79 protein-coding genes, 3 pseudogenes and 1 riboswitch (2 of these 83 running past the window's edge) are annotated in these 115,343 nt (G+C 72.4%); of the genes and pseudogenes, 52 read left to right on the plus strand and 30 right to left on the minus strand.

Going from position 1 to position 115,343, the window contains the following annotated elements:
- The 4 genes from DER29_RS16695 to DER29_RS16710 form a co-directional block, all read left to right on the plus strand.
- Nucleotides 1-447, plus strand: the end of a protein-coding gene (locus DER29_RS16695) for a carbohydrate ABC transporter permease (protein ID WP_199729330.1). It extends 519 nt beyond the left edge of the window; the window shows 447 of its 966 coding nt (coding positions 520-966); its start codon lies off the left edge, out of view; the stop codon is at nt 445-447.
- Nucleotides 444-1,274: a carbohydrate ABC transporter permease gene (locus DER29_RS16700; protein WP_121398166.1), complete on the plus strand. Its 831-nt coding sequence runs from the start codon at nt 444-446 to the stop codon at nt 1,272-1,274. Before DER29_RS16695 ends, DER29_RS16700 begins: the two co-directional genes overlap by 4 nt.
- A gap of 20 nt (nt 1,275-1,294) precedes the next feature.
- Nucleotides 1,295-2,704, plus strand: coding sequence for an ABC transporter substrate-binding protein (locus tag DER29_RS16705; RefSeq protein ID WP_121398167.1), 1,410 nt, complete (start codon nt 1,295-1,297; stop codon nt 2,702-2,704).
- A gap of 245 nt (nt 2,705-2,949) precedes the next feature.
- Nucleotides 2,950-4,260 carry a PQQ-binding-like beta-propeller repeat protein gene (locus DER29_RS16710; protein WP_121398168.1) on the plus strand — a complete coding sequence of 437 codons (1,311 nt, stop codon included), beginning with the start codon at nt 2,950-2,952 and terminating at the stop codon, nt 4,258-4,260.
- A gap of 82 nt (nt 4,261-4,342) precedes the next feature.
- On the opposite strand, the gene DER29_RS16715 is transcribed toward DER29_RS16710, so the two are convergent.
- The 5 genes from DER29_RS16715 to DER29_RS16735 all read right to left on the minus strand — a co-directional run bounded on the left by DER29_RS16715 (nt 4,343) and on the right by DER29_RS16735 (nt 12,549).
- Nucleotides 4,343-4,936, minus strand: coding sequence for a hypothetical protein (locus DER29_RS16715; protein ID WP_121398169.1), 594 nt, complete (start codon nt 4,934-4,936; stop codon nt 4,343-4,345).
- A 172-nt stretch (nt 4,937-5,108) separates the two neighbouring features.
- Nucleotides 5,109-10,571, minus strand: a complete 5,463-nt coding sequence (locus tag DER29_RS16720) for a carboxyl transferase domain-containing protein (RefSeq protein WP_121398170.1) — start codon at nt 10,569-10,571, stop codon at nt 5,109-5,111.
- A gap of 276 nt (nt 10,572-10,847) precedes the next feature.
- Entirely contained in the window at nt 10,848-11,228 is a 381-nt protein-coding gene (locus DER29_RS16725) for an MmcQ/YjbR family DNA-binding protein (protein WP_121398171.1), read from the minus strand.
- Between the two features lie 72 nt (nt 11,229-11,300).
- Nucleotides 11,301-11,612, minus strand: a complete 312-nt coding sequence (locus DER29_RS16730) for a hypothetical protein (protein WP_121398172.1) — start codon at nt 11,610-11,612, stop codon at nt 11,301-11,303.
- 61 nt (nt 11,613-11,673) lie between these two features.
- Entirely contained in the window at nt 11,674-12,549 is an 876-nt protein-coding gene (locus tag DER29_RS16735) for an IS5 family transposase (RefSeq protein WP_121398173.1), read from the minus strand.
- Between the two features lie 502 nt (nt 12,550-13,051).
- Between DER29_RS16735 and DER29_RS16740 the strand changes: the two genes are divergently transcribed.
- Nucleotides 13,052-14,275 carry a multidrug effflux MFS transporter gene (locus DER29_RS16740; protein ID WP_121399284.1) on the plus strand — a complete coding sequence of 408 codons (1,224 nt, stop codon included), beginning with the start codon at nt 13,052-13,054 and terminating at the stop codon, nt 14,273-14,275.
- A gap of 76 nt (nt 14,276-14,351) precedes the next feature.
- Here DER29_RS16740 and DER29_RS16745 read toward each other — a convergent pair whose 3' ends face one another.
- On the minus strand, nt 14,352-14,882 hold the full coding sequence (locus DER29_RS16745; protein ID WP_199729331.1) for an SRPBCC family protein: 531 nt from the start codon (nt 14,880-14,882) through the stop codon (nt 14,352-14,354).
- A gap of 278 nt (nt 14,883-15,160) precedes the next feature.
- Here DER29_RS16745 and DER29_RS16750 point away from each other — a divergent pair, with 278 nt between their 5' ends.
- The 10 genes and pseudogenes from DER29_RS16750 (at nt 15,161) to DER29_RS35415 (ending at nt 25,134) form a co-directional block, all read left to right on the plus strand.
- A complete protein-coding gene (locus DER29_RS16750; protein WP_121398175.1) occupies nt 15,161-16,486 on the plus strand; it encodes an FAD-dependent oxidoreductase in 1,326 nt (441 codons plus the stop codon).
- Nucleotides 16,487-16,690: 204 nt separating this feature from the next.
- Entirely contained in the window at nt 16,691-17,398 is a 708-nt protein-coding gene (locus DER29_RS16755; RefSeq protein ID WP_121398176.1) for a GntR family transcriptional regulator, read from the plus strand.
- A gap of 214 nt (nt 17,399-17,612) precedes the next feature.
- Nucleotides 17,613-18,506 (plus strand): dihydrodipicolinate synthase family protein, encoded by an 894-nt coding sequence (locus tag DER29_RS16760; RefSeq protein WP_121398177.1) that lies wholly within the window; start codon nt 17,613-17,615, stop codon nt 18,504-18,506.
- Nucleotides 18,506-19,507, plus strand: a complete 1,002-nt coding sequence (locus DER29_RS16765; protein WP_121398178.1) for a proline racemase family protein — start codon at nt 18,506-18,508, stop codon at nt 19,505-19,507. The genes DER29_RS16760 and DER29_RS16765 overlap by 1 nt, the downstream gene beginning before the upstream one ends.
- Nucleotides 19,504-20,910, plus strand: coding sequence for an aldehyde dehydrogenase (locus DER29_RS16770; RefSeq protein WP_121399285.1), 1,407 nt, complete (start codon nt 19,504-19,506; stop codon nt 20,908-20,910). The genes DER29_RS16765 and DER29_RS16770 overlap by 4 nt, the downstream gene beginning before the upstream one ends.
- Nucleotides 20,911-20,945: 35 nt before the next feature.
- The gene (locus DER29_RS16775; RefSeq protein ID WP_233599862.1) at nt 20,946-22,361 is read left to right on the plus strand and encodes an aminopeptidase P family protein; all 1,416 of its coding nucleotides are present in this window, start codon (nt 20,946-20,948) and stop codon (nt 22,359-22,361) included.
- The gene (locus tag DER29_RS16780) at nt 22,358-23,506 is read left to right on the plus strand and encodes an FAD-binding oxidoreductase (protein ID WP_121398179.1); all 1,149 of its coding nucleotides are present in this window, start codon (nt 22,358-22,360) and stop codon (nt 23,504-23,506) included. The genes DER29_RS16775 and DER29_RS16780 overlap by 4 nt, the downstream gene beginning before the upstream one ends.
- Nucleotides 23,490-23,744, plus strand: coding sequence for a (2Fe-2S)-binding protein (locus DER29_RS16785; RefSeq protein ID WP_233599864.1), 255 nt, complete (start codon nt 23,490-23,492; stop codon nt 23,742-23,744). The genes DER29_RS16780 and DER29_RS16785 overlap by 17 nt, the downstream gene beginning before the upstream one ends.
- A gap of 17 nt (nt 23,745-23,761) precedes the next feature.
- Nucleotides 23,762-24,226, plus strand: a pseudogene (locus tag DER29_RS36290) (NAD(P)-binding protein); the annotation flags it as partial.
- Nucleotides 24,227-24,498: 272 nt separating this feature from the next.
- A complete protein-coding gene (locus tag DER29_RS35415; RefSeq protein WP_233599866.1) occupies nt 24,499-25,134 on the plus strand; it encodes an NAD(P)/FAD-dependent oxidoreductase in 636 nt (211 codons plus the stop codon).
- 140 nt (nt 25,135-25,274) lie between these two features.
- Here DER29_RS35415 and DER29_RS16795 read toward each other — a convergent pair whose 3' ends face one another.
- Entirely contained in the window at nt 25,275-27,818 is a 2,544-nt protein-coding gene (locus DER29_RS16795) for a collagenase (RefSeq protein WP_233599867.1), read from the minus strand.
- 260 nt (nt 27,819-28,078) lie between these two features.
- Nucleotides 28,079-28,171, plus strand: a riboswitch (glycine riboswitch).
- A gap of 138 nt (nt 28,172-28,309) precedes the next feature.
- On the opposite strand from DER29_RS16795, the gene gcvT reads away from it, so the two are divergent.
- The 17 genes and pseudogenes from gcvT (at nt 28,310) to DER29_RS16880 (ending at nt 56,450) form a co-directional block, all read left to right on the plus strand.
- Complete coding sequence (gcvT, locus tag DER29_RS16800; RefSeq protein ID WP_121398182.1) at nt 28,310-29,437, plus strand: glycine cleavage system aminomethyltransferase GcvT; 1,128 nt, start codon at nt 28,310-28,312, stop codon at nt 29,435-29,437.
- Nucleotides 29,438-29,471: 34 nt separating this feature from the next.
- Nucleotides 29,472-29,864 (plus strand): glycine cleavage system protein GcvH, encoded by a 393-nt coding sequence (gene gcvH / locus DER29_RS16805; protein WP_121398183.1) that lies wholly within the window; start codon nt 29,472-29,474, stop codon nt 29,862-29,864.
- A pseudogene (gene glyA / locus DER29_RS16810) lies at nt 29,861-31,134 on the plus strand (serine hydroxymethyltransferase). Before gcvH ends, glyA begins: the two are co-directional and overlap by 4 nt.
- A gap of 105 nt (nt 31,135-31,239) precedes the next feature.
- Nucleotides 31,240-32,175, plus strand: coding sequence for a proline dehydrogenase family protein (locus tag DER29_RS16815; RefSeq protein ID WP_121398184.1), 936 nt, complete (start codon nt 31,240-31,242; stop codon nt 32,173-32,175).
- Nucleotides 32,176-32,218: 43 nt separating this feature from the next.
- Nucleotides 32,219-33,589 (plus strand): L-serine ammonia-lyase, encoded by a 1,371-nt coding sequence (locus DER29_RS16820; RefSeq protein ID WP_121398185.1) that lies wholly within the window; start codon nt 32,219-32,221, stop codon nt 33,587-33,589.
- A 208-nt stretch (nt 33,590-33,797) separates the two neighbouring features.
- The gene (locus tag DER29_RS16825; RefSeq protein WP_121399287.1) at nt 33,798-35,174 is read left to right on the plus strand and encodes an NAD(P)/FAD-dependent oxidoreductase; all 1,377 of its coding nucleotides are present in this window, start codon (nt 33,798-33,800) and stop codon (nt 35,172-35,174) included.
- Between the two features lie 214 nt (nt 35,175-35,388).
- Nucleotides 35,389-36,744: an MFS transporter gene (locus DER29_RS16830; protein ID WP_121398186.1), complete on the plus strand. Its 1,356-nt coding sequence runs from the start codon at nt 35,389-35,391 to the stop codon at nt 36,742-36,744.
- A gap of 548 nt (nt 36,745-37,292) precedes the next feature.
- Nucleotides 37,293-38,513: a DegT/DnrJ/EryC1/StrS aminotransferase family protein gene (locus DER29_RS16835; protein ID WP_121398187.1), complete on the plus strand. Its 1,221-nt coding sequence runs from the start codon at nt 37,293-37,295 to the stop codon at nt 38,511-38,513.
- Nucleotides 38,514-38,535: 22 nt separating this feature from the next.
- Complete coding sequence (locus DER29_RS16840; protein WP_121398188.1) at nt 38,536-39,696, plus strand: FAD-dependent oxidoreductase; 1,161 nt, start codon at nt 38,536-38,538, stop codon at nt 39,694-39,696.
- Complete coding sequence (locus tag DER29_RS16845) at nt 39,693-44,798, plus strand: non-ribosomal peptide synthetase (protein WP_121398189.1); 5,106 nt, start codon at nt 39,693-39,695, stop codon at nt 44,796-44,798. Before DER29_RS16840 ends, DER29_RS16845 begins: the two co-directional genes overlap by 4 nt.
- Nucleotides 44,799-44,817: 19 nt before the next feature.
- Nucleotides 44,818-45,762, plus strand: coding sequence for an ornithine cyclodeaminase family protein (locus DER29_RS16850; RefSeq protein ID WP_158619043.1), 945 nt, complete (start codon nt 44,818-44,820; stop codon nt 45,760-45,762).
- Nucleotides 45,759-46,589 carry a thioesterase II family protein gene (locus DER29_RS16855; protein ID WP_121398191.1) on the plus strand — a complete coding sequence of 277 codons (831 nt, stop codon included), beginning with the start codon at nt 45,759-45,761 and terminating at the stop codon, nt 46,587-46,589. Before DER29_RS16850 ends, DER29_RS16855 begins: the two co-directional genes overlap by 4 nt.
- Entirely contained in the window at nt 46,586-46,807 is a 222-nt protein-coding gene (locus tag DER29_RS16860; RefSeq protein WP_121398192.1) for an MbtH family protein, read from the plus strand. Before DER29_RS16855 ends, DER29_RS16860 begins: the two co-directional genes overlap by 4 nt.
- Nucleotides 46,808-46,815: 8 nt before the next feature.
- Entirely contained in the window at nt 46,816-47,619 is an 804-nt protein-coding gene (locus DER29_RS16865; protein WP_121398193.1) for a ferritin-like domain-containing protein, read from the plus strand.
- Between the two features lie 23 nt (nt 47,620-47,642).
- Entirely contained in the window at nt 47,643-54,065 is a 6,423-nt protein-coding gene (locus DER29_RS16870) for a non-ribosomal peptide synthetase (protein WP_148710076.1), read from the plus strand.
- Nucleotides 54,062-55,420, plus strand: a complete 1,359-nt coding sequence (locus DER29_RS16875) for a lysine N(6)-hydroxylase/L-ornithine N(5)-oxygenase family protein (RefSeq protein ID WP_121398195.1) — start codon at nt 54,062-54,064, stop codon at nt 55,418-55,420. Before DER29_RS16870 ends, DER29_RS16875 begins: the two co-directional genes overlap by 4 nt.
- Nucleotides 55,421-55,442: 22 nt before the next feature.
- The gene (locus tag DER29_RS16880; RefSeq protein ID WP_121398196.1) at nt 55,443-56,450 is read left to right on the plus strand and encodes a BTAD domain-containing putative transcriptional regulator; all 1,008 of its coding nucleotides are present in this window, start codon (nt 55,443-55,445) and stop codon (nt 56,448-56,450) included.
- Between the two features lie 52 nt (nt 56,451-56,502).
- Here DER29_RS16880 and DER29_RS16885 read toward each other — a convergent pair whose 3' ends face one another.
- On the minus strand, nt 56,503-57,810 hold the full coding sequence (locus DER29_RS16885) for a cytochrome P450 (protein ID WP_158619044.1): 1,308 nt from the start codon (nt 57,808-57,810) through the stop codon (nt 56,503-56,505).
- 302 nt (nt 57,811-58,112) lie between these two features.
- Here DER29_RS16885 and DER29_RS16890 point away from each other — a divergent pair.
- Nucleotides 58,113-61,313 (plus strand): annotated as a pseudogene (locus DER29_RS16890) (amino acid adenylation domain-containing protein); the annotation flags it as partial.
- 252 nt (nt 61,314-61,565) lie between these two features.
- Here the strand turns inward: DER29_RS16890 and DER29_RS16895 are convergent.
- Nucleotides 61,566-62,225, minus strand: a complete 660-nt coding sequence (locus tag DER29_RS16895; RefSeq protein ID WP_121398199.1) for an FMN-binding negative transcriptional regulator — start codon at nt 62,223-62,225, stop codon at nt 61,566-61,568.
- Between the two features lie 906 nt (nt 62,226-63,131).
- Here DER29_RS16895 and DER29_RS16900 point away from each other — a divergent pair.
- Entirely contained in the window at nt 63,132-63,905 is a 774-nt protein-coding gene (locus tag DER29_RS16900) for an LmbU family transcriptional regulator (RefSeq protein WP_233599869.1), read from the plus strand.
- 75 nt (nt 63,906-63,980) lie between these two features.
- On the opposite strand, the gene DER29_RS16905 is transcribed toward DER29_RS16900, so the two are convergent.
- A complete protein-coding gene (locus tag DER29_RS16905; RefSeq protein ID WP_121398200.1) occupies nt 63,981-64,445 on the minus strand; it encodes an SRPBCC family protein in 465 nt (154 codons plus the stop codon).
- Nucleotides 64,446-64,820: 375 nt separating this feature from the next.
- On the opposite strand from DER29_RS16905, the gene DER29_RS16910 reads away from it, so the two are divergent.
- Nucleotides 64,821-65,843, plus strand: a complete 1,023-nt coding sequence (locus DER29_RS16910; protein WP_121398201.1) for an aldo/keto reductase — start codon at nt 64,821-64,823, stop codon at nt 65,841-65,843.
- A gap of 138 nt (nt 65,844-65,981) precedes the next feature.
- Here DER29_RS16910 and DER29_RS16915 read toward each other — a convergent pair whose 3' ends face one another.
- From DER29_RS16915 to DER29_RS16935, 4 genes are all read right to left on the minus strand, one after another.
- The gene (locus DER29_RS16915) at nt 65,982-67,502 is read right to left on the minus strand and encodes an FG-GAP-like repeat-containing protein (protein WP_370040088.1); all 1,521 of its coding nucleotides are present in this window, start codon (nt 67,500-67,502) and stop codon (nt 65,982-65,984) included.
- 106 nt (nt 67,503-67,608) lie between these two features.
- Entirely contained in the window at nt 67,609-68,604 is a 996-nt protein-coding gene (locus DER29_RS16925; RefSeq protein WP_121398202.1) for an alpha/beta hydrolase family protein, read from the minus strand.
- 75 nt (nt 68,605-68,679) lie between these two features.
- On the minus strand, nt 68,680-70,746 hold the full coding sequence (locus DER29_RS16930) for an N-acetylmuramoyl-L-alanine amidase (RefSeq protein ID WP_121399288.1): 2,067 nt from the start codon (nt 70,744-70,746) through the stop codon (nt 68,680-68,682).
- Nucleotides 70,747-70,766: 20 nt separating this feature from the next.
- Nucleotides 70,767-72,218: an FG-GAP-like repeat-containing protein gene (locus tag DER29_RS16935; RefSeq protein ID WP_121398203.1), complete on the minus strand. Its 1,452-nt coding sequence runs from the start codon at nt 72,216-72,218 to the stop codon at nt 70,767-70,769.
- A gap of 295 nt (nt 72,219-72,513) precedes the next feature.
- Here DER29_RS16935 and DER29_RS34210 point away from each other — a divergent pair, with 295 nt between their 5' ends.
- The 7 genes from DER29_RS34210 (at nt 72,514) to DER29_RS16970 (ending at nt 84,927) form a co-directional block, all read left to right on the plus strand.
- The gene (locus DER29_RS34210) at nt 72,514-75,789 is read left to right on the plus strand and encodes a DUF2961 domain-containing protein (RefSeq protein ID WP_158619045.1); all 3,276 of its coding nucleotides are present in this window, start codon (nt 72,514-72,516) and stop codon (nt 75,787-75,789) included.
- Nucleotides 75,789-77,912 (plus strand): family 43 glycosylhydrolase, encoded by a 2,124-nt coding sequence (locus DER29_RS16945; RefSeq protein ID WP_121399289.1) that lies wholly within the window; start codon nt 75,789-75,791, stop codon nt 77,910-77,912. Before DER29_RS34210 ends, DER29_RS16945 begins: the two co-directional genes overlap by 1 nt.
- 118 nt (nt 77,913-78,030) lie before the next feature.
- Nucleotides 78,031-79,593 carry a sugar ABC transporter ATP-binding protein gene (locus DER29_RS16950; RefSeq protein ID WP_121398204.1) on the plus strand — a complete coding sequence of 521 codons (1,563 nt, stop codon included), beginning with the start codon at nt 78,031-78,033 and terminating at the stop codon, nt 79,591-79,593.
- Complete coding sequence (locus DER29_RS16955; protein WP_121398205.1) at nt 79,590-80,672, plus strand: ABC transporter permease; 1,083 nt, start codon at nt 79,590-79,592, stop codon at nt 80,670-80,672. The genes DER29_RS16950 and DER29_RS16955 overlap by 4 nt, the downstream gene beginning before the upstream one ends.
- A gap of 26 nt (nt 80,673-80,698) precedes the next feature.
- Complete coding sequence (locus tag DER29_RS16960) at nt 80,699-81,700, plus strand: substrate-binding domain-containing protein (RefSeq protein WP_121398206.1); 1,002 nt, start codon at nt 80,699-80,701, stop codon at nt 81,698-81,700.
- A gap of 63 nt (nt 81,701-81,763) precedes the next feature.
- Nucleotides 81,764-83,296: an FGGY-family carbohydrate kinase gene (locus DER29_RS16965; RefSeq protein ID WP_121398207.1), complete on the plus strand. Its 1,533-nt coding sequence runs from the start codon at nt 81,764-81,766 to the stop codon at nt 83,294-83,296.
- Entirely contained in the window at nt 83,293-84,927 is a 1,635-nt protein-coding gene (locus DER29_RS16970; RefSeq protein WP_121398208.1) for a fucose isomerase, read from the plus strand. Before DER29_RS16965 ends, DER29_RS16970 begins: the two co-directional genes overlap by 4 nt.
- Nucleotides 84,928-84,954: 27 nt before the next feature.
- On the opposite strand, the gene DER29_RS16975 is transcribed toward DER29_RS16970, so the two are convergent.
- The 4 genes from DER29_RS16975 to DER29_RS16990 all read right to left on the minus strand — a co-directional run bounded on the left by DER29_RS16975 (nt 84,955) and on the right by DER29_RS16990 (nt 92,145).
- On the minus strand, nt 84,955-86,007 hold the full coding sequence (locus DER29_RS16975) for a LacI family DNA-binding transcriptional regulator (RefSeq protein WP_121398209.1): 1,053 nt from the start codon (nt 86,005-86,007) through the stop codon (nt 84,955-84,957).
- Between the two features lie 322 nt (nt 86,008-86,329).
- The gene (locus tag DER29_RS16980; protein WP_158619046.1) at nt 86,330-88,753 is read right to left on the minus strand and encodes a DUF4127 family protein; all 2,424 of its coding nucleotides are present in this window, start codon (nt 88,751-88,753) and stop codon (nt 86,330-86,332) included.
- A gap of 99 nt (nt 88,754-88,852) precedes the next feature.
- Nucleotides 88,853-90,445, minus strand: coding sequence for a hypothetical protein (locus tag DER29_RS16985; RefSeq protein WP_121398211.1), 1,593 nt, complete (start codon nt 90,443-90,445; stop codon nt 88,853-88,855).
- The gene (locus DER29_RS16990) at nt 90,442-92,145 is read right to left on the minus strand and encodes a DUF4127 family protein (RefSeq protein ID WP_158619047.1); all 1,704 of its coding nucleotides are present in this window, start codon (nt 92,143-92,145) and stop codon (nt 90,442-90,444) included. Before DER29_RS16990 ends, DER29_RS16985 begins: the two co-directional genes overlap by 4 nt.
- 185 nt (nt 92,146-92,330) lie before the next feature.
- Here DER29_RS16990 and DER29_RS16995 point away from each other — a divergent pair, with 185 nt between their 5' ends.
- On the plus strand, nt 92,331-93,395 hold the full coding sequence (locus tag DER29_RS16995; protein ID WP_233599870.1) for a LacI family DNA-binding transcriptional regulator: 1,065 nt from the start codon (nt 92,331-92,333) through the stop codon (nt 93,393-93,395).
- Between the two features lie 93 nt (nt 93,396-93,488).
- Here the strand turns inward: DER29_RS16995 and DER29_RS17000 are convergent, their stop codons facing one another.
- From DER29_RS17000 to DER29_RS17020, 5 genes are all read right to left on the minus strand, one after another.
- Nucleotides 93,489-94,760, minus strand: a complete 1,272-nt coding sequence (locus tag DER29_RS17000) for a glycoside hydrolase domain-containing protein (RefSeq protein WP_121398214.1) — start codon at nt 94,758-94,760, stop codon at nt 93,489-93,491.
- A 103-nt stretch (nt 94,761-94,863) separates the two neighbouring features.
- Nucleotides 94,864-96,324, minus strand: coding sequence for an SDR family oxidoreductase (locus DER29_RS17005; RefSeq protein ID WP_121398215.1), 1,461 nt, complete (start codon nt 96,322-96,324; stop codon nt 94,864-94,866).
- Nucleotides 96,325-96,583: 259 nt separating this feature from the next.
- Entirely contained in the window at nt 96,584-97,627 is a 1,044-nt protein-coding gene (locus DER29_RS17010; protein WP_121398216.1) for an acyl-CoA desaturase, read from the minus strand.
- Between the two features lie 345 nt (nt 97,628-97,972).
- Nucleotides 97,973-98,173 (minus strand): hypothetical protein, encoded by a 201-nt coding sequence (locus DER29_RS17015; RefSeq protein ID WP_121398217.1) that lies wholly within the window; start codon nt 98,171-98,173, stop codon nt 97,973-97,975.
- Nucleotides 98,174-98,342: 169 nt separating this feature from the next.
- On the minus strand, nt 98,343-99,077 hold the full coding sequence (locus DER29_RS17020; RefSeq protein WP_148710077.1) for a DUF5994 family protein: 735 nt from the start codon (nt 99,075-99,077) through the stop codon (nt 98,343-98,345).
- Nucleotides 99,078-99,601: 524 nt separating this feature from the next.
- On the opposite strand from DER29_RS17020, the gene DER29_RS17025 reads away from it, so the two are divergent.
- From DER29_RS17025 to DER29_RS17040, 4 genes are all read left to right on the plus strand, one after another.
- Nucleotides 99,602-100,150 carry a TetR family transcriptional regulator gene (locus DER29_RS17025; protein ID WP_121398219.1) on the plus strand — a complete coding sequence of 183 codons (549 nt, stop codon included), beginning with the start codon at nt 99,602-99,604 and terminating at the stop codon, nt 100,148-100,150.
- Nucleotides 100,147-100,524 (plus strand): multidrug efflux SMR transporter, encoded by a 378-nt coding sequence (locus DER29_RS17030; RefSeq protein ID WP_121398220.1) that lies wholly within the window; start codon nt 100,147-100,149, stop codon nt 100,522-100,524. Before DER29_RS17025 ends, DER29_RS17030 begins: the two co-directional genes overlap by 4 nt.
- A complete protein-coding gene (locus DER29_RS17035) occupies nt 100,521-100,850 on the plus strand; it encodes a multidrug efflux SMR transporter (protein WP_121398221.1) in 330 nt (109 codons plus the stop codon). The genes DER29_RS17030 and DER29_RS17035 overlap by 4 nt, the downstream gene beginning before the upstream one ends.
- 137 nt (nt 100,851-100,987) lie before the next feature.
- Complete coding sequence (locus tag DER29_RS17040; protein WP_121398222.1) at nt 100,988-101,731, plus strand: glyoxalase; 744 nt, start codon at nt 100,988-100,990, stop codon at nt 101,729-101,731.
- Between the two features lie 172 nt (nt 101,732-101,903).
- Here the strand turns inward: DER29_RS17040 and DER29_RS17045 are convergent, their stop codons facing one another.
- Nucleotides 101,904-102,920: a methyltransferase gene (locus DER29_RS17045; RefSeq protein WP_121398223.1), complete on the minus strand. Its 1,017-nt coding sequence runs from the start codon at nt 102,918-102,920 to the stop codon at nt 101,904-101,906.
- A 418-nt stretch (nt 102,921-103,338) separates the two neighbouring features.
- Between DER29_RS17045 and DER29_RS17055 the strand changes: the two genes are divergently transcribed.
- Complete coding sequence (locus tag DER29_RS17055; RefSeq protein WP_121398224.1) at nt 103,339-104,439, plus strand: calcium:proton antiporter; 1,101 nt, start codon at nt 103,339-103,341, stop codon at nt 104,437-104,439.
- Nucleotides 104,440-104,488: 49 nt separating this feature from the next.
- Nucleotides 104,489-105,340 carry a neutral zinc metallopeptidase gene (locus tag DER29_RS17060; RefSeq protein WP_121398225.1) on the plus strand — a complete coding sequence of 284 codons (852 nt, stop codon included), beginning with the start codon at nt 104,489-104,491 and terminating at the stop codon, nt 105,338-105,340.
- Between the two features lie 15 nt (nt 105,341-105,355).
- On the opposite strand, the gene DER29_RS17065 is transcribed toward DER29_RS17060, so the two are convergent.
- Nucleotides 105,356-105,904, minus strand: coding sequence for a hypothetical protein (locus DER29_RS17065; RefSeq protein WP_121398226.1), 549 nt, complete (start codon nt 105,902-105,904; stop codon nt 105,356-105,358).
- A gap of 184 nt (nt 105,905-106,088) precedes the next feature.
- On the opposite strand from DER29_RS17065, the gene DER29_RS17070 reads away from it, so the two are divergent.
- A complete protein-coding gene (locus DER29_RS17070) occupies nt 106,089-106,742 on the plus strand; it encodes an HAD family phosphatase (RefSeq protein ID WP_121398227.1) in 654 nt (217 codons plus the stop codon).
- A gap of 49 nt (nt 106,743-106,791) precedes the next feature.
- Here the strand turns inward: DER29_RS17070 and DER29_RS17075 are convergent, their stop codons facing one another.
- The 5 genes from DER29_RS17075 to DER29_RS17095 all read right to left on the minus strand — a co-directional run bounded on the left by DER29_RS17075 (nt 106,792) and on the right by DER29_RS17095 (nt 113,551).
- Nucleotides 106,792-109,341 (minus strand): ABC transporter permease, encoded by a 2,550-nt coding sequence (locus DER29_RS17075; RefSeq protein ID WP_121398228.1) that lies wholly within the window; start codon nt 109,339-109,341, stop codon nt 106,792-106,794.
- Complete coding sequence (locus DER29_RS17080) at nt 109,341-110,108, minus strand: ABC transporter ATP-binding protein (protein WP_121398229.1); 768 nt, start codon at nt 110,106-110,108, stop codon at nt 109,341-109,343. The genes DER29_RS17075 and DER29_RS17080 overlap by 1 nt, the downstream gene beginning before the upstream one ends.
- A gap of 314 nt (nt 110,109-110,422) precedes the next feature.
- A complete protein-coding gene (locus DER29_RS17085) occupies nt 110,423-111,109 on the minus strand; it encodes a response regulator transcription factor (RefSeq protein ID WP_121398230.1) in 687 nt (228 codons plus the stop codon).
- Nucleotides 111,110-111,134: 25 nt separating this feature from the next.
- A complete protein-coding gene (locus DER29_RS17090; RefSeq protein WP_121398231.1) occupies nt 111,135-112,331 on the minus strand; it encodes a sensor histidine kinase in 1,197 nt (398 codons plus the stop codon).
- A gap of 308 nt (nt 112,332-112,639) precedes the next feature.
- Nucleotides 112,640-113,551: a PD-(D/E)XK nuclease family protein gene (locus DER29_RS17095; protein ID WP_121398232.1), complete on the minus strand. Its 912-nt coding sequence runs from the start codon at nt 113,549-113,551 to the stop codon at nt 112,640-112,642.
- 224 nt (nt 113,552-113,775) lie between these two features.
- Between DER29_RS17095 and DER29_RS17100 the strand changes: the two genes are divergently transcribed.
- Complete coding sequence (locus tag DER29_RS17100) at nt 113,776-114,834, plus strand: site-2 protease family protein (protein WP_370040306.1); 1,059 nt, start codon at nt 113,776-113,778, stop codon at nt 114,832-114,834.
- 41 nt (nt 114,835-114,875) lie between these two features.
- Nucleotides 114,876-115,343, plus strand: partial view of a tRNA (adenine-N1)-methyltransferase gene (locus tag DER29_RS17105; RefSeq protein ID WP_121399290.1) — the 5' end (the start) only. The gene runs 498 nt beyond the window's last position; the window shows 468 of its 966 coding nt (coding positions 1-468); the start codon lies at nt 114,876-114,878; its stop codon lies beyond the right edge, outside the window.

Genomic DNA, 115,343 nt, shown 5'->3' on the forward strand with positions numbered 1-115,343 from the left:
AACTGGCTCACCGACCCGTCGATCGCGCTGCCCGCCGTCTGCGCCGCGACGGTGTGGATGAACTTCGGCTACAACATCCTCGTGCTCTCCGCCGGGGTCTCGGCGATCTCGCCCGAGGTGGTTGAGGCGGCGCGGCTGGACGGCGCGACCGGCTGGCGGCTGGCGACGCGGATCACCGTGCCGCTGCTCTCCCCGCAACTGTTCTTCCTCGTCGTGGTCTCCACGATCCACGCCCTGCAGAGCTTCGGGCAGATCCACATCCTGACCAAGGGCGGGCCGGACCAGGCCACCACGACGCTGGTCTACTCGATCTACGAGAAGGCGTTCGCCTTCGGCTCCTCCGACTTCGGCGCGGCCAGCGCGCAGGCCGTCGTGCTGCTGGTCATCATGCTCGGCTGCACGGCCGTCCAATTCGGCGTCCTCGAACGGCGGGTCCACTACCGATGAAAAAGCTCAACCTCGGGCGGGTCGCCGTCTACGTCGTGCTCGGCCTGGCGGCGATCCCCGTGCTGTTCCCGGTCTACTACGGCTTCGTGGGCGCCGTGATGGGCCCCGGTGACCTGGCGACCTATCCGCCCGCGCTGGTGCCGAGCGCGCTGCACTGGCAGAACATCACCGACGTGTTCCGCTCGGTGCCGCTCGGCCGCTTCTACGCGAACTCCGCCGTGCAGGCCGGGGTCATCACGGTGGCGCAGGTGGTCACCAGCATCTTCGCCGCGTACGCCTTCGCGTTCCTCCGCCTGCCGGCGAAGGCGGCGACGTTCAGCCTGTTCCTCGCCACCCTCATGGTGCCGTGGGAAGCGATCATCATCCCCAACTACCTGGCCATCTCCGACTGGGGCCTGACGCGGGGCGGGCTGACGTACCTCGGCCTGGTGCTGCCCTTCCTCGCCTCGGCGTTCGGCACGTTCCTGCTGCGGCAGGCGTTCCTGCAGTTCCCGACCGAGCTGCGCGACGCCGCGGTGATCGACGGGTGCGGCCACTGGCGCCTGCTGTGGCGGGTCATCGTGCCGCTGTCCAAGCCCTCCATCGCGGCGGTCGGGGTCTACGTCTTCCTCTCGGCGTGGAACCAGTACTTCTGGCCGCTGATCCTGATCCGCGACACCGAGTTCCAGACGCTGCAGATCGGCATCTCCCAGCTCAACGACGCCGAGGCGGCGCAGCCGGGTCTCGTCCTCGCCGGCGTCGCGTTGTCGCTGCTACCCACGCTGGCCGTCGTGATCTTCGGCCAGCGCTACATCGTCCGCGGGCTGACCGCCGGGGCGCTGCGTTGAACCATCGAGAAGGAGAACCAATGAGAAGACCTCGGCTCCGCCGTACGGCGGCGGCGTTCGTCGCCGTCGTGGCCGCCGCCGCGCTCACGGCCTGCGGCGACTCCGGGTCCGGCACCGACGGCGGCAGCGGCGCGCTCGACGCGCCCGGCGCCGAGGTGCTGGAGAAGGCCACGGACAAGACCACGATCGAGTTCTGGCACGCGATGAAGGGGGCCAACGCCACCGCCGTCGACAAGCTCGTGGCGGACTTCAACGCCCAGAGCGGTGGCAAGGTCGAGGTCAAGGCGGTCTTCCAGGGAAGCTACGACGAGACGATCGCGAAGTACAAGGCGTCGGTGCAGCAGAAGAGCACGCCGGCCCTGGTGCAGATCTACGACATCGGCAGCCGCTTCATGGTCGACTCGAAGCAGGTCGTGCCGATGCACAAGTTCATCGAGAAGGACGGCTTCAACGCCGGCGACATCGAGCCGAACATCGCCAGCTACTACTCGGTCGACGGCAAGCTCTGGTCGATGCCGTTCAACTCCTCGACGCCCCTGCTCTACATCAACAAGGAGGCGTTCGAGCGGGCCGGCCTCGACCCGACGAAGCCGCCGAAGGACCTCACCGAGATCGGCGAGCTGGCGAAGAAGCTCACGGTCAAGGACGCCAGCGGCAAGACCGTCCAGTACGGCTTCAACGCCGCCATCTACGGCTGGCTGGTGGAGCAGCTGCTCGCCACCGACGGCAAGGAGTACTGCGACAAGGGCAACGGGCGCAGCGGCCTGGCCACCAAGGTGCAGTTCGACCAGGAGACGGCCGTGCGGGTCGCGCAGTGGTGGACGGACCTGGTGAAGGGCGGCTACGCGACGAACACCGGCCGCAAGACCGACGACGCCCAGGCCGCGTTCAAGTCGGGCACGGTCGCCATGCACCTGGAGTCCACCAGCGTGCTGCGCGGCTACGTCGACGCCGCGAAGGGCAAGTTCACCGTGCTCACCGCCCCGTACCCGAAGGTGAGCGCCTCCTCCACGGGCGGACCGATCATCGGTGGCGCCTCGCTGTGGATCAACGGCGTCGGCCACACCGACAAGGAGAAGCGGGCCGCCTGGGAGTTCGTGAAGTTCGCCTCCGGCCCGGTCGAGCAGGCCAAGTGGCACACCAGCACCGGGTACGTGCCGATCAACGCCAAGGCGCTCGACGAGCAGATCGACAAGGACTGGATGGCGAAGTTCCCCCAGTTCCGCACCGCCGTCGACCAGCTGCACGCGCTGCCGCCGTCGGTCGCGTCGGCCGGCTGCCTGCTGGGCGTGATGCCGCAGGCCCGCAAGGCGTCCGAGGACGGCCTCGAGGCGGCGATCGTCGGCAGCAAGCCGGCCGATCAGGCCATGAAGGACGCGGCGGCGAGCGTGCAGGGCGCCATCGACAGCTACAACAAGTCGGTCAGCTGACCACCGCACCGGGCTGATCGTCGAGAAGGGCCGGTTCCGCCAGAACCGGCCCTTCTCCGCTGCCGGCCGCCGAACACCGGCGGAGTCGGCCGGAGGACCTCCGCGCGAGCGTCGGTCGTCGGTGCATCGCGTACGGCGTGGGTGCGGGCGGTTCGTAAGGTGGGCCGTGCCGCCGATCGAGGGAGAGACCGTTGTCGCCGTCGTACCGCCCACCCCGTTGGAGCCTGGCAGGGGCAGCCCTGAGTGTGATTCTCGGGCTTACCGCCTGCACCGGGCCACGGGCGGAGCCGCCGGAGCGGCCGGCGCTGCGGGTCGAGGTGACCCAGGAGAGCCTGCGCGGCAGCGAGACCGGAGCGGAGCAGGAGGGCCCGGAGCCGACCTGGTCGGTGACGGCCGACCGGCTCGACCAGCCGTTGACGCAGCTCGGCCAGGTCATCGTCGTGCCCGACGAGCGGGAGCTGCGGGCGGTGGACCGTTCCACGGGGCAGGACCGCTGGCGTCACCCGTTCCCGGTGAGCTACCAGTACACGGTCGCCGGCGATCTGATCGTCCTCAGCGCCAGCGACGGAGGGCCGCTGGAGGTGCTCGACGCGGCCACCGGCGCCACCCGCTGGCGGGCGGAGGACACCCAGGACGTCGTCGTCCAGCAGAAGGTCGTGTACGACCGCGAGTGCGTCGGCACCGGACGGTCGGCGAAGTGCGTCGTCGTCGCGCGCGACCTCCACGACGGCCGCCAGCTGTGGAAACTGACCGCCGACCGGTTCGCCCGGGTGTCCGACGAGGCGCTCGGCGTCCGGGCGCCGTATGCCGCGCCCACCGACCGGTACGTGGCGGTGCGGCTGGACGGGCGTACCTACACGACCGTCGCACCCACCACCGGCAAGGCCGGCGCCGGCCGGTTACCGAGCCGGGCCTGGCACGGCTTCGTCGCCGACGGCCTGCTGGTGACCACCGACCACGATCCACCCCGGGACGACCGGCGGTGCACGGTCAGCATCGCCACCGTCGACGCGGCCACCGGTGCCAGAGGCTGGTCCGGCGAGGTCTTCAGCGGGCGTCGCGAGGATGGAGAGTGTGCCAAGCGACTGGCGCACGACCGCAGCGGGCTGACCCTGCTCGGGGCCGGCACCCGGCTCGTCGCGGTCACCGCGGCCGGCCGGCCCCAGGTGATCGACCTGCGGACCGGCAGGACGCAGTGGGAGGGGGCCGCCTCCGGCGTGCCGGTCGACGGGGACGACCGGTCCGTGCTGGTGCGGCGCAACGCCGACGAGGGCGAGCTGGCCCTGCTCGACGCGGCCACCGGCGCGACGCGGTGGAGCGCGCCGGATCCGGGGTTGTCCGGCACCTCGGCGAGCTGGCGGTCGAGCGTGACGAAACGCCTCGTGGCGGTCAGCGGCGCGGCAGATGAGCGGCCGGTCGTGCTCGTCCACGACGTGTCGACCGGTCGCCAACTCGGCCGGTACCCCGGTTGGCTCGCCGGGGCCGGCGACGACTGGGTCGCGGTCAGCCACTCCGGGGGACCGGACGGGATCGCCCTGGACCTGTACGCCTTCTGAACCGGCCCGCCGGACCGTCGCGGGCCGGCGGCCTTGTCCGCCACCGGCCCGCGCGCACGGCCGGACCGCCGCGCGCCCGGACTCAGCCGGCGAACGGCGGCAGCGCCGCGAAGCCGGGGTGCACCTGGACCTGCTGTGCGAGCTGGGCCATCACCTGGCGTACCCGGGTCAGCGGGTGCTGCGGGAACCGGGCGTCGTACGCCGGATCGTCGGCGACGTGCGACGGCAGGCCGCCCTCGCCCTCGGACCCGTACGGGTGGGGCCTGAAGTAGTTCGCGGGGCCGACCTGGCCCATGACCATCGCCTCCCGCTGGCCGAACCCCGCGCTCTCGGCGGCCTGCACCCGCAGCACCGCGCTGCACGCGGCCTTCGGCACGATGTAGCTGCCCAGGAACGCCTGGCCGTGGGGCTGGTTGGGCAGCTTGACCTTGATGAGCTGGCGAAGTGCCGGCTGGCCGCCGACCGGCATGACGTCGGCCTCGATCAGCGCACCGCCCTGGGCGGCGGCCATCTTCGCCATCCCCCTGCGCAGCGCGGGCGGGTCCGTCAGCGGGGCGGGCAGGTCGGGAACCAGGTTGAAGAAGCTCGCCTGGATCACGATCCGCTCGTCGTTGGCCCAGCTGTCGGCGGCCACCTGCTGGAAGCCGGGGAGGAGGAAGTGCGCGAAGGGGTGCATGGGCTCCGATCGTGCCAGATGCCTGGAGCGTGCTCCTGGCCGGCAACCACGCCTCCGCCGGCGGCGGGGCGGGTGCCCGTACCGGCGCGGAACGCGTCCACGCCGGTACGGGCGCCGGTCTGCGATCAGGCGCGACGCGCCACGGCGAGGACCTCGCCGTGGCGCGCCTCCGTCAGCGCAGGCGGGCCTCGATGGCCTCGATGATGCGCGGGCGCAGTTCCGCCGCGCGGATGACGGCGTCGACGGAGCCGACCTCGACCGCGCGCTGGATGTTGTGCACCCGGTCGAACTCGGCGGCCACCTCGCCCAGCTTCTCCACGCGCACCGTCGAGCGCAGCTCGTCGAGCTCCGCGGTCAGCGCCGCGCGGTCGGTGCCGGAGGCGGCCGCGACGCGGGCCTCCAGCTCCCGCACGCGCAGGTCGGCCGCGGTACGGGCGTTGACGTCGCCGGAGAACACCACCGCGGCGGCGGGGGCGCCGCCGAGCACCGAGGCGAACGAGCCTTCCAGCGCGAGCACGGTCATGTTCGGGTTCAGCGCCTTCGAGAACACCACGAACGCGCCCCCGTGGTACCGCGAGATCACGCAGAACACGATGGGCCCGCGGAAGTTCACGATCGCGCGGCCGATCTCGGCGCCGTACTCCAGCTGGAGGTTGCGCATCGACTCGGGCGAGCCGTCGAAGCCCGACAGGTTCGCCAACACCACCAGCGGCCGGTTGCCGCTGGCCGCGTTGATCGCCCGCGCGGCCTTCTTCGACGACCGCGGGAACAACGTGCCCGCGGTGTAGGTGTCCGGGCCGTCGGTGGGCGGGAACCCGCGCCGCGGCACCGACCGTGACTCGATGCCGATCAGGCACACCGGCATGCCACCCAGGTGTACGTCCTGCACCGCCACGGTCTCCGCGTCGGCCATGCCCGCCCACCGTTCCAGCACCGGGTGGTCCTGGTCGGAGAGCGCCCGCATCACGGTCCGGATGTCGAACGGCTTCTTGCGGTCCGGGTTGGCCTCGGCGGAGAAGATCTCGCCGACGGCGGTGAAGTCGCTGCCCGTCACGACATGGGGGAAGTCGGAGATGTCGCGGTCGACGGGATCGGTCGTCCGCGCCCGCCGCGGCCCCTGCTCGCCGGGCGCGACGTACGTGTGCTCGTAGTGCGCCATCAGCACGTCCCGCGCGGCGGCCAGGTTCGGCGCCCAGTACTGCGCCTGCCCGTTCGGACCCATCACCCGGTCGTAGCCGCCGATGCCGAAGTTGTCCTCGGCCGAGACCCCGCCGGAGAAGTCGAGCGACTGCTTGCCGGTGAGCACCATCGCCGAGTCGGGCGTCATCACCAGGATGCCCTTGGTGTGCATCAGCATCGTCGCCTCGGCGTTCCAGTACGGCTGCGCGCCGACGGTGATGCCCGCGACCACGATGTTGATCTCGCCGCCGTCCTGGGTGAACTCGACGATCCGCTTGAGCGCCGCGGCCACCCAGTCCATGTTCTCCGTGCCCGACTGCATGGAGATCCGGGCGCCCGCGGACAGCGCGTACCACTCCAGCGGCACCTGCATCCGCTCGGCCAGGTCCAGCGCGGCGATCACGCGGCGGCACTCCGGCTCCGACAGCGCGCCGAGCGCCTTCGTCGGGTCGCCGAGCAGCACGACCCGGGTGACGCCCTGCGGGTGCCGCCGGGTCGGCGTGGTCACCACGCCCGCCACGATCGCCGCGCTGTTGCGCCCCTTCGGCCGCTCGACCGGCACCAGCGCGTGGTTCTCGTCGAGGTCGTGCTCGACGAACGTGCCGAGCAGCCCGGTCAGCTCGTACGGGTAGACCGCGTTGCGGCTGCTCGCGCGCAGCACCTTCTGCCGGTAGTCGTCGAGCGGCTCGACCGGCTCGTCCGACGGCTCGCCGACGGTCAGCGCGGTGCCGCCGGTGGCGTCGAACGAGACGCGTACGGCGATCTTGGTCAACTCGCCGGTCCTGCGGTCGCGCTGCCGGGCGATGAACAGGATCTCCTCCAGCCCGGCGCCCGCGGTCGTGGGCAGCACCCGCCGGGCGATCATCTCCAGCTCCGCGCGGGTGAGGTCGCTCGGCGGCCAGACGTAGAGAACGATCCGGTTGGTGCTGAAGCGCTTCCTCGACGGCCGCCGCGACTGGGCGCGGCGGATCGAGTCGAGACAGGTGGCGAGCACGTCCTCGGCCGTCGGCAGCGCCACCAGCCTGCCGTCGTGCTCGCGCAGCTCGGTCAGGTCGCGCACCTGCGCGAACGCGACGAGGCGGTCGTCCGACGGATTCTCCCGCGCCACGCACTGGAAGAGGTAGACCTCCTCGTCCGACGACGGCAGCCGGGTGAGGTCGAACTTGCTCAGCCGCTCCATCTGCATCCGCTGCGCGATGTACGGGTGCAGGCCGCGGATCAGCCGCTCCTCGACCATCCCGAGGGTCGACGGACGGAACGTGAAGTGGTGGTGCATCACCGCGCCGCTGCGGCCCGCGACGGTGGCGGTGAGCCTGCGGACCTGGCTCGGCAGCGGGTGCGCGCTGACGACCTCGTGCAGCGCCGCCGCCATCGCGTCGAAGTCCGCCGGCTGGTTCTCCCAGGCCAGGTAGATGTCGACGTCGATCGCGTCGTGGCCGCCGGCCAGCTCCGCGAGGCCACGCAGCGCGCTGCCCAGCGCGTCGAAGCCCACGGCGGCGGAGACCACGCACGAGCCCGTCCGCTCGGCGACGACGAACGTGCAGCCCTCGACCTCGCTGGTGCGTACGCCGGTGAGGTCCTTGTTGCCGTAGTACCGCCGGGTCAGCACCTCCAGCATGACCGCGTTGTCGAGGTCGTCGCGGACGAGCCGCTGGCCGAGCAGCCGCACCAGCGGCTCGGTGGAGCGCACCATCTCGGCGATGCGCTCGGCGCGGTCCGGCGCGTCCGGGTGCGCGTCCAGGTGGCGCAGGTGCCGCCGTACGTCGGCGTAGACGCGGGCGCGGTTGCGGCGCAGCAGCGGCTGGGCGAACCAGGCGAACACCACGCCGCGCGCGAGGTCGCAGACCACGGGGAAGCGGACCTGCGTCGCGGCCACCAGCCGCTCCAGCGCGAGACCGGCCGGCTCGCGCAGCGACTCGTCCGGCGGCGGCTCCCGCAGCCAGGCGCGCAGCAGCGTCGCGACGACCGTGGCGTCGGCGGAGGCGCGTTGCAGGGCGAGGAAGATCCGGAACACGGCGGCTTCGAGCGCGGGGGAGCGCTCCAGCTCGGTGACGCCGTAGTGCGCGAGCGCCGTGGCGAGCTTGGCCTGGAAGGCCTCCGGCAGCCCGGCCCGGTCGACGTCGAGGTACTGCAGGTAGGTGTGGAAGTACTCGCGGGCGCTCGGCACGTGGCCGGCGCCGCCGCCGTCCTCGCCCGTCGGCCGGTTGCGGCTGAGCTCGGTGAGGTCGGCGAACACGTCGATGAGGCCGAGTTCCTCGGCCAGCGGGCGGTGGCCGTCCTCCGTGGCCGCCCGGCGCGCGGCGAGGTAGTCGTCGAGCAGCCGGCGCTCGTCGTGCGGGTCGACGTCGAAGCCGAGCAACAGGCTGCGCAGGTCCTCCTGACCGCGCGTGGCGCGCTCCCACGCCGGGACGCTCGCGGGCGCGGCGGGCAGGTCCAGCTCGACGGACTCGGTCGCCGCGGCCTCCCCGGCCTCGGCGTCGTCGGCGAGCGGCTCCAGCCGCAGCAGCGGCGCGCCGGTCTCCACCTGGGTGCCGACGGACACCACGCATTCCTTCAGCCGCGCCTTGAACGGCGCCCGCAGCACCGTCTCCATCTTCATGCTCTCCAGCACCAGCACCGGCGCGCCCGCCTCGACCTCGGCGCCGACCTTCAACGGGGTGGCGACGACCAGCGCGGGCATGGGCGAACGCAGGACACCGCCCTCGTCGCGGGTGACCCGGTGCGCCACGCCGTCCACCTCGACCAGGTGGATCGGCCCGTGCGTGCCGATGAGCAGGCGGTACCGGGTGCCGTTGACGACGATCTGCCCGGTGTGCCGGTCGAAGCGCTCCAACTCGACGTCGGCGGTGCGCACGGCGCCACCCGCTTCGACGCCGACGCGGAACCGGTGTGCGCCGACCCGCGCGACGCGCACGCGGTAGCCGACGCCGCGCAGCTTGAGGTCCAGCGGCCGGCCGCTCTCGTGCTGCACCTGCGGGCGTCCGCCGAACGCCGTCGACAGCAGCCGCTGCCGCTCGACGCGTTCCTCCTCCTCGTACGCCTCGATGGCGGCGGCCGCGAGCGCGACGGCGGAGTGCCGGTGCGAGACGAGCCTGCCCTCGCCCCGGACGCGGTCGATCCAGCCGGTGTCCGCGCTGGCGTCGATCACCTCGGGCTGGTCGAGCAGGTCGAGCACGAAGCTCTTGTTCGTCGCGCCGCCCTCGATGATCACCGTGGTCTGGGCCATCGCCCGGCGCAGCCTGCCGAGCGCCTCATCGCGGTCGCGGCCGTACGCGATGATCTTCGCGATCATGGAGTCGAAGTCGGCGGGGATGGTGTCGCCCTCGCTGACGCCGGTGTCCACGCGGATGCCGGGCCCGGCCGGCAGGTCCAGCCGCGCGATGCGGCCGGGGGAGGGCGCGAAGTCGCGGTCGGGGTCCTCGGCGTTCAGCCGGGCCTCGATGGCGTGCCCGCGCTCCACCGGCGGCTCGCCCTCGAGCCGCCCGCCCGAGGCCACGTGCAGCTGCGCCCGAACCAGGTCGAACCCGGTGGTGGACTCGGTGATCGGGTGCTCGACCTGCAGGCGGGTGTTGACCTCCAGGAAGGCGAACAGCCGGTCGCCGGGGTGGTAGAGGAACTCGACGGTCGCCGCGCCGCGGTAGCCGACCGCGACGGCGAGCCGTTCGGCCGACGCCTTGAGTTCGGCCGTCTGCTCAGGACCGAGCACCGGCGACGCCGACTCCTCGATGACCTTCTGGTTGCGCCGCTGCACGGAGCAGTCGCGGACCCCGAGCGCCCACGCGGTGCCCTGGCCGTCGGCGATCACCTGGACCTCGACGTGCCGGGCGCCGGTGACCAGGCGTTCCAGGAACACGACGCCGCTGCCGAACGCCCGCGCGGCCTCCTGGCTGGTGCGCTCGTAGGCGTCGGCCAGCTCCGCCTCGTTGGTGATCACGCGGATGCCGCGTCCGCCGCCACCCGCGGTCGCCTTGAGCATCAGCGGGTAGCCGATCTCGGCCGCCGCCGCCAGGGCGGCGTCCAGGGTCTCGACCGCGCCGCGGCTCCACGGCGCGACCGGCACGCCGACCTCCTCGGCGATCAGCTTCGCGCCGATCTTGTCGCCGAGCTTGCGCATGGCGTCCGGGCTCGGGCCGACGAAGGTGACGCCGACCCTCTCGCACAGTTCCGCGAACGCCGGGTCCTCGGCGACGAAGCCCCAGCCTACCCACGCGGCGTCGGCCCCGGTCTCCACCAGCGCGCGCTCCAATACCTTCAGGTCGAGGTACGGGCGCGCGGACGCGGGACCGAGGTCGTAGGACAGGTCCGCCTCGCGGACGAAGGTGGCCGTACGGTCGACGTCGGTGTGCAGGGCGACGGTCTCGATCCGTGTCCCGGTCTCCGCGGCGATGGCCCGTACGGCGTGGATGAGCCGCATGGCGGCCTCACCACGGTTGACGATGGCGACACGACTGAACACCGACCGAGCCCTCCTTTTTGACCAATGATGCGGCGCGCCGCAATGCGGCGGCACCTTCGGCAGTGTCCACCCTTCCGCCTGTGGATCAAAAGGTCAGGGGTGCGAATCCGTTCGGCGGACGCGCGGGATCATGGCCGTGACCAGGCGAAACGTCGTACGCAACCGTGATCGTTTCCCGGCATGTGTTGCGGCCGTCCACTTCGTGGGAGGATGGTGCGCCCGCGGCGCACATATGTTACTGGCGGGTTCGTGCCAACGGGTGTCGCGACGGGGGCCTCAGCGGGGACCGGTGCCGCCGTCGAGGTCGCCGACGAGCGAACCCGGAACACGCATGCGCCACGCGTCGGTGACGAGTTCCGTCAGGCGGTCGACGTCCACCTCCGCCAGCCGCAGCATGACCAGGGGCAGCCCCTCGTACGCGGGCGTGGTGAAGAAGACCTCGGGCTCGCCGAGGAGCAACGCCTGCTTCTCCGCCTCGTCGCCGACGTACAGCACCGCGACGTCGGTCCGGATCAGACGCGACGTGCCGGGTCTGCGCTCGGGATAGGACCAGACGAACCCCTTGTCGGCGACCCGGAAGTCGAAGCCCTCGCTGTCGATCTCGACCACGTGGGGCAGCGCCAGCGCCACGTGACGGACGTCGTCGGCGTCAGCCATCGGGGTTGCTCCGCAACATCGTCTCCCGCACCCGCGCAGACTAGGGCCTGTTTCAGAAGTACGGACTGAGGTTCAGGCTGGTCGGTTGGGGTAGTGGCGGCCGGCTAGCCAGATGGTGAGGTCCCTGGCGATGTGGCCAGGGTCGGTCTCGATGGTGAGGTCGTGGATGTGCTGGTGGGTGTCACGGCGTTCGACTTCGTAGGTGTCGTCGTCGAGCAGTGAGATCGAGGCGTACCAGGCTGGGTCGTCGTCGGCAGGGTTGATCGTGACGAAGGTGTTGTCAGCGCGGTTCAGCTCGTCGATGAGCATGAACAGGGCGTCTTCGGAGGGGTCGTCGATGTGGTCGCCGTTCTCGGTGTCGGCGTAGTAGTAGTCGGCGGCCATCCGGTGTCTCCCTGCTCTGCTGGTCAGCGGGCTCAGCTTCGCATGAGGTGATGCTCGGTGGTCAGAGCCACTCGTTGATCGCGGCGACGTGCACGGCAGCTTCGAAGCGGACGGCGAGTTTGTCGTAGCGGGTGGCCACGGCACGGTGTCGTTTGAGCCGGTTGATGCCGCACTCCACGGCGTGACGGGCCTTGTAGTCCTCGACGTCGAACACTGGTGGCCTGCCACCGGCTGCGCCGCGCTTCTTACGGTTGCGGGCCTGGTCGGCGGGCTCGGCGATGGTGGCCTTGATCCCGTGGCGGCGCAGATATTCACGGTTGGCCCGCGACGAGTACGCCTTGTCGCCGCGCACCCGAACCGGCCGCTGCCGTGGTCGGCCTGGTCCCAGCCGGGGCACCCGGATACCCCGCAGCACCGGCACGAACTGCGGCGAGTCCCCGCGCTGCCCGGCCGTGACCAGGATCGACAGTGGCTTCTGGCCCTGCTCACACACCAGGTGGATCTTCGTGGTCAGGCCACCGCGGGACCGGCCGAGTCCGTGATCGGCAGGCTCAGACACCACCCCACCGGCTGGCTCCCGCTGCGCGTCAACGTCGCGTCGGGCGCCGGCGGCGTGCTGATGAGCCCGGCAGATCGTCGAGTCGACGTTGACCTCCCAGCAGATCAAGCCGGCCGCGTCCGCCCTGGCCTGCAACGCGGTGAGGATCCGCGCCCACACCCCCGAGCGCTGCCACCGCCGGAACAGCCCATACACCGTCTGCCACGGTCCGTACTCCGGCGGCAGATCACGCCACGGACACCCCGTCCGCACCCGCCACCTGATCCCGTTGATCAATAGTCGACGCGACCACACCGCTGGCCGCCCACGCCCCACCGACGCGGGCAGTAGCGGCTCCAACATCGTCCACTGCTCGTCGGTCAGATCACCACGACCCACCACAAGATCATCGACGGAGACGAGCCCGTGGATCAACTTCTGAAACAGGCCCTAGCCGCTGCGCGGCGCGCGACCGCCGCGGCACCCGAGCGGGTGACGGCCCCGGGCGTGGCGGTGCCGCGATCACCGAGGTCACCGCGGGCCGGGCGACCAGCCGATCGCACGAGCTGGCCGCCGGTCTCTACTGGCCAGGGCGCGCGGGATCCGGTTGCGGCGGGTCCTCCGCCGCGGATGAGAGCATGGTGCTGGCGAGCGGGCCCGACCGGCAGGAACCGGCTGCGCGCAGCGGCTCCGGTCGCCGTCCGACCGCCGCCGGCCGACTGTGAACTCCGTTACCTCCCCGCCGAGCGGGAATGAGATCACCGGATCCGGATTTGGAGCCAGATGTGACTCCTGCACTCTTCCCAGCCCGGCTGCGTACCGACCGGTCGGAGGCGAGCCGATGACGGCCGCCGTCGACGCCCCGCAGGGGCCGGCAGCCCCGCTGACGCCCGGTGACCTGATGAGCCCCCGGCAACGCCTGCGGCTCGTCCTCGTCCTCGGGTCGCTGATCGCGGTGGGTCCGCTGACCATCGACATGTACCTGCCCGCGCTTCCCGCGATCGTCGACGACTTCCGGACCACGTCGGCGGCGGTCCAACTGACCCTCACCGGCACGCTGGCGGGCCTCGCCCTCGGCCAGTTGCTGATCGGCCCGCTGTCCGACGCCGTCGGCCGGCGCGCGCCGCTGATCGCGGGCATCGCGCTGCACGTCGTGGCGTCGCTGCTCTGCGTCGTCGCGCCGACCATCGCGGTTCTCGGCGTGTTGCGGGTGGTGCAGGGCCTCGGCGTCGCCGCGGCCTCGGTGGTCGCGATGGCCGTGGTCCGTGACCTGTTCGACGGCGCGGCCTTCGCGAAGCTGCTCTCCCGGCTGCTGCTGGTCATGGGGGCGGCGCCGATCCTCGCGCCGACCCTCGGCGGCGGGCTGCTGCGCTGGACGGACTGGCGCGGCGTGTTCGTGGCGCTGGCCGCCTTCGGTGTGCTGCTCGTGGTGGTCGCCGCGCTCGGCCTCCGCGAGACGCTGCCCGCCGAACGGCGCCGGCGCGGCGGGGTGGTCGCGACGGTGGGCGTGTACGGCTCGCTGCTGCGCGACCGTACGTTCGTGGGCCTGGTCCTGGTCGCCGGACTGGCCATGGCGGCGTTGTTCGCGTACGTCGCCGGGTCGTCGTTCGTCTTCCAGGAGCAGTACGGCCTGGACGAGCAGCAGTTCGGGTTCGCCTTCGGAGCGGGCGCGGTCGGCCTGATCGCGGCGACCCAGTTCAACGTGCGGCTGCTGCGCCGCCACTCGCCGCAGCGGATCCTCGTCGTCGCCCTGGCCGCGGGGAGCGTGGCCGGACTGGCACTGCTGGCCTTCGCCGTGACCGGGTTCGGCGGGCTGCCGAGCCTGCTGGTGTCGTTGTGGGTGGTGCTCGCGGCGGCGGGCCTCGCGATGCCCAACGCGCCGGCACTGGCCCTGTCCCGTCACGGGGAGGCGGCCGGCACGGCCTCCGCCCTGCTCGGCGCCGTGCAGTTCGGCGTCGGTGCGCTGGCCGCGCCCCTGGTGGGCGTCCTGGGCACCGGCGCGGTCGCCATGTCCGTCGTCGTCGCGGGAGGCATGCTGGCGGCGACGGCGGTCCTGCTCGTCGTCGTGCGGCCGTCCCGGCTCGCCGACCTCGAACCGGACGCGGTGGTCCTGGCCGCGCACTGAGCGGGCGGTGAGGGGTCCGGCCCGGCGTCGCGCCGAGGCCGGACCCGCCACCGCCGTGCGGCTGCCACCGTCGTGGTCAGCGCGGCTGCTCGGCGAGGTCCCGGATGCCCTGCAACGTGCCGGTCATGGCTTCGCGCAGGGCGTCCAGCCGGCGTGCGATGACCTGCTCCTCGTTCTCGGGGGCCTGGTCGATGACCAGGCTGAGCCCGGTGCGGGTGGGGCCGATCCGCACGGAGTGGGACAGTCGGCACCCGCCGTCCTCGGGGGTGAGGCGGTACTGCCAGGTGGCACCCGGTCGCCCGGGATCGGTGGGGCCGCCGCCGAAGCGGTTGTCCGGGTCGAGCACCACCCAGCCGAAGACCCGCGGCGCGTCGAACCGCACGACGTGCGAGATGGTGCGCCACTCGCCCAGCGCCGGATGGTGGTTGTGCCCCTCGAACCGGGCGCCGAGCGTCGGCCCCCGGCTGCCGTCCAACCATCGCACCCGGCGCAGTTCCGGACTGAACCGCGGGGGCAGCTCGATGTCCGTGACCAGCTCCCACACCCGGTCGGGATCGGCTGCCACGTGCAGGTCGCACTCGACCGCCGGGCCGTCGACGTAGCGCACGGCATCCTCCTTCGTGTCCTTCACTGTCTTCCGGTCCGCGCACCGCACCCACCGTCGTCGGACGGGCGACAGCCGCACCGGACAAGGATGGCCCGCCCGGGGCCGACCGCGCAGCCCCGGCACGCTCATGTGTCTCGATGCCGACGAAACGGCGCGCGCGCATCGCGACGGCCGGCGGTAGACCCGCCCGGTCGCCGGGGTCGCACGCGGCTCCCGCCGCCGGCTGCCGCGATCCGGCGTCGGGGTCATGGCGGCGGCGGGAACGGGTATGCCGCCGCATGGGAACCGAGGTCGTCGTGGTCGGCGCCGGCTTCTCCGGGCTGGCCGCCGCGCTCGCGCTCGCCCGCGCCGGCGTGCGGACGCGGGTGCTGGAGGCGCGGGACCGGGTGGGCGGGCGGGTGCTCACCCGTTGGCTGGCCGACGGCACCCAGCTCGATCTCGGGGCCCAGTGGGTCGGCCCCACCCAGGACCGGGTCAACGGGCTGCTCGCGCGGTACGGGATCGCCACCTTCCCGTCCGCCGCGTACGGCGCGTCGGGCGTGCTGTTCCCCGACGGCCGGCACGCCGGGGCGCCCGAGGCCGCCGCGCGGGTCCTCGACCTGCTCGACGCGTACGCCGAGCGGGTCGACCCGGCCGCGCCGTGGGCCGGTGCCGAGGCCGCCGAGTGGGACCGTACGACGCTGGCCGGCTGGCTGCGCACGGCCGCGCCGGACCCGGCCACCGCCCGGTACCTCGGGCGGCTGCTCGCGGGCGGGCTGCTGGCCGCCGGCCCCGACGAGATCTCCGTGCTCCAACTGGCGTTCTACCTGCGCTCCGGCGGCGGCAGCCGGGCGTTGCTCGCGATGGCCGGCGGCGCGCAGCAGGACCGGATCGTCGGCGGACCGCCGGTGCTGGCCGAGGCGCTGGCCGCCGCCCTCGGCCCGGACGCGGTACGGCTGTGCGCGCCCGTGCGGGCCATCGCGCAGGACCGCGCCGGCGTGGTCGTGCACACCGACACCGACCGCGTCGAGGCGGACGCGGTGGTGGTCGCCGTGCCGCCGACGCTGGCCGGGCGCATCCGGTACGACCCGCCGCTGCCGCCCCTGCGCGACGCGCTCACCCAGCGGATGCCGATGGGCTCGGCGATCAAGGTCCACGCGATCTACCCGGAGCCGTTCTGGCGCGCCGACGGCCGTTCCGGCGTCGCGTTCTGCCTCGCCGGGCCGGTCACCGAGACGGTGGACAACAGCACCCCGGCCTCCCCGCGCGGGGTGCTCACCGCGTTCAGCTACGGCCCGGAGGCGAACGCGCTGCGACGGATGCCGCCGCAGGACCGCAGGGCGAGCCTGCTCGACGCCCTCGCCGCCGTTGCCGGACCGGCCGCCCGGCGGCCCGAGGAGTTCGTCGAGTACGACTGGTCGGCCGACGAGTGGACGCGCGGTTGCTTCTGCGGGGCGCCCACCCCCGGCTCCTGGTGTGGCTACGGCCCGGAGCTGCGCCAGCCGGTGGGGCGGGTGCACTGGGCCGGCACGGAGACCGCCACCCGGTGGGCGGGCTACCTGGACGGGGCTATCGAGGCCGGCGAGCGGGCGGCTGCGGAGATCCTGGCGCAGACGGGCGGTTGACGCGGCGGGGCCGGCTGCTCAGCGGCCCAGCCGCTCGGCGGCGGCGGTCGCCGTCGGCACCGACCGGACGCCTGGCGAGGAGGTGCCCGGCCGGTGCCGCGTCGACCGGTAAGCTCCAACCTCGGCGTACGTGTGTCGACCGGTGTTCGTCGGGACGAGGGGTCACCTCACCGCCCCCGGTGAGCTGAGCAGGGTGGAGTGGTTGTGACGGCCGACTGGCAGGCGGGCGGTTCCGGCGCCGCCGGGTCAGGACTGGCGCTGGCGGCCATCCAGGGTCGGCAGAGCCTGCGCGAGGAGGTGGCGCACGCGCTGCGCGCCGCGATCGTGGCGGGCCAGATCAGGCCCGGCACCATCTATTCGGCGCCCACCCTGGCGACGCAGTTCGGGGTCTCCCCGACGCCCGTGCGCGAGGCGATCCTCGATCTGGCCAAGGAGGGCCTGATCACGATCGTCAAGAACAAGGGCTTCCGGATCCGTTCCCTGTCGGAGCGGGAACTCGACGAGATCACGCAGATCCGGGAACTGCTGGAGATCCCGGTGGTGGCCGACCAGGTGGGCCGGCTCTCGGCGGAGCAGTTGCGCGAGCTCCGGGTCCTCGCGGAGGCCATCGTCAGGGCCGCGAGCCGGGGCGACGTCGTGGCGTACATCGAGGCGGACAGCGAGTTCCACCTGACCCTGCTGCGCGCGGGCGGCAACCTGCGGCTGGTCGAGACGGTGGCCGACCTGCGTAACCGCACCCGCCTGTACGGACTCGACGCGCTGGTCAGGGACGGCCGGCTGGTCGACTCGGCGGACGAGCACGTCCAGCTCATGGAGCTGTTCGCGGCGGGGGACCGGGACGGGGTCGTGGACCTGATGCGCAGCCACCTGCGGCACGTGCGCGGAATCTGGGCCGACCGACCCGAGCGTTAGCCGGGGCGTCAGTCACCGCGGGCCGGCGTCTGCCGGTCCGCTGCCGCGCACCTGCTGGACGCCTGGACCGCCGGCCGCACCTCCCTGCGTGCCACCGCCGGCACATCACTGCGCCGACGACGGGCGCCGGTGCCGGAAGAGGAACACCATTCGCACCTGGTGACGTCCCCGACAGCCGTGCTACGGTGCCATGTAACATTTTACTGGAGGTGGCGTGGAACAGATTCCGTGGCGGGGCGTCCTGGCGGCCACCGCCCTGCCGTTCGACTCCCGTGACCTGAGTGTCGACCTCGGCGCCTACGCGGCGCACGTCGGATGGCTCGCCGAGAACGGTTGCCGCGGGGTCGTCCCGAACGGCTCGCTGGGGGAGTACCAGGTCCTCAGCGCCGGGGAACGCGAGGCCGTCGTGCGGACCGCGGTGCAGGCGGCCCCGGCCGGCTTCTCGGTGGTTCCCGGCGTATCGGCGTACGGCGCGGACGAGGCGCGACGCTGGGCGGACCAGGCAGCCGAGGCGGGCTGCCAGGCGGTGATGCTGCTGCCGCCCACCGCCTACCGCGCCGACGACGCGGCCGTGCTGGCCCACTACCGGGAGGTGGCCAAGGCCGGCCTGCCGATCGTCGCCTACAACAATCCGCTCGACACCCGCGTCGACCTCACGCCGGCACTGCTGCGGCGGCTCTTCGACGAGGGCCTCGTGGTCGCGGTCAAGGAGTTCAGCGGCGACGTCCGCCGCGCGTACGAGATCGCCGAACTCGCCCCCGGCCTCGACCTGCTGGCCGGCGCCGACGACGTGGCCCTCGAACTGCTGATGGCCGGCGCGGTCGGCTGGATCGGCGGCTACCAGAACGCCATCCCGGACAGTTGCGCCCGCCTCTACCAGGCCGCCGTCGCCGGGGACCTGGCGACCGCCGTGCCGCTCTACCGGACGCTGCACCCGCTGCTGCGCTGGGACTCCCGGTCGGAGTTCGTCCAGGCGATCAAGCTCTCCATGGACGTGGCCGGCCGGCCGGGCGGACCCACCCGCCAGCCGCGCCAGCCCCTGCCCCCGGCGGTCGTCACCGAGATCCGGGAGACCACCGAGCGACTGCTCGCGGCGGGTCACCGCTGATGCGCACCAACCGCGTCATCCACGTGGTCGACTCGCACACGGAGGGGATGCCCACCCGGGTGGTCACCGGCGGAGTCCCGGTGATCCCCGGCGCCACCATGGCGCAGCGCCGGGAACACCTGATGGCCCACCTCGATCACCTGCGCACCTTCCTGATGTACGAGCCCCGGGGCCACTCGGCCATGTCCGGGGCGATCCTGCAACCCCCGACCCGGCCGGACGCCGACTTCGGCGTGATCTACATCGAGGTGTCCGGCTGCCTGCCGATGTGCGGCCACGGCACCATCGGCGTGGCCACCGTGCTGGTCGAGACCGGGATGGTCGAGGTCACCGAGCCGGTGACCACCGTACGCCTGGACACGCCCGCCGGACTGGTGGTGGCGTCGGTCGCGGTGACCGCCGGCCGCGCCACCGCCGTCACGATCCGCAACGTCCCGTCCTTCGCCGCCGCGCTGGACGCCGTGGTGGACGTTCCCGGCCTGGGACGGGTCCGCTACGACCTGGCCTACGGCGGGAACTTCTACGCAATGGTGGACCTCGCCGAGTTGGGGCTCAGCCTCGACGGCGTCCACAAACAGCCGCTGCTGGAGGCCGGACTGGCCATCATGGCGGCGGTCGACGCCACCGACCGTCCGGTGCATCCGGAGCAGCCGGACATCTCCGGTTGCCGCCACGTGTACCTGGCCGGCGAGGGCTCGGACGCCCGCCACTCCCGGCACGCCATGGTGATCCACCCGGGCTGGTTCGACCGGTCGCCCTGCGGCACCGGCACGTCGGCGCGGATGGCGCAGCTGCACGCCCGGGGCCTGCTCCCGTTCGACCGGGACTTCGTCAACGAGTCCCTGCTCGGCACCCGGTTCGTCGGGCGACTGGTCGGCACCACCACCGTCGCGGGTCGCCCGGCGGTGGTGCCGACCGTCACCGGGCGGGCCTGGCTGACCGGCACCGCCCAGTACTTCCTCGACCCTGACGACCCCTTCCCGGCGGGATTCCTGTGGTGAGTGAGCTGATTCGGAGTCGTTCCCCGCAGTGCCCGAGCGACGTGGTCGTCCAGCGGGCCGCGGCGACCCAGGAGGAGGTCCGGGCGCTGGCCGCGCGGGCGCGTACCGCACAGGCCGGGTGGTGCCGGGAAGGGCCGGCCGGCCGCGCCTCGGCCCTGCGCGCGGCGGCCGACCGGCTGCGCGACCGGGCCGACGCGGTCGCCGACCTCGTCGTCCGCGAGGTCGGCAAGCCGGTGAGCGAGGCCCGCGCCGAGGTGGACCGCGGCGCGGCCATCCTGGACTACTACGCGCAGGCCTGCTATGCCGCGACCGGTGACGTGCTGGCACCCTCGCTCCCGGCGCACCAGCCCGGCCTGCTCTTCACCGAACGCCGCCCGCGCGGCGTCGCCGGGCTGGTCACGCCGTGGAACTTCCCGCTGGCCATCCCGCTGTGGAAGGCCGCACCGGCGCTCGCCACCGGCAACGCCGTGCTGCTCAAGCCCTCCCCGGACGCGCTCGCCTGCGGCGAGGCCGTCGAGGGGCTGTTCGAAGGGCTGCTGCCGAACGGACTGCTGCACGTCGTACCGGGCGGGACGGAGACCGGACGGGCGGTCGTCGAGGCGAGCGACGTCGTCTCGTTCACCGGGTCCGCGACCGTCGGCGCTCAGGTCACGGTCGCGGCCGCCCGCGCCGGGCTGCCGGTGCAGGCGGAGATGGGCGGCCAGAACGCGGCCCTGGTGCTGCCCGACGCGGATCTCGGGCAGACCGCCGCGCTCCTGGCCAACGCCGCGATGGGGTACGCCGGGCAGAAGTGCACCGCGACCCGGCGGATCGTCGTGGTGGGCGACGCGCGGGAGTTCACCGAGGCGCTGGTGGCCGCCGTGGCGTCGTTGCGGTTCGGCGATCCGGCCGAGGCGACCGTGGTCGCCGGCCCGGTGATCGACGCGGCGGCGCGCAGCCGGGTCCTCGAGGCCACCGAGGCCGCGCGGGCGAGCGGGGCGCGGCTGCTCACCGGCGGCACAGGAGGCCCGACCACCGCCGACGACGGCTGGTACGTCGCGCCGGTGCTGATCGACGGGCTCGACCCGGCACACGCCGTGGCCCGGGAGGAGACCTTCGGGCCGCTGGCCACGATCCTGGCCGTGCCGGACCTGGCCAGCGCAGTCGACCTGGTCAACGACGTGCGGTACGGGCTGGTCACCTCCGTGCACGGCCGCGACGTCGGAGCGCTGCTCGACGCCGCCCGGCGGGTCGACACCGGCCTGATCCGGGTCAACGCGCCGACGACCGGGGTGGACTTCCACGCGCCATTCGGCGGCGAGAAGGCCTCCAGCTACGGCCCGCGCGAACAGGGCACCGCCGCCCTGCACTTCTACACCTCGGTTCGCACCGTCACCTTCGCGGCGCCGCCGCGACCCAACTGACCCACCCCACCCACCATCCCCGTCAAGGAGCCGCTGTGACCCGCGCCGACCTGCGTACCGGCAGCCACGACCTGCCGGTCAGCCCCGCGCTCGAGGAGTTCATGTCGTCCGGCTGGGCGGACACCGAGCAGTACGACCTGCCGGTCGACGAGGTCGCCGGCTGGGCCGCGACCCGGCGTGCGCGCCTGCACGACCTGTTCGCCGGCCAGCGCCTGGTGGTCCCGGCCGGGGGCTACAAGCAGCGCTCCAACGACCAGAACTTCCGCTTCCGACCCCACTCGGCCTACACCTGGCTGACCGGCGATCAGTCCTCCGACGGCGTCCTGGTGATCGAACCCGACGGAGAAGCCACGCTGTTCCTGCGCCCACGCTCGGGGCGCAAGGACGGCGAGTTCTTCCGGGACCGGGTCTACGGCGAGCTGTGGGCCGGCCGGCGCCCCACGCTGGGGGAGAGCAGCCGGCGGCTCGCCCTGCCGACCCGCCACGTCGCCGAGCTGGCGCCGGCGCTGGCCGGGGCGCACACGCCGACCCGGGTGCTGCGCGACGTCGACCGGGGCGTCGACGCGCTGCTCGGCGGCGGGGCCACCGCCGGCGATGCCGAGTTCGCCACGGTGCTGGCCGAACTCCGCCTGCTCAAGGACCCCTGGGAGATCGCCCAGTTGGAGCAGGCGGTGGCCACCACGACCCGGGGCTTCGAAGACGTGGTGCGGGCGCTGCCGATGGCGATGCGTACGTCCGAGCGGTATCTGGAGGGGGTGTTCTGGCAGCGCGCCCGGCTGGAGGGCAACGACGTCGGCTACCAGTCCATCGTGGCCGCCGGCGCGCACGCGGCGACCCTGCACTGGAACGACAACGACGGGCCGGTCCGCGACGGTGACCTGCTGCTGCTCGACGCCGGGGCGGAGACCCGGTCGCTGTACACCGCCGACATCACCCGGGTGCTGCCGGTCTCCGGCCGGTTCAGCCCCCTGCAGCGTGATCTGTACGAGCTGTGCCGGCGGGCCAACGACGCCGCGCTGGAGTGCCTGCGGCCGGGCGCGCGGTTCCGGGCGTTCCACGAGGCGGCGATGACCGTGCTGGTGCACGGGCTGGCGGATCTCGGGGTGCTGCCCTGCACGCCGGAGCAGTCGTTGGCGGAGGACAGCGGCCTGCACCGCCGGTGGACCCTCTGCGGCTCGGGCCACATGCTCGGTCTGGACGTGCACGACTGCGCCGCCGCCCGGTCCGACACCTACCTCGACGGCCGGCTGGCGGCCGGCCACGTGCTGACCGTGGAACCGGGACTGTACTTCCAGCCGGACGACGAACTCATCCCCGCCGAGCTGCGCGGGCTGGGCATGCGCATCGAGGAGGACGTGCTGATCACCGACGACGGATACCGCATGCTCTCCGACGACCTGCCCCGCCGCGCGGACGACGTCGAGGCGTGGATGCACCGCATCGCTTCATGACCACCGCCAGCCCGGACGTCGTCGTCATCGGGGCGGGCATGGTCGGCGTCGCCTGCGCCTACTACGCCGCCCGCGCCGGACTGACCGTCACCGTGGTCGACCGGGGCGGAGTGGCCGCCGGCACCACCGGCGCCGGCGAGGGCAACATCCTCGTCTCCGACAAGCCGCCCGGGCCGGAGCTGGCGCTGGCCCGCCACTCCGTCGCCCTGTGGCGGGAACTCGGGGAGACCCTGGGCGCGGAACGGATCGAGCTGGAACACAAGGGCGGCCTGGTGGTGGCCGCCTCGCCGGCCGAACACGCCGCGCTGCGGGCGTTCGCCGCGAGCCAGCGCGGGGCCGGGGTCGAGGCGTACGAGGTTGCCGCCGACGCGTTGCCCGACCACGAGCCGCACCTGGCCCGGGACCTCGCCGGCGGCGTGCACTATCCGCAGGACACGCAGGTGCAGCCGATGCTGGCCGCCGCACACCTGCTGCGCGCCGCCCGGGTGCGGGTGCTGACCGGGACCACGGTCGTCGGTGTGCGCCGCGACGCCGCGGGAGCGGTCCGGGGCGTGGTGACCGACCGGGGAACGCTGCACACCACGACGGTGGTCAACGCCGCCGGCGTCTGGGCCGGCGAGGTCGCCGCCCTGGCCGGCGTCGAGCTGCCGATCCTGCCCCGTCGCGGCTTCATCCTCGTCACCGAGGCGCTGCCGCCACTGGTGCGGCACAAGGTGTACGCGGCCGGCTACGTCGCCAACGTCGGCCGCAGCACGGGCGACCTGGAGGTGTCGCCGGTGGTGGAGGGCACCAGGGCGGGCACGATCCTGATCGGCTCCACCCGGGAACGGGTGGGATTCGATCCGACCTTCCCGCTGCCGGCGCTGCGCCGGCTGGCGGCGGGAGCGGTCCGGCTCTTCCCGGTCCTCGGCCGGGTCTCGGCGATCCGCGCCTACCGGGGGTTCCGGCCCTACAGCCCCGACCACCTGCCGGTGATCGGCGCCGATCCCCGGGCGCCGGGCCTCTACCACGCCGCCGGCCACGAGGGGGCCGGGATCGGTCTCGCCCCGGCCACCGGGCACGCCGTCGCGGCGCTGCTGACCGGGCGCCGCCCGGACGTGGACCTACGACCATTCGCCCCGGAGCGCCATGATGTTCACCTTTGACGGCCGCCCCGTCCCCACCGACGGGCGACGGACGATCGCCGCCGCGCTGCTCGCCGCCGGCGTCCGCTCGTGGCGCCGGACCCGGGTCGGTGGCCGACCCCGGGGGATCTTCTGCGGGATCGGAATCTGCTTCGACTGCCTGGTCCGCGTCAACGGGGCGTCGTCTCAGCGCGCCTGCCTGGTCATCGCCCGCCCGGGCGACGTGGTCGAGACCCACGACGACGGGCCGCGGCCGTGACCGCGTACGACGTGGTGGTGATCGGCGCCGGACCGGCCGGGCTGGCCGCGGCGGCCTCGGCGGCGCGGGCCGGCTGCCGGGTGGCGGTGCTGGACGCCGGGCCACGGCCGGGCGGGCAGTTCTGGCGGCACCGGCCCGACGCGGACGGCAGCGGCCACCCCGACTGGTCGACGTTCGCCCGGCTGCGTGGGCAACTCGGCCGGGTCGACCACCGCGCCGACGCCGCCGTCTGGTTCGTCGAGTTCCGCCGGGCCACGGCGGGCTGCACCGATCCGGAGTTCACCGTGCAGACCCGGTCGGGGGCGGTGCGCGGGCGCCGGCTGGTCGTCGCCACCGGCGCCCACGACCGGGTCGTGCCGTTCCCGGGCTGGGACCTGCCCGGGGTGGTGACCGCCGGCGGCGCCCAGGCCCTGCTCAAGGGCCAGGGGGTGACCTTCGCGCGGCGGATCGTGGTGGCGGGAACGGGACCGTTCCTGCTGCCGGTCGCGACCGGCCTCGCCGAGGCGGGCGGCACCGTCGTCGGCGTCTACGAGGCGAACGACCCGGCGGGGTACGCCCGCCACCTCCGTGCGGTCGCCGGCGCGGCCGGCAAGCTCGCCGAGGCCGGCCGGTACGGCTGGCGGATGCTCCGGCACACGGTGCCCTACCACCGCCGGATGGCGGTGGTGGCCGCGCACGGCACCGACCACCTGACCGGGGTGACCGTCGCCCCGGTCGGTCCCGGCGGCACCGTGTCGGTCGGCACCGCACCGAGGTGGAGTGCGACGGCCTCGCGGTGGGCTTCGGATTCACCCCGCAGGTGGAGTTGGCCGTGGCCCTGGGCTGCGCGACCCGGCTGGACTCCGACGGCAGCCTGGTGCTGGCCGTCGACGCGGCCCAGACGACCTCGGTGCCGGGGGTGTACGCCGCCGGTGAGGTCACCGGCGTCGGCGGTGCCGCCCTGGCGCTGGTGGAGGGACAGCTGGCCGGGGGCGCCGCCGCGCTCTCTCTCAGCCGTCCGCCGCCCTGGTCGGCCCGCCGGCACGACCGCCTGCTGCGTGCCCGGCGTCGGCTGCGCCGGTTCGCGACGGCGCTGCACGCGGTCCATCCCGTGCCGGCCGGCTGGCCGGACTGGTGCGCCGACGACACGCTCGTCTGCCGGTGCGAGGAGGTGCCCGCCGGAGCGGTCCGGCGGGCGGTGCGGGAGCTGTCCGCCACCGACGCCCGTGGCGCGAAGCTGCTGACCCGGGCCGGGATGGGCTGGTGCCAGGGGCGGGTCTGCGGCTACGCCACCGCCTGCCTGGCGGCGCGGGAGGCGGGCCGGACGGCCGGTGCGGCCGACCTGGCCGGGTACGCGTCCCGTCCGCTGGCGCAGCCGGTCACGCTCGACGAACTCGCCGCCGAGGAGTGAGAGTCACGCGGCGTCGCCGGTCACGTGGTGACCGGCGACGCTTCCTCGCAGCCGGGCCGGGCCCGGCCGGTCGCGCGACCTGCGGGTGTGGCCGCCGCGCGAGCGCTGACTGCCACACCCGCAGGTCGTGGCGCGGGTCCTCAGTACTCCGACCGCACGGTGACCCCGCTGAACGCCTGCTTGGCGTGCAGGCTGACGTAGTGGTAGCCGGGGGCCGGGTTGTTGATCGTGATCGTCTCACCGTTGCCGCTGGTGACCGACCGCTGGGTGTACGTGCTCGTGGTGGCCCAGCCGCTGGGGCTGTAGTACAGGTCCGCGTCGCCGGTGCCACCGGACGAGGTGATCGTCAGGCTGGCGGTGCCGGCCGGAACCTGGAGGTAGAGGTAGTGCAGGTTCCCGGCGGTGGCCTGGAGGTTGCCGCGCTGACAGTTGCGGCCCAGCGCCCGCAGGTCGCCGCCGGTGCACTCGGGCAGCGCGGCGGGGTCGCCGGTGACGGTGACGCTCCGGGAGGTCCTGGCGGTGGCGCCCTTGTCGTCGGTGACGGTGAGCGTGACCGGGTACGTGCCGGCGGCGCGGTAGGTCTTCGTGGGGTTGGTCGCCGTCGAGGTGGTGCCGTCGCCGAAGGTCCAGGACCGGGCGGCGATGCTGCCGTCGCCGTCGGTGGACTGGTCGGTGAAGGTGGCGCTCAGCCCGGTGGTGGCAGACGTGAACGCCGCGACCGGGGCCTGGTTCGCGGGCGGGTTGGTGGCGCCGCCGCAGTTGCCGGCCGAGCAGGCGTCGAGCCAGGCGTACCAGTCGGCGTCGTAGCGGCTGCCGATGGTGTCGGTCAACAGCGTGCGGGCGGCGTTCCAGTTGCCCGTGCGGTAGTGCCCGAGCAGCGTGGTGACGTCGCCGCGGTGCGACTGGAGCATGTACCGCACCGCCAGGTAGCCCCACCGGTAGACGCGGGTGGTGTCGTGGCTGTACGTGGTGTCGAAGAGCGTACGCAGCGGGTATGTCTTCTTTCCGGCCTCGGTGATCGCGGTGCCGTAGGTCAGCTCCCGGTACGAGTACGACACGTACTCGGCGAAGCCCTCGATCCACCAGATGGTGGGGGTGGCGATGTTGTCGGTGAAGTCGCCGTACATGTTGAAGCGACCGTCGAGGTAGTGGGTGTACTCGTGGTTGAGGTTCCAGATCTCGAAGGTGGGGCGCAGCCACTCCGCCTCGTAGGCGATGAAGCGCGGCTGGTTCCCGGCGACCGCCGGGTCGCCTTCGAGGTACATGCCGCCGTTGTTCGTGTCGATGCCGAACATCGGCCCGCCGTACGTCTGGTAGTCGGCGCTGGAGTCGAAGACCACCACCTCGATGGTCGTGTTGCGGTCGTCGGCGACCGGACCCTTGTCCGCCGCCACCGAGTGGAAGTAGGCGTCCTGGTTGCGCATGCTCGCGCACGCCCAGTCGAGCTGGGCGGAGGTCATCTGCTGGGCGCGGACGCGGATGGTGCTGCCGCAGGTGAAGGTGACCGGCAGGATCGCCGCGGCCAGGCGCGCCTGGAGGTCGCAGGTGTCGTAGTAGGCGCAGTTCGGCTTGTCGTAGTAGTCGGTCATCTCCGCGACGCCGACCCAGAGGGTGGCGGTGGAGCCGGTCATCGCGCTCAGGTCGAGCAGGCCCCGGGCCAGCGGCCGCACCTTCGACCGCAGGGCGGTGTGCTGGAGGAAGCGGCCCAGTTCGCGGCCGGCGTTGGAGACCAGGTAGCCCCGGTCGGTGCCGAGCAGGGCCCGTTTGCCGGTGGCGAAGGCGTACAGCGTGTCCAGCACGCTCGGATCGGCGGTGACGGCGCTGACGAACTCGGGCAGCTGGTGGCCCCGGAACAGCACGGTGTGGACGTTGTTGACGGCGTTGAGCATCCACGACGAAGAGTCGTACGAGCTGTTGTAGCCGGTCAGCAGCCGCTTCACCACGTACAGGTAGCGGGCGTTCTCCTCCGCGCTGTCGATGAGGGTGACCGCCTCGGCCAGTACCTCGCCGTTGACGTCGTTGACGTCGCCGGAGCGGCCGTTGGCGAAGAACGTGTCCAGCCCGGCGCGGATGGCGGTGCGCAGGGTGGGGCCGTACGAGCCCACGGTGGCGGGGTGGTTCCACTGCACGTAGTACCCGGCCCGCAGGTACAGCACGAGCTGGGCGGTACCCGTGCCGTTGGTGCCGTCGTAGGAGGCGGCGTTGTCCCGCAGCCCGTACGCCACGCTGGTCATCTGCGCCTCGCGGAAGGCCTGGGAGGCGTCGCTTCCGGAGAGGCTGAACAGGGTGTTCACGCAGTCGGTGGTGGACGCCCTGATCTGCTGCACCAGGGCGCTGCCGGTCCGGCTCGTGAAGTCGCCGACCGCGCAGGGCGCGGCGGCCGCCCCGCGCGTCGACGGGGCGTTGCGCCGCCCACCGTCGTCGGGCCGGTCGTAGTCGCGGCGCAGTTCCTCGCGGGACGAGGGAAGCGGGGCCCGCTCGCTCAGCGGCAGCGGCGCCCGCCGGACGTGGGCGTCGCCAGCGCCGGAGCCGAGGCCGGCGTCGCTCGGGGCGGCGCCGGTCGGCCTGGGTGACGCCGCGTGCGCGGTGCCGGAGGAGGCCATCGGGGTCAGCCCGAGCGCCAGCGCCAGTGCGAGCGGGACGGCGGGCCAGCCGCGTCGGTTTCGTGTTCTCGTGGTTCTCACGGGTCGCCTCCTGGCGTTCGTGGTCCGGCCCGCTGGCCGGCAGGTGGTGGCGGTGTGGGGTGGCTGCGGCGTCGATTCCCGTCGATCAGGTTGGGGTCCGCGCTGTAGGTGGCCAGTACAATGGCACACATCACACATCGTGTAAAGAAATCGCCGATGATCGATATAAGTGACGATCCGACTACGTTCCGTTGCCGTTGACAGCCGCTCAGGCGGTCGCCTACGGTCTGCGGGCAACCCACAAGTACATAGACGCCGTTCGAACCCGCGCGGGAGAGATCCCGACCGTCCGTCGGGGCGCCGAAGGAGCAAACTCCCAAGAAACTCTCAGGCCCCGTTACCGCTCGGGTGAGGCGAACTCTGGAAAGCAGACGATCAGTCGTCTCACCCACGGTGCAAGCCGCCAACCGGCGGTGAAGCTCTCAGGTCGATGACAGAGCGGGAGGCAACCGACCGTACGACGCGACCGCGTCGGGACGAGGGAGGCCTCCGTGCATCAAAGTCCGACGACTCTGCTCCACCCACCCCTGCACGCCGTGCACGCCGAACTCGGCGCCCGGTTCACCGGCTTCGCCGGCTGGTCGATGCCGCTGCGCTACGGCAGCGAGACCGCCGAGCACCGCGCCGTACGCGAACGTGCCGGCCTCTTCGACCTCAGCCACATGGGGCAGCTCGAGGTGTCCGGGCCGCACGCCGCGGCGGCGCTGGACCAGGCGCTGGTCGGGCACCTGTCGGCGGTGCCGGTCGGCGGCGCCCGCTACACCATGCTCTGCGACGAGACCGGCGGCGTGCTCGACGACCTGGTCGCCTACCGGCTCGCCGCCGACCGGTACCTGCTGGTGACCAACGCCGTCAACACCCGCACCGCGCTGACCGCGTTGCACCTACGCTGCGCCGGACACGCGGCGACCGTCGCCGACCACACCGCCGGGCGGGCCATCATCGCCGTGCAGGGCCCACGTGCCGCCGACACGGTGCGCGCCGTGGTCGGCGCGGAGCCGACCCGACTCCGCTACTACACCGCCACCGCCGTGGACGTCGGTGGACGGCCGGCGATCGTCGCCCGTACCGGATACACCGGCGAGGACGGCTTCGAGTTCTTCCTCCGGGCCGCAGACGCGGAAGACGTCTGGCGCGCGCTGCTCGCCGCCGGCGCCGGGCACGGGCTGACGCCGGCCGGGCTGGCCTGCCGGGACACGCTGCGCATCGAGGCCGGGATGCCGCTGTACGGGTGCGAGCTGCACCAGGGCGTCACCCCCTTCGAGGCGGGCCTGGGACGGGTGGTGTCCTTCACCAAACCGGGCGACTTCGTCGGCCGGGCCGCGTTGGCCGAGCGCCGGGACGCCCGGGCCGCCACCGTCCTCGTGGGACTGACCGGGACCGGGCGACGCGTGCCGAGGACCGGCCATCCGGTGGTCGCGCTGGCAGACGGCGTACCGGCGCGACCCGTCGGCGTGGTCACCAGCGGCGCGCTGTCACCGACGCTCGACCGGCCCGTCGCGATGGCTTACGTCCACGCCGACGCGATCGAGGCCCGGTCCCGGCTGGGCGTCGTCGTCCGAGGAGACACCGAGCCGGTGCGGATCAGCCCGCTGCCGTTCTACCGCCGTCCGCGCTGACGCGAACCGACCCATCCCCCCAGGAGTGACGACCATGGACGTACCCGCGCGTCTGCGCTACAGCCGCAACCACGAATGGATCGACGACACGGCCGAACCGGCGGCCGTGGGCATCACCGCGTTCGCCGCCGCCGCCCTCGGCGACATCATCTACGCCGAACTGCCCGAGCCGGGCACCCACCTGAGCGTGGGCGAGGTCTGCGGCGAGGTGGAGTCCACCAAGTCGGTGGCCGAGCTGTACATGCCGGTGAGCGGCGAGATCGTCGCCACCAACGAGGCGGTCGTCGCCGACCCGGACCTGATCGGCACCGACCCCTACGGGGCGGGCTGGCTGGTGCGGGTGCGGCTGACCGACGCGCCGGCGCTGATGACCGCCGACGAGTACCGCGCCTACCTGGCCGACGCCGACACGGCCGGTGCGGCATGACCCTCCTCGACCGTGAACTGATCGACGTCGACCCGGAGATCGCCGAGGCGGTCGCCGCCGAGCTGCACCGGCAGCGGCGGACCCTGGGCATGATCGCCTCGGAGAACCACGCGCCCCGGGCGGTCCTGGAGGCGCAGGGCTCGGTCCTCACCAACAAGTACGCCGAGGGCTACCCCGGCCGGCGGTACTACGGCGGCTGCGAGCACGTCGACACCGTCGAGCGCCTGGCGATCGAGCGGGCGAGGCGGCTCTTCGGCGCCGCGTACGCCAACGTGCAACCGCACTCCGGCAGCCAGGCCAACGCCGCGGTGATGGCGGCCCTGCTCGAACCCGGGGACACCATCCTGGGCCTCGACCTCGCGCACGGCGGCCACCTGACCCACGGGATGCGGATCAACTTCTCGGGCCGGCTGTACCGGGCGGTGGGCTACCAGGTGGACGCCGAGAGCTTCCTCGTCGACATGGACGCCGTCGAGCGGCTGGCGCACGAGCACCGGCCGAAGATGCTGGTGGCGGGCTGGTCGGCGTACCCGAGGACCTGGACTTCGCGCGGTTCCGCCGCATCGCCGACGCCGTCGGCGCGTACCTGCTGGTCGACATGGCGCACTTCGCCGGGCTGGTCGCCGCCGGGCTGCATCCCAACCCGGTGCCGCACGCCCACGTGGTCACCCTGACCACCCACAAGACCCTCGGTGGCCCGCGTGGCGGCGCCATCCTCAGCGCGGACACCGACCTGGCCCGGCGTCTCGACTCGGCGGTCTTCCCCGGCCAGCAGGGCGGCCCGCTGGAACACACCATCGCGGGCAAGGCGGTGGCGTTCCGCATCGCCGCCGGCGAGGAGTTCCGCGACCAGCAACGGCGCGCCCTGCGCGGAGCGCGGATCGTCGCCGGGCGCCTGGGCGCCGCCGACGCGCACGACGCCGGCATCCGGGTGGTCGGCGGCGGCACCGACGTGCACCTGGTGCTGGTCGACCTGCGCGCGGCGAAGCTGGACGGCCTCCAGGCGGAGCGGCTGCTCCAGAGCATCGACGTCACCGTCAACCGCAACGCCGTACCGTTCGACCCCCGTCCGCCGATGGTGACCTCGGGACTGCGGATCGGCACGCCGGGGCTGGCCACCCGGGGCTTCGACGACGCCGACTTCGCCGAGGTCGCCGACATCGTCGCCACCGCGTTGACGACGGCCGAGGGCGGCGAGGAACTGCGGGCGCGGGTCCGCCGCCTCGCCGATCGGCATCCGCTCTACGCGGGCCCCACGGCCCGCCCGTGACCCAACCGCCGGGGCGCGTGCGGACGCCGTGCTCCCGGCGGCACCAACCCCGCCCGCCGCCGTCGGGCGACGGCATCGGGATTCGGCTCTCCGGAAAGGCGTTCCATGCCGAACAAGCTCCTGCTCCTGGCCGCGGAGAACGACCGCATCCGCGCAGTGGTCTCGCGATCGTCCCTGACCCGAGGAATCGTCCAACGGTTCGTCGCGGGCGAGGAGGATCCTGAGGTGGTCGGGGTGGCCCGCCGGCTCGCCGGGGTGGGCCTCCAGGTCACGATCGACCACCTCGGCGAGGGGACGACGGCGCTCGCACAGGCCGAGGCCACCCGCGACACGTACCTCGCGCTGCTGTGGTCGCTGCACGCCGCGGACCTGGCCACCGCCGCTGAGGTCTCACTGAAGGTCTCGGCGCTCGGTGGGTCGTTGCCGGGCGACGGGTACGGGCACGCCCTGCGGCTCACCCGCGACGTCTGTGCCGCCGCCGCGGCCGTCGGCTCAGGCGTCACGATCGACATGGAGGACCACACCACCGTCGACGCGACCCTCTCCCTGCTCGGCGACCTGCGGACGGAGTTCCCGTGGGTCGGCGTCGCCCTCCAGGCGTGCCTGCGCCGCACGGCGGACGACTGTCGGCGGCTCGCCCACCCGGGCAGCCGGGTCCGCCTGGTGAAGGGCGCCTACGCCGAACCCGCCTCGGTGGCGTTCGTGAAGAAGCGTCAGGTCGACGACGAGTTCCGGCAGTGCCTTCGCATCCTGATGGAGGGGCAGGGGTATCCGATGGTCGCCACCCACGACCCGAAGCTCATCGAGTACACCCTGCACCTGGCGCGACAGGGCGGGCGGAGCGTCGAGGACTTCGAGTTCCAAATGCTGTACGGGATCCGCGAGAACGAGCAGCTGCGACTGGCCTCGGGCGGGAACCGGATGCGGGTCTACCTGCCGTACGGCCGTGACTGGTACGCGTACTTCATGCGGCGACTCGCCGAGAAGCCGGCGAACCTGCTGCTGCTGGCCCGCTCGTTCACGCCCGGTTCCGCCAATTGAGCCACCGCCGCCGGGTGCGGCCGACGCGACAGGAAGTGCAGCCATGATCAGTGTTTTCGATCTCTTCAGTGTCGGCATCGGGCCGTCCAGCTCCCACACGGTGGGGCCGATGCGGGCCGCCCGTACGTTCGTGGCGGGGCTGAAGGCCGACGGGTTGCTGGCCGGTACCGCCCGGGTGCGGGCGGAACTCTTCGGCTCGCTCGGTGCGACCGGGCACGGCCACGGCAGCGACCGGGCGGTGCTGCTGGGGCTGGCCGGCGAGGCCCCGGAGACGGTCGACACGGACACGGTGGACGGGCGGGTCGCCCGGGTCCGTGCCGAGCGGCGGTTGGGTCTGCTCGACGCGCACGAGATCGACTTCGACCCGGATCGTGACCTGGTGCTGCACCGGCGCCGGTCGTTGCCGTACCACCCGAACGGGATGACCTTCGTCGCGTACGACGACGACGGCGCGGAGCTGCGGGCGCGGACGTACTACTCGGTCGGCGGCGGTTTCGTGGTGGACGAGGCGGCGGCGGGGGCGGACCGGATCAGGCCCGACGCCACGCGGGTGCGGCACCCGTTCGGCACCGGTGCGCAGTTGCTCGGCGTGACCGCGTCGACGGGGCTGTCGATCAGCGAGGTGATGCTCGCCAACGAGCTCTCCTGGCGCGGTGAGGGCGAGGTGCGCGCCGGCCTGTTGGAGATCTGGCGGGTGATGCGGGAGTGCGTGGAGCGGGGCTGCTCGCGCGACGGGGTGCTGCCCGGCGGGCTGAAGGTACGCCGCCGCGCCGCCGAGCTGCGCCGCAGCCTGGAGACGGAGTCCGACCCTACCGACCCGCTACGGGCGATGGACTGGGTGACGCTTTTCGCCCTCGCCGTCAACGAGGAGAACGCCGCCGGCGGCCGGGTGGTCACCGCGCCGACCAACGGGGCGGCGGGGATCATTCCGGCGGTGCTGCACTACTACACCCGGTTCTCCCCGGGCGCCTCCGAGGAGGGGGTGGTGCGGTTCCTGCTGGCGGCGGGCGCGATCGGCGTGCTGTTCAAGGAGAACGCGTCGATCTCCGGCGCCGAGGTGGGCTGCCAGGGCGAGGTGGGCTCGGCCTGCTCGATGGCCGCCGCCGGGCTGGCCGAGGCGCTGGGCGGCACCCCCGAGCAGGTGGAGAACGCCGCCGAGATCGGCATGGAGCACAACCTCGGCCTGACCTGCGACCCGGTCGGTGGTCTGGTGCAGATCCCCTGCATCGAGCGCAACGCGGTGGCTAGCATCAAGGCGATCACGGCCGCCCGGCTGGCGCTGCGCGGCGACGGGGTGCACCACGTCTCGCTGGACAAGGTCATCAAGACCATGCGCGAGACCGGCGCGGACATGAAGGTGAAATACAAGGAGACGGCACGCGGAGGGCTCGCGGTCAACGTCATCGAGTGCTGAACCGCTGCGGTGCGCGGAGTCGGGCCGGTGACGTCGGCACCTGCCGCATCCCGGCTCGGGACAACACCTGCGCGTCCCCCGCTCGGGGCCGACGCCTGTGCGACGATCGTCGGGCGTCGCGCCGACCGGTCCGTCCCGCCGGTCCGCCCACGCTACCGGTCTCTGGCAGGCAGGCGGAAAGGTCCCCGCGTACCCCTTGGAGAGCATGATGTCCATGTCCCCGGCCCGGGTCCTCGCCGCGCTGAACGCGGTGCGGCCACCCGACCAGGCGTCCCCGGTCATCGGCAGGGCCGTCGTGGTCGGCGGCAGCGTCGCCGGGTTGCTGGCGGCCCGCGTGTTGTCCGACTACGCGGAGAGCGTCGTCATCGTCGACCGGGACGATCCACACGCGACCGGCGGGCGGCCGGGCGTGCCACAGGGGACGCAGCTGCACGCGCTGCTGCCTGGCGGCTTCCTCCAGCTCGAGCACCTGTTCCCCGGCTTCCGTGAGCAGGCCGTGGCCCGGGGGGCGGTCGAGGCACCGCCGGCGGCCAGGCGGAGCTACCTCGACGGGCGACTGAAGGTAGTCGTGCCCGACGACGCCGACAGCCTGGCGGGCACCCGGCCCCTGCTGGAGGATCTGATCCGCCAGCGGGTGCTGCGGTTGCCCAACGTCAAGACCATCACCGCCCGCGCCACGGGCCTCGTGTGTGACGGCGCCGCCGTCACCGGGGTCCGCTGCGAGGCAGGCGGGACGGCGGGCGTCGAGTCGGGTGACCTGGTGGTGGACGCCATGGGGCGATCGAGCAGGGTCTCCGAGTGGTTGGAGCAGGCCGGCTGGGAGCGGCCCGCCCTGCGGCGGATGACCGTGAACCTGAACTACGCGACCGCCCTGTTCCGTCGCCGGGAGGCGGATCCGGCGGCCACGGTGGTCATGGCACTGCACACTCCGGGGATGTCCTCGGACGTGGCCGGCGCCGCGTTCTTCGCCGTCGAGGACGGCCGGTGGATGGCCATGATGGCCGGCTACGGTGACAACCGCCCGGGGCGCACGGCGGCCGACTTCGTCCGCCGGCTGCGCGAGCAGTTCCCGCCGGAGTTCGGCGACGTCGCCGGGAACGAGCTGCTCGGCGACGTCCGGACCTACCGCCACGCCGACAGCCGGCGGCGGGACTTCCACGCGCTGAAGCGGCTCCCGGCCGGGCTCGTCAGCGTCGGCGACGCGGTCGCGTCGTTCAACCCGGTGTACGGGCAGGGGATGACGGCGGCGGCCCTGCACGCGGCCTGCCTGTCGACCTACCTGCGGTCGGGCCCGGATCTGGGCGCGCCCGCGCACCGGTTCTTCGCCCTGCAGAAGGTCGTGGTCGACGTCGCCTGGTCGATGTCGACCTCCGCCGACCTGGCGCTGCCGCACGTCGACGGGCCCTACCCGCGCGGCTACCGGCTCTCCAGCTGGGTCAGCAGGCGGATCGTCACGGCGACCGTCACCGACGTGCCGACCGCACGGCGCTTCAACGAGGTCGTGTCAATGCGTGCCCACCCGAGTTCGCTGGCCACACCCGGCGTGCTCCTGGGCGCGCTGCGGGCCAACCGCCGCGCCCGCTGACGGGCCGCCGACGCCATCCGGCGCGGCGGCCGCGGCACACGGTCCATCCGAACGAGACGGCAGGAATGCATTTCGGGCCGATCGACCGAGAGGCCTCCGACTGGGGACGATCAATAGGTAAGGGGAGGAGATAATTCCCCGGCGCGGGTTGACAGCCGCCCTCTCGCCGCTAACGTCGAGCCAGTTCGACTCGACCATCGGGGGAGGGCGCAGAATGGTGCCGTTGGCCGCCGGGCAGAGGCGCAACGTCGCTTTGTTCGTCGTGGTCTCCCTGGTTTCCGGATTCGGCGGCACGGCAATGTCCCTGGTCGCCGGGATCTGGGTGATGGCCCTGACCAATTCCGCCAGCCTCGCCGCGATGGCGGGCTTCTGCGTCTTCTTCCCCACCCTCTTCGGGCCGTTGCTGGGCGCACTCGTCGACCGGTTACCCCGCCGGCCGCTGCTGGTCTGGACGAACCTGGTGGTGGCCGCCTCGCTCCTGCTGCTGCTGGCCGTGCGGTCCGCTGATCAGGTCTGGCTGTTGTACGTCGTCATGCTCGGGTACGGGATCAGTTACGTGTTGCTCGACGCCGGTGAGGCCGCGTGGCTGCCGGCGGCGCTACCCGGTGACGCGCTGGGGCGGGTGAACGGCCTCCGCATGAGCGCGCAGGAGGGGGCCAAGCTCCTGGCGCCGCTGCTCGGCGCGGGTCTCTTCACGCTGCTGGGTGGGGCGGGGGTCGCGGCCCTTGCGGCCGTCATGCTGATCATCGCCGCCGCGCTCTACCGCCTCGTCCGGGCACCGGAGTCGCGGCCACCGGTGCGGCGACGGCGGATCGTGGACGAGACCTGGGAGGGCGTCCGGTTCCTGCTGGGCGATGCCCGCCTGCGGGCGATCGTGCTCGTCGGCGCGCTCGTCGTGACGATGTCCGGACTCACGACGGCCGCCACGTTCGCCGTGGTCGACGAGGGCCTGGGACTGTCGGTGGCGTTCATGGGCGTGCTGTCCTCCGCGCAGGGCGCCGGTGCTCTGGCCGGGGGCCTGCTCACCGGACGACTGATGGCCAGACGGGGGGAGGCACTGGTCGGGACGTTGGGCGCGGTCCTGTTCGCAGCCGGAACCGCGGCGCGCCTGCTGCCCTGGACGCCCGGCGTCGTGGCCGGCAGCGTCGTCGTCGGTGTGGGTCTGCCCTGGGCGGTGGTCGCGGCGATGACGGCGGTGCAACGACAGACGCCGCAGGACCTGCTCGGGCGGGTCGCCGGCACCGCCAGCACCGTCCTGTTCGGCCCGATGGCGATAGGCATTCCACTGGGCGCCTGGTTCGTCGCCGTCGCGGACTACCGCCTGACCCTCGTCGCGGTGGCGATCCTGACCGTGATCGGTGGCCTGCTGCTGACGGGCCGTGCGTCCATCACCAGGACCGAAGGTGAAGGCGTGGCAGGCGGAGGCGCGACGCCGGACAGGGCGGGCACGCCGGAGAGCGGGGTGGCGGTCGAGGGCGGATCCCCCGCGCGGCGGGGGAGCGCCGAGGCCGGCGTTCGCGTGTCGGACGGCGACGCGCACGGCCCGGTGGAGGCCCGCGAGGTCGGCTGACCGCCCGGGGCGAGGGGGCGTCGCCTTCCTCGGTCCCGCCCGGACACCCACGCTCCTCGCCGACCACCCGCGTCGCCGGCTCTGCTCGTGATCGTCCTGCCCGGTACTTCGCCGGGTCGCCCCCGGCCCGTGTGGCGGGCCGCACCGGCCGACCACTGACTGTGCCCGGTCGGCGCGTGCCTTGCCGCGCGATACCCGGGCAGCCGGCGCCGCAGCCCGGCCTCGTGGCGAGGGCGCGGCCTGCGCGCTCGACTGCCCTCCACCGTGGACGGCCGGCTCGCGGTCGACGCCCGCGCCGACGACACCCGCGCCGTCGGATCCCGCCCCGACGGACCCTGGGCCGGCGTGACCGTGTCCCGCCGGCGGGACACGGCGGGCGTTTCCCGAAGCGTCGGAAACGGTACGGGCGATCCGGCGACCGGCCGACGAAGGTGAGCTGACAGGCCGGCCGAACAGAATCATCGGGACGCCGTACGGCAGCCGATGTCGAGACCCTGACGGAACTGATCGCGGGTCTCACGTACGGCCCGAATCGAGAGGGCCTGATCTTGACAAGTCCGACGCGGCCCGGAGTTCCGTATCCCACGCTGGGCAGCATTCTCGGTGACGAGGAAGTAAGGGCCGTCGCCGATGTGCTGTTGTCGCGCGAGCGGTTGTCGCAGGGCTCCTGGAGGCGCAGGTTCGAGGAAGCGTTCAAGACCTACACGGGTGCCGCGCACGCCCTCACGGTGACCAGTGGAACCGTCGCTCTCCGGCTGGCGATCCAACTCCTGGATCTGCGAGCGGGCGACGAGGTCGTGGTGACGCCGCAGACCTACCAGGCGACGGCGCAGCCGCTTCTCGACTACCCGGCGACGGTGCGCTTCTGCGACATCGATCCGAACTCGCTGAACGTGGACGTGAACAGGCTCGCGGAGTTGGTGAACCACCGCACGAAGGCGGTGATCATCGTTCACTACGGTGGCCTGCCGGCCGACATGGCCGCCATCCGGGAACTGTCAAAGCGCCACGACTTCGTCATCATCGAGGACTGCGCCCACGCACTCGGTGCCGAGTACCTCGGCGAACGGCCGGGCGTGCTCGGAGACATCGGTTGCTTCAGCTTCCACTCGACGAAGAACATCACCACCCTCGGCGAGGGCGGCATGCTGACGCTGGACCGCGACGACTGGGCCGAGCGCATCACCCGGCTGCGCAACAACGAATGCGACGCGGTGTACCGGCCGGCCGTACCGGACCTGCCAAAGGTGCCCCGCGCCATGTTCGACGGGCTGGCCCACAGCAGCGAGTGCGTCGGCGTACGCGCCGCCGGCACCAACGCGACGCTGAGCGAGCCGGCCGCCGCCGTCGGCCTGGTGCAACTCCGGAAGCTGGCCGCGCTCACCGAGGCGAGGCGACGCGTCGCGGCTCAGCTCGACGAGGCTCTCGCGGCCCATCCGGGTGTACGCCTCCAACTGGCTCCCGACGGCGTTCGACACTCGTACCACCTGTACACGATGTTCGTCCGGCCGGAGCAGGGGATCGTGCGGGACCGGGTCGTCGAGCGCCTGGTGCAGCTCGGGGTGGACGTGTGGCTGCGGTACTTCCCGGTGCATCTGCTACCCGAGTGGCGTAACCGGGGCAACGGGCTCGGCGACTGCCCGGTCGCCGAACGGTGCTGGTTCGAGGAGCAGATCAACCTGCCGTGCCACCCGGCCTTCGGCGATGTCGACGTGAAGACGATGGTCGCCGCGCTCGGCGACGCGCTGGACTACGGAACCCGTTCCTAGTGACGGTTGAGGGGAGCAGCTGATGGCGAACGCGGACAGGACCTTCGACGTCGCCGTGATCGGCGGTGGTGCCGTCGGGCTCGCGGCGGCGTGGCAGGCGAGCGCCGCGGGGTTGTCCGTGGTGCTCTTCGAGCGGGGACCGCTCTTCCACGACAACGGAAGCTCCGGCGGTGCCGAACGGCAGTGGCGTGTCCAGTACAGCGAGGAACCGTTGGCCCGCTTGGTGCTCGCGTCCGTTCCGATGTGGGACCGACTGGAACAGGCCATCGACCGTCCGCTCATCCATCGCACCGGCAGCCTGTGGTTCGGCGACATCGACCAGGACAGCAACGAGGGGCAGATCCGGGCGGCGGCGGACGTACTGGAACGACTGTCGCTCCGCTACGAGTGGCTCGGTGCCCGGGACATCGAGAAGCGGTACGGGTTCGCCGACCTGCCGGAGCACTACCAGGGTTTCCACCAGCCCGACGGCGGCGTGATCGACGTGCGGGGCACGCTCTGGGCGCTGTACACGCTGGCGGTGGCCAGCGGGGCCGAGATCCGACCCCAGGTCACCGTCCTGGGCCTGGAGCCCACCGCCGCCGACGTGGAGGTGGCCACCGTCGACGGCAGCGTCCGCGCCCGCGCCGTGGTCGTCGCCGCCGGTGCGGGCACCACACCGTTGCTGGAAGCGCTGGGTCTCCGGCTCGGGATGCGGACCTTCGAGATGCCGTCGGCCTACTTCCGGTTGCGGGACCCGTCGGTCGACTATCCGACGTGGTTCGCCTTCGAACCGACAACCGAGGCCGATGACGCGCTCTACTACGGGTTCGGTCGCAATCCGTGGGGTCGCCGGGACGTGGTCCGGGTCGCGCCCGACTCGGAGGCGCACCCCCTTCCGGACGCCGCGCAGGCCACCGGCGTGCCCCGGGACGACGACCTGCGCGGGCTCTCCGCGTGGGTGGCCCGGCACCTGCCGAACCTCGAGCCGACGCCCCTGCAGGCGTCGACATGCCTGGTCACCCTGCCCGAGGAGCATCATCAGGCGTTCCGTGTGGGCCGGGTCCCGGGCGCCGAACGAGTCGTCTACTGCACCTCGGGCTGGATCTTCAAGTTCGTCCCGATGCTGGGCCAGGTCTGTGTCGACCTGGCGCTGCGTGGCGCGGTGGCCCGTGACGTAGCCGACCTCCTGCCGGGCTCATGACGCTCTCCACGCGAGACCGCGAGCCGGAGCCCGTACCGCCGCTGGCGGGCCCCTGCGCCTCCGCGACCACGGCGTCCCTCGCCGCCGACGGCATCGCCGCGGCGTTCGCCCGGGTCGTCGCGTCCACTCCGGACGCGACGGCGGTGGTCAGCGCCGGCCGCAGGTTCTCCTACCGGGAGATCGACCGCCGGGCCGACGTGCTGGCCGACGGGCTGCCCGATCACGTCGGGGTGGAATCGGTGGTGGGCGTGTGCCTGCGCCCCGGCGTGGACCTGGTCGCGGCCGTCCTGGCCGTGGCCCGGCGTGGCGCCGCCTTCCTGTTGATGGACCCGGCCCACCCCCGGGCGCGCCTGGCCCACCTGGTGCGGGCGGCCGGCGCGCGCTGCGTGTTCGTACCCCGAGGGCTGTCCGACGCGCCCATCGGTGATTCGGTGCCGATCGTCGCCGCTGACGGCCCGTCGGCACCTGACCTGCCGGCACGGTCGCCGCAGCGGGTCCGGCCGGACAACCTCGGGTACGTCGTCTTCACCTCGGGATCGACGGGAGCGCCGAAACCGGTCGGGGTTGGCCAGGGCGCCCTGCTGAACCTCATCCGGTGGACGGCAGGGGAGTACCGGATGCGCCCGGACGATCGGCTGCTACCCACCCACGCGCCCGGGTTCGACGCGTCCGTGCGGGAGCTGCTGCTGCCGCTGCTGACCGGAGCCAGCCTCGTGCTCGGCGACGGCGACGAGCGATTCGAGCCGGCAAGGCTGCTGGACGTCGTCTCGGCCGAGGGCGTCACCCTGCTCGACGTCGTGCCGACCCTGCTGCGTCGGCTGCTGGACGAGCCGCAGGCGGGCACCCGGCTGGCCCCGGTACGCCTGATGACCTGCGGCGGTGAGGAACTGCCGGCGTCCACGGCACGGCGCCTGCGCACGGTGGCACCGTGGATCCGGCTGTACAACCAGTACGGCCCGAGCGAGGCCACCGTGGCGGCCACGTCCTGGTCGTGCGCCGACCAGGGCGACGACGAGAGGTTGCCGATCGGCACCGCGATCGCCGGGGCGCGGGCGTACGTGCTGGACCAGGACCTGCGACCTGTCGCCCAGGGCGTACCGGGCGAACTGGTCCTCGGCGGTCGAGGCGTGGCGCGCGGCTACCTCGGTGCTGCCGACTGGACCGCGGAGCGGTTCCTGCCGGACCCCTTCCACGGCGGGGCCGGGACGCGGATGTACCGCACCGGTGACCTGGTCCGGGCCCGTGACGACGGCAACCTGGTCTTCCTGGGCCGGCTCGACGACCAGGTGTCGGTGGGCGGCCACCGGATCGAGCCCGGCGAGGTGGCCGCGACGCTGCGCCGCTTCCCGGCGGTCACCGACGCCGCCGTGGTGCCCGTCCACGACGGGCCCGGCGCACCGTGCCTGGCCGCCTACGTGGTGCCTGCCGGCGACGGGGTGGACGAGAGCGCACTGCGTGGCTTCCTGGCCGAGCGGTTGCCGCCGTTCATGATGCCCCGTCACCTGTCGACGGTGGACCGGCTACCCGTGACCGACACCGGCAAGATCGACCGTGGCCGTCTGCCCGCCCCGGTCCCGCCGCGGGGCACACGACGCCCCGACACCGATACCGAGCGGGCGATCGCCGAGGTGGTCGGGGCCGTTCTGGAACTGTCCACCGTCGGTGCCGACGACGACGTGTTCGCCCTCGGAGCCGACTCGCTGGACGCCACCCGGATCGCCATGCAGGCCGGCGCCGTGCTCGGCGTGTACCTGGACGTGCACGACGTCTTCACCCACCGCAGCGTGGCCGCACTGGCGGAGGCCGCGGCGAGTGCGCCACCCGCTCGGGATCTGCCGGGCGACGAGGCGGACGTGGCGCCGGACGAACTCTCCCTCGCCCAGCGGCGGCTGTGGTTCCTCGACCAGCTGAACCCCGGCAACGTCGCCTACAACGTCTGCGTGGGCTACCACGTCAGCGGGGAACTGGACGTCACCGCCCTCACCGAGGCGCTGCGCGCGGTCGCCGTGCGGCACGAGTGCCTGCGCGGCACCATCGTCGCTCAGGACGGCAGTCCACGGGTCCGGCTGCTGCCGCCGGAACAGGTCATCGACCGGCTCACGGTCCGGCCCGTCGGCTCGCCGGCGGAGGCCGAGTCGGTCGCCCGCGCCGAGGCGGCCGAACCGTTCGACCTCGCGGCCGGACCGCTGATGCGGGCCACGGTGCTGCGGATCGGCCCGACCGAACACATGCTGCTGGTGGTCGTGCACCACCTGGTCTTCGACGGCTGGTCGCTGGGCCCGTTCGAGCGGCACCTGTCCGCCGCCTACCGTGACGCCCTGGTCGGGCGGCCCCACTTGCCCGCCGCGGGCCGGCAGTACCGGCACTTCGTGGCGTGGCAGCGGCGGCACCTGTCGGAGGAACGCATCAGCGACGTCGTCGGCTACTGGTCCCGCAGCCTGTCGGGGCTCGACCTCGTCCTGGAGATGCCGGGGGACCGCGCCCACCCGCCGATGCCCTCGTACCGGGCCGCAGCCGTTCCGGTGAACCTTCCGGCGTCCGTCGCGGCGGACCTGCGCCGGCTGGCCGACCAACGGCGGGCGACGCTGTTCATGGTGACCTTCGCCGTCTACCAGATGCTCATCGGTCGCTACACCGGGCGCGACGCGTTCGTCGTCGGCTGCCCGTCGGTCGGCCGGAGCGGGGCGGACTTCGAAGAGGTGGTCGGCTTCTTCGTGAATACGCTGCCGATGCGGGCCGACCTGTCCGGCGACCCCTCGTTCGCCGGTCTCGTGGAGCGGGTGCGGGAAACCGCGACGAGTGCCTACGCCCACCAGGACCTGCCGTTCGAGCGCCTGGCCGAGCATCTCGCGCCGGCCCGCGACCTGAACCGGAACCCGGTGGTGCAGATCTGGTTCGACCTGTTCACCGCACCGGACTCGTTGGACCTGCCCGGCGCGACGACTCGCTGGCATCCGCCGGCCACCTTCGCGACCAGGTTCGACCTGGAGTTGCACCTGTCCGAGAGCCCGTCGGGGGCGCTCAGCGGAGAACTGGTCTACGCCACCGACCTGTACGAGCGCGAGACCGTCGAGCAGTACGCGCGACACTTCGAAAGCCTTGCCCGCCTGGTCGCGGCACGCCCGGACGTCCCGCTGTCCGAGGTCGACATGCTGCTCGACGAGGAACGCGACCGGATCCTGCGGCGCTGGACCGACACGGTCGCGCCGTACCGGGCCGACCGTACGGTCCCGACGCTCTTCGAGGAGCAGGTCGCCCGTACGCCCGACGAGGTGGCGCTGGTCTCCGACGGCGTCCGGTTGTCGTTCGCCGAGTTGAACCGCCGCGCGAACCGTCTGGCCCACCACCTGCGCGGGCGCGGCGTCCGGCGCGGCCAGGTCGTCGGGTTGTTCCTGCCGCCGGGACTGGACGCCGTCGTCAGCCTGCTGGCGGTCGTCAAGGCGGGCGCCGGGTACCTGCCCGTCGACGTGGACAGCCCGGGCGAGCGGGTCGCCTTCATGCTCGCCGACGCCGGCGCGAAAGTCGTGCTCACCCTCACCGCCCGGGCACCCGACCTGCCGCTGTCCGACCTCGACGACGTGGTGCGCGTGGACGCCGACTCGGCCGCCATCGCCGGTTGTGCCGCCACCGACCCGACCCGGACCGCCGGCCCGGACGACCTGCTGTACGTCATCTACACCTCCGGCTCCACGGGGCGTCCCAAGGGGGTGGTGATGACCCACCGGCCCCTGCTCAACCTGCTCGACTGGCAGCTACGCCGGGCCGAGGCGGCCGGACCGACGCTGCAGTTCTCCGCCCTGCACTTCGACATCTCGTTCCAGGAGATGTTCTCGAGCTGGCTCTGCGGCCGGCAGGTCGTCCTGCTCGACCGGGACCAACGGCGCGATCCGGAGCAGCTTCTCTCGGTGATGACGGCGAACGGCGTGCGGCGGCTGTTCTGCACCCCGCTGGTGCTGGAACAGATCGCGCAGGCGGCTGCCGGCGGCACCGACCTGCCGCCGCTCGCACAGATCGCCACCGCCGGTGAACAACTGCACCTGACCGCCGAGGTGCGTGACCTGCTGCGCCGCCTGCCCGGCGTCGTCCTCGACAACCAGTACGGGCCGACGGAGGCGCACGTCGTCACCGCCGAGATGCTCTCGGGCGACCCGCAGGACTGGCCGGTGTTCCCACTGGTCGGTAGCGCGATCGCGAACACCCGCATCTACCTGCTCGACGAGCGGATGCGGCCGGTGCCGCCACGGGCCGCGGGTGAGGTGTACGTCGGCGGCACCTGCCTCGCCCGTGGCTACATCGGCCGTCCGGACCTCACTGCGGACCGGTTCGTGCCGGATCCGTTCGACGTCGAACCGGGAGCTCGCCTCTACCGCACCGGTGATCTCGCCCGCTGGACCCTGGACGGCCGGATCGAGTTCCTCGGCCGGACCGACCACCAGGTCAAGGTACGCGGATACCGCATCGAGCCGGGCGAGATCGAGGTGAGCCTCACCGGCCATCCGGATGTCGCGGAGGCCGCGGTGCTGGCGGTGGGCCACGGGGCGAGCCGGAGCCTGGTGGCCTACCTGGTGCCCCGCCGGGACGGCGCGCCCGACCCGGGGGATCTGCGCGGGTTCCTGCTCGCGCGGCTGCCGAGCTACATGATCCCCTCGGCGTTCGTCACCGTGCCGGCGCTGCCGCTGACCGCCGCCGGCAAGCTCGACCGCGTCGGACTGGCCGCGCTCGACGGCCACCGGGGTGACGCCGAGCGGGATTCGGCGATCCTGCAACCACACGAACGGATCATCGCGGACATCTGGGCGAGACATCTGTCCGGGCGGATCGGCCTCGACGAGGACTTCTTCGGTCTGGGCGGTCACTCGTTGATGGCCACCAGCGTGGTCCACGAGATCCGGACCGCCTTCGACATCGCACTGCCGCTACGGGCGATCTTCGAGAACCGGACCGTCCGCGAGTTGGCCGCGACGGTGGCGGCGGCCGTGGTGGCACAGATCGAGGCCATGACAGACGACGACGTCGCCGCCGCCGTTCACGACGCCACGCCGCACGGCGTGGGGAACGTGCCGGCGGGACATGGGAGGGAGCCGGGAGATGCGGGTAATTGACGGTGCGACGGTGCGATCCATGCTGTCGCCTCAGGACCTGGTGCAAGCGATGGGCGAGGCGCTGGCCGATTTCAGCACCGGTCGCGTCCCGCAACACCCACGGGTGACCGTGGAGTCGACGACCAGCCCGGGACGGGTACTCATCATGCCGTCGGCCAGCGCCGACGCGGGGATGGGCCTGAAGGTGCTGTCCATGTTCGACCGCAGCGCCGAACGCGGTCTCCCGCACGTGCAGGGCGTGCTGATCCTCCTGGATCCGACATACGGGGAGCCGCTCGCGGTCATCGACGGAGTCGCGCTGACCGAGATCCGGACGGCCGCGGTGACCGCCCGCGCCACCGCGCTGCTGGCCCGGCCCGACGCGTCGCGTCTGGCCGTCATCGGCGCCGGCGTGCAGGGCCGGGCGCATCTGGTCGCCCTCGCCGGCCTGCGGGACTGGTCACGGATCACCGTGTCCAGCCGGACCGTCGCACGCGCCGAGCAACTCGTCGGGTGGGCACGGCGACAGGGTCTGCCGGCGGAGCTGAGCGAGGATCCGGACGCGGCCGTCAAGGACGCCGACGTGATCTGCACGACGACCTCCTCGGCCGGCCCGGTCGTCGCGGACAGCAGCATCGCCCCCGAGGGCGTGCACATCAACGGCGTGGGGGCGTTCGGGGCGACCTGTCGGGAACTGCCGACCGCCCTGGTGCGCCGCGCCGAGGTCTACGTGGACAGCCGCGATGCGGCCCTGCGTGAGGCCGGCGACGTGCTGGTGCCGATCGCCGAGGGCGCTCTCGACGCCAGCCACATCCAGGCCGAAATCGGCGAGGTGATCGCCGGGCGGCACCCGGGCCGTACCGATCCCCGCGCCACCACCCTGTTCAAGTCGCTCGGTCTGGCCGTGGAGGATCTCGTAGCCGCCCGCCTCGTGTACGAGCGGGCGGTCGAACGCGACGCCGGTGTCGTGGTGGGTGCGAGTTGACCGCCGCGACGCGCGACCCGGCGTCGAACGGCCAGCCCGATGACCGGGACCGGCGGGAGGAGCGGGCGTTCCGGCCTGTCGGCCGGGTCACGGGCGACCGCCCGCAGATGTTCTGCCTCCCGTACGCCGGCGGGTCGGCGAACGGCTACGACAGTTGGCTGCCGCTGCTTTCCCGCGCGCTGGACGTCTGGGCCGCCGAGCTTCCCGGCCGGGGCACCCGGTTCCACCTGCCTGCCGCCCGGGACGTCGGCGAACTCACCGGCCAGCTCGTCGACGAGATCGAGCCCCTGCTGACCGACCAGGTCGTGCTGTTCGGACACAGCATGGGCGCCGTCCTCGCGCTGGAACTGGCCCTCCGCCTACAGGCCCGCGGGGCACCGCTGTCGTGCCTGGTCGTCTCGGGCCAACCCGCCCCGGCGTGGCCGCGCGAGAACCGCCTGCACCTGCTCGACGACGCGCAGCTGACCGTCGCGATGAAGGCGATGGGCGGCACGCCGCCCGAGGTGTTCGACTCCGCCGAACTGCTGGAGCTGATGCTGCCGATCCTGCGCGCGGACCTCCGCATGGTCGAGAACCACCGCTTCACGCCGGGGGCGGTCGTCCGGTGCCCCCTTGTCGCGTACGGCTCGGTCGACGACCCAGACGCGACCGAGCCCGCGATCGCGGGCTGGGCGGACGTCACCGAAGGCACGTTCGAGTCACGCATGTTCCCCGGGGACCACTTCTACTTCCAGCAGCACCCCCAGGCGGTCGCCGTCGATCTCACCCGGCGCCTGCTACGTCACCTGTCCACCCCCGACGGGGCGATCTCGGGAGGATCCCAGTGAGTCAGACCGACCAGGCGTCGACGACCCGGTACCGGGTCGTGGTCAACCACGAGGAGCAGTACTCCATCTGGCCGCAGGAGCGGGAGAACCCGCTCGGCTGGGACGACGCGGGGTTCGCCGGAACCAAGGAGGACTGTCTGGCCCACATCCGCGAGGTCTGGACCGACATCACGCCGCTGAGCGTACGCAACGCGCTGGGCAGCGACGAGACGACCTGAGGACGGACATGGCACTGGTCAGGTACGACCGGCAGATCGACGAGGTGACCGAGAAGTTCCTGGCGGACGCCCGGCGTTCGACGTGGGACCCCAAGGCCACCGCTCGGGCTGCCCTGGAGAAGATCCGCCCCACCGACCCGCTGCTGGAGCTGACCTGGAACCTGGCCAGCGGGAGCGTCTACGCCGAACAACTGGGCCTGGAGGCGGCGAGCGTCATCGTGACCGAGAGCCCGGACGCCACCGCCAAGCTCATCGGTGCCACCGCCGTGGGCGACGAGGGACGACACAGCGCCGTCTTCGCCTACTACGCCGAGAGGATCGGTGGCGCGGTGGCGCCTCCGCCCGAACCCATCGACGCGCTGTCGCGCGGCCTGATGGCCATGGCGCATCCTGCTGACCGGGCGCTGGCGCACATGCTCCTCGAGGGCTTCGCTGCCGACGAGTTCCTGTGGTTCGTCCGCGGTCTGCGCTCGACCGGGCTCGCGGACGTCTACCGGCTCGTACGCCGGGACGAGTCGCGACACGTCGGCCTCGGGATGAACTACCTGACGCGCGGGGTGGGCGCGCGGCTGCTGTGCGCGACGTCCGCGGAGGATCTGTTGCGCAGCGAGGAGTTCGTCGTGCGCTACAGCGATCTCAACTCGATCGAGACCCTGGTCCGCCAGCTCAACGCGGGCGTGCGCCCCGGGCGCGTCGCGAGTTGGATGCGCCGCCGCCACCAGAAGCGAATGTCGATCATTTTCGCCGCCCGCCCGGATGGGCCGGAACTACAGGCGTACCGCCGCAACCATCCGGTGTGGGCCGTCCAGTGACGGCGGAGACCTCGGGAGATTCCATGATCCGTAGTGCAGGGGACCTGTCCACCGACCGCGCCGAACTGCTGCGACGCCGACTCAACGGGATGGCGAGCGCGCCGGACGCCGACGAACAGGGCATCCGGCTGGAGCCGGTGGCGCGGGGCGAGCGGTGGGTGCCGTCGTTCGGGCAGCGGCGGCTGTGGTTCATGGACCAGTTGCAGCCCGGGATCCTCGCCTACAACATGTCGGACATCGCCTACCGGATTCGTGGTCGGTTGGCGGTGGGGGTGTTGGCGCGGGCGTTGGATGTGGTGGTGCAGCGGCATGAGGCGTTGCGGTGTTGTTTTGAGGTGGTGGATGGGGAGCCGTTTGTGCGGTTTGGTGCGGTGGCGGGGTTGCGGGTGGTGGATCTGCGGGGGGTGGGGGATCGGTTTGAGCGGTTGGGGGTGTTGGCGCGGGAGCAGGCGGAGGGTGTTTTTGATTTGGATGGTGGCCCGCTGTACCGGGTGATGTTGGTGCGGTTGGATGATGAGGATCAGGTGTTGTTGGCGACTTTCCATCATAGTGTTTTTGATGGTTGGTCGATTGGGGTTTTTCAGCGGGAGTTGTCGGCGGCGTATTCGGCGTTGTTGGTTGGTGGGCGGCCGGAGTTGCCGGAGTTGGTGGTGCAGTACGGCGATTATGCGGTGTGGCAGCGGGAGCGGATGACGCAGCCGGTGGTGCGGCGGCAGTTGGCGTATTGGCGGGAGCGGTTGGCGGGTGTGCCGGAGGCGGTGCAGTTGCCGGTGGATCGGCCGCGTCCGGCGGTGCCGTCGTATCGGGGTGGGGTGGTCGAGTTTCGGGTGGATGCCCCGGTGGTGGCGGGGTTGCGGGAGTTGGCCGCGGGTGTCGGGGCGACGTTGTTCATGGTGGGGTTGGCGGCGTTTCAGGTGTTGTTGGCGCGTTACAGCGGTGTGCCGGATGTGGTGGTGGGTGTGCCGGCGGCGGGGCGGGTGTCGGCGCGGTTGGAGTCGTTGGTCGGGTTTTTTGTCAATTCGTTGGTGATGCGGTCGGACTTGTCGGACGATCCGAGTTTCGTGGAGTTGTTGGGTCGGGTTCGGGAGACGGTTCTGGACGCGTTTGCCAATCAGGACGTGCCGTTCGATCGGTTGGTGGAGGAGTTGGCGCCGACGCGCGACCTCAGCCGCAACCCCCTCGTACAGACCTGGTTCGACCTCTTCTCGCCCGGTGACAGCCTGCCCTTGGAGGGCCTGCAGGTCGAACCCTTCCGAGTCGACTCCGTGACGACGCGGTTCGATGTGGAGTTGCATTGTGTGGGTGGTGTGGATGGGTGGGATTGTCAGCTGATCTATGCGCGGGATCTGTTTGACGAGGCGAGTATGCGTCGGTTCGCGGGGCACTATCGGCGGTTGTTGGAGTCGGTGGCTGTTGATGCGGGTCAGCGGTGTTCGGGGCTTGCGGTGGTGCCGGATGACGAGTTGGCGCAGGTGTTGGTGCAGTGGAATGCCACGGGTGTGGACCGGGCCGGTGGGCAGACGTTGGTGCGGCGTTTCGCGCAGCAGGTGGCGAGGTCCGCGCAGGCGCCGGCGGTGGTCAGTGGTGGGCAGCGGCTGAGCTACGCCGAGTTGGACGCGCGGGCTGACCGGGTCGCCGGGTTGTTGTCGCGTCGTGGGGTGGGTGTCGAGCAGGTGGTCGGGGTGTGTCTGCCGCGTGGGGTGGACCTGGTGGTGGCGGTGTTGGGGGTGCTGAAGGCGGGGGCGGCGTATCTGCCGTTGGATCCGCAGCAGCCGGCCGAGCGTAGTGCCTACATGCTCGACAACGCCGGCGCCCGGCTGGTGCTGACCGATGCCGCACGGGCTGCGGGGTTGCCCGCCGGCGTGGAGGCGGTCGATGTCGGCGCGCTACCGGAGCCGGAGTCCGGGGCCGACGCCCGGCCGGTGCCGGTGTCGCCGGCCTCACTGGACAACCTGGCCTACGTCATCTACACCTCCGGCTCCACCGGACAACCCAAGGGCGTGGCGATGTCGCACCGGCCGTTGGCGAACCTCATCGACTGGCAGTTGCGGCGCAGCCAGGTCGTCGGACCGGTACTCCAGTTCTCGTCGATCTTCTTCGACATCTCGTTCCAGGAGATGTTCACCGCCTGGCTGGGCGGCAGCTACGTGGTACTCGTGACCGACGAGCAGCGGCGCGACCCGGAACAACTGCTCGACGTGCTCGCGGCCGAACAGGTGCGGCGGCTGCACTGCCCGCCCGCGGTGCTGGCACAGATCGCGCTCGCGGCGCGGCGTACCGGCCGTCGGCTGTCGCTCGGGGAGGTCGTACCCGCAGGCGAACAACTCCAGATCACCGCGGAGATCCGCGAGCTGGCGACCGCCGGGGACGGCGTCGTGATCGACAACCAGTACGGCCCCACCGAGGCCCATGTGATCACCGCCGGCCGGCTGACCGGTGACCCGGCCGGCTGGCCGGAGTTCCCGGGCATCGGCAAGCCGATCGCCAACACCCGGATCTACCTGCTCGACCAGCAACTCCGGCCGGTTCCACCCGGGGCCGTGGGCGAGATCTACGTAACCGGAGACTGTCTGGCCCGGGGGTACGTGGGCCGTGCCGACCTGACCGCCGAACGGTTCGTGCCCGACCCGTTCGCCACGACCGCCGGGCAACGCCTCTACCGCACCGGGGACCTCGCCCGCTGGCGCCACGACGGCAACCTGGAGTTCCTGGGTCGCGCCGACCGCCAGATCAAGATCCGTGGATACCGCGTCGAACCCGGCGAGATCGAAGCCGCCCTGCTCCGTCATCCGGACGTCGCCGAAGCCCTCGTCGTCGCCGACCAGGGCCGCACCGGTGACACCCGGTTGCTCGCGTACGCCGTCCCCGCGGGGCAGGCCCTGCCACCCGGCTCGGCACTGCGCGCCTTCCTGCGTGCCTCGCTGCCGGAGTACATGGTGCCGGCGCAGGTCGTCGCGCTGCCGTCCCTGCCACTCACGGCGACCGGCAAGGTCGACCACACGAGCCTGCCGAATCCGGCCGACGCGCCGGTCGACGAGGCTGCGGACCGGGTCGCACCCCGCACGGCCGAGGAGGCGACGATCGCGACCATCTGGGCGGAGACCCTCGGCGTACCGGCCGTCGGCGTCGACGACGACTTCTTCGAACTCGGTGGCCACTCGCTGCTGGCGACGCAGGTCGTGGCACGGGTCCGGGGCGCGCTGGGGATCGAGCTGCCGTTGCGGGCGATCTTCGAGAACCGGACCGTGGCCACGCTCGCCCTTGCCGTCGCCGATCGACCGACCGGCACCGACGAGGTGCGGCTGGAGCCGGTGGTGCGGGGCGAGCGGTGGGTGCCGTCGTTCGGGCAGCGGCGGTTGTGGTTCATGGACCAGTTGCAGCCCGGGCTGATCGCCTACAACCTTCCGCTGGCGTACCGGATTCGTGGTCGGTTGGCGGTGGGGGTGTTGGCGCGGGCGTTGGATGTGGTGGTGCAGCGGCATGAGGCGTTGCGGTGTTGTTTTGAGGTGGTGGATGGGGAGCCGTTTGTGCGGTTTGGTGCGGTGGCGGGGTTGCGGGTGGTGGATCTGCGGGGGGTGGGGGATCGGTTTGAGCGGTTGGGGGTGTTGGCGCGGGAGCAGGCGGAGGGTGTTTTTGATTTGGATGGTGGCCCGCTGTACCGGGTGATGTTGGTGCGGTTGGATGATGAGGATCAGGTGTTGTTGGCGACTTTCCATCATAGTGTTTTTGATGGTTGGTCGATTGGGGTTTTTCAGCGGGAGTTGTCGGCGGCGTATTCGGCGTTGTTGGTTGGTGGGCGGCCGGAGTTGCCGGAGTTGGTGGTGCAGTACGGCGATTATGCGGTGTGGCAGCGGGAGCGGATGACGCAGCCGGTGGTGCGGCGGCAGTTGGCGTATTGGCGGGAGCGGTTGGCGGGTGTGCCGGAGGCGGTGCAGTTGCCGGTGGATCGGCCGCGTCCGGCGGTGCCGTCGTATCGGGGTGGGGTGGTCGAGTTTCGGGTGGATGCCCCGGTGGTGGCGGGGTTGCGGGAGTTGGCCGCGGGTGTCGGGGCGACGTTGTTCATGGTGGGGTTGGCGGCGTTTCAGGTGTTGTTGGCGCGTTACAGCGGTGTGCCGGATGTGGTGGTGGGTGTGCCGGCGGCGGGGCGGGTGTCGGCGCGGTTGGAGTCGTTGGTCGGGTTTTTTGTCAATTCGTTGGTGATGCGGTCGGACTTGTCGGACGATCCGAGTTTCGTGGAGTTGTTGGGTCGGGTTCGGGAGACGGTTCTGGACGCGTTTGCCAATCAGGACGTGCCGTTCGACCGGTTGGTGGAGGAGTTGGCGCCGACGCGCGACCTCAGCCGCAACCCCCTCGTGCAGGTCTTCTTCCAACTGTTCCAGACCGAGGAGCGACTGGTCCGTCTGGAGCTCGACGGCACGCGGGTCACCGCCGCCCCCGAGGAGTCGGTGACGACGCGGTTCGATGTGGAGTTGCATTGTGTGGGTGGTGTGGATGGGTGGGATTGTCAGCTGATCTATGCGCGGGATCTGTTTGACGAGGCGAGTATGCGTCGGTTCGCGGGGCACTATCGGCGGTTGTTGGAGTCGGTGGCTGTTGATGCGGGTCAGCGGTGTTCGGGGCTTGCGGTGGTGCCGGATGACGAGTTGGCGCAGGTGTTGGTGCAGTGGAATGCCACGGGTGTGGACCGGGCCGGTGGGCAGACGTTGGTGCGGCGTTTCGCGCAGCAGGTGGCGAGGTCCGCGCAGGCGCCGGCGGTGGTCAGTGGTGGGCAGCGGCTGAGCTACGCCGAGTTGGACGCGCGGGCTGACCGGGTCGCCGGGTTGTTGTCGCGTCGTGGGGTGGGCGTGGAGCAGGTGGTCGGGGTGTGTCTGCCGCGTGGGGTGGACCTGGTGGTGGCGGTGTTGGGGGTGCTGAAGGCGGGGGCGGCGTATCTGCCGTTGGATCCGCAGCAGCCGGCCGACCGTAGTGCCTACATGCTCGACAACGCCGGCGCCCGGCTGGTGCTGACCGATGCCGCACGGGCTGTGGGGTTGCCCGCCGGCGTGGAGGCGGTCGATGTCGGCGCGCTACCGGAGCCGGAGTCCGGGGCCGACGCCCGGCCGGTGCCGGTGTCGCCGGCCTCACTGGACAACCTGGCCTACGTCATCTACACCTCCGGCTCCACCGGACAACCCAAGGGCGTGGCGGTCACCGTCGGCTCGTTGCTGAATCTCGTCGACTGGCATGTCGAGCGGTACCGGCTCGACGGCCGCGACGTGGTCAGCCAGGTCGCCAACCCCTCGTTCGACGCCGCGTGCTGGGAGATCTGGACCGCGTTGCTCTCGGGCGCCCGGATGGTGGTCCCGGACCCGGGCGTGGAGACCTCCGCCGAGCTGCTGACCGAGCACTTCCAGCTCGCGCAGACGACCGTGGCGTTCGTTCCCACCCCGATGGCGCAACTGTTGCTGCGCAGAGGGCTCCCGACCACCCGGCTGCGGTACCTGCTCACCGGTGGCGACACGCTGACCCTGCCGGGCCCGGCCCAGCCGGACTCCGGCACGAGGTTCACGATCTGCAACCACTACGGTCCCACCGAGAACACGGTGGTCGCCACCGCCTGTGCCGTGGAGCCGGGGCAGGTGCGACCGCCGATCGGCCGCCCCCTGCCGAACGTGACCGCGTACCTGCTCGACGAGCAGGGCACGCCGGTCGGAGTGGGTATGCCCGGTGAGCTGTACCTCGGCGGCACCGCAGTGGCCCGGGGGTACGTGGGCCGCGCCGACCTGACCGCCGAACGGTTCGTGCCCGACCCGTTCGCCACCGCCGCCGGGCAACGCCTCTACCGCACCGGGGACCTCGCCCGCTGGCGCCACGACGGCAACCTGGAGTTCCTGGGCCGCGCCGACCGCCAGATCAAGATCCGCGGATACCGCGTCGAACCCGGCGAGATCGAAGCCGCCCTGCTCGCCAACAGCCGCCTGCGCGAGGCGGCCGTGCGGGCCGTCGACGGCCCGGGCGGTGACCCGATCCTCGCGGCCTACGTGGTGGCCAGGGGCATGCTGGCACCCTCGGCGGCGGAGATGCGTGCCGACCTCGCCGAGCGGGTCCCCGAGTACATGGTCCCCTCGGTCTTCGTGGTGCTGCCGGAACTGCCGCGTCTGCCTTCCGGGAAGACCGACGTCGGTCGGCTTCCGGTGGCGACGCCCGACAGTGACGGCTTCGTGGCCCCGCGCAACGAGCTCGAAGCGGCGATAGCCGAGGTGTGGGCCCGCATCCTGCACCTGGATCAGGTCGGTGTGACGGACGACTTCTTCGGGCTGGGCGGTCACTCCTTGCTCTCCACCCAGGTCGTTGCCGAACTGCGTCGTACGTTCGGGCTGGATCTGCCGCTTCGGGCGATCTTCGACCACCGCACGGTGGCGGCGATGGCCACCTTCATCGAACGTCACCGAACGGAGAAGCCATGAACACGGCTGCGGACACCGCAGCGGCGCCCTTCCTCGACGTCGTCGGGGTGGGCTTCGGGCCGTCGAACCTGGCGCTCGCCGTCGCCCTACGAAGCCACAACGACGCCGTCGCCATGCGGAGCGGGGCCGGGACGACGCCCCAGGACGGTCGACTGACCTTCGCCTTCGTCGAGAAGCAGCCACGCTTCGGGTGGCACCGCGGCATGCTGATCGACGGAGCGACGTTGCAGGTGTCGTTCCTCAAGGACCTCGCGACGCTGCGGGACCCGGCCAGTCCGTTCACCTTCCTCAAGTACCTGCACGAGAAGGGGCGGCTGCCGAGCTTCATCAACCACAAGGCGCTGTTCCCCTCGCGTGTCGAGTTCAACGACTACCTCACCTGGGCCGCAGCGGCGTTCGAGGACGTCGTCCAGTACGGCACCGAGGTCGTCGAGGTCCGTCCGGTGGTGGTCGACGGGCGCGTCGCCCACCTGGACGTGGTGGCCCAGGCAGGAGGCAGGACCACGGTGTCCCGCACCCGCAACCTGGTCCTCGCCTGTGGCCTGGTCCCCGCGACGCCGCCCGGTGTCACCCTGTCGGACCGCGTCTGGCACAGCTACGAGTTGCTGGATCGCGCCGACCGACTCGACGAGGCCGCGCCGCTGACCATGACCGTGGTCGGTGCCGGACAGAGCGCCGCCGAGGTGACGGAGTACCTGCACCGACGGTTCCGGGCGGCGACGGTGTACTCGGTGTTCTCCCGCTTCGGATACAGCCCGGCCGACGACAGCCCGTTCGTCAACGGCATCTTCGACCCGGCGGCGGTGGACCTGTTCTTCCACTCGCCACCCGCGGTCAAGAAGATGCTGCTGGACTACCACGCGAACACCAACTACTCGGCTGTCGACGCCGACCTCATCGCCGAGCTGTACCGGCGCGTGTACGACGAGAGCGTGCGCGGACCGCGGCGCCTGCACATGGTGAACTCCTCCCGGGTGCAGAACGTCGAGCCCGACCCGGCGGGGCTGCGGGTCACCGTCGAGCACCTGCCGACCGGGCAGGTACGGCGGTTCGGCTCGGACGTCGTCGTCTACGCCACCGGATACCGGCCGGCCGACCCGATCCCGATGCTCGGCGACTTCGTCCAGTACTGCAAATTGGACGACAGGGGTGCCCTGTGTTTCGAGCGCGACTATCGTGTGGTCACGACCGGCGGCGTCGACTGCGCCGTCTATCTGCAGGGCGGCACCGAGGAGACGCACGGGATCTCCTCCTCGCTGCTGTCGAACACCGCGGTCCGGGCCGGTGAGATCACCAGGTCGATCGCAGCCGGATACGGGGACAGGATCCCCGGCGCGCGGACCCTGATGCCGTGACCTGTACCGGGAGGACCGGTTCATGCCGAGGAACGACGTCACCTTCGGTCTTCTGGGCGCCCTGCAGGTGCGGGCCGGCGGGCTGCCCCTCGATGTGCGGGGCACCGTCGTCAACCACCTGCTCGGCGCCCTGCTGATCCACGCGAACGCCTGGGTGAGCCACAGCCGGCTGGCGTCGTTGACCTGGGGCGAGGCCGACGCGAGCCGCAACGCCCTGCACTGCGCGGTGGCGCGGCTGCGCCGGATGCTCGGCGACGCCGGCGGCCGGGACGCCGGTATCGAGCACTCCGGGGCCGGGTACCGCATCATCGTCGAACCGGACCGGCTCGACGCGGCGCGCTTCTCGGCGCTGGCTCGCCTGGCGGACGAGGCTGACAAGCCGGACACCCGGTTCGAGGCGCTGCTGCGCGCGCTGCGGACCTGGCGCGGACCGGTCCTCGCGGAGTCCTCGGAATGGTTGCGGATGGACCCCGCCGTGCTGGCCTTGGAGCGCGACCGGCTGGAGCGCACCTACGAGTTGGGTGACCTGGCGCTGAGGCTGGACCGGGCGAGCCTGGCGCTGCCGCTGGTGGAACAGCTCGCCGCCCACCTGCCGTTCGACGAGCCGCTGCACGCCAGGTTGTTGACGTTGATGGCGGCCGTCGGGCGGCGGGCGGAGGCGCTGCGGGCCTACGGGCGGGTGCGCCGGCGACTCGCCGACGAACTGGGCGTAGATCCGTCCGACGTGCTGCGTGAGGCGCACCTGGCGCTGCTGAACGCGCAGACTCGTACGGCCGCGCCGGCCGCGGGGACGGCGGACGGCCGGTCCGGCCAACGCATCGACCCCCAGGTGCGGGGCCTCGCCGTCGGCCGGCCCTATGCCGACGACGCGCGCTCCGGACGCCGGCCCCGGACCGCCCCCGACCACGCGCGGTCCGAGCCCGACGAGGCGCGGCTGCCGGGGGCCGGAGCACTCGCCCTGCCGTTCGCGGACGCGGGCAGGGCGCTGCCGCTGGACCGGATCGCGGACGCGGTGCTCGGGCGGCGGTGACGGCGGCCCCTCATGGGCCGGCCGGGGGCGCCCGGTGCCGTCGGGCGGGACCCTACGGTGCCTCGGGCGCGTGGGACGCGCGCGTCTGCGGACGCGACGGTGCGGCTCCCTGCGCGTCGAAGAGCACCGTGATCTCGCGGGGGCTGCGCAGCTCGGGCCCCAGCACCCACGCCGTGTTCCCGGCCGGTGCGGCGAGCCGCAGCGAGGGCAGCCGATCGAAGAGCACGCGCAGGCAGATCTCGCCCTCCAACCTGGCCAGAGGCGCGCCCACACAGAGGTGGATGCCGTGCCCGAAGGCCAGGTGCGAGGGACGCCCGGCATCGGGGTGGAACAGCGCGGCGTCGGCGAAACGCGCCGGATCCCGGTTGGCGGCGGCGAGCGAGACGATCACCTTGTCGCCCTTGGCGATGCGTACGCCCCCGAGCTCCAGGTCGGTCAGCGCGTAGCGGCCGACGGAGGTCTGCACCGGTGCGTCGTAGCGCAGTGACTCCTCCACGACGAGCCGCCAGTTCGTCTCCCGGGCGCGGAGCCTGACCAGGTGTGACGGATCCTCGAGGAGTCGCAGCACCGCGGCGGCGATCATGGGACCGGTACTCACCTGCCCGGCGCCGAGTATCACGTAGAGCATGCCTTCGAGTTCGGCCTCGCTGTGGATCTCATTGCGGTCGAAGCCGTCGATCATGACCGTGGCGAGGTCGTCGCCGCGGTGCCGGCGCTTGTAGGCGATGAGTTGCCGGACGTAGCCCATCAACTCGTCCGTCGCCGGTGTCGGACGTCCCCGGCGCTGCTGTTCGTGGTACCCGGCGACGAGGAAGCGGTCGATGCACCGGCTGGCGGACATCCGCTCCGACTCCGGGATGCCGAGGAGCTCGTGCACCACCGCCCACGGGATCGGCCACGCGTACTCGGCGACGAGGTCGGCGGTGCCGCGTGCGGCGAACGCGTCGATGAGCGAGGAGCACACCTCCGTGATGCGGGGGCGGAGCCGCGCGACCGCACCGCGGCTCAGGACGGGGCTCACCAGCTTGCGGAGCCGGGTGTGCTGCGGCGGGTCCTTGCCGAGCAGATCGCCCTCGTCCTCGTCCTCACCCTCGGTGGCGGTAGCCGAGTTGCGCCGTTCGTTGCTCAGCCGTGGATCGGCCAGGCAGGCCCGTGCGTGCTCGTACGAGGTCACGAACCAGGCGGTGCCCTCACCGTCCGGCCCGACCACCGGGCCCACCGGCATGGTGGACCGCATCCAGTCGAAGTGCCGGTACGGGTCCGGGTCGCCCCGGCCTTCGCGGCTGACGAACTCCGGCAACTCCACGTGCGCCATGCTGGCCGCCTTCCACACCGACGAGAGCAAGCGTTCCGTCTGCATCCTGGCAACGGAGCCTGTCGGGGCGCTGTCCGCGCGCTGTCCGGCTCGAGCGGTGCGGTCCGGTCCCACCCAGGCCCGCCGGCGTGTCCGCGCGGCCCGACGTGGGACGCCGACGGCGGATTGAAAGCCCCGTGACATACCGGATCACGAGAATCGCGACAGTCGCTGACCGCCGGGACGTCCCGGTGAGGCGTCGGCATCAGCCGGGGACGTGCCAGCGGCTGGCCGGGTGGCCGCGGGTCCAGGGCCACGCTGCCCGGCATCCGCGCCGGAACGTCGGCAGGAACTTCGATCGGAGGGTCATGACCGATCCCACTCGTACCGAACACCGTCGCGCGCCGCTCTCCTACGCCCAGCGTCGACTCTGGTTCATCGACCGCCTACTTCCCGGACGCACGGCGTACAACATCCCGTTCGGGTACCGGATCCGGGGCCGGCTCGACCGCGACGCCCTGGGGCGGGCCGTGAAGCATGTCGTCGACCGGCACGAGGTCCTACGCACCCGTATCGAGACGGTCGACGGTGAGCCGTACCAGGTGATCACCGCGGGCGGCGGCGAGTTGCGGCTCATCGACCTCCGCGACGCGGACGATCCGGAGGCGTCGGCGCGGTGGTTGGCGGCCGCCGAGGTGGACACGCCCTTCAGCCTGAGCGCCGGGCCGCTGTTCCGGGTCGCGCTGCTTCGCCTCGCCGACGAGGATCATGTCCTGCTGTGCACCGCCCACCACGCCGTGTTCGACGGCTGGTCCCTGGTGGTGCTCACGGAGGAGCTGACAGCGGCGTACCGGGCGTACTCGCGGGGGTCTTCGCCGCCACCGGAGAAGCCGCCGGTCCAGTACGCCGACTACGCGCTGCGTCAGCACGCCCAGATCGGTGACCGTGAGATGGCGGAACAGCTCGAGTACTGGCAACGCCATCTGGCGGACGCCCCGATCACCCTGGAACTGCCGCCCGACCGCCGCCGGCCCGCCGTGCCGTCCGCAGCGGCGGGAGAGTTCACCTTCCCCATCGCCGACGAGGTCGCAGGCGGAGTCCGGGCCCTGTGCGCCGAGAGCGGTGTGACCCCGTTCATGGTCACCCTGGCCGCCTACGGACTCCTGCTGTCGAAGCTGGCGGGCGTGTCGGACCTGCTGGTGGGGTCACCCGTGTACGGCCGGCTCGAGCCGGAACTGCGCGGCGCCGTGGGCTTCTTCGCCAACACCCTGCCGTTCCGCATCGACCTCACCGGCGATCCGACGTTCACCGAGCTCGTCGAGCGGGTCCGGGACACCGCACTCGAGGCGTACGCGCGCCAGGCCGTTCCGTTCGACCGGATCGTCGAGGACCTCGCGCCGGCCCGCGACCTGAGCCGCAACCCGGTGGTCCAGATCCTGTTCGGTCTGCTGAGCACCGGGACCGGTGTCGAGCGCGGCGAACTGGACCTGCCGGACCTGGCGGTCGAGGAGTTCCGCAGCGGGACCGTCACCACGCGTTTCGATGTCGAGCTGCACGTGTTCGAAACGCCGGACGGCGGGATGCTCGGGCGGGTCATCTTCGCCCGGGACCTCTTCGAACAGGCGACCATGGAGCACTTCGCGCACCAGTACGCGGCGCTGGTCGCCTCCGCCGTGGCGGCGCCACGCACGCGGATCTCCGAACTGGTGCCCATCACCGACGCGGAGCGGGCGCTGCTGAACGACTGGGGCACCGGGCCGACGGTTCCCGCACCCGCCGCCCGCACCGTCTCCGAGCACGTGGAGCGTCAGGTCGAGGCGTACCCGGACCGGGTGGCGGTCGTGTCCGGCGGTGAGCAGCTCACCTACCGGCAGCTCAATGCCGAGGCGAACAGGCTGGCCTGGTACCTGTGCGAGTCCGGGGTGGGACCGGAGGCGGTGGTGGGCGTCTGCCTGCCGCGCGGCACCCGTGCGCTGATCACCGTCCTGGCCATCATCAAGTCCGGCGGCGCCTACGTCCCGCTGGACCCGTCGGATCCGCCGTCGCGGCTGAGGTTCCTGGTCCACGACTCGCGTGCCTCGCTGGTGCTGACCGACCCGGAGACGGCGGACCTGGTCACGGGCGGGCCGGTGGGGGCCGGTGCTGGCGTCGGCGCGGCGGCGGAACCGGACGGCGGCGTGGCGACAGCGGTGCTCTGTCTCGACGAGGCGCTCTGGCAGCGGATCGCGGAACGGCCGGCCGACAACCCGCCGCGACGCGCCGACGTGGACAACCTGTTGTACGTGGTCTACACCTCCGGCTCCACCGGACGCCCCAAGGGCATCATGATGACCCACCGCTCCAAGCTGAACATGATGAACTGGATCGTCCGGTGCTACCGCGGGCAGCCGCGGGTGCTCCAGTTCTACTCCATGAGCCCGGACACCTACCTGTTGGAGGTCATGCTTGCCTGGTGGACCGGCGGCACGCTTGTCGTCGTGCCGGAGGAGGTCCGGCGCGACATTCCGGCGCTGGGCCGGCTCATCGAGGCGCACCGGGTCACCGCCACGGTGCTTCCGACCGTCGTCGTCGAACATCTCGCCCGGCACGCCGATCAGCACCCCGAGCAGTTCGTGTCGCTGCGGGACGTGGCCACCACCGGTGACCGGCAGCGCATCGGCCCGTCGGTGCGACAGATGTTCGCCGCCCTTCCCGAAGCGGTTCTCGACAACCACTACGGACAGACGGAGGCCAACGTCGTCACGCTCAACCGGCTCACCCATCCCACCGACGACTGGCCGGACCAGGCCCCGATGGGACGCCCCATCGACAACCTCCGGGTGTACGTGCTGGACACCGCGATGCGGCCGGTACCGGTCGGAGCCTACGGCGAGGTCTATGTCGGCGGCGCCGGCATCGCCCGTGGTTACCTGGGCCGACCCGACCTGACGGCGGCGGCGTTCGTCCCCGACCCGTTCGGCAACGGCACGGGTGAACGCCTCTACCGCACCGGTGACCGGGCGCGGTGGCGGCCGGACGGGATCCTGGAGTTCGCCGGCCGGATCGACTTCCAGGTCAAGATCCACGGATACCGCATCGAGCCCGGCGAGATCGAGTCGTGCCTGGCCGCCCTGCCGACGGTCGGGGAGGCAGCCGTGGTCTGTGACACGTCGGTGCCCGAGGCGCCTCGACTGATCGGGTACGTCACGCCCCGCCCGGGGCGCGAGCTGACCCCTGAGGCGGTGCGCGGCGCGCTCCGCGCCGACCTGCCCGACTACATGCTGCCGGGATTGATTCTCGTGCTGGACGAGTTTCCCCGCACCGCCTCCGGCAAGATCGACCGCAAGCGGCTTCCGTTGCCGGACCTGGACCCGGTCGACGGGTACGTCGCGCCGGCAACCGGCACCGAGAAGGCCGTCGCAGACATCTGGGGCGAGGTGCTCGACATCGCGAGGATCGGCCGGAGAGACAACTTCTTCGGTCTCGGGGGCCACTCACTGATGGTGACCCGCGTGGTGTACCGGCTGCGGGAGACGCTCGGGGTCGACCTGCCGCTGCGGTCGTTGTTCGAGGCGGCGACCGTCGCGGAACTGGCACACGAGATCGACACGGTTCTCGCGGATGCGGACCGGGAACCGCAATCCACGCCGAACGCCGCCGTCGGGGTCTCCTGAGCGGTGTGGCGGGTGCCGGGGCGGGCCGCCAGGCCTGCCCCGGCACGTGCCCCGGAGTTGGCAGACGGCGGCGGGTCGGCGGGTGGGCGCTCGCCGGCCCGCGCGCCGGGTCGGCCGGCCGCCATTTCCGTGCGCCAAATGCTCCGCGCCACCGGCGGACCGGCCCGGTCAGGGCTTGTCGCGTCCGGCCGCCCGTGCCATCAGGCGGGCGAGTTCCCGGTGGTGGCCGCAGTCGGTGGTCACGATGTCGGCCGCGACCCGATCGCGGACGTCCGGCGCCTGTTCCTGGCTCAGCTTGAACATCGCATCGACCCGGTCCACCCGCAGTTCGAACGCGCCTACACCGGGAAGCAGGCGATCGAAGTAGTCCAGCGACGCCGTCATGTCCCAGCCCGTGCCGTGCCGCTTCTCGAGGGCCTCCACGGTGGACCGGATCACCGCCAGCGTCGGTTCGCCAGGCGGTAGCGGCGACAGCCAACCGTCGACGTGAACGGCGGTGAAGTTCCACGTCGGAGCCGCCGGGGTGACGCCGTAGACGGTGGGGGAGACGTAGCGGTCGGGCCCGGTGTAGACCAGCAGTGCCGGACAACCGGCCCCGATCGCCGCCCACTGTGGGTTCAGGCGGTTCATGTGCCCCACGAGAATCGATTGCGAGTCCGCCGGGGCGGTGCCGTCGGCGCGCTCCGGGGCGGGTCGCCTGATGGTCGGCACATGGCTGGCCAGCGGTACACCATCGGTCGCGGTTATCAGCGTGGCCAGGGGATGGGAATCGATCAGCTCCCACGTCCAGGACGGATCTTCCGCCTGGTATTGTTCCGGAACGTACATGTCATTCCTGTCATGTCTGGTGGCGGCTTCGTTCGTCGAACTATTCGGCGCCCCGAGCTGGCCCTGTCGGCCGCATCGAATTCCGCGACACGCCGTCGTCGCGCACGACCCGCACGCGAGGCCTTGAATGGCGTACGCCGCGATGAGGGCGGAATGAACCGCCAGCGCCAACGATCTCCCGGTCCTGGAGGCATTGTCAAGCGGCCCAGCGGGTTATCGGCGTGGAGTGGGCGCGTCCGAAACGGGAGTGGTTCCTATATCCCTCCAATGCCTGACGGCTGCGATTGCGGTGTGCGGCTGCGTCTCTGGCTGCTGTCGCGCGGCGCCACTGACGTGGGCCAGGGCCGCGAGGTGGCCCGTACCCTGCCGATACACGTGCAGGATGAGGGGTTCGTGGCGACCGTCGGACCTCTCCTCGAAGTGATGGTTGGCCATAGCGTTCGGCGGTGCAAGTTCCACGTATCGCCATCTGTCGATCTTGATATCCCGACCGGCAGGCGTTACGGTTGATGTTGCGGCACCGGTTAGGTGTTTGGCTGGAGATTGCTCATTGTCACGGGGGCAGCGCATGTGTCACGGAAGACTAATTGTGGGTCTTGAAAGCCAGGCAATGCGGCGTCGCGTTCGTTCGGTCATGGCGCCGTGATGGTCGTTCCTGGCGTAGCATGTCGCGATTGTCGTCCGGCCCGGGGTTGATTGCCGGAGCCGCCAGATCGATTCAAGGGCAGGCCTTCGGTGCCCTGAGGCCCGATCTGTCCGGCCCATGAATGACGCGTGAACGACGGGGATTTCCCTGCAGTCGTAGTCGATATCTAGTGGGGCGGTCATATGTCATTCTGGTGATCGAGTAGCGCGGCGGCGGTAGGTCACGAATCCGAGTTCAGCACTCCCGCGAAGGGGAACAGGGTGAAGCGTGTACCCAGGCAGACGGCACTCAGTTCGCGGCATCTCGTCAGGCAGCCCGCGAGCCCACTCCTGGGCGAGGAGGAGCAGCAGGAGACGTCGGCGCACGGCCACGGCCAGATCCTGACGACCCGGGTGGGCCTGCGATTCCCGTCGGGGATCACGTTCGAGCAGTGGGCGGAGGCGGGGCCGAAGCTCTCCGGTCTGGTCGACTCGTTCGCCTGGTGCCTCGGCGACTGGTTGGTCTACGGACAGGACAAGTACGAGGGCAGGTACGCCAAGACGGTCGAGAGGATCGGCCTCGACTACCAGACGCTGCGCAACTACGCCTGGGTCGCACGCAAGTTCGAGTCGGCCAGGCGGCGGGAGAACCTGAGCTTCCAGCACCACGCGGAAGTGGCCTCGCTGCCCCCTGCCGAGCAGGACGTCTGGTTGGACCGTGCCGAGGAGCGCGGATGGTCTCGGAACCAACTGCGCCGGCACGTCCAGCAGGCGCGCGGGCGGGGGACGTCCAGCCAGCCCACGGGGTCGGCCCTGCCGCGTGTGCAGGTGGAGGAGGCCCGCCTCGAATGCTGGCGACTCGCCGCCGAGCATGCGAGCAGCGATCTGGCCTCGTGGATCGTGACGACGCTCGACCAGGCCGCCGAGCGGGCTCTGGGCACGGGCACCACCGGTGACGGGTCCCTGGCACCCTCGGCCGACCACGGCCGGCCCGGGCTGCCTGGCGGGTCCGCGCCGCCGGGGCAGGTCGCAGGCTCGTCTCTGCTGCGGTTGTAGCCCATGTCCCGCCGGCGGGACACCGGCGCCGGGTCGGCGGGCCGCCGCGACGGTCGCGCACCGAATGCCGGGCCCTCAACGGAGGCTCGCCACCACCCGGGCCAGCCGGTCCATGCTGCCGTGCGTTTCCGCCTCCATTCCGTACCGCACCGCGTCATCCCGTTGTCCCACCGACTGGAAGATGCACACCGCCTCGTACCGGGTGCCGCCCTCGACCTCTTCGAAGGTGATCGTCTCGAGCTGCACCTGGCCGGGCATGCCTTCGAACTGGAATGTCTGCACTATCCGCTCAGGTGCGACGACATCGTGGTAGACGCCGCCAATAGCGAATTCGGTTCCGCGGCCGTCGCGGCTGACGTACCGGTAGGTGCCGCCCGGCCGGACGTCCATCCGGTCCACGCTGTTCTCGAAATCGCTCGACCCCCACCAGCGGACGAGCAGGTCCGGCTCCGTGCACGCCTTGAAGACCAGGTGGCGGGGGGCGTCGAAGACGCGCCTGATCACAATGCTCTGTCGGTCTGGCTCGGCGATGAACTCCACGCCCTCACTCCTCGGCTCCGGAAGGTCGATGCCGCGTTTCGTCCCGTCTCCTCGGTGCGAAACCCGCTGGACGCTCCAAGCCTGCCAAGGAGGCCTGTCGCGACGGCTTCGCGGCACTGTCGCCTTTATGGTGGGTGACAGTTTCCGCCGCCCCTTCCCGGAAATTGCCGCAGCGGCAGGAATTGCATTCTTCGAAACGATGCGTAACTATGCCCGATAGAGATCCGGGCGCCGCCGGTGAAGCGTCGCACATCGTCCTACCGGGCGGCGGCGCACGAGCCGGCCCGGCATTGGCCCGGCCCGGCACACCGCCGGAGCGGTACCGCTCCGCGCCTTCGCCCGCCTGTCACTTCCGCCGATCCCGGAGGACGCACCATGACGACGCTGCCATCGGTACGACTCGGTTCATCCCCGCTTACCGTCACCCGGCTCGGTCTCGGCACCTGGGCGCTCGGCGGTGACGGCTGGGCCTTCGGCTGGGGGCCGCAGGACGCCTCGGAGGCGATCGCCACCATCCGGTACGCGGTGGAACACGGGGGCCTGAACTGGCTCGACACGGCACCGGTCTACGGCCTTGGGCAGGCGGAGGAGCTGGTGGGTGAGGCGCTCGCCGATCTCCCCGAGGATGTCCGCCCGTACGTGTTCACGAAGTGCGGCGTGGTGTGGGGTGGAGACGCCGAGCCGGGCACCGTCGCCGGCCGGCGACAGAGCATCGAGCGTGAACTGGACGAGTCTCTCCGTCGGCTCCGGCTCGACTGCATCGACCTGTACCAGATGCACTGGCCCGCCACAGATGGAACTCCGCTGGAGGAGTACTGGCAGACCCTTGCCGACCTGCGTCAGAAGGGCAAGATACGGGCGGCGGGGCTGTCGAACCACCGCCTCGACGAACTCCAGCGGGCGCACGACGTCGCGCCGGTGGATTCGTTCCAGCCGCCGTTCTCCGCTCTTGCGCGAGGCGCTGCGGAGGAGATCGGTTGGTGTGCGTCGCACAGCGTGGGGGTCATCACCTACGGCGCGTTGGGTTCCGGGCTGTTGACCGGGACGTTCACGCCCGAGCGAGCCGCTGCCCTGCCGCCCAGCGACTGGCGGTCCCGCGACCCCGGTTTCCGGGGGCACGGACTGGAGAAGACGATGCGGCTGACCCGCACCCTGGCGGATGTCGCCGCCGCGCACGGCGTCAGCACCAGCGCCGTGGCCATCGCGTGGGTGCTGGAGTGCCGTGGCGTGACCGGCGCCATTGTCGGAGCGCGTCGACCCGAGCAGATAGCGGACTGGCGGGCGGCGGCGACGGTGCGATTGTCGGCTGCGGATCTTGACAGGATCGCGGCCGTGATCCGACAGGAGGGCATCGGCTCCGGGCCGAGCCACCCGCGTACGGGAAGCTGGAGCGCCTGACCGGAGGCGTCATGTCGTCGGCGGCGGTCCGCTCCTGACGGGACCGGCGACGCTCGTCACCGTGGGCCCGGACAAGGCCGCATGTCGATCGTCCCCGCCGTGATCACAGCCACGGCGGGGACGACGGGATTCCGTGGTTCAGAGGGTGGTTTCGCCGTTGAGGCCGAAGAAGTCGTGCCATTTGGTGCTGGGGTTGAAGGTGGTGCCGGTGGAGAGTCCGACGTAGACGTCGTTGGTGGTGCCTTTGGTGAAGACGATGATGTCGTCTTTGTTGTCGCCGTTGACGTCGGCGAGGTAGGGGAATTCGCCGTTGAGGCAGAAGAAGTCGTGCCATTTGATGGTGGTGCCGGCGAAGGATGTGCCGGTGGAGGTGGCGGCGTAGACGTCGGCGTTGGTGTTGCAGGTGAAGGTGACGATGTCGTCGCGGCCGTCGCCGTTGATGTCGCCGACGCGGGGTTGTTCGGTGCCGACGGCGAAGAGGTCGTGCCATTTTTGGGGTGGGCCGAAGGTGGTGCCGGTGGAGAGGGCGATGATGACGTCGGAGGCGGTGTTGGGGCCTTGGGTGAAGGTGATGATGTCGTCTTTGCCGTCGCCGTTGACGTCGCCGAGGGCGGGGTGTTCGCCGGGGATGGAGAAGTAGTCGTGCCACTTCACGGCGGTTCCGGTGAATGACGAGCCCGTGGAGAGTGCCACGTAGACGTCGGCGTTGGTGTCGTGGGTGAAGGTGATGATGTCGTCGCGGCCGTCGCCGTTGACGTCGCCGACTGCGGCGACTTCGTTGTGGGGGGCGAACCAGTCGTGCCATTTGGTGCTGGTGGTGAAGCCGGTGCCGGTGGAGAGTGAGACGTGGACGTCGGCGAGGGTGCCGTGGGTGAAGGCGACGATGTCGTCGCGGTTGTCGCCGTTGAAGTCTCCGGTGAGCAGTGTTTCGCCGTTGAGGCCGAAGAAGTCGTTCCATTTGACGGAGGTGCCGGCGAAGTTGGTGCCGGTGGAGGTGGAGACGTAGACGTCGTTGAGGGTGCCCTGGGTGAAGGCGACGATGTCGTCGCGGCCGTCGCCGGTGAAGTCCGTCGGCGAACCCGCCAGATACCGGCCACCCGTCGGCGACGTACCGCAGTTGTCGCTGACCAGGTACTTCTGGTGGTACTGGCCGGGATACGGCGCCAGCGACGTCCCGTTGATCACGATCGTCTGTCCCACGCCGTTGTAGAGCTGTTCGTAGTGGATGTGCGGCCCCGACGAGTTGCCGGTGCTGCCCGTGGTGCCGATCTGCTGGCCCTGCTGCACGTACGCCCCGTCGGGCACGGAGTAGGTGCTGAGGTGGAAGTAGTAGGTGGTCCAACCGCCGCCGTGGTCGATGACGATGTAGTTGCCGGCGCCGCTGGGCTGCGAGTACCGCCGGGCGACGCCCGCCGCCGAGGCGACCTGTGGCGTGCCCGCGGTGGCACCTCCGTCGGCCCGCACGAAGTCCAGGGCCTGCCGGACCTCGGCGCTGTGGTGGTCGTAGGTCCACCGCTGCCCGCACGGGAACGGGGCCTTGAAGTTCGGTGCGGCGAGCGCGGGGGACGATGTCGCCACCGCGCCGGTCAGGACGCCCACCGCCAGGGTGAGCAGGGCGGCCAGGACGCGACGCGCCCCGGTCCTCAAATGCCGTGACATGGGGTGACTCCCGTCAGGGAAGGCTCGGATGGGCTGGGCGAGGTAACGACGACGCGCCGCCGGCCGCGACGGGTCTCCGCGGCGGCGGCGCGTCGTACGACGAGGGTCAGCCGGCGCGGCGCAGGCGTCCGAGCATCCCGTTGAGATCCTGGACGAAGATCTCGTGCCGGAAGTAGTGGCCGCCGGGGAGCTCGCGCCACTCGTGCGGAATGCCGGCCCGGCCCAGGGCCGCCCGGAATTCGCGCTGACCGGCCAGCACCTGCGTCTCGTTGACGTAGTCGAACCAGTTGATCGGGTCGGGCGAGGTGCCGGCGACCAGGAAGATGCGCTTGTTGCGGTAGCTCTCGATGCGCTGGACCGGGTTGTCGGCGGTGACCCGCGCCTCGTCCCACAGCGGCGCGCCGTAGACGGTGCCGCCGCCGAGGTCCATCGCGGCCGAGGTGGTGTTGGCCCAGTGCACGACGAGGCCGAAGTCGCGGCGCAGGCTGGCCGGTCCGGAGTGGGAACTGACCGAGCAGAAGTGGCCGTAGTACTTCGCGGTGTACTTCAGGGCGCCGAACCCGCCCATCGAGAAGCCGGCGACGGCGCGGCCGTTGTACTCGGGGAAGGTGCGGAAGTTCGACTCGATCCAGGGCAGCAGCTGCGCGATGTGGAAGGTCTCCCAGTTGCGGGGACCGGTGTTGCTGTGGACCGGGTTCGAGTACCAGCCGGTGGAGGCGTCCGGCATGACGACGATGATCTCCCTGCCGGCGGTCAGGTTGATGATGTTGTCCTGCATGTGGAAGGTCCGGAAGTCGGCCGCCCCGCCGTGCAGCAGGTACAGCACCGGGTAGCGCTTGCCGCTGGTGTGGTAGCCGTCGGGCAGCAGGACGTTGACCGCCGGGTCCCACTCGATGGCATCGGTGGCGAACCGGTAGTACTGCAGGCGGCCACCGTTCTCGTTGCGGTCGACGATGCGCAGGCCGTGGCCGTCGCGGGCTGCGGACGCGGGCAGCGGTGCGGCGAGGGCGCCGGCGAACGTGCCGGCGGCGGCGACTCCCGCGGCGCCGGTCAGGAGCCGTCGACGGCTGACGGGCCGGCGGGCGGCAGGGGTGTTGTCCATGGATCCTCCATCGGGTGAAGCCACGCCGGGCGGACGAGAACTGTGGCGCGGAGCTTGCTGTCTACGCGGGACGGTTCAGAGGGTGGTTTCGCCGTTGAGGCCGAAGAAGTCGTGCCATTTGGTGCTGGGGTTGAAGGTGGTGCCGGTGGAGAGTCCGACGTAGACGTCGTTGGTGGTGCCTTTGGTGAAGACGATGATGTCGTCTTTGTTGTCGCCGTTGACGTCGGCGAGGTAGGGGAATTCGCCGTTGAGGCAGAAGAAGTCGTGCCATTTGATGGTGGTGCCGGCGAAGGATGTGCCGGTGGAGGTGGCGGCGTAGACGTCGGCGTTGGTGTTGCAGGTGAAGGTGACGATGTCGTCGCGGCCGTCGCCGTTGATGTCGCCGACGCGGGGTTGTTCGGTGCCGACGGCGAAGAGGTCGTGCCATTTTTGGGGTGGGCCGAAGGTGGTGCCGGTGGAGAGGGCGATGATGACGTCGGAGGCGGTGTTGGGGCCTTGAGTGAAGGTGATGATGTCGTCTTTGCCGTCGCCGTTGACGTCGCCGAGGGCGGGGTGTTCGCCGGGGATGGAGAAGTAGTCGTGCCACTTCACGGCGGTTCCGGTGAATGACGAGCCCGTGGAGAGTGCCACGTAGACGTCGGCGTTGGTGTCGTGGGTGAAGGTGATGATGTCGTCGCGGCCGTCGCCGTTGACGTCGCCGACTGCGGCGACTTCGTTGTGGGGGGCGAACCAGTCGTGCCATTTGGTGCTGGTGGTGAAGCCGGTGCCGGTGGAGAGTGAGACGTGGACGTCGGCGAGGGTGCCGTGGGTGAAGGCGACGATGTCGTCGCGGTTGTCGCCGTTGAAGTCTCCGGTGAGCAGTGTTTCGCCGTTGAGGCCGAAGAAGTCGTTCCATTTGACGGAGGTGCCGGCGAAGTTGGTGCCGGTGGAGGTGGAGACGTAGACGTCGTTGAGGGTGCCCTGGGTGAAGGCGACGATGTCGTCGCGGCCGTCGCCGGTGAAGTCCGTCGGCGAACCCGCCAGATACCGGCCGCCGGAGCCGCCACCGGCGTTGACCAGCGAGATGTAGTGGTTCCAGTTCCAGTGGGGACCGGGATCGGTGTGGTCGTTGCCCGGCAGCTCGTGGTGGCCCCTGATGGCGGTGCGGTTCTTCGGCAGGCCGTACTTGTCGCAGAGGTAGCGGGTCAGCGCGGCCGACGAGCGGTACATGGACTCGGTGAACCAGCTCGGGTTGTCGACGTAGCCCTCGTGCTCGATGCCCACCGAGTACGGGTTGGCCGACCGCGCGTGGTAGGCGGTGTCGCCCTCGCGCACCATCTGGGTGATCTCGCCGTTGCTCGACTTCACCACGTAGTGCGCGCTCACTCCCGCCGACGGGTTCTGGAACCAGCTCACCGTGCCGGCGTACGAGCCCTGGGTCACGTGCACCACGACCGTGGTGATCCGCGAGGAGCGACCCGCCGCGTAGTTGCCGCCGTACGCCGAGATCCACCGGGCCGGCGCGTACTCCGGCACCGCCGCGGCGAGGGCGGCCGGTGCGGCCGTCCCGGCGGGGGCGACGCGGGCGTAGCGGCCGAGTTCCGGCTGCACCCGCCGGGGCGCGACCCGCACGGAGGCCGCGGTGATGCCGTCGCGCAGGAGGTCGTAGACGTGGTCGGCGTACAGGCGGGCCGTCGCGTCGTCGGCGGCGTGCGCGTACCGCGCGACCACCGGATACCAGGCGGAGAGCCGGTCCCGGTCGGCGGCCGTGAGCCGCTCGGCGTCGGCGATGTCCCGCAGGAGGGCCGCGCCACCCCTGATGTTGGCCGAGGTCACCGACTTCAGGGCGGCCACCGGCTGCCCGGTAAGCTCGGCCGCCCGCTCCAGGCTGCGCTGCCGGGGATTGCTGACCAGGTGCATGACGCCGTAGCCGTTGGCCTGGCTGGGCCGCCCCTCGTGCCCGTCGAGCCGGGTCTCGCCGTAGCCGACGGCGACCAGCAGGTCCCTGGGCACGTCGAACTCGCCGGCCGCCCGGGTGAAGGCCGTGTCCAGCGGACCGGTGGGCCCGGCCGGTGCGGCGGTGGCCGGCGCGACGGGGCTCAGTAGCGCCGCCGCGAGGACGGCGGCGGCGCCCCCGCGCCAGGAGAGTCTGCTGGGTCTCATGGTGGTCTCCCGTCCGCGGGTCACAGGGTGGTCTCGCCGTTGAGGCCGAAGAAGTCGTGCCACTTGGCGCTGGCGCCGAAGCCGGTGCCGGTGGAGAGTCCGACGTAGACGTCGTTCGTGGCGCCCTTGGTGAAGACGACGATGTCGTCCTTGCCGTCGCCGTTGACGTCGGCGAGGTAGGGGAACTCGCCGGCGAGGCAGAAGAAGTCGTTCCACTTGACGGTGGTGCCGGCGAACGACGTGCCGGTGGAGGTGGCGGCGTAGACGTCGGCGTTGGCGTCGCAGGTGAAGGTGACGATGTCGTCGCGGCCGTCGCCGTCGACGTCGCCGACGCGGGGCAGTTCGGCGCCCACGGCGAACAGGTCGTGCCACTTCCGGGAGGCGCCGAAGGCGCTGCCGGTGGAGAGGGCGACGATGACGTCGGAGGCGGTGTTGGGGCCCTGGGTGAAGGTGATGATGTCGTCGCGGCCGTCGCCGTCGACGTCGCCCAGGGCCGGGTACTCGCCGGCGATGGAGAAGTACTCGTGCCACTTCACGGCGGTTCCGGCGAACGAGGACCCGGTGGACAGCGCCACGTACACGTCGCCGGCCGCGTTGTGGGTGAAGGCGACGATGTCGGCGCGGCCGTCGCCGTTGACGTCGCCGACCGCGCCGATCTCCGCGCCGGGGGCGAACCAGTCGTGCCACTTCTGGCCGCCGCCGAAGCTGGTGCCGTTCGACAGCGCCACGTACACGTCGCCGGTGTTGCCGTGCGCGAAGGTGACGACGTCGTCCCTGCCGTCGCCGTCGACGTCGCCGGTCGAGGCCGTCTCGCCGCCGATGGAGAAGAAGTCGTTCCACTTCACCGAGGTTCCGGCGAAGCCCGCGCCCGTGGACGTGCTGACGTAGACGTCGGCGAGGGCGTTCTGGGTGAAGCTGACGATGTCGTCGCGCCCGTCGCCGCTGACGTCGGTGGCGGACCCGCCGGCGATGGCGTGGGTCCGTACCGCCTCGTTGAGCAGGGTCCGCGCCTTGGTCGCCACCTGGTCGTAGCGGTCGGGGAAGCCGGAGCGCTGCACACACTGGGCGACCTGACCGGCGGTGTAGCGGGGGTTGTTCCGGTCGCAGACGATCGCGCGGGTGATGTACTGCGTGCTGGCGTAGACCGGGTCCATGATCTGCTCCGGCGTGCCCCAGCCGTAGTCCCACCGTTGCTGGAAGACCCCGAGCGAGGACTTGTCGCCGCACGGCAGGTTGTTCATGTGCGACTCGACCCAGCCGGCCTCGAACGCGGACAGCATGACCTTGTCGTTGACGTTGTGGGCACGGGCGACCCGGTAGACGATCACGCTGATCGCGGGGTCGTGGTTGGCGGGGATGGAGGAACAGGCCAGCGTGCCGATCGGAGCGTCGGCCTGCGCCGGCGCGGTCGCCACGACCGACGCGAGCGCGGTGCAGAGGCCGACCAGCAGGGCGAGGGGGGTACGTCTCACGATGCTCCTCTGAGGGGTGTCAGCGGTGCGGCGAGCGGTTCCGCCACGGAGGTGCGCTGCCGCCAGGAGGGCCGCCGGGGCTGACGGATGCGCCGCCGCGTCGAAGCCTCCTCGTCGGTGGGAAATCGATTGCCGAGGAGTATCGCCAGGACCCCGACGGCTGTCAATGCGCCCTGGAGTCTTCCTTCGGCAACTGAGCGGTGGCGGTAAAGTATTGACATCTCGCGATGTCCCCCGGTTAACTCCCGAGCAATCGATTTCTCGCGGCTCCGACGGTCACCCTGGAGGGACATCCATGAAGCCCCACCTCCGCCGCTGGCTGGCTCTGGCCGCGGCGCTGGCGACCATGATCCCCCCGACGGCGGCGCACGCCGCCGATCCCGCCCCGACCCCGCGCGGTGCCGGGGCGCTCGCCGTCGTCGACGACAAGGGCCCGGTCGGCTGGGACGTCTACCGCCGCCTCGACCGGCTGCCCGAGCTGGCGGCCGGCAGCCGCACCCGGCAGTTCTCCAGCTTCGCCCGGGACGGCTCCAACGACGACGGCTTCGTCGGCACCTACTCGTGCCTGCGCCAGTCCGGCGGCTGTGTCATCGCCGAGGACCGCGGAGCCGGCGAGGTGCAGTCGATCTGGTTCACCCGCGACGACGGCAACGTCAGCGCCACCGGCTGGATCCGCATCGAACTCGACGGCGTCACGGTGGTCGACACCAGCCTCCAGCACCTCGTCGACGGTGGCCTCGGCCACCCGTTCGTGTTCCCGCTGGTCACCAACGCCGACCAGACCTCCGGCGGGGTCACCGTCAAGGTCCCCATGCCCTACCGCGAGTCCATGCGGATCACCACCCAGTCCAACCCGCTCTTCCACCACGTCACCTACCGCACGTTCGCCGACGCGGTCGGGGTGTCCACGTTCGACCCCACCGACCCCGCCACCGACGTCGTGGAGAAGCTGCGCGCCGCCGGCCAGCGCGACCCGAAGCCGAGCCAGCCCGGTGCGAGCACCAGGACCGCCCGGGTCGACGTCCCGGCGGGCGGACAGGCGACACTCGCCACGCTCACCGGTCCCGCCGCGGTCACGGCGCTGCGGCTGCGGCTGCCCGACGCCGCGGCCACCGCCCCGACGTTGACGGGCCTGCGGCTGCGGATCACCTTCGACGGGCGGAGCACGGTCGACAGCCCGGTGGGCGAGTTCTTCGGCGCCGGCCTGGGCGAGCGTTCCGTCCGCTCCCTGATGTTCGCCATGGACCCCGCACCGGGCGGCTGGTACAGCGCCTGGTGGCCGATGCCGTTCCGCTCCACCGCGACGGTGTCGGTCACCAACACCACCGGCGCCCCCGTCAACGGCGTCCAGGCGGAGGTGACCACCGCGCCGGGCACCGCCTGGACCGGCGCCCTCGCCCCCGACGGCGTCGCCGGCTACTTCACCACCCAGTCCCGCCGCGCGGAGACGGTGGGGGGCAGCGACTGGATCGTCGCCGAGCAGGCCGGCCGGGGACGCTTCGTCGGCGTGTCCCAGACCGCCCGCGGCCACATCATCGGCGGGAACACCCGCAACTACCTGGAGGGCGACGAGCGCGTCCACGTCGACGGCTCGCCCACGCCGCAGATCTACGGCACCGGCACCGAGGACTTCTACGAGTCCGGGTGGTACTTCAACCGCGGCGAGTACAGCGGCGTCTTCACCGGCAACACCGCCCACCTGTTCCGCTCCGGCGGCTGCGCCGACGAGTGCGACGCGATGTACCGGCTGATGATCGGCGACGCGGTGCCCTACGCCACGGCGCTGCGGTTCGGCATCGAGCACGGCCCCGCCAACGACATGCCGGCGAACTACGCCTCGACCGCCTTCCTCTACACCCAGCCGACCGTCGCGCTGCGCCGCACCGACACGCTGGTCACCGGCGACGCGGCCAGCCGTGCCGCGCACGCGTACACCGACTCCGGGACCCAGTACCCGCTGACCAGCCCGTACGAGGGCGACGACGACAACGTCGCCGTCACCGGCCAGGCCCGCGCCACCGGCGGCGCCGCCAGCTTCCGGCTCGCCGTCGACCCCGCCAACCAGGGCGTACGGCTGCGCCGGCACGGCGACCAGGCCGGCGCGTACCAGCAGGTCGCCGTGTCGGTCGACGGCAGGCCGGCCGGGGTGTGGCGCCAACCGCTGGGCAACGACCGGCAGCGCTGGTCGGCCGACGAGTTCGTCCTCCCGGCCGCGCTGACCGCCGGACGGTCGACGGTCACCGTCACCCTCACCCCGGCGGCCGGCGCCCCGGCCTGGACGGCGGCCCGGTACGAGGCCGACAGCATGGTTCCCCCGTTCCTCGACGCCACCGCCCCGGGCGCGGTCACCGGGCTCGGCCTGGCCGGCGGTCGGGCGCACGCCCTCGGCCTGTCCTGGTCGGCGTCGCCGGACGACGTGGGAGTCGCCAGCTACCGGGTCTACGCCTCGCGCAACCCCGGCGTCGCGATCACCCCCGCCAACCTGGTGGGCACGACCCGGACGACCACCTTCCGGCACGGTCCGCTGCCGGCCGGACAGACCCGCCACTACCGGGTCGTCGCGGTCGACGGCGCCGGCAACAGCTCCGCGCCCTCGGCCGAGGTGTCGGCCACCACCCGCACCCGCAACACCAGCGACGCCAACGGTGACCGCCGCGACGACGCCGTCGCGTTCACCCGGGGCAGCACCGCCGACGTGACCACGTCCCTGTCGGACGGCACCAGGTTCGTGCCGGACGCCCGGACCTGGAACGACTACTTCGCCGTCGGCCAGGAGATCCCGTTCACCGGCGACGTCGACGGCGACGGGCGGGCCGACATCATCACCTTCACCCGCGGCGACAGCGCCGACGTCTACGTGGGACTCTCCACCGGCACGACCTACGCGGCCGGGGCCAAGTGGCACGACTTCTTCGCCACCGGTACGGAGGTCCCCGCGGTCGGCGACGTCAACGGCGACGGGCGCACGGACATCATCACCTTCACCCGGGGCGGCGCCGGCGACGTGTACGTGGCGCTGTCGACCGGCAGTGGCTTCGGCCCCGGCGTCAAGTGGCACGACCACTTCGCGCTCGGCGACGAACTGCCGACGGTGGGCGACGTCGACGGCGACGGGCGCGACGACGTCGTGACCTTCACCCGGGGCACCACCGGCGACGCGTTCGTCTCCCTCTCCGACGGCACCCGGTTCGTCGAGGACGGCTGGAAGTGGCACGACTCGCTCGCGCTCGGCGACCAGCTGCCGGCGCTGGGCGACGTCGACGGCGACGGGCGCGACGACGTCGTGACCTTCACCCGGGGCACCACCGGCGACGTGTTCGTGGCGCTCTCCGACGGCACGCGGTTCGTCGCGCAGGCCGGCAGGTGGCACGACTGGTTCGCGGTGGGCGACGAGATGCCCGGCATCGGTGACTTCAACGGAGACGGAAGGGCGGACGTGGTGACGTACACCCGGGGAACCAGAGCGGACACGTACGTGGCGCTGTCGACCGGCGGCGGCTTCGGCGCCGGCGTCCGGTGGCACGACCAGTTCGCGCCCGGCACCGACCTGCCCCGGCCGAGCGTGTCGTGATGCGCGCGCCCCGGATGCTCGCGGTGCTCCTGCTCGCCGCCGCCCTGGTGACCGTCCCGGCCGGACCGGCCGCCGCGGAGGACGTCGTACGGGCCGAGGCGGAGTCGCTGGCGGTGACCTCGTCCACCGCCCCGGTCGAGGCGCAGGCCAACTGCTGCGGGGTCGCCTGGTCGGCCGGCCGCCAGCTGTGGCTGCGCGCCGCCCGGGCGGGGGACTCGGTCACCGTGTCGCTGCCGCCCGTGCCGGCCGGGCAGTACGACATCGGCGGCGTGCTCACCCGCGCCGCCGACTACGGCACCCTGCGCTTCGCCGTCGACGGCGTGGCCGTCGGTCAACTCTTCGACGGCTACGCCCCGACCGTCCGGCGCGTCGAGGCCGTACCGCTGGGGTCGGCCTCGCTCACCGCCGGCACCCACCGGCTGACGGTGACCGCGACCGGCCGCTCGGCGTCCTCGACCGGCTTCTTCGCCGGCCTGGACACGGTCACCCTGCGCCGCGTCGGCCCGCTGGCGGCGGTCACCACCACGCCGTACGAGACGGTGGCCGAGACGCCGGCGCGGGGGCCGCTGACCCGGGTCTACGACCCGGGCGTGGGGGAGCCGACGGCGTGGTACTACAACGACCACACGATCGTGCGCGACCAGCGGACCGGGCTGTGGCACGCCTTCGCCATCGCCCACGCGGAGCCCGGCGCGCCCCAGGACGAGAAGAGCTTCGGCCACGCCACGGCGCCCACGCCCACCGGGCCGTGGACGAAGCAACGACCGGCGCTGACGGCCGACCCGGCGAGGGGTGAACAGTGGATCTGGGCGCCCCACGTCGTCTACGACCAGGGCGTCTACCACATGTTCTACGCCGCCGGCAGCCCCGACTACGCGAACTACCGCATGCACCTGGCCACCTCGACCGACCTGTTCACCTGGACCCGCAGCCCGGCCAACCCGCTGTTCACCGACGGCTGGGAGGGGCGCGACCCGATGGTGACCCGGGTCGGCGACCGCTGGGTCATGTACTACACGGCGACCTCCGACCCGCAGGGCGGCAACCACGTGGTCGCCTACCGCACCAGCACCGACCTGCGGACCTGGAGCGGCCGGGGCGTCGCGTACGCGTCGCCGCACACCGGCCGGGCCGCGGGGCAGACGGAGTCGCCGTTCGTGGTGCGCCGGGGGGACTGGTGGTACCTCTTCGTCTGCTGCGACGGCACCGACTACGGCGCGGCGTACCGGCGCACCGCCGTCTACCGCAGCCGCGACCCCCTGCGCTTCGACGGGGCGGAGAAGGTGACCGTGCTCGACGCGCACGCCGCGGAGGTCGTGGTGGACGGGGGGAACTGGTACCTGAGCCACGCCGGCTGGGGCCAGGGCGGGCTGTGGCTCGCCCCGCTGACCTGGTCCACTCAGGTCGTCGCCCGCGGCTACCAGGTGAGCACCGGATTCCTGCGCGCCGACGTGCGCACCTGGCCGCACACCCGGATCGCGTCCCTGGCGGTCGACCCGGCCGGCGGCGGGGCGTACCGGCCGGCGCTGGACTCGTCGCACCGGGGGACCGGGCCCTACCTGGCGGTCGGCCGCTTCGATGTCACGGACCGGGCGGGTCCGCCGGCCCGGGTGGACGTCTCCGCCGACGGTTCCCGGATCAACCTGGTCGGCATGCGGATGGGCGACGAGCCGGTCACCGCCGACTGGCTGCTGACGGTGGCGCCGCGCTGGACCGGGCCGGCGTTGCAGAGCGACGTCACCTGGTCGGTGACCGGCCCGACGACCGCGCCGGTGTGGGAGGTGGCGTTCAACGTCGACGGTGCCCTGCCGGCGGTCGGTGATCCCGCCGTGGCGGCCCGGCCGAGCGGGGACGTGCCGGGGATGCCGACGTGGTCGATGACCTCCGGTGCGGGTCTGTCCCTCGTGGCCGCGCACCGCTGGGCCTCGGCGTGGCGCGGCGACAACACCTGGTACGACGCCGGCCACGCGATGGCGGCCTGGCAGCCGCTGTGGCGCAACGGGGGCACCGCGTGGCCGGCGGGGTCTTACCCGGGCGGGACGTGGCGGTTCGCCGCCAGCGGGACGGCGCGGGACACCGCGTTCGCCGAGAACGTCCACGCCGCCGTCAACGCCGTGCCGTGAGGGGCCGTACCGGTGCGGGTCGGGCGGTGGCCCGGCCCGCACCGGGGGCCTTGACAGCAATTAGACACTCCTCTATGTTTCGCCAGAAATCGATTTCCGATCCCCCTCGGAGGCCCGCATGAGCGACCAGGTGATCGTCGCCATGTCCGGCATCGCCAAGCGCTTCGGCGGCGTGCACGCCCTGCGCGGCGTCGACCTCACCCTGCGCGCCGGCGAGGTGCACGCCCTGCTGGGGGAGAATGGGGCCGGCAAGTCGACCCTGATCAACATCCTCTCCGGCGTCGTCACCGACTACGACGGGGAGATCTCGATCGGCGGTGCGCCCACGCGCTTCGCCGGCCCGGCCGCCGCCCAGGCCGCCGGCATCGCCACCATCCACCAGGAACTCGACCTGGTGCCCGCGCTCTCCGTGGCCGAGAACCTCGTGCTCGGCCGGGAACCGCGCACCCGGCTGCGGATGCTCGACCGGCGGGCGATGACCCGCGCCGCCCGGGACTGGCTGGGCCCGCTCGGCGCGCAGATCGATCCGCGCCGGCCCGTCGGTTCGCTGCGCGTCGGCGAGCAGCAACTCGTCGAGATCGCCAAGGCGCTCTCCCTCGACGCCCGCGTGCTCATCATGGACGAGCCGACCGCCGCGCTCGCCGACGCCGAAGTGCGGCGGCTGATGTCCACCATCCGCGCGCTGCGCGAGCGCGGCGTGGCCGTCGTCTACATCTCCCACCGGCTCGAGGAGATCGAGCACATCGCCGACCGGGCCACCGTTCTGCGCAACGGCGAGGTGGCCGGCACGCTGCGCCCGGACCGCGCCGACCGGCAGAAGATCATCACGCTGATGGTCGGCCGCCCGGTGGAGACGCTGTTCGGCGCGGGATCCGGCGGTGCCGCCCCGGCGAGCCCCGCCGGGCCGGCCGTGCTGGAGGTCGACGACCTCGCCGTACGGCCCCGAGGCACCCGGCCCGGGCGCTGCGAACCCGCCGGCGTCAGCCTGACCGTCCGCGCCGGGGAGATCGTCGGCCTGGCCGGCCTGATGGGGGCGGGCCGCACCGAGCTGCTGGAGACCCTGTACGGCGCCGGCCCGCCCGGTCGCCGCAGCGGCCTGGTCCGGCTCGCCGGCCGCCCGTACGCCCCGCGGGGCCCCCGGTCCGCGCTGCGCGCCGGCGTCGGCTTCGTGCCGGAGGACCGCCGCCGCTCCGCCCTGGTGCTGGAACATCCCGTCGGCCGCAGCATCGTGCTGGCCGCCCTGCGCCGGCTCAGCACCGCCGGAATCGTCCGCAACGGACGCGAGCGGGACGCGGTGCGCCAGCAGGTCGCCGCCCTGGCGATCAAGACGTCGTCGGCCGCCGCGCCGGTCGGCTCGCTCTCCGGCGGCAACCAGCAGAAAGTCGTCTTCGCCCGGCACCTGCTCACCCGCCCCCGCCTGCTGCTGCTCGACGAGCCGACCCGCGGGGTCGACGTCGGCGCCAAGGCGGAGATCTACCGGCTGCTGCGCCGGCTCGCCGACGACGGGATGGGCATCCTGCTCGCCTCGTCGGAGCTGCCCGAGCTGACCGGCGTCTGCGACCGGATCGTGGTCCTGCGGCGCGGGCGGGCCGTCGCGGAACTCCCGGCAGACGGGTGCACCGGCGAGGACATCCTGACCGCGGCCATGGGCGGCACGGCCGCCGGAAGGGACGACCGATGACCCACCTGCGCGCACCGGACCAGGGGCCCGGCACGCCGCTCGCCCCGGCCGGCGGCGGCCCGGCGGCCGGCGCCGGCCGGTGGCGGCGGCCCGGCGGCCGGGGCGACCTCGTCGAGCGGCTCTTCGCCGTGCAGAGCCTCTTCGCGCTGCTGCTGGTGTTCGTGCTGGCCATCGCCGTGTCGCCCCGCCGCAACGGCGAGATCCTGTTCCTGTCCACGGAGAACCTCGGCAACATCGTCCGCGCGGTGTCCGAGATCGGGATCATCGCCATCGGCATGACGTTCGTCGTCCTGCTCGGCGGCATCGACCTCTCCGTCGGCGCCATCCTCGGCCTGTCCGCCGTCGGCACCGCGACGCTGATGGTCGACTCCGGGCTCGGCATCCTGCCCGCGGTCACCGTCGTCCTGCTTATCGGCGCCCTCTTCGGTGCGTTGCAGGGCTACGCGACGGCCCGGCTCGGCATCCAGTCGTTCATCGTCACCCTCGCGGGACTCCAGGTCGCGCGCGGTCTCGCCCGGATCTGGTCGGGCGGGCTCGGCATCCCGATCGCCTACGGCGACGGCCCGCAGGAGGCGCCCCCGGCGTTCGAGATCCTCAACGGCACCGTCAACGGGGTGCTGCCCGTGCCGGCGGTGCTGTTCATCGGCATCGGCGTGGCCGCGATCGTCGTGCTGCGCAAGACGGCGTTCGCCCGCCACGTCTACGCCATCGGCGGCAACGAGAAGGCCGCCCGGCTCTCGGGCGTGCCCGTGCTGCGGGTGAAGGTCGCGGTCTTCGCGATCGCGGGCCTGCTCGCCGCGGTGGCCGGCATCATCCACGCCGGACAGCTCAACCAGGGCAGCCCCAACGACGGCGCCGGCTACGAACTGGACGCCATCGCCGCGGTGGTCATCGGCGGCACCAGCCTGGCCGGGGGCACCGGCTCGATGGGCGGCACGCTCGCCGGGGCGCTGCTGCTCGGCATCCTCAACAACATCCTCGCGCTCAACAACATCGACGCCAACGTGCAGCTACTGATCAAGGGACTGGTGATCGTGGCCGCCGCCGGGCTGCAGAAGCTACGCCGCAGCATCGTCTGAACCGCCACCGAACAAGGAGCGTCATCATGCGCACCCGTACCGTCCTGCTCGCGCTGCTGTGCACCGGCGCGCTCGTCAGCTCCACCGCGTGCAGCGTGGAGAAGCCGTCCGACAGCGGCGACGCCGCGGCCGCGAACTGCGGCGCCGGCAAGGATTTCCTCATCGGCATGTCGCAGGCCAACAACGCCGAGCCCTACCGGCAGGTCATGAACAACGACGTGCAGACGGCGGCGAAGTCCGTCCCCGGGTTCAGCGTGGTGGTCTCCGACGCGGCGCAGGACAACAGCAAGCAGGTCGCCGACGTGGAGAACTTCCTCACCCAGAAGATCGACCTGCTGATCATCTCGCCGAACGAGGCCAAGCCGCTGACCGCGGTGGTGCGCAAGGCGTACGACCGGGGCGTCCCGGTGATCGTGCTCGACCGCAAGGTGGAGGGCGAGGCGTACACGGCCTTCATCGGCGGGGACAACGTCGCCATCGGCAGGGCCGCCGGCGAGTTCTACGCCAGGACGCTGCTGCCCGCCGGCGGCAAGGTCATCGAGATCGCCGGGCTGCCCGGCTCCACGCCGGCGGCCGAACGCGCCCAGGGCTTCCGGGAGGGCATCGCGGGCAACCCGAAGATCGAGGTCGTCGCCTCCCAGCCCGGGGACTGGCTGCGGGAGAAGGGCCAGTCGGTGGCCGACGCGCTGCTCAAGGCGCACCCGGACGCCGCCGCCGTCTACGCCCACAACGACCCGATGGCCGAGGGCGCGTACCTGGCCGCGAAGGCGGCCGGGTTGCACACGAAGGTGAAGTTCACCGGCATCGACGCGCTGCCGGTGCCGTCGGGCGGCATCAAGGCCGTCGAGCAGGGCCGGCTCGCGGCGACCTTCCAGTACGCCACGGGCGGCCGGGAGGCCGTCGACCTCGCCCGCCGGATCCTGGTCGACTGCGACAAGGACGTCCCGCGTGCCACCACCCTCGACACGATGCAGATCACCAGGGAGAACGCCGCCGAGACGTACGCGAAGCTCGGTGGCGTCGCCTGACCGCCGAGCCGGCACGGGCCCACGGGCCACGACCCGGACCTGGAAGATCGGGGGAGACCTGGCATGACGGTGGCCGCGGTGCTCGGAGTCGACATCGGCACGTCCAGCAGCAAGGGCGTCCTGGTCGACCTGTCCGGGTGCGTGCTGCGCTCCGCGGTGCGGGAGCACCGGGTGGACCGGCCGCGACCCGGCTGGGTGGAGATGGACGGCCGCATCTGGTGGAACGAGTTCGTCGCCCTCACCCGTGAGCTGCTCGCCCCCGGCGACGCCCACGTGGTGTCGGTCGGGGTCAGCGGCATGGGGCCGTGCGTGCTGCTCACCGACGCCGCCGGCACACCCCTGCGGCCGGCCATCCTCTACGGCGTCGACACCCGCTCCACGCCGCAGATCGCCCGGCTCACCGAGCGCTTCGGAGCGGACGAGATCCTGCGCCGGTGCGGCTCGACGCTGTCGACCCAGGCGGCGGGGGCGAAGGTCGCCTGGGTCGCCGACGCCGAGCCGGAGCTGTTCTCCCGGGCCCGGCGGCTGTTCATGCCGAGCTCCTGGCTGGTCTTCCGGCTGACCGGCCGGTACCTGCTCGACCAGCACTCGGCCAGCCAGTGCACGCCGCTGTACGACAGCGCGGCGCAGGACTGGTACCGCCCCTGGGCCGACGAGATCGCCCCGGGGCTGGAGCTGCCCGAGCTGCGGTGGCCCGGCGACGTGGCCGGCACGGTCACCGCCGGGGCCGCCGCGGCCACCGGGCTGCCGGCCGGCACCCCGGTCGTGACCGGGACGATCGACGCCTGGTCGGAGGCGGTCAGCGTGGGCGCCCAGGGCGTCGGCGACCTGATGCTCATGTACGGCACCACGATGTTCCTCGTGCACACGGTGCCGCACCGGCTGACCAGCCCGTCGCTGTGGGGCACGGTCGGCGCGCTGCCGGGCACCCGCAACCTGGCCGGCGGCATGGCGACCTCCGGGGCGATCACCGGATGGCTGCGGGAGCTGTTCGACGCCGCCGACTACCCCGAGCTGCTGCGCCTGGCCGAGCTGTCCGGGCCGGGCGCGCGGGGGCTGCTCATGCTGCCGTTCTTCGCCGGCGAGCGGACCCCCATCCTCGATCCCGACGCCCGGGGCGTGATCGCCGGCCTGACGCTCTCGCACGGGCGCGGCGACATCTACCGCGCGGCGCTGGAGGCGACCGGGCTGGCGGTGCGCCACAACATCGAGACGATCGAGGCGGCCGGCGGCGACATCCGGCGCGTCGTGGCGGTGGGCGGCGGCACCCGGGGCAGCCTCTGGACGCAGATCGTCTCGGACGTCACCGGCCGGGCGCAGCACATCCCGTCGGTCACCATCGGCGCGAGCTACGGCGCCGCGTTCCTCGCCGCCGGCGCCGTGCGGCGGGTCGACATCCACCGGTGGAACCCGGTCCGGGAGGTCCGCGAGCCGCGCCCGGCCCTCGCCGCCGACTACGCGGAGCTGTACGGGCTGTACCGGCAGCTGTACGCCGGCTCGAAATCCGTCGCCCACGCGTTGGCCGCCCGGCAGACGCGCCTCGCGACCCCGCCCCAGCCAGGTACCGACGAGCCAGTGGAGGAAGTCAACCCGTGAGCAACTACACCATGCCGGTGCTGGTCGATCCGCCGGCCGCCGCCCCCCGGACGGTCTACACGGTCGCCAGCGGCGACCTTCGCCCGGCCGCGAACGTCACCGGTTGGCCGACCCAGCAACGCCTGGAGGCGGACCTCGCCGACGCGGTCACCGCCCTGGGCTGGCAGACCCTGCGGGCCCATCCGGTGGACGCCGACGCGGGCCACGGCTTCATCGACAGCCAGCGCGCCGGCATCGAGATCTTTCAACAAATTCCGGTCGACGCCCCGCTCGTCGTCGTGGAGGCGGTGTGGCAGTACAGCCACCACGTGCTGGCCGGGCTGCGCGCCCACCGCGGCCCGATCCTGCTCGTGGCGAACTGGAGCGGCGAGTTTCCCGGCCTGGTCGGCCTGCTGAACCTCGCCGGCAGCCTCACCAAGGCGGGCGTGCGGTACTCGGCGCTGTGGAGCGAGGACTTCACCGACGAGTGGGCGCGCGACGGGCTGAAGGCCTGGCTGGAGACCGGCGAGGTGGTCCACGACGAGAGCCACGTGCGGGACCTGCCGCCGCTGCCGTCCGATGCCGAGGTCGAACTCGGCGTGGCGCTGGCCCGCCAGCTGCGGCGCCGACCGGCCGTCATCGGCGTCTTCGACGAGGGCTGCATGGGCATGTACAACGCGATCATCGACGACGAACTGCTCAACCCGCTCGGCATCTACAAGGAACGGCTGTCGCAGAGCGCGCTGGTCGCGGAGATGTCGCGGGTGCCCGACGAGGAGGCGCACGCGGTGCGGGCCTGGCTCGACGCCGCCGGGATGACCTTCCACACCGGCACGGACGAGGCCACCGAACTGACCGACGCCCAACTGCTCAGCCAGTTCAAGATGTACGTCGCCGCGCTGCGCATCGCCGACGACTTCGGCCTGGACGCCGTCGGCATCCAGTACCAGCAGGGGCTCAAGGACACCGTCCCGGCGAGCGACCTGGCCGAGGGGCTGCTCAACGACGTGACCCGGCCGCCGGTGACCAGCCGGGACGGCTCGCGCGAGCTGTACGCGGGGCGGGCCCTGCCGCACTTCAACGAGGTCGACGAGGGCGTCGCGGTGGACTCGCTGGTCACCAACCGGATCTGGACCGCGATGGGGATGGACCCGGCCACCACCCTGCACGACATCCGCTGGGGCGAGTCGTACGGGACGGACTTCGTCTGGGTGTTCGAGATCTCCGGCTCGGTCCCCGCGTCCCACAACGGCGGCTACGACCGGTCGTACAGCATGCGGCAGCCGCCGATGTACTTCCCGCTGGGCGGGGGCACCCTGAGCGGTGTCTCCCGGCCGGGCGAGATCGTCTGGTCGCGGATCTTCATCATGGACGGGGTGCTGCACGCCGACCTGGGCCGGGGCACCGTGGTCGAGCTGCCGGCGGCCGAGACGCGGCGTCGGCTCCAGGCCACCACCCCGCAGTGGCCGATCATGCACGCCGTGCTGCACGGCGTGGGCCGCGACCAGCTGATGGCCCGGCACAAGGCCAACCACGTCAACGTGGTCTACGCCGACGACGCCGACGACGCCGACCGCGCCCTGCGGGTCAAGGCAGCGATGCTCGACGCGATGGGTGTGCGGGTGCACCTGTGCGGCGACGTGGCGCTGTGATCCCGGGCGGGCCTCCCCGACGCCGGCTCACCGGGCCCGGGCGGGCCCACCCGCGCCGTCCGCGGGCTGTCCGTTCGACCGGGGCAGGGACCGGACCGAACTCTCGCGGACCCGCAGGGTCGTGCGCAGGGTGACGGTCGAGGACGCCTTCGCGGGGTTGGCGATCCGCTCGGTGAGCAGCGACGCCGCGGCCCGCCCCAGGTCGTACGTGGGCTGCGCGACGGTGCTCAGCGAGGGCCGCACCAGGTGGGCCCAGGGGATGTCGTCGAACCCGACCACGCCGCACCGGGTGGGCACGTCGACACCCCTGTCGACCAGGCACTCCACCGCGCCCACCGTCATCAGGTTGTTGGTGACGAAGACCGCGTCCGGCGGCTCGGCGGCGTTCAGCAGGGACGCCATGGCCTGGTAGCCGCCGTCCTCCCGGAAGTCCGCGTACCGGACCAGATCCTCCGGCACGCTCCGGCCGGCCGCGCGCAGGGCCTGCTGGTATCCGCGTAGCCGCTGCACGGCGGTGGAGATCCGACGCGGTCCCGTGACGCAGGCGATCCGGCGGTAGCCGCTGTCGATCAGGTGGGCGGTGGCCGTCTCGGCGCCGTGGACGTTGTCCACCAGCACGGTGTCCACGGCCACCCCGTGGGGCTGCCGGTCGATGGCCACGACCGGCATCCCGGCCTCGGTGAGCCGGTTGATCAGGGCCGGTCGCCCCGACGGCGAGATGATCACGCCGGCCATCCGTTCGGCCAGGGCCGCCGTCACGTACCGGGTCTCCTTCTCGGGGTCCTCGTCGCCGTTGCAGAGGACCACGGAGAAGCCCGCCTCCTGCGCCACGTCCTCGATGCCGCGCACCAGCGAGGTGAAGAACGGGTTGCCGATGTCGGAGATGATCACCGCCCAGAGGCTGGTGCGTTGCCGGCGCAGGCTGCGGGCCACCGCGTTGGGCCGGTAGTCCAGGTCGAGCATCACCTGGCGGACCCGCGCGGCCAGGTCCGGATCCACCGACGAGTGCCCGTTGAGCACCCGGGACACCGTCGACGCCGAGACCTCGGCCACCCGCGCCACGTCATAGATGGTCGTCATGCGGTCGTCCCCTGTCGATGTCTCGCGTCCTTGTCCCGCACCGGACCCCCGGCTGCGACCGCGCGGGCACCACCGTCCGTTGCGGCCCGCCGCCCGAGAGTGGTCGGCCCTGAGATCCTATATGGCAGGGAATCGATTTCTCTTGGGCGTCCTGGCTCGCGTCGGAGGGGGCGGCCGTCGTCCACCTGTCGGCACGGCGCCCCGCACGGCCGACCCGGCGGCACGCGCACCGACCGCCCGTCCGGCCACCGGGCGGCGGGGAGCCACCCGGTGACCGGACTGGGCGAAGCGGTGCCGCCGACGTCGGCCGGCGGTGCCGGCGTCAGCCGCAGGAGGCGTCGCGGCAGGTCACCTCTACCTCGTAGAGCCGGGCCTGTCTGTCCCGGCTGGCGAGGACGTCGAGGCGGACCGCGGTCGCGCGGACCGGCGCGAAGGTGTGCGTGGTGACCCGGGTCGTGTTTCCGGTGACCTCGCCGAGCACCTGCCAGGCGCCGCCGACCAGCCCGGAGATCCGGTACGAGGTCAGCTCGTACCCGCCGTACTGGTGCAGCCGCACGGTGTCGACCAGCTCCGCACCGGCGAACTCGACCCGCAGCCAGTGGCTGTCGGCCGGCTCGGTGATCCAGCGGCTGCCGGAGCTGACCCGGTTGCCGTCGATCACGTGCGAGGGCACGTACTGCCGCCACCAGCCCGACGCGGTGGCCTCGGCGCCCTCGGCGGCCAGCGCCACGTTGCGCCACACCGCACCGACGGTCGTGGTGGCGCTCGCGGCGAACTGGCGGGGCTGGTCCGGCCGCGTCCCGTGCGGGGCGTCGACCGTGACGGTGGCGCTCTGCTCCGCCGCGAGCCCGCGGACCCCCACGGTCAACGGGACCTCCACCACCGCGAACGGCGCGAGCCGCACCTCGGTCGGCGCCGGGGCGACCCACCCCTCGGGGACGACGGCGCCGAGCTGGGCCGTCACCGGTGTGCCGACGTCGTTGCGCAGCACCGCGGCGATCCGGGTGTCCACGTCCGAGTCCGGCCGGACCGTGGTCCGCAGCGGCAGGGCCGAGACGGTGAGCAGCGCACCGCGATCGGCCGGGGCCGTGCTCAGTGCGAGCGTGGGGAAGGCCTCCAGCTCCTGGTAGCGCGACCAGGCCAGCGTCATCTGCCAGGACTCCAGCCGGTGCACGACCGCGGTCACCTCGTGCCGGCCGTCGTTGCCGGCGCGGACCGGGGTGCCGGCGAACTCGTCGGCGAAGAGCTGGTCGGCCAGCGCTCTGGTCCGCTGCACCGCGAGCTGGTTGGCGCCCTCGAACACCTTCGTCATGTACTGCGGATCGTCGCCGTTGTCCCGGGCGTACGCCTGGACCTGGCTGAGCACCTGGTTGCGGTAGACGTCGGTGTGGGCCAGCTCCTGCAGCGTCAACTCGACGTGCGCGGTGGCGGCACGCAGCAGGATGGCCTGGCGCGCCTCCTGGAAGGGGATCCCCTTCGTCTGGCCCGGGAAGCCCGGCAGGCGTCCGGTCCGGCTCGCCTGCAACAGCGCCGCGCGGACCACCGACTGGGAGATCGACAGACCGATGTTCCAGCCGGACCACCCGGCCAGTTCCCCGAAGCGGACCCGGGGGGCGAGCAGCGTACGTAGCTCGCCGTCCACCTTTCCGGCCAGCGCGTCGTCACCGACCGCGACGAGCCGGCCCCGGGCCACCGCGTCGTGGATCCGGTCGGCGAAGGGTTCCAGGTCTCCGCCGCCGGCGGTGTTCGCCATCAGCAGGATGTCGGCGTCGGGACCGTCCGAGCGTCGGGCGCCGAGGGTACGCACGTACTCGTCGACCAGGGTGGCGTAGGGGACGTCCTGGTAGGGCGCCACCCACTTCTCGCCCGGGGTGCGGGACCACTCGACGTCGACCGTCGGGGCGGCGCCGAGCCGTTCGGTGACATGCTTGGCCACCAGCAGCGCGCCGAGGATGTCCGCGCCCGGATAGATCCTGACCCGGTCCTCGACCCCGAGCTTCGCCGCGAGCGCCGCCAGGGCCGCCTTCTCCAGGCGGTGCGGGCCGTGCTCGGTGGCGTCGTCCTGGCCCAGGATCAGGTAGTCGATGGTGCCGTCGGCGACCCGCTGGACCATGTCCCGGTTGATCTGGTGGTCCCGGGCCCGGGCGCAGAGGAAGTCCGCCTTGATCTCCTCGGGGATCTCGCTGGCGACCTGCTCGTACTCGGCCCGGCGCTCCTCCTGGCCGAGGTTCTCCACCTGGTCCATAAGGACGGCCCAGCGCCGGATCGGGCCGGAGTGGACGCCCGGGTAGCTGCTGGTCGGCTCAATGGTGAGGCGCATGATCACGTCGAACGCGTACAGGGGCTTGTCGGGGTTGCTCCGCTTCACCTCGTCGAGCACGGAGAGCCGCCGCCGGGCGTCGGCCAGGCTGGTCTGGCAGGTCCGGGAGGCGACCAGGCCGCCGTAGGCGAGCATCGGGGCTGCGACGACCGAGCCGTCCGCGTCGGCGGCGACCTTGCGCCACCAGGCGCCGACCGCATCGGCCTGACCGTAGGTGAAGTACTCGCCGAGCAGGTCCTTCGGGGGTGTCAGCGCCTCGTGCCCGCCGGCCTCGGCGACCGCCACCGGCGTGTGCGCGGTGAACGGCCGGTCGTCCAGCGGTACGACGGCGAGCCGGCCCAGGTTGGCCGGCGCCGCGGCGGCCGCGGCCGGGGAGCCCGGTGGGGCGACCGCGAGGGTGAGGGTCACCGCGGTCGTTGTGATCATGCTGAGGGCGCGGGATGTCAGTCGTCTGTCGCGACGCATCGGTTCACTTTCGTCGTGGTGGTGGTGCACGGGGTCATCGGACGGCGCTCGGTGGCGCGGTCACCGGGTGCCGGCGTATCCGACCGCCTTGAGGATGCCGAGGCCGTTGTGGGCGACGGGGAGGGTGCCCCGGGTGCCCTTGCACAACTGTTCGGTGGTGTCACCGTCACCGTCGAGGTCGTCGGCGTCCCGGGCGGGCAGGAACATCGCGGCCAGCGAACGGTCGAGCAGGGCGTAGAGGGCGTCCTGACGGTCCGCCTGCTGCAACCGTTGGTAACCCGCGGCGAACTTGGCTGGCACCACCTGTCTGCGCAGCTCGGCGAGGATGCCGAAGCCGACGATGTCGTAGTACTTCGCCTCGGCGTTCTCGTTGGGCGGGGTGAGGCGGAAGAAGCCGCCGAAGGACAGGTGCGGGTCGTAGTCCCGCGCGTCACCCGACGGCGTCGGACCCTGGTTGTCCGGTGGGTAGTACGGGTCCACGGCGCCGGCTGCGGTGTCGTCGACGCAGTCGAGCGGGTCGCTGGCCGAGGCGGTGTGCCAGCCCGGGAGGCTGGTGTACGTGGTGTAGAGGCTCGTCACGGCGGCAGCCGCGGCACTGGCGCCGTGGAGCTGGCGTTCGTGGTCGTAGAGCCCGGCCAGCCCGTACTCGATCATGTCGGTGCCCAGGGTCCCGCCCGCGATCTGGCCGCCGCTGTAGGCGCAGGAGCCCTTGCGGTGCCACCGGTTGTCACGGCAGTCCGCGCTGTACGCGCTCTGCGCGACCACCCGGTTCTGGCTGGTGGTGGGGGAGTCGAAGTCGAAGGTGTACCAGTCCGCGCCGAGTTGGAGTCCCGTGCCGAGGAACTGCCGGGCGGTGGCGGCCGACTGGCCGTACCGGTCGTCGGGCGGCGCCACGGCCGTCTCCAGCCGTTGCAGGAACGCGATCGCGGTGAGGTTCCAGGTGGACATCGTCGAATAGAGGTTGCTCCAGCTGGAGATCTGGTCGACGTAGCCGCCCGGCGGGGTGGTGGGCTGGCCGAGCCCGTCGACGAACGGATGCACGCCGTAGGCCTGGTAGTAGGCGCGCGGGTCCTGCATCCGCAGCAGGAACTCGCCGATGCCGGTGGCGGCGTCGAGGTAGGCGGCGGCGCCGGTCGCCTCGTGGGCGGCCAGCAGCGCCTCTCCGCAGGCCGCGTTGCCGAACGAGGTGAAGTAGCGGATCTGGCCGTCCGGGGTGCTCGCCACCGCGTCGTCGAAGATCTTCGGCGCGTTCGGGTCCTTGGGCAGCCGGTGGGCGAGCACCGCGCCGGCGAACTCGTCGACCAGCCCGGTCTCCACGCTCGACAGCGACCGCTGCTCGTACGCCGCCCGTTGGTCCAGATAGACCGAGATGAACTGCAGCGAGGTGCAGGCGGCGGTGCTCTGCCGCGGTCCGCCGATGGTGCACGGACTCGCCGTGGTGCACGCCCGGCCGGCTACCACGAGTTGGTCGCCGTGGACGTGTTCGACGTCCCGGCGCAACCCGTTGCGGACCCCGTCGTACGACGCCACGAGCCAGTCGAAGTAGCTGTCGACGAGGGGGACGGCAGCGGAGGCGGCGGCCGGCGCGGTCGGGACCGGCAGCGCGACGCCGACGACGAGCGCGGCCAGCAGCGCGGCCGCCCGCGCCCTCACCGTGGCCCCCCGTCCGGGGTCAGGACGATCCGGGGCTCGGCGGCGATCTCGCCGGTGCGGTTCCACGGCAGGTGGAGGTGCCAGGCGTCGAGCCGGTCCACGCGGGCCGTCACCGGCGCCCGTCCGTCGCTGCCCAGGGCGAGCGTGGCCCCGGCGAACTCGTCGGCGAAGAGCTTCTGCGCGTGCGGGGTGGTGTTGTCGACCGCGTACGCGTTGATCTCGGGGAAGTGGGTCGCGATGTTCTGCGGGTCCGGCTCGCCCAACGCGGACGCGTAGGCGGTGGTGGCCGCGCGGACGTCGTTGCGGTACGAATCGGTCTGCACCAGTTCCGAGACGGACAGTTCGATGCTGGCTCGGGCCGCGTCGTGCAGGAGGGCCCGCCGGGCGGCCAGGACCGGCTCGCCGGGGGCGCCGGGGACACCGGGCGGCAGGTCACCGCGGACCGAGCGCTGCCGCAGCGCCCAGCGGGACGTCGCCTGGGCAAGGCTGATCCCGACGTTCCAGCCGGAGTAGCCGGCCAGCTCGACGTACCGGATCCGGCCGTTGAGCAGGGACAGCAGACGCCGGTCGGAGTGCCCGGCGATCGCGTCGTCGCCCAGGGCCACGGGGCGTCCGGCCCGCACGTGGGCGACCAGGCGGTCGGCGAACGGCGCCACCGACGCGGAACTGCCACCCGTGTTGGCCATCAGGACCAGGTCGGCGCGCTCCGGCCGGTCCACGACCGTGCCACCGAGGATGTCGACGTAGCCCTGGATGAGCCGGGCGTACGGGATGTTCTGGTAGGGGGCGGTCCAGGTCTCGCCCGTCGCTCGGGAGTACTCGACGCTCACCCGGGGGCGCACGTCGGCGTCCCGGACGGCGATCTTGGCGATGAGCAGGGCGGCCACCACGTCGGCACCCGGGTAGATCACCACCCGGTCCCCGACGCCCAGCTCGGCGATGCGGGCGGCGAGCGCCTGGGACTCGGGTCGGTGCAAGCCGTGGCCGGTCGCGTCGTCCTGGCCCACCACGAGGAAGTCGAAGATCCCTTCGGCCGCCCATTCGATCATCGTCAGGTTGAGCCGGTGGTTGCGCGCCCGGGTGGCCAGGTAGTCGTCGCGCACGTCGGCCGGGATCTGGGACTCCAACGCGTCGAGTTGCGGGCGCTTCTCCACCATGGCGAGGTTGTCGACCTCGTCCTTCACCGTGGCCCACGCCCGCAGCTCGTTGCGCCACGGCCCCTCGGGGGTGAGCCGCATGATGGTGTCGAAGGCGTAGAGCCGCCGGTGCGGGCGTCGCCGCCGGACGGCCCGTACCGCCGCAAGCCGGGCGAACGCCTCGGCCTCCGGTACCGAGCTGTTGCGGGAGTTGAGCAGTCCACCGTAGGCGAGCATCGGTAGGGCGACGACCAGCGCGTCGGCCTGGGTGGTGGACGAGGTCAGCCACCGGCCGACGGCGCGGCCGTCGCCGGGGGTGAAGTGCCGACCCAGGGTCTCCCGGGGCGGTAGCACGGTGTCGTAGCCGGCGCCGGTGGCGATCTGTTGCGGGGCGTACCAGGTGTAGGGCCGGTCGTCGAGCGGGACCAGGGCGATCCGGCCGAGCCGTGGGGTCTTCGGCCGGGCGTGCGCCGGGGATCCGAGGGCGGCGAGGCCGGTGAGGCCGGCGCCGGCGAGGCCGGCTGTCCGGAGAAGGCCGCGGCGGGACAGGGCGTGATCAGGCATGTCGGCTCCTTGCGTTGCCGGGGGATGCGCTGAGTCTTGGATCAACAAGAACCCCGGGTCAAGACCGCCGGAGCCCGTAATACGTATTACTCTCGCTGGTCGCCCTTGACACCGGTTCTGCGGGCCGGGCAGCATCCACGGCGACAATCCTCGATACGCGACGCTTCAGAAGGTGGCCGATATCCGTGTCCGCAGGGCGGGGCAGGCTGACGCAGCACGAGATCGCGCGGATGGCCGGGGTCAGCCAGACGACCGTGTCACTCGTGCTCAACGACCGGTGTGAGGCGGCCTGGCGGATCGCCCCGGAGACCCGGGAACGGGTGCTGCGCGTCATCCGCGAGACGGGTTACGTCGCCGACCCGCTCGCCCGGCGGCTGCTGCGACAGCACAACCAGATCCTGGGAGTGTTCACCTACGAGTCGGTGTTCCCGAGCACCAGCGCGAACTTCTACCACCCGTTCCTGTCCGGCATCGAGGCGTGCGCGGAGAGCATCGGGTGCGACCTGCTGCTGTTCACCAGCGCCCCCGTGAGCGGCGGCAGCCGGCGGATCTTCCACGACAACAACCGCATCCGGCTCGCCGACGGATGCGTACTGCTCGGTCGGGAGATTCCCCGCGACGAGCTGGCCCGGATGGTCGCCGGCGACATGCCCTTCGTGTCCGTCGGTCGACGCGACGACGCCCACCTACCCTCCGGTGAGGGCGGTCCGGTGCCCTATGTCGGCGCGGACTACGCCCAGGCCACCGCCGCCCTCGTCCGCCGCGCCGTCGACCTTGGACACCGGGTGCTGGCGTACGTCGGCGTCGGTGCGGGCGCCGAGTCGGCCACCGACCGGCTCGCCGGCTTCACCGCCGCGGTCCGGGAGACCGGAGTGGACGGTCGACACGATCCGGTCGGCGGCAGGACCTCGGCGGAACTGCTCGACGCACTGCGCCCGACCGGGGTCACCGCCGTCTTCTGCGAGGAACTGGTCGAGGCGGCGGCGGTGGCCGAGGCGGCGCGGGCCCGAGGCATGTCCGTGCCCGGTGACCTGTCCCTGGTGGCCCTCGGCGATCCCACCCGTCAGGCCGAGACCGACCTCGACTTCGCTGGCTTCCACATCGCCCGCAGGGAGATGGGCTGGCAGGCCATCGAGGTGCTCGACGACATCCTGCACGGCCGGAGCAGCGAGCACCAGCGCCTGCTGCCCTGCGAGCTGGTCGAGGGTGAGACCCTCGGTCCCCCGAGCCCGGCGACCGGTCGTCCCTGAGCACCGCAGGGCGCGGGGGAGAAGCGGGGCAAGTGACGCCGGGCGGCGCGGACGACGACACCGCCCGGACCACGTCGACCGGGAGACGGTGGGTCAGGCCCGGGTGATCCTGACCGCGTCGGCGACCACGTAGCCGCTGCCGCTGGTCCAGCGGCTCACCCCGACCTTGTTGGCGTCGCCGGCCGCGAGCGTGAACACGCCGATCGACACCCAGCGGCCGCCGTTGACGCGCTGGTCGACCGTCACCGACTGGTTGCCCGAGGCGGTGGCGACGAGGTACGGCGTCTGGCTGTTGTATCCGGGGTCGGCGGGGTACCAGACCGAGATCTCGTAGCTCCCCGTCGCCGGGATGTTCGCCCGGTACCAGGCGACGTCGCTGGCCGACGTCGGGTTCGCGTACCGGTAGTCCGTGCCGTACCGGCTGCCGGAGTACGACGACGTGCTCCAGTTGGCGCTCGCCGTGAACCGGCCGGAGGTGGTGTTGTCGATCGTGGTGCTCCACTGCTGCGGTGGCGGCTGCTGGGACGTGCTCACGTCCAGGTAGTTGCGGTCGATCTTCATCGTCACGCCGCCCCAGGTCTCCGTCACGTCCCCGGCGTACTGGTGCAGCCGCTGGTGGTTCGCGTAGTACGCGTCCGAGCAGTAGGCGCCGGCGTCGGTGTCGGCCACGCCGTTCCACCAGGCGATCCAGATCTGGTCCAGCCTGGTGTAGCTCGGGTTGTGGTACTCCTGGCAGACGTCCCTGATGCCGGAGGATCCGCTGGAGTACATGCCGGCCAGGTAGCCCCGGGTGTGCAGCTGCTCGACCCACCCGGACAGGAACGACAGCACCGCGGCACGGCACGCCGCGGTCGTCGGGTAGTGCTCGATGTCGTTGTAGATGGTGCTGCCGGCGCCGATGCCCAGCGCCCGCGCGGCGTTGGCGGCGCTGTCGGCGGCGGTCCGGCCCTGCGAGCGCGCGGTGCCGGGATCGGCGGACATCTTCGGCGCGCGGGTGCCGCAGGGTGCCTGGTAGCCGAGCTCGATGGGGATGAGCCGCCAACCGTTGGCGGTCTGGTTGGTGACCCAGGTCGCGGTCAGGTTGGGCTGCGCGCACGTGCGGCTGGCCCCGCTGATGTAGATGCCCACCGCGCGGTACGGCGAGCTGGCGCGCCACGCGTCCATCGCCGACTGCGACGGGGCGGTGCAGGTGTCGAAGCCCTTACCGACGAAGGTGCCGGGCTGCGGACCGACGGCTGACACCGCCACGGACTGCGCCTGCGGCTGGGGGGCCGGCGCCGACTCGGCCACGGCCGCCGAGCCGAGCGCGATGGTGAGCCCCGCCGTGGTGGCGAGGCCCATCAGCCATGTGGTGGTCCTTCTCATCCCGGTCTCCCTCGAAGGTTTCCTTGCACGAGGTTGAAGTCAGTGAAGAACTTTTACACACGCATCGAAGGTTGGCAATAGTGCCGGATTGGTGAACGCGCCGTTACCAGGCGCAGGGCGCGTAGTCCTTGAGGAAGCAGCCGTACAGGTCCTCGCCCTGCTCGCCGCGGACGATCGGGTCGTAGACCCTGGCCGCGCCGTCGACCAGGTCCAGCGGGGCGTGGAAGCCGGCGTCCGCCAGCCGCATCTTCGTCGGGTGGGGCCGCTCGTCGGTGATCCAGCCGGTGTCGACGCTGGTCATCAGGATGCCGTCGGTCAGCATCTCCTGGGCGCTGGTGCGGGTCAGCATGTTCAGCGCGGCCTTGGCCATGTTGGTGTGCGGGTGCCCCGGCCCCTTGTAGCCGCGCCCGAACTGGCCCTCCATCGCCGAGACGTTCACCACGTACTTGCGGCGGGCCGTCGCCGCGGCCATCGCCGGCCGCAACCGGCTGACCAGCACGAACGGGGCCGTCACGTTGCACAGCTGCACTTCCAGCAGCTCCACCGGGTCGACCTCGTGCACCCGCTGCACCCAGCTGTTGACCGGGTCGAGGTCCGGCACCAGACCGCCGGCGTCGATGGCGGTGGCCGCCGCGATCCGTTCCGGCGAGGCGGAGCCGCTGGTCAGCGCGAGCGCGGTGAGCGCGTGCGGGGTGAGCGGGGTCGACTGCGGCGAAGCGGTCAGGCTGCCCGCCGGGTCGCCCCGGCCGGCCGGCTTGGCGAACGTGACGACCTCCGGCAGGGGGCCCTCCGGCAGGGCCGCGGCCTCCGCGGCGACGAGCTGCGCGTACGCCCCGGGGCTGCGCCGCACGGTCTGCGCCGCGTTGTTGATCAGGATGTCGAGGGGGCCCTGTTCACTGACCGAGTCGGCGAGCGCGATCACCTGGGCGGGGTCGCGCAGGTCGATCCCGACGATCCGCAGGCGGTGCAGCCAGTCCCCGCTGTCGGGCATCGCCGCGAACCGGCGTACCGCGTCGTGCGGGAACCGCGTGGTCACCGTGGTGTGCGCGCCGTCGCGCAGCAGCCGCAGCGCGATGTACATGCCGATCTTCGCCCGGCCGCCGGTGAGCAGCGCACGCCGGCCGGTCAGGTCGGTGCGGGCGTCGCGGCGCTCCCGGTTCAACGCGGCGCAGGGCGGGCAGAGCTGGTGGTAGAAGGCGTCCACCTCGCGGTAGCGCTGCTTGCAGATGTAGCAGCCGCGCGGGTTGTGCAGGAATCCGGCCGTCGTGCCCTCGGTGGGGGAGGCGAGCGGGATCCCCTGGGTCTCGTCGTCGATCCGGCCCGGCGCGCCGGTGGCGGTGGCGGCCGTCACCGCGCGATCGGCCGCCGCGATGGCGTCCCGCCGTTCCTCGCGGCGGCGCTGCTTGATCACCTTGTAGAGCCGCGCGGTGGCCCGCTGCACCCGTACCACGTCGGGGTGATCGGGAGGCAGGTCCTCCAACGCCTCGAAGACGCTGAGGCAGGTCTCCAGCTGGGTCCGGTCGATGCCGTTGTGGCCGGTTTCCGTGATGTTGTCCGCCGTCATGCCGTCGCTGTCTCGTCCCGTTTCCGTGCCGTGTCTTCCCGGCCCACGCCAAGTCCGACCCGGAACTGTACGTCACCGTACGGGTGCCGGCGCATCCCGCGCCCGCCGAGCGGCCCGGGGTCGACCCTCGGAACGCGGCCCGAGGGACGCGCGGTGGATCCGGTGGCCCGCGCGTGCGTGATCGGCGTCTCCGGGCCCCCGGCGAGGCGGGGCCGTCGCCGGCGTCCGGCGCGGCGGGACCCGGCGAGCGGTCCGCGCCTCAGCCCGGGCCGGCGTCGTCGGCCGGTCGGCCCGATCCGACCGCGTGCAGGTGCCCCAGCACCTGGCGCCACGAGCGCGTCAGGCTGGTCTCGTGGTAGGGGATTTCGTGGTCGGCGCAGAACTGGCGGACCAGTGGCCGGGCACGACGGAGGTTGGGGCGCGGCATGCTGGGGAAGAGGTGATGTTCGATCTGATAGTTCAGGCCGCCGAGCAGGGCGTCGATGAACCAGTTGCCGCGCACGTTGCGGGAGGTGAGCACCTGGCGCCGCAGGTAGTCGAGCCGGTCGTCGGCGGCGAGGATCGGCATGCCCTTGTGGTTGGGGGCGAAGGCGCTGCCGAGATAGAGGCCGAGCAGGCCCTGGTTGACGAGGATGAACGCGACGGCCTGCGCCGGGCTCAGCACGAGGATCACGGCCCCGAGGTATCCGACGGTGTGCACGGCCAGCAGCGCGGCCTCCACGGGGCGTTGCCTGATCCGACTCGGGCCGACGAGGGCCTTGACGCTGTTGGCGTGCAGGTGCAGGCCCTCCAGCAGCAGTAGCGGGAAGAACAGGTACGCCTGGTGACGGACCACCAGCGCGCCGGGCCCGCGCTGCTCCCGCGCCTGCCCACGGGTGAACGACAACGGCCGCACGACGATGTCCGGGTCGTGGCCCTCGGTGTTCGGGTGCGCGTGATGGCGGTTGTGCTTGCCGACCCACCAGCCGTAACTGAGGCCGATCAGGAGGTTGCCGTGGACCAGGCCGACCAGGTCGTTGGCGCGACGGGTGCGGAAGACCTGGCGGTGGCCGGCGTCGTGACCGATGAACCCGGCCTGCGCGAAGACCACCGCGAGGACGGCCGCGACGGCCAGTTGCCACCACGACTCGCCGAGCCAACCGAACAGCGCCCAGGTGCCGACGTAGCACCCGCCGAGGGCGCCGATGCGCAGCGCGTAGTAGCCGCGCCGCGGATCGAGGAGTCCCGCCCGCCGGATCAGGCGCGACAGTTCCGCGTACTGACTGCCACCGTGACGTCGGGTGTCGAGGGTCGCATCGCTCATGGTCGCGGCTCCGTGCACGTGGCGTTCTCGGCCTGTCGTCGTCGGACAGGCGGTCCTTCATGGCGAGTGTGGTCAGCGTCGGGGCCGACCGTGACCTGCTCCGTGGCCCGGCGGCCGCCCCGGCCGCCGCGGGGCGGGGCGGCCGTCGGCCCCGATCGGCGCGGACGGGCGCGGCGCGCCAGGGCGCACGTATCCGGGGCGTCGGGCGGGCGCCGCCCGATCACGCCGGGCCGGTGCCGCCCGATCACGCCGGGCCGGCGCCGCCCGATCACGCCGGGCCGGCGCCGCCCGATCACGCCGGGCCGGCGCCGTGCCTGCCCGAGCGCGGGGCGGCGCTCCCCGTCCTCACCGCGCCGCGGCCGCCGGTGGCGCCGTCTGCTTGTCCCGGGCGACCGCGCCGCCGGGGACCGGTAGCCCGCCGGTGCCCGCGTCCGCGAACGCGCTGTCCCGCAGAGCCGAAAGATCACCGGCCGCCGCGTCGTTGACGGCGCGCCGGCGCCGGGCCCGTACGACGGCCGCCGCCGCCACCATCGCTGCCAGCGACATCGCTGCCGCCTGTAGCAGCGGCACCCTCCTGCTGCGTCGACGCCTCATCGCGCACTACCCCTCTCAGTTCTGAGTCCGACCTTGTTCACATCGTGGAGACACCACAGCGGCGGCGAGGGGCGATTCGGCGCATTCGACACGGTCGGGTCATGTCGCCCGCCCGCGACTCTCACCGCGCCGCCGGCCCGCCCAGTTCGGTGAGGTCCAGACGCAGGGTCGCGAGCAGCCCGGCGTGCCGGCTGGTGTCGACCTGCGCGGGCAGTTCCCGCTCGACCCAGTCGGCCCTGGTGTGCTGGCCGCGTCGACGCAGCGCGGCCACGATCGTGTTCCGGGAAATCGTCATGGTCTGCTCCTTGGTGGTGATGGTCGGACGGTTTCCGGTGCGCCGCTGCCTCGGTGGGGGCGCTGTCGGCGCGGACGATCCGGCCGGCCCGGCGGCGGCCGGGTGGGCGGCGACGGCGTCGGGCGCGGACGTCTTGCCCGCGGCGACGAGCAGCTGCGGGGAGTGGACCAGGTTGCCGGCGGTGGCGGCGAGCGCCATCGCCGCCTCGGCCAGTACCGCCGGGGTCTCCGGCGGTACGACCAGCAGGTCGACGCGGTCGTCGTTGCGGCAGATCGCGGTCAGCAGGGTGGCTGGCTGGCTGGTGAAGTGGCCCAACCGCAGCACCCTGCCGTCGACGGTCAGGTGGCGCGGGTTGCCGTCCCAGGCGTCGGCGTTGAGGACCAGCCGGACGATCGGCCCGTGCAGCAGGTCGATGGCGAGGACGAGCCCGGGCAGTTCCGCGAGCGGGTCTGTCGATCGGGGCCACCAGCCGCCGTCGAGCAGGGTGCGTGTGGACCGGGTCGGTTGGATCCGCAAACGCGGCGTCGACGGGGGAGCGAGGGCGTGGGGCGATGGCGTCATGTCGGATCCTCGTCGCCGTGACCGCGGCGTAGCGGTGGGGTCGTGCGTCAGGTCGCGTCGTGCGGCGGCGGGGCATCCGGTTCGTCGACCCGTCCGGCCGGTGCGCCCGCCCCGATCAGGGGCGGCGCTGCGGGTCCTCGTCGCTGCGGGTCGCCTACGGCTGTGGCCGGGTGCGGGCGGTGCGGGTCACCGTGGTGCCGACCCGGGCGCCGTGTTGTGGAGCGGGGCATTGTGGGCCGTCGGAGGGTGAGAACTGTGTCCCGGGGCGGCCGGTCGTGCCACCGCGGATCGGGTGTGGACGTCGCATGCCTTCGGTGGGAGCCGGCGTGGCGGGCACCTCAGGAGCGGGATGTCGTCGTTTCCGGGATGAGCCCAGCCTACGCCTGTCCGGGGCTGGTCCGCGCCGCACCGCCGTTCCGGTTGGCGAACACGCCGTCAGGTCGGTCCTCGGCCGCTCGGCTCCCGATCGTGATCGTACTCGCGAGCATCCGGTTACTTTACCGTCTGGACGGTAAAGTAACCGGATGCGACCAAGCCAGCGCACCGTCATCCTCGAGGCGGCCATGACCCTGGTCTCCGCCGAGGAGGGCGCGAACATCACCCTCGACGCCGTCGCCCGGCAGGCGGGGATGACCAAGCCGGGACTGATGTACCACTTCCCGACCCGCGACGCCCTCCTGCTGGCGATCGTCGACCACGCCGCCGGCCGGGTCGAGGACGCGATGCTCGCCACGCTCGCGGTGCCGTTCGACCGGGCGACCCCCGCCGCGCGGATCCGGGCGTACGCGCGCGTCGCGTACGGCGGCGACGCCAGCCGCGCGGAGTACGCGGTCGCCGCGGAAGCCGCCTACCGGCCGGCGCTGTCGGGGCCCTGGATCGGGCGGCTCGCCAAGTGGTTCGACCTGCCACCGGATCTGCCACCGGCCACGCGCGCCCGGCTCACCCTGGCCCGGCTGGCCGCCGACGGCCTGTGGAGCGCGTTCGCCACCGGCCTGTTCCCACCCGAACCGCAGGATCGCGACGCCCTCGTCGCGCTCATCGAGGACCTGACCGCGGAAGGCGACGACTCGTGAAGCAGTGGCTGTACCTCGCCGGAGCCATCGGCCTGGAGGTGAGCGGGACCCTCGCCCTGCGCGCGGCCAACGACCACGCCGCGTGGCTCGCGCTGGTCGTCGTCGGCTACACCCTCTCCTTCGTCTTCATCTCACTGGTCCTGCGCGAGGGCATGCCGATCGGTGTCGCGTACGGCATCTGGGCCGCCAGCGGGGTCACCCTCACCGCGCTGCTGGCCGCGCTGCTGTTCGGCGACGCACTGACCTGGGTGATGGGGCTCGGCTTCGCCGTCATCGTCGCCGGCGTCCTGCTCGTCGAACTCGGCTCTCACCAGGCGGAACCGGGGCACACCGCGCCGCACGACGTCCACCACGAGCCCGAGGGGGCACGATGAGCTGGCTCTTCCTGGCCGCCGCGATCGCCTTCGAGGTCACCGCCACCATGGCACTGCGCGCCTCCGAGGGGCTGCGTAAGAAGGCATGGGCGCCCGTCGTCGTCGGCGGCTACGTGACGTGCTTCGTCTTCCTCAGCCTGGCCCTCCGCGCCGGCATGGCCGTCGGCGTCGCCTACGGCGTCTGGGCCGCGGCCGGCATCGCACTGACCGCGGTCATCGCGCGGCTCGCCTTCGACGACCCGCTCACCAAGGTCATGATGCTCGGCATCGGTCTCATCGCCGCCGGCGTGCTCCTCGTCGAACTCGGCGCCCAGTCGGCGCACTGAGCCCACACCTCGACCCCCGGAGTCATCCCGGCGAGGCCGGTCACGCCCGTCCTCGCCCGGCCCGGGGGCGTGCGGGGCGCCACGCAGGTTGGCACAATGGCCGGGCTGTCGACCCGGACGGGGAGTGGGTGCCGACGATGACCGAGGACCACGTCCAGCCGAACGAGACCACGGTGCCGCTGCTGCACTGCGTGTCGGCGGAGGAGACCCTGGCGTTCTGGCGTGTGCTCGGGTTCGAGGTCACCTACGAGCAGACGAAGCCGTACCTCTACCTGGCGTTCCGGTGGAGCGGGTTCGAGCTGCACTACGGCGGCGCGCCGAGCGGCGTGGACCCGTCGGCCGAGAACACCGGCGGATGCCTGGTGATGGTCGACGCGGTCGCGCCCTACCACGCGGCGTTCAGCGAGGCGATGCGCCGCACCCACGGCAAAGTGCTCGCCAAGGGGCGCCCCCGGATAACCCGTTACCGCCCCGGCGCGTCGCGGTTCAGCGTCGTCGATCCGTCGGGGAACACCATCATCTTCATCCAACGCGACGAGCCGGCGGAGCTGGAGTACGGCGGTTCGAAGCGGTTGCGGGGGTTGGCCCGGGTCCTCGACAAGGCGCGGATCCTGCGCGAGTTCAAGAGCGACGACCTGGCCGCCTTCCGGGCGCTGAACTCGGGGCTGCGTCGGCACGGGGACGGCGCGCCGGCCGTCGAACAGGCGTTGGCACTGGCCTGGTTGATCGAGCTGTCGGTCGCGCTGGAGAAGCCGGAGCTGGTGCCCGACTGGGGCGCTCGGCTCACGGCACTCCCGTTGACCGCCCCGGAGCGTGAGCGGGTGCGGCAGGCGGTCGCCGAGCCCACCGTGCTCGGGCCCTGGCTGCCGGGCACCAACTGACGTCCCTCGTCCAGCCGACGCCTCCGGACCGTTGGGACGTCCGTGGCGCCGGCGACGACGACGAGTCGGCCGGTCCGCGCCGCCGGCGGCCAGAACGCGGGTCGCCGGGGGCGCGGCTCGCGGAACCGGGCGGCGAGGTCGTCGGCGCCGGCGCGAGCGGACGTGCCTGCGGTCAGGCCCGGCGGGCGACCACCGCCCCGTTGGCGCCCGGGGCGTCGAACGGCACGACGCGGACGTCGACGAAGCCGGCGTCGGTGAGCCAGGCCGTGTACTCGGCACCGGAGTAGTTCTTGCCGCCCTCGGTCTCCACCAGCATGTTCATGCCCATCAGAGCCGCCTCGGGCGGACCGGTGCGCTCGTCGTTGAGCAGCAGCTCGCAGATGACGATCGCCCCACCGGGCGGCAGCGCCGCGTGGCACTTGGCCAGCAGCGCTCGATTCGTCGGCTCGTCCCAGTCATGCAGAATCATGCTCAGCAGAATGACGTCGTGCCCGTCCGGCAGCGCCGGGTCGGCCAGGAAGTCGCCGCCGACCGTGCCGATTCGCCCGCTCATGCCTTCCGCTGCGATTCGCTCCTCGGCGCGGACGCACACGTGCGGCAGGTCGAGGATGGTCGCCCGCAGATTGGGCAGCCGGCGGCAGAACTCGATCGGGAACGCCCCGGCCCCACCGCCGACGTCGAGCAGCCGGGCGTGTGCGCCGAAGTCGTACGCGTCGGCCAGCGCTCGGGCGGTGAAGCTGGAGGTGGAGTACATGGCGTCCCAGAACTGCGCCAGCATCTCCGGGTCGGTGGTGTCGAACATCGACTGCTGGGTCTGCGGGTCCCAGGTGAGGGGCCGGTCGGTGCGCAGGGCTTCGCCGACGCGGTGCCAGGGCAGGTAGGTCCGCAGGTCGGAGTAGCGGATCTGCGCACCGAAGTAGTAGGGACGGCCCTCGACCAGGAACTGTTCGGCAAGTTCGGAGTTGCGGTAGCCGTCGCCGGCCTTCTCCAACAGGCCCAGTGACGCGGTCGCGGCCAACAGCAGGTCTGCCGGGCGTTCGGCCAGCCCGAATTCGGCGGCGGCCTCGTCGACGGTGAGGGTCCGCCCGTTCGCGAGGCGGGTGAAGAGGCCGAGTTCGACGCCGACGGCGAGGGTCTTGAATCCCCAGACGCCGGCCACCAGACGCATGAGAGGTGTGGGATTGATCATGGACACATGGGACCACAGAGGCTCTGTCCATGATGGAGCGCCCCTGCGCCCGCGATCGTCGGTCCGCACCAGCCGCTCGCGATCCGGGCGCGCTGCCGTTGCCCGCCCGACAGGGCTTCCGGCCGCCGATCGGCGAGTTCGGTGACGTTCGCGGCGATGAGGGTCCGGTCGACGGCGTCCCGGTCCTGCGGGGACCACTGTCGCAGCAGCCCCTGGTGCGGTTGCCGACCGAAGCGCACGAGCTCGGCCACGGTGAGGCCGGCCCGCGACCGCCGGCTGCGGCCGCATGCCTCTCCGCAGAGGTTCCCTCGCGCACCTGCGGAGCCATCCGTGACCCGTCCCTCCAGGCCACCGGTCCGACCCCGCCCTTCCCGCCGGTCGGGGGTCGGATGATCGTTGCCTCTGCAAAGGTTGGGGGATGGCCGCGCTGTTCCGCACCCGTCTGACCGACTGGACCGTCGTCACCCCGCTGCTGGCGATCCTGGTGTTGATCCTGACCTGGGGGCGCGACCTGTCCGGCCCCGTCGTGGCCGTGGTGGCCGTGTTGCTGGCCGGCGCGGTGCTGGCCGCCGTGCACCACGCCGAGGTGGTGGCCCACCGGGTGGGGGAGCCGTACGGCTCGCTCGTGCTCGCCGTGGCCGTCACCGTCATCGAGGTCGCCCTGATCGTCACGCTCATGATCAGCGGCGGCGAGAAGACGCAGTCCCTCGCCCGCGACACCGTCTTCGCCGCCGTCATGATCACCTGCAACGGCATCCTGGGGCTGTCGCTGCTGATCGGGGCGCTGCGCCGCCGGGTGGCGGTCTTCAACTCGGCGGGCACCGGTGGCGCGCTGGCGACCGTGACCACCCTCGCCGTGCTGAGCCTCGTGGTGCCGACCTTCACCACCAGCCGGCCGGGCCCGCAGTTCACCCCGGCACAGCTCGCCTTCGCCGCCGTGGTCTCGCTCGCCCTCTACGGCCTGTTCGTCATGGTGCAGACCGGCCGCCACCGCGACTACTTCCTGCCCGTCAACAGCCAGGGACGGGTGCTCGGCACGGAGGGGCACGCCGGACCGCCGTCGGACCGGGCCGCCCTGCTCAGCCTCGGCCTGCTGCTGGTGGCCCTGGTCGCCGTGGTGGGCGACGCCAAGTCGGTGTCGCCGGCGATCGAGTCCGCCGTCGCCGGGGCGAACCTGCCCCCGTCGTTTGTCGGCGTGGTCATCGCGCTGCTGGTGCTGCTGCCCGAGACGATCGCCGCCGCCCGGGCCGCCCGCCGCGACCGCGTGCAGATCAGCCTGAACCTGGCCCTGGGCTCGGCCATGGCCAGCATCGGGCTGACCATCCCGGCGATAGCGCTCGCCTCGATCTGGTTGGAGGGCCCGCTGCTGCTCGGCCTGGGCGGCACCCAGGTGACCCTGCTCGCCCTCACCGTCGTCACCAGCGTGCTGACCGTGGTGCCCGGGCGGGCCACCGTGCTCCAGGGCGGCGTGCACCTGGTGCTGCTCGCGGCCTTCGTCTTCCTCGCCGCCAGCCCCTGACCGTCCGCCGGTCAGCCGTCACCACCCGGCCGGCGCGCGGCAGCTCCCCATGGGCGACCCCGTGGGGCCGCACCGGTTCGTGTCCGTGCCCCGGCATGACGGACACCTCGCCGGGGTACTGGACGCCGCAACGCCGACCCCGGGAGGCACTGTGACGACACGCGTGGGAGGCCGACCGCGAAGCGCGCTGGCCGGCCTCGTGGTGGCCCTCGTCGCGGCGGCCGGGTGCGTGGTCGGCGGGGTGTCCGAACCCGAGGGACAACAGCCCGCCCCGCAGCGGCCCGACGCCCCGGCCTCCCCGGGCGCCGCGCAGACCCGGGCCGACGGCACCACCAGCGTCGAGGAGTTCCAGCAGGACGTCGCCGACGCGAAGAGCATCGCCGAGCGGTACTGGGCCGCGCAGTTCCAGGCCTCGGGGGAGCGGTTCCGCCCGATCCGCCGCGTCATCCCCTACCAGCGGGCCGGCGAGGTGTCCTGCGGCGGGCAGGCGCTGCCGCGCAACAACGCCGTCTACTGCTCGGCCGGCGACTTCATCGCCTACGACGTGAACTGGTCGGTGGGCGCGTTCCGCCAGGTCGGCGACGCGTTCGTGTTCTACCTGCTCGGCCACGAGTACGCGCACGGCATCCAGGCCCGGCTCGGCATCCGCTACTCGTACACCATCCAGCAGGAGCTGCAGGCCGACTGCATGGCCGGGGCATACCTCGGCGACTCGGTGCGCTCGAAGGCGCTCAAGCTCGACGACGGCGACCTGGAGGAGTTCCGCGAGGGGCTGCTGGCCGTCGGCGACGCCCCCGACCAGCCGTGGTTCGCCGAGGGCGCGCACGGCACCGCCGAACAGCGCACCGAGTCGTTCTTCCGCGGCTACGAGCGCTCCCTGGGCGCCTGCGACCTCACCTGAGCCCGCCGGGCGGCGCTAGTTCCACCACTGCCGTACCCACACCGCCGCGCCGCCGCCGTTGTCGCCGAGGTTCGGGTCGTTGAAGGAGAAGACCAGCCGCGACGGCTCACCGGCGTTGTAGTAGAGCATGCAGCCGCTGCCGGCGCCGACCGGGAACCATCGGCCCGAGCCGTAGAACAGCCCGGTGCTCAGCACCAGCATGGACCCCGACGTCACCCTGGCGATCAGCGCGTACCGGGGGGCGTCCGGCGCGGGCCAGCCGCTGCCGGCCAGCGGCAGCTCGCCGGCGATCGACTTCTGGGTGCCCCAGTGGTCGATGCGGACCTTGCCCAGGGCGGTCACCCGGAACACGTCCCGGTCGACCATGCCCACCGGGGAGGGCCACGTGGTGTGCACGTTGCCCGGCGCGAACCAGTCCCGCTCATCCTCGTGCTGGGGGGTCTCCAGGTCGTAGCACCGATCGAGCGGCAGGCTCGCTGCGGCGGCCGGCCCCGCCGGCCAGATCGCGGCGGCGGCGGCCAGCAGGATCACGGTGCACCGGGAGACCAGGGATCGGACGCGCATGGCGACCTCCGGGCGAGGGGCCGCCGTGCCGGCGGCCGGTTGTCCCCGAGTCTCGCGCCCGCGCGCAACCCGTCGGCCAGGTCACCCCGCGGCACCGGGGCGCGTGCCGGCGGCGTGCCGGCTGAGAGGATCCCCGGGTACGCACCCGAGGGAGGACCCGCTGAACACCCACCACCCCGCCGCCGTGCTCTTCGACATGGACGGCACCCTGGTCGACAGTGAGAAGCTGTGGGACGTCGCGCTGCGCGAGCTGGCGGCGCAGTACGGCGGCACCCTCTCCGACCCGGCCCGCAAGGCGATGATCGGCTCCAGCATGGCCGCGTCGATGCGCATCCTGCACGACGACCTGGGCCAGCCGGGGCGCGACCCGCAGGCCAGCGCGGCGTGGATCAACGCCCGGATCCTGGAGCTGTTCCGCACCGGGCTGCGCTGGCGCCCCGGCGCGCTGAACCTGCTGCGGGCCGTCCGGGCGGCGGGCATCCCGACGGCGCTGGTGACCTCCAGCGGCCGGCCCCTGGTGGAGGTGGCGCTGGACACCCTCGGGCGGGACAGCTTCGACGCGGTCGTCTGCGGCGACGAGGTCGAGGCGGCCAAGCCGCACCCGGAGCCGTACCTGACCGCCGCCCGGCTGCTCGGCGTGCCGATCGCCCGCTGCGTGGCGATCGAGGACTCGCCGACGGGGGTGGCCAGCGCGCTCGCCGCCGGCGCGGCGGTGCTGGCCGTGCCGGCGGAGGTGCCGATCGGACCGCTGGACGGCGTACACCAGCTGGAGAGCCTGACCGGCGCGGACCTGGAGCTGCTGGCCGCCCTGCTCGGCGCGCCACCGCCCGGCGCCTGACCGACGAGGGGCCCCGCCGGTCGGCGGGGCCCCTCGTCGTGCGTCGGGATCAGTCGTGGGCGATGGCGCCGAGCACGTTGATCCGGGCGGCCCGCACCGCCGGGAGCGCCGCGGCGACCACCCCGACGATCGCGGCGAGGCCGAGGAAGATCCCCATCTGGGTCCAGGGCAGCACCAAATCGGTGATGCCCTCGTCGCGCAGCGCCTCGACCACGGCCGCGCCGAGGCCGGCGCCGACGACGACGCCGAGCAGCGCGCCGAACACCGAGATCACCACCGCCTCCACGGTGATCATCCGCATGGTCTGCGACCGGCGCAGGCCGATGGCCCGCAGCAGCCCCAGCTCCCGGGTGCGCTCCAGCACCGACAGCGCCAGGGTGTTGATGATGCCGAGCACGGCGATCACGATGGCCAACGCCAGCAGGATCTGGATCATCATGAGCAGCCCGTCGAGCTGACCGGCCTGCTGCTCGATGAACGCCTCCCGGTCGGCCACCGACACCTCGGGGGAGTCGGCCAGCAGCGCCTCGATCTGCGGCTGCACGTCGGCCACCCGGGTGCCCGGCGCCAGCTGGATGAAGCCCTGGATGGGCTGCGGGATGGCGAAGCCGCTCGCCGCCTCCGCCGGCAGCACCACCGGGTTGGTCAGCTGGGAACTGGCGTAGATGCCGGTCACGGTGTACGTCCGCGCCTCGCCCCGGGACGTCTGCACCGGCACCTTCGACCCCACGGAGAGGCCGCGCGCCGTCGCGGTGTCGGAGCTGACCAGCATCCCGTCCGGCGCCAACCGGTCGATGTCGCCGGCGGTCGGCTCGGCCCCGAAGACCTGCCGCAGCGCGGCGACGTCGCTGCTCGCCGCGACCCAGGTGCGCTCGCCGCCGACCATCGCCAGGTCGCCGTACTCGCCGTCGGCCAGGCGCACCCCCGGGATCGCGGCGGCCTTCTTCAGCACCTCCGGGTCGAAGCTCGGCGGCCGGGGACCGCTCTGCGCCCCGGCGATCACCAGCTCCGCCTTCAGGCTGTCCTGGGCGAGCCCGCCGATGCTGCTCTTCGCCGAGTCCAGGATCACCGTCACCCCGGTGACCAGGGCGATGCCGACCATCAGCGCGGCGGCGGTGATGGCGGTGCGGCGCGGGTTGCGCCCCGAGTTGAGCCGGCCCAGCTTGCCCGGCACCGACCAGGCGAAGACCGCGCCGAGCAGGCTCACCACCGGCCGGCTGACCAGCGGCGTCAGCAGGGCCACGCCGATGAAGGCGAAGAGCACCCCGCCGAGGATGGTGGCCAGGGTGTTGCCCCCGGCGTTGCCGGTGAGCCCCAGGGCCAGCAGGGTGCCGCCCGCGGCCGTGACGATCGCCCCGGCCACGGTGACCTTGGTCAGCGGTCGGTCGGGGGTGGCCACGTCCTGCATCGCCGCGATCGGCGGGATCCGCGACGCCCGCAGCGCCGGCAGCAGCGCCGCCACCACGGTGATCACGAGGCCGACGGCGAACGCGCCGACCACGGCGGACAGCGGCACGCCGATCCCCGCCAGGGTCAGCCCGCCGGCGAACGTGCTGAACAGGTACGCCAGCAGCGCGCCGATGCCGATGCCCGCGCCGAGGCCCAGCACCGAGGCGACCAGGCCCACCGCGACGGCCTCCAGCACCACCGACCCGATGATCTGCCGGCCGCTGGCCCCCACGGCGCGCATCAGCGCCAGTTCCCGGGTGCGCTGCGCCACGATGATCGAGAAGGTGTTGAGGATCAGGAAGGTGCCCACCAGCAGCGCCACCGCGGCGAAGCCGAGCAGGATCCGGTTGAAGAAGGACAGCGCCTCCTTCATGCTGGCCGCCGCGTCCTCGGACAGTTGCGCACCGGTCTTGACCTCGAACTCGGCGCCCACCGCGGCGGCCACGGCGTCGCGCAGCGCCTCGTCCGACGTCCCGCCGGCGGCGGTGACCGAGATGTTGCTGAAGGTGTCGGGCGCGCCGAGCATCAGCCGCTGCGCGACCGGCGTGGTGAACATGATCTCGTTGGCGCCACCGATGGAGTCCCGGCCGCCGCTGTAGCCGAACACGCCGACGATGGTGAACTCCTGCTTGGGCTGGAGGGTCAGCACGCCGACCCGGTCGCCGACCTTCACCTTGCCGGCCACCGCGAGCGCCTTGTTGACGACGATCTCGTCGTCGGCCTGCGGGGCCCGCCCCTCGCGCAGCTGCACCAGGTCGCTCTCGCCGGTCCAGTTCTCGCCCAGCTGCGGCGGGCCGAACGAGGCGACCACCTTGCCGTTGCCGCCGATCAGCCGCGCCCCGTCGACGCCGACGATGCCGGTGGCCTCGGCCACGCCGGGCACCGCCCGGACCTTGTCGAGGGTGGCCGCCGGTACGGGCGCGGCCACCGGCATGCCCTCCGCCTCGCCGACGTCGATCTTCGGCTTGGCGGCGACGTTGACGTCCACGCCCTCGTACGCGTCGGCGAAGATCGCGTCGAACGAGCGGCCGAGGGTGTCGGTGAGCACGAACGCGCCGGAGACGAACATGACGCCCAGCACCACGGCCAGGCCGGAGAGGATCAGCCGGACCTTGCGGGCCAGCAGGCTCTTCAGGGTCGCGCGGAACATCAGCGCCCCACCTCGGCGGGGGTGTCCAGCTTCTTCATGGTGTCCAGCACCGTGTCGGCGGTCGGCTCGATCAGCTCGGAGACGATCTGCCCGTCGGCGAGGAAGACCACCCGGTCGGCGTACGCGGCGGCCGTCGGGTCGTGGGTGACCATCACGATGGTCTGCCCGTGCTCGCGTACCGAGTTGCGCAGGAAGTTCAGCACCTCCGCGCCGGCCCGCGAGTCCAGGTTGCCGGTCGGCTCGTCCGCGAAGATCACCTCGGGCCGGGCGACCAGCGCCCGGGCGCACGCCACCCGCTGCTGCTGGCCGCCGGAGAGCTGCGCCGGCCGATGGTCCAGCCGGTCCCGCAGCCCGACCGTGGCGATCACCGTGTCGTACCAGGCCGGATCCGGCTTGCGCCCGGCGATCGACAGCGGCAGCAGGATGTTCTCCTTGGCCGTCAGCGTCGGCAGCAGGTTGAACTGCTGGAAGATGAAGCCGACCTTGTCGCGGCGCAGCTTCGTCAGGCCCGCGTCGCCCAGACCGGTGACCTTCGTGTCGCCGATCGACACCGTGCCGCGGGTCACCGAGTCCAGGCCCGCGAGGCAGTGCATCAACGTCGACTTGCCCGAGCCCGAGGGCCCCATGATCGCCGTGAACCGGCCGCGCTCGAACTCCGCGCTGACCCCCCGCAGCGCGACGACCTGCGCCTCGCCGCTGCCGTACACCTTCCACACGTCGCTCGCCCGGGCCGCGGCCTGCGCCTGCTGGCCTACCGTCGCGGTCACGTCATCTACCTCTTCCGTCTGTCTTCGGTCCGCGCCGCCCCCGCTGGTCCGGCGCGGCAGTCCCATCATCTGTGCTCGCCGGCCCCGATCCGTCCGACTCCGGTCGGAGCCGTGGCGGATTTCGCGCTGCGGGTGCCCCCCAATGCCGACTCAGGGTTGCCCCTGAGTGGGCCGGGACCGATCCTGCACAGTGACGCCGCGTCAGGGTCAACCACGCGGCGACGTCTCCGGTCACGGTAGGTGACGGCGACAACCGCGCCGCCGTGCCGCGGCGCATCCCCGGGTACGCCGCCCGCGCCGTCGGCGACGAGGCGCTACGCCCGCGGACGGACCAGGCCCGACTCGTACGCCAGCACCACGGCCTGCACCCGGTCGCGCAGCCCCAGCTTTGTCAGCACGTGCCCGACGTGGGTCTTGATGGTGGTCTCGCTGACCGACAACGCCCGGGCGATCTCGGCGTTGGACAGCCCTCGCGCCACGTGCACGAGCACCTCCCGCTCCCGCTCGGTCAGCGCGCTCAGCGTGCGGGGCGGCGCGGCCGCGGGGTCGGGCAGCGCGTCGGCGAACCGGTCCAGCAGGCGCCGCAGGATCCGCGGCGCCACCACCGCGTCCCCGGCGGCCACCGTGCGGATCGCCGCCACCAGGCCGTCGGCCGGCACGTCCTTGGCCAGGAAGCCGCTCGCCCCGGCCCGCAGCGCCCCCACCACGTACTCGTCCAGGTCGAAGGTGGTCAGGATCAGCACCCGCACGGGCAGCCGGGCGTCGACGATCGCCCGGGTCGCGGCGACCCCGTCCATCCGCGGCATCCGGATGTCCATCAGCACCACGTCGGGCAGCAGCCGGCGGGACAGCTCCACCGCCTCCACGCCGTCGGCGGCCTCGGCGACGATGTCCAGGTCGTCCTCCGTGCCCAGCACCATCCGGAAGCCGGTACGCAGCAGCGGCTGGTCGTCGGCGAGCAGGATGCGTACCGGCCGTGCCGGCACCGTCGCGTCGGTCACCTGATTCCCCCGTCCCGATTCCCGGTCACGCCGCCGTGCCCCGGGGCTCCACCGGGATCCTCGCCGACACCCGGAAGCCCCCGCCCGGCCGCGCCCCGGTGCGCAGGACACCACCGTAGAGGGCGACCCGCTCCCGCATCCCGACCAGGCCGTGCCCGATCCGGTCGACACCGGGCGCGGGGCCGCGCCCGGTGTCGACGATCTCCACGTCGACCGTGTCCCCGTCGAAGCGCAGCAGCACCTGGGCGGTGGCCGCGCCGGCGTGCTTGAGTGCGTTGGTCAGCGCCTCCTGGGTGATCCGGTAGAGGGTCAGCGCCACCCCCTCCTCCAGCGTCCCCGGGGTGCCCTCGACCCGCAGGGTCACCGGCAGACCCGCGTCGCGCACCTGCTCCACGAGGGCCTCGATGCCGGCGAGCCCCGGCTGCGGGGCCAGGTCGGCGGCCGGCTCGGCGTCGGTACGCAACACGTCGAGCAGGCGGCGCATCTCCCGCAGCGTCGCCCGGCTGGTCTCCTCGATGGTGGCGATCGCCCCGTCGGCCGCGCCCGGGTCCTTCGGCAGTACGCGACGCGCGCCCGTGGCCAGCACCCCCATCACGCTGACGTGGTGCGCGACCACGTCGTGCAGCTCGCGGGCGATGCGGCGGCGCTCGTCGGCGACCGCCCGCTCGGCCAGCGAACGCTGGTTCTCCTCGGCCGCCCGGGCCCGCTCCCGCAGCGCCTCCGTGGAGGCCCGACGGGCGTGCACCGCGCGTCCCACCGAGTACGAGACCGCCCCGACCAGCAGGTTGTTGAGCACGAGGTAGGCGGGACTGACGTTCGCCAGCAGCTCGTCGGGTGGCGGCGCGAGGGCGCTGGTGGCGCCGACCGACATCCACAGCACCAGCGCGGCCACGGCCGCCGTACGCGGTGGCCCGGCGGCGGCCGCGGTGTAGGTGAGCACCATGAAGGTCATGCCCTGCGTGGTCGGCGTGGGGCCGAGCAGGAGGGGCACCGCCAGGGTCGCCACCGCCATCGCGACCGCCGCCCACGGCGCCACCCGCCGCCACGCCACCGGCACGGCGCAGACCACGCTCCAGCCCAGCGCCGCCAGCAGGCGCCCCGGCCAGTAGTCGCGGGGAGTCAGCGCGATGAGCACCACCTCCGCCACGACGAGCCCGCCGGCGAGGAGCGCGTCCGCGGCGAGGGGGTGCCGGCGCAGCCACGCCCGGGGGCCCGAAGTCATACCGCGACGCTATCCGCCGTCGCGGCCGATTGATCGTCGCCGGCGGTGAGCCCGGCCTCCTCCCTCAGGAGGAGACCAGCTCATCCCCGCAGGAGCGAACGACCGCGCGAGGCCACGCGCCGGGTGCGCCCCGCACGAGCGGCCGCGCCAGGCCACTCGCAGCGCCGCGTCGGCGTACCCGGGATCCAGTGAGCCCGGCACGACCGGCCGCGTGGGCCCCGGCGGCAGACCGGCCGAATCGACGGCGGTCTCACCGCGGACGCGCCGCCGACCGGGCGGGGGACCTTGCCGGCGCGCCGGTCAGCCGGTCACTCATCGGCGCCGGGGGGCGTCGGGCGGGACCGGGCGTCGCGCAGCGGATCCGGCGCCGCCTGCGTCGGAAACGGCGGCGGGGTGCCCCCGAAGGTCGGGCAGAGCGCCTGGTGGCTGCACCAGTCGCAGAGCCGGCTCGGCCGGGGGCGGAAATCCTGCTGGGCGGTCGCCTGCTCGATCGCCCGCCACAACGCCACCACGGTGCGCTCGAAGCGCAGCAGCTCGTCGGCGTCCGGGGCGTAGTCGCAGACCTCCGAGTCCTTGAGGTAGAGCAGCCGCAGCACCCGGGGGACCACGCCCCGGGTGCGCCAGAGCACCAACGCGTAGAACTTGAGCTGGAACAACGCCCGGGCCTCGAACGCCTCGCGCGGCGCCCCGCCGGTCTTGTAGTCGACCACCCGCAGCGCCCCGTCGGGCGCCACGTCGAGCCGGTCGACGTAGCCCCGGATCAGCAGCTCCTCGTCGACCACCGCCGAGATCAGGCTCTCCCGCTCGGCCGGCTCCAGCCGGCGCGGGTCCTCCACCGCGAAGTAGCCCTCCAACAGCCCGGCGGCGGAGCGGAGGAACTCGGCCGCCGCCGCGGAGTCGCCGTCGGCGAACAGCGCCGCCAGCTCGGGCTGCTCGGTGACCAGCCGGTCCCACTGCGGGGCCACCAGGTCGCCCGCCGCCGTCGGGGTGCGCCCGGCGGCCGGCAGGTCGAACAGCCGCTCCAGCACCGCGTGCACGAGCGTGCCCCGGGCCTGCTCGACGGTCGGCCGCTCGGGCAGCCGGTCGATGCTGCGGAACCGGTAGAGCAGCGGGCAGGTCTTGAAGTCCGCCGCCCGCGACGGCGACAGCGAGGCCCGCACCGTCGCCGGGACCTCGGCCGGGGTCGGGGAATGCTGCGTGGTCACCGGTTCCGCCGTCATGCCCGGAAGGTTAGGGCACCGGTGTGACACCACGCCGTCGCCGCACCGGCGCATGATCGCCGCGCCCCGCCGGCGCGTGGTCCCGTCGCCGCACCGGCGCATGATCTCCGCCGCGTAGCATCGATCCGATGGAGCAGACGAGGCGACCGCGCCGCCGGCCCGACGCGCGGACCGGCCTGACCGTGGGCCGGGTGTTCGGCGTGCCGCTGCACCTCAACGGCTCGATGGTGCTGCTCACCCTGCTGGTGACCGTGCTGTACGCCGAGTTCGCCCGCCGCCAGCTCGACCTGTCCCAGCTCGCCGGCTACCTCATCGGCTTCGGCTTCGTGGTCTCCCTGCTCGGCTCGGTGCTCCTGCACGAGCTCGGCCACGCCCTCACCGCCCGCCGCTACGGCATCGGTGTGCGCGGGATCACCCTGGAGCTGCTCGGCGGCTACACCGAGATGGACCGCGACGCCCCGACGCCCCGGATCGACCTGCTGGTGTCGCTCGCCGGCCCGGCCGTCTCCGCCGTGCTCGGCGTGCTCGCGGTCGCCGCCACCCTCGCCCTGCCCGACCGCACCCTGGCCAACCAGCTCGCCTTCCAACTGGCGGTCAGCAACGTCATCGTCGCGCTGTTCAACCTCCTGCCGGGCCTGCCGCTCGACGGCGGCCGGGCGCTGCGGGCGGCGGTCTGGGCGGTCACCCGCGACCGGCACCGCGGCACCGAGGTCGCCGGCTGGGTGGGACGCGTCGTCGCCGTCGGCACCGCCGCGCTGGTCGCCCTGCTCACCCTCACCCGCGACCTGGCGCCGCTGGCGCTGCCCCTGATGCTGCTCGTCGCGTTCACCCTGTGGCGCGGCGCCGGGCAGTCGATCCGGATGGCCCGGATCAGCCGCCGCTTCCCGCTGATCGACCTGTCCCGGCTGGCCCGGCCCGTGCTCGCCGTGCCCACCGGCACGCCGCTGGCCGAGGCGCACCGCCGGCGCGCCGACGGGAGCACCCCGGGCGCCGCCCTCGTGGTCACCGACACCGCCGGCCGGCCGGTCGCCCTGGTCGACCCGGCGGCGGCGGAGGCCGTACCCGTGGAGCGGCGCCCCTGGCTGGCCGTCGACGCGGTCGCCCGATCCCTGGCCAACCTGCCCGCGATGCCGGTCGGGCTCGACGGGGAACGCGTGATGGAGACCGTGCAGACCCACCCGGGCGCGCAGTACGTGGTGACCTCAGGCGAAGATGTCGTGGGCATTCTGCACATCGCGGATCTGGCTCAGCTCCTCGAACCTCAACGGAAGATGAACACGTGACCGCAACAACCCCCGCCGCCCCGGCCGACCCGGGCACCCCGGTGACCGCCGACACCCCGGCGCTGCCCCCCGTGCACCGCGGCCCGTTCCGGATCGGCGACCGGGTGCAGTTGACCGACCCCAAGGGGCGGATGCACACGGTCACCCTGGAGCCGGGCAAGGCGTTCCACACCCACCGCGGCATCCTGGAGCACGACGCGCTGATCGGCCTGCCCGACGGCAGCGTGGTCACCACCACCGGCGGCGGCACCGCGTTCCTGGCCCTGCGGCCGCTGCTGTCGGACTACGTGCTCTCCATGCCGCGCGGCGCCCAGGTGATCTACCCGAAGGACTCCGCCCAGATCGTCGCCATGGGCGACATCTTCCCCGGCGCCAAGGTCCTGGAGGCCGGCGCCGGCTCCGGCGCGCTGTCCTGCTCGCTGCTGCGCGCGGTCGGCACCGGGGGTGAGCTGCACTCGTTCGAGGTGCGCGACGACTTCGCCCAGATCGCCCGGCGCAACGTCGAGGCG

The sequence above is a fragment of the Micromonospora sp. M71_S20 genome (assembly GCF_003664255.1).
In the GTDB taxonomy this organism is placed as follows: Bacteria; Actinomycetota; Actinomycetes; order Mycobacteriales; family Micromonosporaceae; genus Micromonospora.

Excerpts from the sequence above, each read along its gene's own strand:
- DER29_RS16700 (WP_121398166.1), top strand. The coding sequence starts at position 444 with ATGAAAAAGCTCAACCTCGGGCGGGTCGCCGTCTACGTCGTGCTCGGC.
- DER29_RS16705 (WP_121398167.1), top strand. The coding sequence starts at position 1,295 with ATGAGAAGACCTCGGCTCCGCCGTACGGCGGCGGCGTTCGTCGCCGTC.
- DER29_RS16715 (WP_121398169.1), bottom strand. The coding sequence starts at position 4,936 with ATGCACCCCTTCGCGCACTTCCTCCTCCCCGGCTTCCAGCAGGTGGCC.
- DER29_RS16725 (WP_121398171.1), bottom strand. The coding sequence starts at position 11,228 with ATGGCTGACGCCGACGACGTCCGTCACGTGGCGCTGGCGCTGCCCCAC.
- DER29_RS16730 (WP_121398172.1), bottom strand. The coding sequence starts at position 11,612 with ATGGCCGCCGACTACTACTACGCCGACACCGAGAACGGCGACCACATC.
- DER29_RS16740 (WP_121399284.1), top strand. The coding sequence starts at position 13,052 with ATGAGCCCCCGGCAACGCCTGCGGCTCGTCCTCGTCCTCGGGTCGCTG.
- DER29_RS16750 (WP_121398175.1), top strand. The coding sequence starts at position 15,161 with ATGGGAACCGAGGTCGTCGTGGTCGGCGCCGGCTTCTCCGGGCTGGCC.
- DER29_RS16765 (WP_121398178.1), top strand. The coding sequence starts at position 18,506 with ATGCGCACCAACCGCGTCATCCACGTGGTCGACTCGCACACGGAGGGG.
- DER29_RS16780 (WP_121398179.1), top strand. The coding sequence starts at position 22,358 with ATGACCACCGCCAGCCCGGACGTCGTCGTCATCGGGGCGGGCATGGTC.
- DER29_RS16785 (WP_233599864.1), top strand. The coding sequence starts at position 23,490 with ATGATGTTCACCTTTGACGGCCGCCCCGTCCCCACCGACGGGCGACGG.
- gcvH (WP_121398183.1), top strand. The coding sequence starts at position 29,472 with ATGGACGTACCCGCGCGTCTGCGCTACAGCCGCAACCACGAATGGATC.
- DER29_RS16815 (WP_121398184.1), top strand. The coding sequence starts at position 31,240 with ATGCCGAACAAGCTCCTGCTCCTGGCCGCGGAGAACGACCGCATCCGC.
- DER29_RS16820 (WP_121398185.1), top strand. The coding sequence starts at position 32,219 with ATGATCAGTGTTTTCGATCTCTTCAGTGTCGGCATCGGGCCGTCCAGC.
- DER29_RS16825 (WP_121399287.1), top strand. The coding sequence starts at position 33,798 with ATGTCCATGTCCCCGGCCCGGGTCCTCGCCGCGCTGAACGCGGTGCGG.
- DER29_RS16830 (WP_121398186.1), top strand. The coding sequence starts at position 35,389 with ATGGTGCCGTTGGCCGCCGGGCAGAGGCGCAACGTCGCTTTGTTCGTC.
- DER29_RS16840 (WP_121398188.1), top strand. The coding sequence starts at position 38,536 with ATGGCGAACGCGGACAGGACCTTCGACGTCGCCGTGATCGGCGGTGGT.
- DER29_RS16845 (WP_121398189.1), top strand. The coding sequence starts at position 39,693 with ATGACGCTCTCCACGCGAGACCGCGAGCCGGAGCCCGTACCGCCGCTG.
- DER29_RS16850 (WP_158619043.1), top strand. The coding sequence starts at position 44,818 with ATGCTGTCGCCTCAGGACCTGGTGCAAGCGATGGGCGAGGCGCTGGCC.
- DER29_RS16865 (WP_121398193.1), top strand. The coding sequence starts at position 46,816 with ATGGCACTGGTCAGGTACGACCGGCAGATCGACGAGGTGACCGAGAAG.
- DER29_RS16870 (WP_148710076.1), top strand. The coding sequence starts at position 47,643 with ATGATCCGTAGTGCAGGGGACCTGTCCACCGACCGCGCCGAACTGCTG.
- DER29_RS16875 (WP_121398195.1), top strand. The coding sequence starts at position 54,062 with ATGAACACGGCTGCGGACACCGCAGCGGCGCCCTTCCTCGACGTCGTC.
- DER29_RS16880 (WP_121398196.1), top strand. The coding sequence starts at position 55,443 with ATGCCGAGGAACGACGTCACCTTCGGTCTTCTGGGCGCCCTGCAGGTG.
- DER29_RS16885 (WP_158619044.1), bottom strand. The coding sequence starts at position 57,810 with ATGCAGACGGAACGCTTGCTCTCGTCGGTGTGGAAGGCGGCCAGCATG.
- DER29_RS16895 (WP_121398199.1), bottom strand. The coding sequence starts at position 62,225 with ATGTACGTTCCGGAACAATACCAGGCGGAAGATCCGTCCTGGACGTGG.
- DER29_RS16910 (WP_121398201.1), top strand. The coding sequence starts at position 64,821 with ATGACGACGCTGCCATCGGTACGACTCGGTTCATCCCCGCTTACCGTC.
- DER29_RS16915 (WP_370040088.1), bottom strand. The coding sequence starts at position 67,502 with ATGTCACGGCATTTGAGGACCGGGGCGCGTCGCGTCCTGGCCGCCCTG.
- DER29_RS16925 (WP_121398202.1), bottom strand. The coding sequence starts at position 68,604 with ATGGACAACACCCCTGCCGCCCGCCGGCCCGTCAGCCGTCGACGGCTC.
- DER29_RS16930 (WP_121399288.1), bottom strand. The coding sequence starts at position 70,746 with ATGAGACCCAGCAGACTCTCCTGGCGCGGGGGCGCCGCCGCCGTCCTC.
- DER29_RS34210 (WP_158619045.1), top strand. The coding sequence starts at position 72,514 with ATGAAGCCCCACCTCCGCCGCTGGCTGGCTCTGGCCGCGGCGCTGGCG.
- DER29_RS16945 (WP_121399289.1), top strand. The coding sequence starts at position 75,789 with ATGCGCGCGCCCCGGATGCTCGCGGTGCTCCTGCTCGCCGCCGCCCTG.
- DER29_RS16950 (WP_121398204.1), top strand. The coding sequence starts at position 78,031 with ATGAGCGACCAGGTGATCGTCGCCATGTCCGGCATCGCCAAGCGCTTC.
- DER29_RS16955 (WP_121398205.1), top strand. The coding sequence starts at position 79,590 with ATGACCCACCTGCGCGCACCGGACCAGGGGCCCGGCACGCCGCTCGCC.
- DER29_RS16960 (WP_121398206.1), top strand. The coding sequence starts at position 80,699 with ATGCGCACCCGTACCGTCCTGCTCGCGCTGCTGTGCACCGGCGCGCTC.
- DER29_RS16965 (WP_121398207.1), top strand. The coding sequence starts at position 81,764 with ATGACGGTGGCCGCGGTGCTCGGAGTCGACATCGGCACGTCCAGCAGC.
- DER29_RS16975 (WP_121398209.1), bottom strand. The coding sequence starts at position 86,007 with ATGACGACCATCTATGACGTGGCGCGGGTGGCCGAGGTCTCGGCGTCG.
- DER29_RS16980 (WP_158619046.1), bottom strand. The coding sequence starts at position 88,753 with ATGATCACAACGACCGCGGTGACCCTCACCCTCGCGGTCGCCCCACCG.
- DER29_RS16990 (WP_158619047.1), bottom strand. The coding sequence starts at position 92,145 with ATGCCTGATCACGCCCTGTCCCGCCGCGGCCTTCTCCGGACAGCCGGC.
- DER29_RS17000 (WP_121398214.1), bottom strand. The coding sequence starts at position 94,760 with ATGAGAAGGACCACCACATGGCTGATGGGCCTCGCCACCACGGCGGGG.
- DER29_RS17005 (WP_121398215.1), bottom strand. The coding sequence starts at position 96,324 with ATGACGGCGGACAACATCACGGAAACCGGCCACAACGGCATCGACCGG.
- DER29_RS17010 (WP_121398216.1), bottom strand. The coding sequence starts at position 97,627 with ATGAGCGATGCGACCCTCGACACCCGACGTCACGGTGGCAGTCAGTAC.
- DER29_RS17015 (WP_121398217.1), bottom strand. The coding sequence starts at position 98,173 with ATGTCGCTGGCAGCGATGGTGGCGGCGGCGGCCGTCGTACGGGCCCGG.
- DER29_RS17020 (WP_148710077.1), bottom strand. The coding sequence starts at position 99,077 with ATGACGCCATCGCCCCACGCCCTCGCTCCCCCGTCGACGCCGCGTTTG.
- DER29_RS17025 (WP_121398219.1), top strand. The coding sequence starts at position 99,602 with ATGCGACCAAGCCAGCGCACCGTCATCCTCGAGGCGGCCATGACCCTG.
- DER29_RS17035 (WP_121398221.1), top strand. The coding sequence starts at position 100,521 with ATGAGCTGGCTCTTCCTGGCCGCCGCGATCGCCTTCGAGGTCACCGCC.
- DER29_RS17040 (WP_121398222.1), top strand. The coding sequence starts at position 100,988 with ATGACCGAGGACCACGTCCAGCCGAACGAGACCACGGTGCCGCTGCTG.
- DER29_RS17045 (WP_121398223.1), bottom strand. The coding sequence starts at position 102,920 with ATGATCAATCCCACACCTCTCATGCGTCTGGTGGCCGGCGTCTGGGGA.
- DER29_RS17055 (WP_121398224.1), top strand. The coding sequence starts at position 103,339 with ATGGCCGCGCTGTTCCGCACCCGTCTGACCGACTGGACCGTCGTCACC.
- DER29_RS17060 (WP_121398225.1), top strand. The coding sequence starts at position 104,489 with ATGGGCGACCCCGTGGGGCCGCACCGGTTCGTGTCCGTGCCCCGGCAT.
- DER29_RS17065 (WP_121398226.1), bottom strand. The coding sequence starts at position 105,904 with ATGCGCGTCCGATCCCTGGTCTCCCGGTGCACCGTGATCCTGCTGGCC.
- DER29_RS17075 (WP_121398228.1), bottom strand. The coding sequence starts at position 109,341 with ATGTTCCGCGCGACCCTGAAGAGCCTGCTGGCCCGCAAGGTCCGGCTG.
- DER29_RS17090 (WP_121398231.1), bottom strand. The coding sequence starts at position 112,331 with ATGACTTCGGGCCCCCGGGCGTGGCTGCGCCGGCACCCCCTCGCCGCG.
- DER29_RS17095 (WP_121398232.1), bottom strand. The coding sequence starts at position 113,551 with ATGACGGCGGAACCGGTGACCACGCAGCATTCCCCGACCCCGGCCGAG.
- DER29_RS17100 (WP_370040306.1), top strand. The coding sequence starts at position 113,776 with ATGGTGCTGCTCACCCTGCTGGTGACCGTGCTGTACGCCGAGTTCGCC.